This is a genomic window from Stenotrophomonas nematodicola (assembly GCF_009467805.1).
Classification (GTDB): domain Bacteria; phylum Pseudomonadota; class Gammaproteobacteria; order Xanthomonadales; family Xanthomonadaceae; genus Stenotrophomonas; species Stenotrophomonas nematodicola.
This window is the reverse complement of the sequence record NZ_WIAY01000007.1, coordinates 112,900-218,844: the sequence shown is the minus strand read 5'-3', so window position 1 is coordinate 218,844 and position 105,945 is coordinate 112,900. Positions and strand designations below refer to the sequence as shown.

The following is a 105,945-nucleotide window of genomic DNA, read 5'->3' as shown; positions in this document are numbered from 1 at the left end:
AGCACGCACAGCCGGGCCGGCACCATGTACGCCGGCAGTCGCGTGGCCAGCTGCTCGCGCAGCGCCTCGGCCTGCACGGCGTCACCGGCCACATACCCATCCAGGCGATAGCCACCGGCCGCATCGGGCCGTGCCACCACCACCGCATCGCGTACGCCGGCACAACCACGCAGGCCGATCTCGACCTCGCCCAGCTCGATGCGGAAGCCGCGCACCTTGACCTGGTGGTCGGCGCGGCCCACGTAGTCCAGCTGTCCGTCGGCGCCGTAACGCACCAGGTCGCCGGTGCGGTACATGCGCGCGCCCGGTTCGCCGGCATGCGGATCCGGCACGAAGGCCAGCGCCGTCAGGGCCGGCTGGCCCACGTAACCGAGCGCGAGGTTGACGCCGCTGACATGCAGCTCGCCCAGCGTGCCGGGAAGGACCGGCTGCAGCGCTGCATCGAGTACCCGAAGCGCGCTGTTGGGCAGCGCCACGCCGATCGGCAGGATCCGGCTGTGCAGCAGATCCAGATCGCTGGAACTGCCTTCCCACCAGCTCGCCGATACCGTGGTTTCGGTCGGCCCGTAGGTGTTCAGCCACCGCACCGACGGGCGACACCGACGCCAGCGCTGCAGGCACTCGAAGGCCGGCGCTTCGCCACCGACGATCACCAGCCGAAGTGCCGGCGGCGCGGCACCGGCACCGTGCAGTGCATGGGTCCACAGGTGCCAGTACGCGGTCGGCAGATTGGCAATGGTGATCCGCTCGCGCGACAGATAGCCTTCGAAGGCCTCCACGTCCAGGCCCATCCGGTCGTCGTACAGAACCAGGGTCGCGCCGGCCAGCAAGGTCGGGAAGATTTCTTCCACGGCCATATCGAAACTGAAGGTGCTGAACTGCAGCGCCCTGTCCTGTGGCGAGAGCTCGAACAGCGCCGCCATCGCCTCGGCATGGTTGAGCAGTGCGTGATGCCCGATCCGCACGCCCTTGGGCCGCCCCGTCGAACCGGACGTGTAGATGACATAGGCCGACTGCAACGGATGCAGCGGAAGGTCGATGGCTGCGCCCGCCGCCGCGCCTTCCCACCAGGGTCCGTCCAGCCGCCACGTCGGCAGCCGCGCATCCGGGTGCAGCCCGGCGTGGGTCAGAAGCAGGACAGACCCACTGTCCTCGACGACGAACGCCGCGCGCTCCGCCGGCAGGGCCGGGTCCAGCGGGACATAGCACAGGCCTGCGCGCAGCACGGCCAGTGCCGCCGCGACCTGTTCGAGGCTGCGCTGGAAGCTCAGGGCGATGCAGGCACCCGGCGCCAGGCCCGCGGCGGCGAGGCGGGTGGCAAGGTGCGCGCTGCGGCGCTCCAGCTCGGCGTAGGTCCACTGGCCCGCCGGACCGTCCAGCGCCACCGCATCGGGGCATGCCGCTGCGCGCGCGCGGAAGCGGGCGACCACGTCGCCCTGCAGCAGGCGCCGCGGCCCCTCGCTGGCCTGCACGCGCTGCGCCACCCCCGCGGGCGACTGCAGCGGCAGATCCACCAGCGCGGTGGTTGGCGCCGCGACGGCCGCCTCCAGCAGGGTGTCGAATGCCTGGACCCATCCGGCGATGGTGTTCGCCTGGAACAGGTCGGTGTTGTATTCCAGCTGCGCGGAGAACGCGCTGCCACGCTGGACCATGTTCAACGTCAGGTCGAACTTGGCCACCGTGTGCGGGCTGCGCACCGGCTCCACGCGCAGTGCCGTGTCCCCGGGCGGGGGCTCGGCCGGATCGGCGCCGGCTTCCAGGTCGAACATGACCTGGAACAGCGGCGTCTGGCCCGGCCTCCGGCTCACCTGGAGCGCGTCCACAACCTGTTCAAAGGGGACATCCTGGTTGGCCTGCGCATCGGCCACGGTGCGGACGGCGCGGCGCAGCACGGCCTCGAACGGTTCGCGCATGTCCAGCGCGAAGCGCAGCGCCTGGGTATTGACGAAGTAACCGACCAATCCCGACAGTTCACGCCGCTCGCGACCCGCCAGGGGCACTCCGATCACAACGTCGTCCTGCCGCGCCAGCCGCGCCAGCAGGACCGCGAAGGCAGCGATCAGCACCACATACGGCGTACACCCGTGGGACCGCGCCAGCTGGATCACCGCCGGCCCCAGCGCGGCGGGAAGCGGATGCGCGCACAGGTCGCCCGCATAGGTCTGCAGCGGGCCGCGTTGGCCGTCGGTCGGCAGATCCAGCCCGTCCGGCGCACCGGCAAGATGACCGCGCCAGTAGTCCAGCTGGGCGGCCAACCGCGCGGCATCGACCTGCCCGCGCTGCCACACCGCGAAGTCGCCGTACTGGACGGGAAGCACCGGCAGCACCGGCGGCGTCGCGGCCGCATGCGCGTGATACGCGTGGGTGAGTTCGCGCAGGAGAATGCCCGCCGACCAGCCATCGGCGACGATGTGATGCATGCGCAGCGACAGTACGTGTTCCTGCGCGCCCAAGGTGAACAGCACGGCCGAGAACAGCGGGCCGGCGGCAAGGTCGAACGGCAGCGCGGCATGCTGCGCGAGACGGGCATCCAGGTCCGCCGCGTCGATCGCGATGGCGTCGAACGGGCAGCCAGCGGACGCATCGACCACCTGCATCGGCTGGCCATCGATGGCAACGTAGCGACTGCGCAGGATGTCGTGGCGGTGGACCAGGGTATCCAGCGCCGATCCCATCGCCGCGATGTCGACGGCCCCGTACAACCGCAGGCCCATGTGGATCGCGTACGTCGCCCCGTCCGCACCCAGCTGGTCCAGCGTCCACAGCCGCTGCTGGGCGAACGACAGCGGCACCGGCCCGGAGCGATCCACCGGCACGATGGCCGCACCCGTGTCTGCGTCCCCGGCCGCGCTGCCGCCACCGCCAAGGGCAACGATCAGTTCCTGCTTGTGCGCGACCAGCTGCTCGCGCAGCACCGGCGGCAACGGGCCGCGCGGGGACTGGATGCGCAGGTTGCCGTCCTGCACGGTGAGCCGCGCATCCAGCTGGCGGAGCTGCTCCAGCAGGCTCGGGATGATCGTCATAGCAGGTCCTCGAACGTGGCTTCCGACGGGGCGGTCGCGTCCGCCGTGAGCCACTGCAGCGTATCGATGTGGCGCGCCAGGTCGGACAGGCGCGGATTGCGGTAGAGGTCCTCGATGCGGGCGCCCTGCCAGAGCGCATCTCGCACGTCCCGGATGACCTGCATGGCAGACAGCGAGTTGCCGCCGATGTCGAAGAAGTCGCTGTCGCGGCCAACGCTGCCGCCGATCACGGCCGACCAGATCCGGGCCAGGGTGCGTTCGGTGTCCGACGCCAGCGCGCCGGATGGCGCGTCGGCAACGGCGGGCTCCAGCGCAGCCAGCGCGACCCGATCCACCTTGCCATTGACGGTCAGGGGGAGCTGGGCGAGGAAGCTGAAACGGGCCGGCACCATGTAATCGGGCAGCGTGCTGCGAAGCGCCTGGCGCAGACGGTCGCGCAGCGACGCGGGCGTATCGGTGGACCCGGTCGCAATGCAGGCGTGCAGGCACGGCGTGCCCTGCCCGTCCACGGCGACCAGCACGGCCGCATCCAGCACGGCGTCAAGAGACAACAGGGCCGCCTCGACTTCGCCGGTTTCGACACGGAATCCACGGATCTTGACCTGGTGGTCGATGCGGCCGAGGAAGGTCAGGCAGCCGTCGGCGCGATGCCGGGCCAGGTCGCCGGTACGGTACAGGCGTGCCCCGGGGACGGTGGCCGCCGGATCAGGGCGGAAGGCGGCCGCGGTCAGGTCCGGCCGGCCCAGATAGCCCTGGCCAAGCCCGATGCCCCCCACCCACAGTTCACCGACAACACCCGGCACGACGTCATCGAGGTTGGCGTCGAGCACCCGGGCGTACGTCCCTTCGATGGGGTAGCCGATACCGGGCGATACCGCAGCGTCGCGAACGGCGGTACGCGTGGCGCATATGCTGGCCTCGCTGGGACCGTAGGCGTTGTGGAACTGCCGCCCCGCCGACCAGCGCCGCACGATGTCCGCATCGCACGCTTCACCGGCCGAGACCAGCGTTCTGAGGTGGGGGAACTGGTCCGGCTGCAGGTGCCGCAGGACGGACGGCGGCAGCGTTGCCCAGGTCGGGCGGGCCCGCTGCAGGAACCGGTCGAATCCGTCGCCGAGCTGCTTGCCGGTATCGTCCACGACGTGCAGTTCGCCGCCGCAGGACAGCGCGATGGCGATCTCCCACAACGACGCATCAAAACCGGATGCCGCGAACTGCAGCAGACGGTCCTCCACGCCCAGTTCGAACGCGCGCGCCTGGCTCGCCGCCACGTTGCCCAGGCCGCGATGGGTCGACAGCGAGCCCTTCGGGTGCCCGGTCGAACCGGAGGTGTAGATGATGTAGGCCGGCGCATCGAGCGACGGCGCCGCGCATCCGGCCGCCCCGCCGGCACGGCTGATGCCGGTCAGGCCGTCGGGGGTCAGTACCGCCTGCCCGGCCAGCACCGCGGCACCGGCCTCGGCCGACGGACACACCACCCAACCCGGCGCGGCGTCCTGCAGGATCCAGCGCAGGCGTTCGGCCGGCTGGGCGGGGTCCAGCGGCAGATACACCGCCCCTGCCTTGAACAGACCGAGCATGACCGCGACCAGCTCGCGCCCGCGTGGCAGGTGGACGCCCACGATATCGCCGGGTCGTACACCCGCACCGAGCAGGTAGCCGCACCAGTCCGACGCGCGCGCATCCAGCGCAGCGTGGTCGATGCTGCCCTCCGCGTCGACCACGGCGGTCCGCCCACCATGCCGGGCGACGATGTCGGCATGCTGCTGCAGCAGCGAACGCGTCGGCAGCGCTGCCGACGCAGCCGCGCTCCATTGGCGGAGCGCGGCTGCCTGGTCGGCCAGCAGGGTCGGCAGGCGACCCAGCGGCGCATCGACGTGATCGACGATGCCCTGCAGTGCCTGCTCGAAGTGCTGGAGCATGGCGCGTGCCTGGCTGACCGGGTAGCGGGCAAGGTCATGGTTGAGGTTGACGACCAGACTATCGGCCGTCGGCACGATACACAGGCTCAGCGGATAGTTGGAGCGCTCCTGCGAGCCGAGCAGCGATGCCTGCAGGCTGTCCGACGTCGGGTCGGCATCGCCATCGCCGTTGGCCACCGGATAGTTCTCGAAGACCAGCAGTGACTCGAACAGCGGCGTATCCGCGCGGATGTCCGACAGGGCCTGGATGCGCGACAGCGGCAGGAACGCATGTTCGTCGCGCTGCACCTGCTGCGCGTGGCACTCGCGCAGCAGGTCGCCGACGCGCGCGTTCGCCGCCAGCCGGAACCGCGCGGGAACGGTGTTGATGAACACGCCCACGGACGCTTCGATATCGGCCATCTCCGGCGGTCGCCCGGCACCGGTGACACCGAACACCACGTCGTGGCGGCCGCTGTAGCGGGACACCACCCGCGCCCAGGCCAGTTGCAGCACGCTGCTCTGGGTCGTGCCCTGGCGGCGCGCCAGCGCGTCGATCGCCGCATGCAGCGCCGGCGATACGACCAGACGCTGGCACGCGCTGCCCAGCCCTTCGCTGGCGGCGCCCTGCAGGATGGTCGTTGCCTGGCTGAAGCCGTCCAGGTGGTCGCGCCAGTAGCGCTCCGCCGTCTCCACCGGTCGCTCGGCAAGCCACTGGACGTAGTCGCGGAACGGCCTGCCGGGCATTTCCGGCACAGCGTTGGCCTGGCCATCCGCCGCACGCGCGTACGCGGCGTGCACCCGCTCCAGCAGCAGCGGAATGGACCACCCGTCCAACAGCGCGTGATGGTAGGTCAGCAGGAGGCGATGTGCGTGATCGGGCATCTGCGCGATATGCAGGCGCAGCAGCGGCGCCACCGCGAAGTCGAAACCGACGGCGCGGTCGCGTGCCTGCAGTTGTTGCCACGCGGCCTCCGCATCGTTCTGCCGGGCGCGCCAGTCCAACCGCTGCACGGGCAGCGCCGGGGCGGGCTGGACCACCTGCAGCAGGCGGCTGTCGGCAAGCTGCACGAACGCGGTGCGCAGGATCGCGTGCCCGGCCAGCACCCGCTGCCAGGCCGCCACCAGCCGGTCGACATCCAGCGCGTCCGGCAGGCTGAAATCCATCTGGATCAGGTAGGTCCCCCCGTCCGGATCAAGCAGGGAATGGTGGATCAGGCCCTGCTGCAGCGGCGTGGCCGGGTAGATGTCCTCCACCCCGTCGGGGTACGCCTCCAGCACGCCGTCCAGGGTGACCTGATCGAGCCCTGCCAGCGGGTAGTCCGAGGGCGTCCGGCCCCAGCGTCCGGGGCTGCTGCAATGCGCGATGATCGCGCGCAGGCTGACCATGAAGGCATCGGCCAGCGCCTCGATGGCCGCACGGTCGTGGATGTTCTCCGAGTACGTCCAGTTCACTCCGAAGCGTCGACCGGTGACGGCTGCGGTGATGTCCAGCAGGTGCGCGCGGTCCTGTCCCGGCGCATGCAGCGCGCCGGTCGGCGCGTCTGCCGGACGCAGCCAGCGGTCCGCGCTGCCGGGTGTACCGGCGTCGAACTGGCCCAGGTAGTTGAACCCGATGTCGGCATGTGCCCCGGAGCGCGGCAGACGTTCCGCGCCTGCGGCGGGGTGGCGCAGCATCCCGAACCCGATGCCCTTGCCGGGAATGCGCCGCAGCTGTTCCTTCACTGCCTTGAGGTCGGCCGCCAGGTCGGCGCCGTGCTCCAGCACCAGGCTGACCGGATACATCGAGGTGAACCATCCGACGGTGCGGGACAGGTCGACGTCGTCGAACAGGTCCTCACGGCCGTGCCCTTCCAGGGTCAGCGCGATGCTGTGCTGGCCGGTCCACGCACGAAGTGCGTGGGCAAGCGCGAGCAGCAGGACGTCGTTGATTTCGGTCTGATACGCGGCCGGCACCGTACGCAGCAGCCGCTCGGTTTCCCCGGCATCCAGCGCCACGCTGATGTTGCGCGCCGAGCGGACGTCATTGACGCCGTCCCGCTGCCGGGGCAGCGCAGGCGCGGCGGTGTCCAGCACCGACTGCCAGTAGCTGCGTTCGGCGTTCCAGCGTCCCGCACGCAGGTCGCCCAGCAACCGTTGGGTCCAGTAGGGGTACGCGGTGGTTTTTGCCGGGAACACGGCCGAACTGCCCTGTGCCACGGCGGCGCAGGCGGTTTCGAGGTCTTCGATCAGCACGCGCCAGGACACGGCGTCCACGACAAGATGGTGCGCCACCAGCAGCAGACGGGCAGGCCCGCCATCGCAGTGGACCCATGCGCCGGCCATGACCCGGCCCTGGGCCGGCTGCAGCGAGGCCTGGAGCGCGTCCGCCGTTGCCAGCCACTGCGCATCCCCCTGCGGACTGCCCGGGGGATCGATGACCACCTCCTCGAGGACAGGCTCGCTGTCGGCCGTCCCGATCCATTGCCGCGTTGCGTCACCGTCGGGTACCAGGCTGGCCCGCAGCATGTCGTGGTGTGCCATCACCAGGCCAAGCGCCCGGCGCAGCCGTGCGGCGTCGAGGTCGGGCCGCACGTCGAACACGACCGCCTGATTCCAGTGCTGCCAATGCGCCAGGGCCTGATCGACAAACCAGTGCTGCACCGGCGAGACCTCCACCGTGCCGGTGACCGGCCCCTGCTCGCAGTGCATCGCCTGCGTGTCGGTCCGACGGATGCACGCTGCCAAGGCCGCAGGCGTCTGGCGTTCGAACAGCAGGCGGGGCGTGAGGTCGTAACCCAGCCGCCGCATGCGGGCGACCACCTGGATACCCAGAATGGAGTCGCCTCCCAGCGCATAGAACCCGGCATGGCGGTCGTCCACCGCGCAGCCCAGCACCCCGCTCCACACCTCGGCGATCAGTGCTTCGGTGCCCGGCCGCGGCGGCGCCACCGCAGTCGCCGCAGCCGCCTCCCCGCTCGCCACGCCGAGGGCAGGCAACGCCTTGCGGTCGATCTTGCCGTTCGGCGTCATCGGCAGGGCCGGCAGCAGCACCACGCGCGACGGCACCATGAATTCCGGCAACCGGGCGCGCAATGCTGCCAGCAGGCTGGCTTCGGACACGCCGTCGCCGTCCACCTGCGCATACGCCACGAGCCGACGCTGTGCATCCGCCGGGTCGTCGGCCAGGACCGCGCTTGCCTGGACCCCGGGCAGCATCGCCAGTGCGTGCTCGATCTCGCCCAGCTCGATCCGGAACCCGCGCAGCTTGACCTGGTGATCGCTGCGCCCCAGGTACTCCAGTTCGCCCGAGGGCAGGAACCGGACGATGTCGCCGGTGCGGTACATGCGCCCACCCGCTCCTGCGCCCGCCGGACAGGGCAGGAAACGCTCGGCGGTCATCGCCGCGCGGTCGTGATACCCGCGCGCAAGCCCGGCCCCGCTCAGGTAGAGCTCGCCGATGGCGCCCGGCGGGACGCTGTTCAGCGCGCTGTCGAGCACATGCGCCTGCGTGCCCGGAAGCGGTACGCCGATGCTGGGCTTGCAGCCCGTGCCCGCCGGCACGCGGGCGGCGGTGGAATAGGTGGTGTCCTCGGAAGGACCATACAGATTGAACACGGCCTGCACGCCGGGATGGGCGTAGGCCTTGTCGACCAGCGGACGCGGCAGCGGCTCGCCGGCGACGTTGATGATATCCACGCGCGGCAGACGTCCCGCCTCCAGGATCGCACCGAGCGCCGACGGCACGGTGTTGACCAGGGTCAATGCACCGACATCGGTATGAACGAGGTCCAGGATGGTGTCCACCAGCACCACGCAGCCGCCGCAGGACAGCGGCGCGAACAGCTCGAACACCGACAGGTCGAAGCAGATCGACGTGCTGGCGAGGGTGCGCTGCAGCCCCGTCGCCGTGAAGGTCTGCACGGCCCAGTCCAGCATGGCCGCCGTCGCCCCGCGCGTAATGGCGACGCCCTTCGGCACGCCGGTGGAACCGGACGTATAGATCAGATGGTTGAGCCCGGCAGCGTGGCGCGTCATGGCCGGCATATCGGTGGCGGCGTGCGCCAGAAGCCCGGTTGCCGTCACGTCCATGACCGCCGGCACGCACGCCGCCAGCGCCGCATCCGTGCCGGGCGTTGCCAGCAGGAGGGCCGGCGCTGCGTCACGGGCGATGTACTGCAACCGCTCGATCGGGTAGCCCGGATCCATCGGGACGTAGGCTGCACCGGTCCGCAGGATGGCCAGCAACGCGATCACCAGGCCGACGTCGCGCTGCATGCACACCGCAACCCGGTCACCGTCGCCGATGCCGCGCTCACGGAGCTGGCGGGCCAGGTGCGACACGGCCGCGTCCAACTGCCCGTACGACACCTGCACGCCTGCCGCTTCGATGGCGACCACCGCCGGCGTGAGCCGGGCCTGGCGCTGCACGCGCACGTCCACCGATACCGGGGCCGCCGGCAGCGTGCCGACCTCGGCCACGCCCTGCAGCCAATCGCGGTCCATCGGGTCCAGCCACGCCGCCGCGTCGTGGGCCTGCCCCGGACACGCCAGCATGGCCTCGAGCACGGCCCGGTAACAGCGGCCCGCGCGCTCCACATCCAGACGTGACAGACGGTGCGGATCGAACTGCAGGTCCAGCCCCACCACGCCGCTTCCGGGGTCCTCGCGGAACCCGCACATCAGCGCGAAGCTGTTGCGCTGGAACTGTTCACGCTGCTCCACCTCGAACCCCTGCGGCAGGGCATCGTCCATCTGGCGCAGCACGTGGAAGCTGATGAAATTGAAGGCGACCTCGAACAACGGCTCCCCCCTGTTCATCCGCTGCAGTTCGGACAACGGGAAACGCCGGTTGGCCAGCAATCCCTGCTCGGCAGCGAAGGTTCCGGCCAGCAGCTGACGCCAGCTCGCGCCACCCGGCAGCGACATCCGCAGCGGAAGGGTGTTGAGGAACAGTCCCAGGCAGCGATCGCCATCCTCGTGCTCGAGGCGGCCATTGGACACCACGCCACTGACCACGTCCTGCTGCGTTCCCAGCATCGACAGCACTTTCATGTGCACGGCCAGCAGCACGGTCCGCAGGGGCACGCCGGCGTCGCGCGCCAGCGCACGCAGCCGATCGGCGTGACCGTCGGGCAAGGCGACCTCGCAACGGAACCCGCCGGTGGCGGCAGTGTCGCCCGCACCGGCGGTGCGTGGCAGCGCCAGGAACGGGGCGCTGTCCAGCACGCCGGCCCAGTATGCGCGCGTGTGCGGGTCTGCCAGGGCAGCACCCTCGGCCGCCACGAAATCGCGGTACTGGCTGTGCAGCGGCGTCGATGCGACGGGCGCGCCGCCGCGCAAGCGGAAGTAGGTGTCGAACAGCTCGGTAAAGAACGAGGCCACGCTCCACCCATCCAGAATGGCGTGATGGTCCACCCAGGTGATCTGGAACGCGTCCGGGGCCGTGAGCTGGATGAAGATCCGGTACAGCGGTGCCTGCTCCAGGTCGAACGGCGTCTGCTTCTGCGCCGCGATCAGCGCGTCGATGGCCTCCGCCTGCGCTGCCGCACTCGATCCACGCAGATCGATGCAGTCGAAGGCCACCCCGACATCGGCGTGCACCCGCTGCAGCGGACGGCCGGTGCCGTCCATGCTGAAGGAGGTGCGCAGGATGGGATGCCGCGAGGCGACGGCCGCCAGCGCCGCCTGGAAGGTCGCCGCGTCCATTGGACAACCGCGCACTGCCAGGCTGGAAACGTTGTGGTAGTGGCCCTGTCCCGGGTCGAGCAGCGAATGGTGGATCATGCCGGCCTGCAGTGCGGCAAGCGGGTACGCATCGACGACGTCGCCCGGCAGTGCCACGCGCTCATCGGCCTCCAGCAGCGCGAATGCAGCCAGCGTCGGCGTCAGCGTCAGCGGGCCGGCAGATGCATCGAACGTGGCCAGCCGGGCCAGGGCCGCCACGGTCTGCGCCGCGAACAACTGCGCCACACTGAAGGTGATGCCCCTGGCCCGGGCCTGCGCGATGAGGCGGATGCTGCGGATCGAATCGCCGCCGAGAGCAAAGTAGTTGTCGTCCACGCCGATGTCGTCACGACCCAGTGCCGTCTGCCAGACGGCCAGCAACGCGGCCTCGGCGGCGTCGCGCGGCGCGGCCGCGCCACGTCGATCCGCCACGGCGAGTGCCGGAGGTGGCAGCATCGCCACGTCGATCTTGCCATTGGCGGTGAGCGGGAACCGCGCGAGCGGCATGAATACCGTCGGCACCATGTGCTCGGGCAGGCGGGCCAGCAACGCCTCGCGCAACGCGGACGCGTCCTGCAGCGCGACCGCCGGATCCGGCACGATGTAGGCGACCAGACGCTTGCCGATGTCGGACACGTCGCGCAGCTGCACCAGTGCGTTGGCGACGCCGGGCAGCGCCGCCACGGCATGTTCCACCTCGCCCAGCTCGATCCGGAAGCCACGCAGCTTGACCTGCGCGTCGCGTCTCCCCACGTACTCCAGCTGCCCGTCGTTGCCGATGCGGGCCAGATCACCGGTGCGGTACAGGCGTGCGCCGCCTGCACCGAACGGATCGGGCACGAAGCGCTGCGCGGTCAGGGCCGGCTGGCCGAGGTAGCACTGCGCGAGGCCTGCGCCGCCGACATGCAGTTCGCCGAGCACGCCGGTCGGTACCGGCTGCAGGTCGGCATCCAGCAGGTGCAGGCTGAGGTCGGGGATCGGGTCACCGATCAGACTGCGCGGCTGACGGGTATCGTCCTGGACAATCTCCCGGTAGGTCACGTGCACCGTCGTCTCGGTGATGCCGTACATGTTGACCAGGCGCGGCCCCGCGCCATGACGCCGGGCAAACCACGGCGCCAGCGCAGGCAGCGTGAGCGCCTCGCCGCCGAACACCACCCAGCGCAGCGCCAGCGCCTGCCGCTGCGCCTCGCCAGCGGCATCATCGGCTTCGGCAAGCTGCAGGAAGGCCGACGGTGTCTGATTGAGGACCGTGATCTGCTGATCGACCAGCAAGGCATGGAATGCGTGTGGATCGCGGCTGACAAGGTACGGGACGATGACCAGGCGGCCGCCATGCAGCAGGGCTCCCCAGATCTCCCACACCGAGAAATCGAACGCACTGGAATGGAACAGCGTCCAGGCATCGTCCGGCCCGAAACCGAACCAGGGTGCGGTCGCGTCGAACAGGCGCAGCACGTTGCCGTGCGGAATCACGCTGCCTTTTGGCAGTCCCGTCGAGCCGGAGGTGTAGATCACATAGGCCGGGTCCTGAGCACGCAGCGCGACCCGCGGACGCTCGCGGCGGGAGGCGCCGTGGCTGGCCGCCATGTCCAGCACCCGGGGCGCGAGCGGGTTGCCGTCATTGACGCGCGCGTACTGCGCCTGCTCGGTGGCACCCACCAGGCTGGCGGCCACGGCGGCATCACGAAGAATATGCCGCAGGCGCTCGATCGGCCCGTTGGGATCGACCGGAACATAGCAGGCCCCGGCCTTGCACACGGCCAGCATTGCCACGATCAGATCGACCGAGCGGTCGATGAACAGCGCGACGCGATCGCCACGCCCGATTCCGTGCCCGGCAAGCAGCGCCGCCACCGCATTGGCACGCGCATCGAGGTCCGCGTAGGCGATGCTCTCATCGCCGCAGGTGATCGCGATCGCGCCGGGATGTGCATCGCACATGGCCTCGAACCGGCTCGCGATATCCCCCTCTTCCACTGCCGGCGCGGGCGATGCCACGGGCCGGAGGGCTGCCGGTGCCGGCGTCAACGGGATCTGTTCCAGCACCGTCGACGGCGCATCGATCGCCTGGCCGAGCACATGCTGCAGGCACGCCACCATGCGATCGGCGGTGCTGGCGTCGAACAGGTCGGTGTTGTACTGCAACCCGCCGCTGATCCCCTCACGCTCCTCCACGAGCGTGAAGGTCAGATCGAACTTCGCCTGTCCGCTGTCGCGATAGATGTCCTCGAAACGCAGCCCGGGCAGGTCGAGAGAAGCGGTAACCGCTCCCTGCCAGACGAACATCGTCTGGAACAGCGGGGTATACGCCGGCGTGCGCTCCACCTGCAGGCTGTCCAGGATGCGCTCGAACGGTGCATCCTGGTGCTCGAAGGCATCAAGCACGGTGCGGCGCGTCGCGGCCAGGTGATCGGCGAACGTGGTCGCGGCGGGAATCCGCGTGCGCAGCACCAGGGTGTTGGCGAAGAAGCCCAGCGTATGCTCGAACTCGCCGTGGTTGCGATTGGCGATCATCGTGCCCACCGCCACGTCGTCCTGGCTGGACAGGCGACCGAGTACGGCGGTCAGTGCGGCCAGCACGATCATGTACGGGCTGTAGCCGCTGCGACTGCTGAATGCGGCGAGCCGCTGGCTCAGGTCCGCCCCGAAGCGGATCGGACAGGTCGCACCGCGCGAGCTGCGCTGCAGCGGGCGGGGACGATCTAGCGGAAGATCGAGCAGCGGCGGCATGCCCTCAAGGGCCTGGGTCCAATACGCCAGTTGGGCATCCCACTGCCCGCTCTGCAGCTGGCGACGCTGCCAACGCGCAAAGTCGCGGTACTGCCGCGCCGGAGGCGGCAGTGCGAGGGGGCGCTGCTCCAGGCCGGCCGTGTACAGCGCGGCCAGTTCGCGGACCATCACCGCCGATGACCAGCCGTCGAACACCAGGTGGTGGACGTTGGTCAACAGGAGGTGGTCGTCCTCGGCGAACCGATGCAGTTCGAAACGGTGCAGCGGGCCCTGGCGCAGCGCGAAGCGCACCTGGTCCTGCTGCTGGTACAGCGCGGCGACGCGTGCGTCGCGCTCGTCCACCGGCGTCGGCGCGGCATGGACCGCCAGGCCGCAACCGGGACCCGGATCGATGATCTGCGCGGCCTCGCCGTCGACCACCTCGATACGCGTGCGCAAGGCTTCGTGGCGCGCCACCAGGGTGGCGAATGCGCTTTGGAAGGTGGGCACGTCCATGCGACCGTGGATGCGGAACGCGGTGGAGATGTTGTAGGTGCCGTCCTGCCCGCCCAGCTCATCGAGGAACCACAGACGCTGCTGCTGGAACGACAACGGAATCGGCGCGGCCTGTTCTTCCGCAAGCGCCTGCAGGATCTGCGCCTTGCGTTCCTTCAGCTCGCTGGCCAGCGCGGGCGTGATGACCCCCTTTGCCGCGCTGATCCGCAGTTGATCCCCATGCGCGGCCAGTTCCAGGCCCTTCGCGCGCAACTGCTCAATGTACGTCCTGTTCATCGTTGATCCTGCGTCCGTTTGCCGGCATGGCCCGCGCCTGCCCCATGCCGCGCGCGTCCTGCCTTGTCAGTCCTTCCGCGGCGCATGGCCGCGGATCGCATCACTCACAGCTCCAGCACATCCAGTGCCGGGCCTGCGTCGGCGGTCTCCTCGATCAGCGCCTGCAGCTGCACCGCCATCGCCGACAGCTCGGGGTGGTCGAAGATCAGCTTGATCCGTGCCTCCACGTCGAACGCGTCGCGGATGCGCGAGATCAACTGCATGGCCAGCAGCGAGTGGCCACCGCGTTTGAAGAAGTTGTCGTTGCGGCCGATGCCCTCCACGCCGAGCAGCGCCTCCCACAGCGCGGCCAACCGGGTCTCGATGCCGGGTTCGGGCGCGACATGCACCGACGTTGCCCGCAGCTGATCGGGATCGGGCAGCGCGCCGCGATCGATCTTGCCGTTGGCGGTCCGCGGCAGCGCGTCCATCTGCAGGTAGTCCTGCGGCAGCATGTGCGACGGCAGCCGGTGCCGCATGTGGTCGTGCAGCTGCAGAACGTCGGCCGCCGCATCTGCGTGCGCGCTCCAGTAGGCGATCAGCACCTGCTCGCCGGCCTGGCCTCGTGCGACAACCGCGCACTGGGCCACGGCGGGATGCTGCGCAAGCTGCGACTCCACTTCGCCCAGTTCGATGCGGTGTCCGCGGATCTTGACCTGCGCGTCGATCCGGCCCACGTAGTCCAGGCGCCCGTCCGCCAGGGCGCGCGCAAGGTCGCCGCTGCGGTAGAGGCGTGCACCGGGGCCGGTGCCGAACGGATCGGGTAGATAGCGCTCGGCGGTGGCATCGGCGCGGCCGGCGTAGCCGCGTGCCACGCCCGCGCCCCCGATGTGGACTTCGCCGACCACCCCCACCGGGACCGCGTCGCCGTGGCCGTCCAGCAGGTAGATCCGGGTGCCCGCCGTCGGAGCCCCGATGCCCACACGCGGTCCCCCAGCACCCAGATCCTCGACCGTGCACCACACGGCGGTCTCGGTGGGTCCGTACTCATTGAACAGTGCGGTGGCCGGAAGCAGCGCGCGGTGACGCTCCACCAGCGCCGGCGGACATGCCTCGCCGGCAACGATCACGGTGCGCAGGCTCGTCAGGGTGGCCGGATCGCCCGACGACAGCAGCGTGGCGTACAGGGACGGCACCATCAGGGTGTGGGTGATCTGGCGGGCGCGGACCAGCTCGGACAGGCAGGTGATGTCGTGAACGACCTCGGGGGTGGTCATGACCAGTGTGCCGCCGGACCCGAGGGTCCAGAAGATGCCGGCAATGGAGCTGTCGAACGAGAACGATGACAGCAGCAGGAAGCACTGCGGCGGATCGCGATAGCCCAGCCCGCGTGCCGCGGTGGACGCGAGGATGGCGGCGTGCGGCACGCAGACGCCCTTTGGCTGTCCGGTGGAACCGGACGTATAGATCATGTACGCGGCGGTCTCCGGATGCAGGTCCGCATCCACGCCGGGATGACCGGCGGGGGTCTGCATGGCGTCACCGAACACCAGCGATGTCACCGGCAGGCCGTCGCACAGGTCCGCCTGCGCCTGGCGCTCATCGACGATCAGCCACGCGGCGCCGGCATCGGCGAGCATGTAGCGCAGTCGCGCCTGCGGGTAGGCAACATCGAGTGGCAGGTAGGTTGCCCCGCAGCGCAGTACCGCCAGGATCGCGACAATCATGTCGAGCGGATTGGCCAAGCAGACGCCGACCCGGCGCTCCGGCCTGGCCCCCAGCGCGGCCAGGTGCGCGGCCAGCTGCGCACTGCGGCGCTCCAGGTCGCCATACGTGAGCTGCTGCGATTCCCGGACCAGTGCGACACGCGCCGGCGATTGCGCCGCTGCGTGCAGGAACAGGCCAGCCAGACCCCGCCGGTCGGCGGCGACGGGCGGCAGCAGCGGCCCGTGCAGGACGGCACTGGCGGCGGTGCCCGCCGCGCGTCCCGACAGCGCGGCCACCGGCGTCTCCAGGTCCGACGTGCACACCGCGTCCAGCGCGTCCAGGAACTGTTCGCCCAGCACGGCAGCATCCGCATCCCCGTACTGCCCGCGGTCGTACTGGATCATGAGCTGCAGACGGTCGCCGAACTGCTCGCAGACAAGGTCCAGCGCGCCCTCGCTGTCGGCCGGGTGCGACGCGACCAGGTGCACGGCGTCTACCGGTGCGGCCACATGTACGCGATGGAGGAAGCCGGCCAGGCCACCCGATGCCGCCGGCGCGAAGGCCACGCTGGCAGCGGCGGCGGCGACCGTCGCCTCCAGTTGCGCCAGGGCCTGGCCAAGCGCGTGGGAAGGATCGACCTCGACACCGACGGCGACACGCTGGCTGTAGGGCCCGATCGCCTCGTCCAGCTCGGCGACGCGCGACGGGGCTTCAAGGTCGACGTGGACCAGAGTGTCGCCCTGGTGCCGGCGCAGGACCTGCAGCCAGGCAAACAGCAGGCGCGCCCTCGCGGCACCCGGCTGCGCCGGAGACGGTACCTGCGTGGCCAGCGCGGCGGGGACGGTCAACGCGACGCGGCCACGTTCACGCCCTGCGCCGGCTGCCGGACGGGCGAACGGCAGGGTCCGCTGCAGGTGGACGTCGGCATGGCCCTCGGCCCGGGCGGGCCACTGTTGCTGTTGCCACTCGGCGTAGTCGGCGTGCTGGACGATGGCGTCCTCGCGTGCATCGGTATCGCCGGCGAGTTCACGCTGCAGATGACGCGCGAAGACCGCCAGCGACACGGCGTCGAACTGCAGGTCGGTGCCGCGCAGCAGCAGATGGCCGCCCTGCGCGTGGGTGGACGCGATGGCCTCCAGCGTCCCGACGGCCAGGGGGGCGCGCGCAACCAGCAGCGCCAGGTCGTCCGCGAGGTTTCCCGTGGAGGGCAGCCAGTCGATCCGTGCCTGCGGCAGGACCACCTGAAGCGACTCGCTGAAGCCCTGCACGACCGGATAGCCGGTCCGCAGGATTTCATGGCGGTCGACCACCGCGCTTACCGCCGCCTGCAGGCGCGCGGGATCCAGCCCGGCGCCCAGCGCCCAGGCATGCACGCCGATGCGCCCGGCATGATCGGCCGGGCGTGCTGCCAGGCGGGTCCGCTGTTGCTCCGAAAGGCTGTACCCGGTGTGTTCGTCCTGCATGTCACGTCCCCTCAGTAGTCGTTTCAATGGCCATGCCGCGCTGCGCCTGGGCCATGCCCGTCAGCACCCTCCTCTGCCCCTGGAAAGGCTCCCGACCGTGCACGACGAGCATGTTGTCCAACCAGACAACGTCGCCGGCCTGCCAGTCGAACCGGGTCATCTCGCGTCGATAGATGTCGCGCAGACACGTCAGGTGGTCCGGATCGATATCACCGCCGTCCCCGTGGAAGGTATTGGTCGGCATGTCATGTGCGGGGAAGGTGCGCATCAGCTCCTCGCCGATGCTCGGCGGCAGGGTGCTGACGTTGAAGAAGGTGGCGTGATTGAACCAGAGCCGCTCGCCGGTCTGCGGGTGCGGCACCATCGCGTTGCCGATCTGGCGCGTCATCAGTCGATCGCCGGACTTCCACACGGTCTCGATGCCGACGCCTGCGCAATAGCGCTCGACCTCGGCACGGTCATCGGTCTGGAACACGGTCGGCCAGGGCAATCCGAAGCCATCGCCATAATTGCGGACGTACAGGATCTGACGTCGCTCGAACGCCTCCACGATGTGCGGCGGAATCGCCGCGGTGATCCGGCGGGTCGATCCAAACGGCGTGGCGCCACCCGTGGACGACGGGAGGGCGCAATGAAAGTAGAGGTGAAGCGGATAGACCGGCGAGTAGGAATGCTCGTTGTGCGGGAAAATCCACTGGTCGCTGGGATAGTCGGTGGACGTATAGATGTTGCCGACCACGGTGGTGCGCGGCGAGGCGCGGAACCGGTACTCCAGCGACGCGCCCGACCCGGCGACGATGCATTGTTCGAAGGCGGCACTGGTGCCGACCGCGAAGCCACGGAACAGCAGTGCGCCGTGTTCAAGCAGCAGGGCGGCCAGTTCCTCGCGGTTGGCCTGTATCCACTCGCCGAGGACCTGCCCGGGCGACTGGGCGGTGAACACCAGCGGCAGGCCGGACTGCGCGTGCATCACCGACCGTGTCACGCGCCCGGCACCCGACACGCTCATCCCACGGCGGCGCGTGCCGCGCAACCCGCTGGCCGCGTCCTGTTCCATCGTCATGCCTCACTCCTGTCAGCCTGGGCGGCAACCTTGCCGCTGATTGGTCGTCGCTTGACCATGCCGATTCTGCCGGCGGCCAGTCGTTCATCGTGTTCCCGGCGTGCCTGGTCGGCCGCATGCAGCTCAGCCAGCAGCGCATCGACCGGCACCCCGGTCTGCTCCACCAGCCGCTGCAGCAGCAGGCACAGCTTGTCCAGCCAGCGCTCACCCGCGTCGGCGTCGAACAGCAGCCGGTTGTACTCGATGCGCAGCCCCGCCCCGGCGTCGTTGCTCCAACCGGTCACCACCATGTCCAGCTCGGCCGACTCGCGCGCATGCGGCCAGGCGAGCACCTGCACGCCGGGCAGCTGCAGCGGTGGCACGGGCGCGTTCTGCAGCACCAGTTTGTGCTGGAACAGCGGCGCGAAACGGCGGTCGCGGGGCAGGTCCAGCGCGGCCACGACCTGGTCGAAGGGCACGTCCTGGTTGGAGTGGCCGTCGATCGCCAGCGCCTGGACGCGCGCCAGGTACGCGTCCACCTGTTCGCCGGGCTGCAACCGCACGCGCAGCGCGAGCAGGTTGACGAAGAAGCCGATCATGCCTTCCATCTCGGGACGGGTGCGGTTGGCGACATCGGTGCCGATCATGATGTCCCCCGCGCCGCTTTCCTGCGCCAGCAGCAGCGCATAGGCCGCCAGGTACAGCGAGAAGCGGGTGGTCCGGCGCTGACGCACGAACCCGGCGATGGCCGATTCCAGCGATGCATCGAGCTGGCGCGTCACCACTCTGCCGTCGAAACTGCGTTCAACGCTGCGGCGTGCCGGATCGGCGATGCTGGCGTGCGTCTGCGCCCCCGCCAGTGTCTGCGTCCAGTACGCCAGCTGCCCGCTGGCCATCGCCTGCCACTGCGGCGACCGCTGCCAGGCGGCCACATCGATCGCGTCCGGCGAGCGTACGCCAGGGGCCGGGCCGTCGGCCGCGCCGATGCTGCGCAGGTAGTGCGCCTGCAGATCGGCGATCAGCACGCCCATCGACCAGCTGTCACCCACGATATGGTGCAGCGCGACCGCCAGCACCAGGTCGTCTTCGCCCAGAGAGACCAGCAGGACGCGGATCAACCCACCCTGCTCCAGATCGAACGGCCGGGCGGCGAAGTCGCCCAGGATCCGATCGACCTCCCCGGTCTGCAGCGGCCCCTGCGCGACCGTGACCCGTTCGATGTCGACCGTGGCTGCCGGCAGCACGCGCTGCCAGGGACGGCCGTCCTCTTCGAAGAATGCCGTGCGCAGCGGAGCATGATCGGCGACCAGCGCTTCGAAGGCGGCGCACAGGGCAGCGTGATCGACGCGTCCGCTCAGGCGCGCGGTGGTCAGGATGGTGTTGGCGCCTGCACCTCCCTCATGGCGTTCAAAGAACCACATCCGCTGCTGGGCGGCGGACAGCGCCACCTTGCGGGTGCGTTGTGCGGCGTCCAGTGGTGACACGTCCGGCAGCGGCGTCGCGGCCGGCGCCGGCGATGCCTGTCGCGCCCGCTCCACCACGTCGCCCAGCGTGGGGGCGGACAGGAACTGGTCCAGCGTGATGCGGCTGCCCGTGGCGGCACGCAGATGCGCGATCAGTTGGGTCGCCACCAGGGAATCGCCACCGAGATCGAAGAAGTTGTCCGCCGGGCCCGCCTGCGCGCGTCCGAGCCGCTCGGCGCAGAGGGTGAGCAGCAGCGAGGCCAGTGCATCACCGGACACCGGTGCCGTCTCGTGCCGTGGCTGCGCAGCGGCCTGCGTGGACGGTACCACCGCCGCCTTCGGTGGCGCAGCCATGCCTGGGCGTTCGACCCAGTGGCGACGCCGCTGGTACGGATAGGTCGGCAGCGGGACACGGCGGCGCTCACCTGCGGGAGGCACGTTCCAGACCACACCGGCACCGTGACACCAGAGCTGCGCGTGGGCGCGCGCCATCGCCGCGGCCTCGTCGCCAACGGCTGCTGGATGCCCGAGGGTGGACAGTGCGACCGCGGCGTGCGCGCCGTCGGCCAGCGAGTGCCGTACGAGCGAGGTCAGCCCCTGGCCAGGGCCGACTTCGAGCAGCAGGTCGCTGCCACCGGCCAGCAGCGTGCGTACGGCGCGGTCGAACCGGACCGGGCTGCGCAGGTGGTCCACCCAGTAGTCGGACCGGGCGCAGTGCCCGGCATCGACCCAGTCGCCGGTGACGTTGGAGACGAAGGGACGCACTGCCGGGCGCATCCGCACCGAGTCCAGCACCGCCCGGAATGCAGGGACGGCACTTTCCACGAGGGGCGAGTGGAAGGCGTGCGAGGTCACCAGGCGGCGTCGCGCGATGGTGGATGCCAGCTGCGTGTCGAGCGCGTCGATGTCTGCGGCGGTGCCTGCCACCACGCAGTGTCCTGGCGCGTTGTAGGCCGCAATGGTCACGCCCTGCGGCAACAGCGGCGCAAGCGCGTCGGCGGGAAGCGCGACGCTGAGCATGGCCCCCTGCGGCGTTTCCTGCATGACGCGCCCACGCGCCACGACCAGCGTCAGGGCGTCCGCCAGGTCGAAGACCCCGGCCAGGGTGGCGGCGACATACTCGCCCAGGCTGTGCCCGAGCATCGCATCGGCCTCCAGACCCCGGGCCTGCCATGCCTTGGCAAGCGCATGGCTGACCAGGAAGATGGCCGGTTGCGCCACCTCGGTCTGGCGCAGGCATTCGGCCGCCGCCCCATCGCCCGGCTGCAGCAACAGCGCGCGCAGGTCGTGCGGAAGCAGGCGCCGCAGGAGCTGTTCGCCGGCATCGAACGCGTCACGGAAGGCCGGATCGGCGGCATGCAGCGCCGCCGCCATGCCTGGATACTGGCTGCCCTGGCCAGGGAACAGCATGGCCACCCGCGCGCCAGGCTGCGCCACACGCGTCCCGGCATCCGGCCGCCGCAGGGCCTCAACGGCGTCCTCCAGCGTCCGCGCGACGACCGCGCGCCGCAGCGGCAACATCCGCCGCCCCTGCTGCAGGGTATGGGCCACGTCGCACAGCGCCAGGCCGGCGTTGGCCTGCAGATGGGCCGCCAACGCGGCGCTCGACTGCGCCAACGCCACCTCATCCAGCGCCGACACGGGCAGCACGTGGATGCCGCCCTCCCGCCCCGGCGCGCGCGGCGGCGCCTGCTCCAGCACGGCATGGACGTTGGTACCGCCGATGCCGAAGGAACTGATGCCGGCACGGCGCGGCCGCGCCCGCGTTGGCCAGGGCGCAGGGTTGGCTGCAATCCGGAACCGCGATCCGCTCAGCTGCAGCGCCGGGTTCGGGGTGACGAAGCCCACCTGCGGGGGAATCAGCCCATGCGCCAGCGACAGCGACGCCTTGATCAGTCCGGCAACGCCGGAGGCGGCATTGAGGTGCCCGATGTTGGCCTTCAGCGAGCCAAGGTGGCACGGCTGCGTTCCACCCGCGCCGTAGGTCGCATGCAGCGCGTCCAGTTCGATCGGGTCGCCCAGCCGGGTGCCGGTGCCATGCGCTTCGATGTAGTCCACCTCGGCCGGATCGACCGCCGACACCAGCAGCGCCTCGCGGATGACCCGTGCCTGCCCTTCCGGGCTCGGCGCGGTGAAGCCGATCTTGCCGCGGCCATCATTGTTCATCGCCGAGCCACGGATCACCGCGTGGATGTGGTCGCCATCGGCGATCGCGTCCTCCAGGCGCTTGAGCACCACCATGCCGACACCGCTGCCGGGCAGCGTGCCGGCCGCGGCGGCGTCGAACGGACGGCAATGCCCGTCCGGCGAAAGGATGCCGCCTTCGTTGTAGGCGTAGCCGCTGGTCTGCGTTGCCAGGATGGACGCCGCCCCGGCCAGGGCCATGTCGGTCTCGTACTGAAGCAGGCTGCGGCAGGCCAGGTGGACCGCCGCCAGCGAGGACGAGCAGCCGCAGTTGACGTTGAGGCTGGGGCCGCGCAGCCCGAGGGTGTAGGAGACAAAGGTGGGCGCGAAGTCCTTCTCGTTGTGCAGGTACAGCGGGTGCACGCCCACCCTGTGCACGATGTCCGGCGAGGCCAGCAGATGCTGGTACAGATACCCGCTGGTGCCCACGCTGGCGTAGATGGCAATCAACCCCGGATAGGTGGCGGCCACATAGCCGGCATCCTGCAGGGCGGTTTCCGAGCACTCCAGCAGCGCCTTGTGCTGCGGGTCCTTCAGCTGGGCGTCGCCCGGGGTGATACCGAAGTAGGCCTCGTCGAAGTCCTCGACGGCCGCCATCACCGCCGCACGACGGACATAGCCGGGGCGTGCTGCCGTGGCTGCATCCACGCCGGCCGCCTGCAGCGCAGCGGCGTCCAGATCGACGATGCACTCCCGACCGTCACGGATCGCCGCCCAGAACGTGTCGGTATCGGGCGCGCCCGGGAACCGTCCGGCCATCCCGATGATGGCCACGGCCTGCGCCGGCACAGAGGTATCAGCCATCGGTACGTACCTCGCGTTGGCGCTGCAGCGCCGCGCGCGCCTTCTCCGCACGGCGCGCCATGTCGTGCTCGGCCGTCGAAGCGCCCTGCCCCGTCGCCGGTGCCGACGATGCGTCGTAGAAGCGCGCCTGGGCGGCGATGGTGGTGGCCTGGAACAGGGTCACGATCGGCATCTCCCTGCCAAATGCGGCGTCCAGCCGTGCCTTCAGCTGCACCAGCAGCAGCGAGTGGCCGCCACAGTCGAAGAAATTGTCTTCCACGCTGACCTCGTCCACGCCGAGCAGCGCGGTCCAGATCGCGGCGATGTCGTGCTCTCGCGACGTGCGCGGCGCAACCACGGCGCGGCCGCTACCTCGCTGGCGGCTGGCAGGCGGCAGCGCGCGCCGGTCCACCTTGCCGTTGGCGGTCACCGGCAACTGCTGCATCCACACCAGCGCCGACGGCACCATGTGGGCGGGCAGGCACGTGTGCAGCTGCGCTAGCAGCGCCGCATCGCCGGGACGCACCGCACCGGTGGGCACCAGATACGCCGCCAGCCACGCGTCCGCGCCGGCCTCCTGGGCAACCACCACGGCGGCGCCGACCCCGGGCAGACGGCCGAGCACCGCCGCCACCTCGCCCGGTTCAACGCGATGGCCGCGGATCTTGACCTGGTCATCGGCGCGACCGAGCAGCTGCAGCGCGCCGTTCGGCCAATAGCGGGCACGGTCACCGGACCGGTACATGCGCGTACCGGGAGCATCCTCGCCGGACACCGGCTCGGGCAGGAACCGTTCGGCGGTCAGGTCGGGCCGGGACAGATAGCCCTGCGCCACGCCGGCACCGGCGATGTACAGCTCACCGATCACGCCGACCGGACAGGGCTGCAGCTGTGCGTCGAGCACATGCAGCCGCAGGCGTCCCAGCGCTCGGCCGATGGGCAGGCCGGCATGATGCGGTGCGCCTTGCGCCTCATGGGTCGCCACGCCGATCGTGGTCTCGGTCGGGCCGTAGTGGTTGACGACCCGCAGGTCGGGCCGACGCTCGCGCAGGCGCGCCAGCAGGGCCGGTGCCGCCGCCTCGCCCCCCAGCACCAGGCACTGCCGCGGCAGCACGGCCTCGCCCCCCGGCACCTCCAGCAGCGCGGCCAGGTGGGATGGGACGATCTTGAGACAGTCCACCGGATATTGGGCCAGATGCAGGCTCAGTCGAGCCGGGTCGAGCACGGTGTCGGACGGCACGATGTCGAAACAGCGCCCGGTGAGCAGCGCGCCATACAGCGCCGTGTAGCCGAGGTCGGCGGTCCACGTGGAAAGCGCGCTCAGCGACGTTGACGCCTCCAGCCCCAGACGCTGCTCGATGGCCTGTACGTAGTGGCATACCGCCTGGTGGCTGACTTCCACGCCCTTCGGTCGGCCGGTGGAACCGGACGTATAGATCACATAGGCGATCTGCAGGGGATCGACCACTACCCGCGGCGGGCGCACCGCCGCTTCGGCCCGCGCCGGCAACCGCGTGACATCCAGCGTCGCCATGCCGTCCAGCGACGCCCAGCGGTCCGTCGCGCCGGCATGCACCAGCACGCGCGGCGAGGCTTCGGCAAGGATGTCGGCAAGCCGCTGCGTCGGTGCGTCCGGGTCCAGCGGTACGTAGGCAACGCCACAGCGGAGCGCGGCCAGCATCGCCGCGATGCACGCCGCGTCGCGCGGCAGCACCAGCGCGATCCGATCACCGTGCCGTACACCGAGGCCGAGCAGCGCATCGGCGATGCGGCCCACCTGGTGATCCAGCGCCGCGTAATCCAGGACCGTCTGCCCGGACCGGACCGCCGGGGCATGTGGGAACCCTGCCACACATGCATCGAACAGGGCATCGGCACTGACCGGACGCGCCGGGGTGACCGCAGGCCCGCACAGCGGGGTGTACCCCGCCAGCGGCGCCTGCAGCAGCGCGCTGCGCATCTGCTCTGCCAGCACGTCGATATCGGCCGCACTGAAGCAGCCGGCATCGAACACGAATTCAAGCATCCACGCGCCCGCGTCGATGCCCGCCCGCAGCACCAGCTGACCCGGCATGATGGCCAGCCCGCTGTCGCCGCGCCACCGCGCACCGCCGTTGCCGCCGCTCGTGCGCCACTGATATCCGTGCACAGGCAAAGGCAGGGCCGGATCGAAATACTCCTGATGCCGCCGCGCCTGCGCGAGCGCGTCCGCCATCCGCGCCGCGCTGTCGGCCGCCGTCAGGCCGCAGGTATCGCAGCGCAGCGGAATCGCGCGGGCGACAGGCCCGATCACCGTGGCAAGTTCGTCAAACCTGCGGCCGTGATCGAACAGCGTCAGGTCCAATGCGCCCACGCCGCACCATCGGGAGAGCACGCCGTGCCAGGCGAGCAGAGCCTGCAGTTCCGGTTCGACCGGACCGGTCACGCCGCTCTCCACCCGGTAGTTCCGCCGCGCCGGGGTGACGCTGGACGAGGCGGCATGGCGCGCGAACGGCAGCCGTGCCGCGTGCGCTGCGTCTGCGTTGAGCGAGGACCAGAACGCGCGCCCGGCTTCGGCGACCGGGCTTTCCAGGACGTCGTGCATCCACTCGGCGATATCGATGTACTGCGTGTCGGCCACGAACGGCTCGGACGCGGCCAACGCCTGCGCGAGCAGTGCCAGCGCGGCGTCATCGGCGATCCAGGTGGGCGCGCGCAGCAGCAGGTGCCGAGGGCCGGTCGCTGCGTCCAGCAGCGCCACCGCCAGGTTCGCCTGCCGGCTCGCGCTGCAGTCCAGCCAGGCGTCGACCAGCGTGTCGACGTCCGCCTCCGCCTCCGCCTCCGTCGCCAGCCTGCCTGCGACCACATGGCAGCGCGCCGTTTCGCGGACGTACTGCACCGGTTCGCGCAGCCCATCCACCTGGACAAGTTCGACCCGCAGGATTTCCAGCTCGGCAGCCAGCCGCTGCAGCCGCGCTGCCAGTGCATCCGGCGTCAGCGGCGCATCCAGAGCGAACACTGCGGCGCTGTACCCCGTTCCCGTGCCGCGTCCCTGCCATGCATGGCGCTGCAGGGGTGACAGACGATATCCGACATCAGTTTCCAGCATGGTTTTCCTTCATCCCTTGAAGTCCAACTGCGTTCCTGGCTGACAGTGCTGCAACGGTTCAGTCCGTCATGGCCACCAGAATCCTCCTGGGGCCGCGAAACGGCATGCGACCGTGCGCGAACAGCATGTTGTCCAACACCAGCAGGTCACCACTCTGCCAGGGGAAGCGGATCGCATGGCGTTCATAGCAGCCACGGATCTCTTCCAGCACGCTGTCCTCTATTTCCCCCCCATCGCCGTAGCACGCATGCCGGGGAAGGTTGTCCCTTCCGCATGCAGCCAGCAGCATCGCCCCCTGGTCTTCCGGCAAGGAAGACACATGGAACAGGTGGGCCTGGTTGAACCAGACCTTCTCGCCGGTCAGTGGGTGTGTTGCAGACGCCTGGCATACCTGCCAGGTGCGAAGCCGTTCCCCTTCCCGCCACGAGAACCCGATGCCCGCCTGGGCACAGAATGTTTCGACCTCGCTGCGCGATTCAGTCTGAAACACTTCCTGCCAAGACAGGTCCAGTTCACCGTAGTTGCGAACATACATTATTTTTCGCCGTTCGAGGCGCTCGCGAAGCGCCGGATCGAGCGACGCATACACTTTCCTGCTGTCGGCGATCGGCGTCTCACCGCCTTCGGCGCTCGGCTGCTGCGCATGGAAATAGATGACGCCCGGCCACGCATGCGTGTACGAGTTCTCGTTGTGCAGCGGAATGGCGTACTCGGCGGGATACTCGGTGGAGGTGTAGATGCGGTCGTCCAGCTGCGTGCGCGGCGTCGAGCGGTTCTCGTAGGTCAGCCGTTCGCCGCCGCCCAGCGCATCCACCACGCCTTTGAACACGGCCACATCGTCGATGCCCATGTTGCGGTACAGCAAGGCGCCGTGCCGCAGCAGGCACTCGCGCAACTGCGCGCGATGGGTGCAGGTCCAGGCCACGGGATCGATCTGCGCCCCGGCGTTCGCCTGCAGGCGCCGAGGTATCGGATGCCCGTCGGCGAAGTCCAGCTCCTCCACCAGGTTGCCCGACACCGGCACCTGGCGCCGCCCGCTGCGCTGGCGCAACAGGGACAGCGAGGACGGCGATTCGCTCTCACTCATGGTCGACGACTCCTTCGTTGATGATGGCGTTGCGCCGACGACTGCGCGCCAGCATGCCGTGGGATGCTTCCTGCAACGATGCCGCCTGGCGCGCCTGCGCGGCGTCCTCGATCCGTGCCAGTTCCTCGATCAGCGCTTCCACGGTCTGCGTGGGTGCTGCACTGGAGACGTCGAGCAGGTGCGCGAACTGTGCCGCCAGGCGCTCAGCGGTGGCGCGGGTGAATACGTCGGTGTTGAAACTTAGGCTGCCACGCAGTTCGCCTTCCACCTCCTCGATGGTGAACTGCAGGTCGAACTTGGACGAGCCGGCGTCCACACCCACCGGCTCGACCATCAGGCCGGGCATCGCCTCCTGCTGGATCGGGACGTTCTGCAGCACCAGCTTCACCTGGAACAGCGGGGTGTGGGCCAGCGTGCGGGGATGGCCCACCGCGTCCACCACCTGGTCGAAGGGCGCGTCCTGATGCGCATACGCATCCAGGGCGGTCTGACGTGCGCGCCGGAGCAGTGCCTCGAAGGTGGGATCACCAGCAAGATCCACGCGCATGACCACCTGGTTGGCGAACAGGCCGAACACCGCTTCCAGGTCCCGCTCGGCGCGGTTGGCCACGGTCGCTCCCACCGCGATATCGCGGCTGCCACTGGCGTGCGCAAGCACCACATCCAGCGCCGCGAGCAGGTACATGTACAACGTGATGCCCTGCTTGTTGCACTGCGCGACAACGCGATCCCGCACCGCGCCGCCGATGCGCAGGTCCACTGTGGCGCCCCGGAAGCTCTGCACGGCCGGCCGCGGCAGGTCGGTGCGGATCGGCAGCAGCGCGGGCAGGCCGGCCAACCGGGTACGCCAGTAGTCCAGCTGCGTCCCGGTGACACCCTCCATCTGCAGCGCGCGTTCGCGCGCGACGTGATCGGCGTAGCCCAGCCGCAACGGCGGCAACCGGGCGCCGTCGGTACCGCCTGCATAGAGTGCCGCCAGCTCGCGCAGCAGCAGCGCCATCGACCAGCCATCGGCGGCAATGTGATGCACGCTGAGCAGCAGCACATGCTGCACCGGCCCGATCCGCACCAAGGTGAACCGGTGCACCGGCCCGGCCGCGAGGTCGAACGGCGCTGCGGCCTCTTCACGCGCGATGGCCTCCAGCGCCTCTGCGTCGCAGGCGATCAGCCGCATCGCGTCCGCCATGCCCTCATCCACCACCCGCCGCGGAACGCCGGCGTCGTCGACAAAGCGCGTGCGCAGGGCGGCGTGGCGCTCCACCAGGTGCGCGAGGCAGTCGCGCAGGCGCTCCTCGTCGAGCACCCCGTCAAGGCGCAGCGCGGTGGTGATGTTGTAGGTCGCGTCCTGGCCCTGGAGACGGTCCAGGAACCACAGACCACGCTGCGCATAGGACAGCGCGCCATCGTCGGCGACCGGCCCCGACGGCGCTCGACGGGAAATGCCTGCAGACCGCTGCGCATCGATGCGGGATGCCAATCCAGCCACCGTGGGCGACTCGAACAGCGCGCGCACCGGCAGGTCAATGGAGAACGCCTCCCGCGCGCGGACCACGACCTGGGCGGTCAACAGCGAGTGCCCGCCCATCTCGAAGAAGTTGCTGTCGCGGTCCACGACCGGCCGGTCCAGCACTTCACTCCAGATGCCGAGCAGCAGTTCCTCGCTGGCCGACAGGGTACCGGGCGCCACCGGCAGCGTCGCCGCCTGCCCGTCCGGCAGCGGCAACTGCTTGCGATCCACCTTGCCGTTGGCCGACAAGGGGAAGGCCGCGAGCGTCACGTAATGCCACGGCACCATGTAATGCGGCAGGCGCTCGGCGAGTGCCTCCCGCAGCGTGGCCGCCACCGGTCCGCCGGTCTCCGAGGGCCGCACGTAGGCCACCAGCCGGCGTTCGCCCGGCGTGTCCTCGCGGACGACCACCAGCGCATCGCCAACGCCCGGCTGCTGCTGCAGCGTTGCTTCGATCTCGCCCAGTTCAATGCGATAACCGTTGACCTTCACTTGGAAGTCGGCGCGCCCCAGGAACTCGATGTTGCCGTCGTCCAGGTAGCGCCCCATGTCGCCGGTGCGATAGAGGCGCTCCCCCGTGCCGGGATGGACAATGAAGCTGGCGGCGGTCTTCACCGGGTCGCGCCAGTAGCCGAGAGCCAGGCCGACGCCGCCGATGAACAGGTCGCCCTCGATGCCGATCGGGCAAGGCGCCAGCCTTGCATCGAGCACGTAGAAGCGCTGGTTGGCCAGTGCCTTGCCGTACGGAATGCTGGGCCAGGACGGGTCGACCTCGCCGATGGGATAGAGAATGGACCAGATCGACGCCTCGGTGGCCCCGCCCATCGACACGATCGCGCCGCCGGGGAAGCGCGCCCGGTAGCGCTGCGGCAACGACAGCGGTATCCAGTCGCCGCTCAGCATCGCCAGCCGCAGGCTGCCGGGCAGACAGCGGTCCTGCCGCTCCAGCTCGTCCACCAGCAGCTGCAGCAGCGCCGGCACGGAATTCCACAGCGTCACCCCGTGGGCCTGCAGCAGCTGCGTCCAGGCGGCCGGATCCTGCTGCGCGGACGCGGCAGGCATCACCACCGCAGCCCCTGCTGCCAGCGGGCCGAAGATGTCATACACGGAAAGATCGAAGCTCAGCGACGATACCGCCAGCACGCGATCCCGCGCCTCCACGTTGAAGCGCGCATTGATGTCGCGGACGGTGTTGACCGCGCCGCGATGATCGATCATCACGCCCTTGGGTTGCCCCGTCGAGCCGGAGGTGAAGATCGTGTACGCCAGATCGGTCGCCACCTGCAGTGCGGGCACCGGCCCCTCCAGCAGCGCATCATCGGCGTGGATGTCCAGCCGTGCCACGCCCGCGGGCAGCACATCGCCGCAGGCGACACCCGGCACCGACAGCACTGCGGCTGCCTCGCCGTGGCCGACCAGGAAGGCACGGCGCTCGGCCGGCCAGGACGACTCGATCGGCAGGTAGGCCGCGCCCGCGTACAGAACCGCGTACACCGCGACCACCTGCTGCCAGCCCTTCTCCATCACCACCGCCACGTGCTGCCCGGGGCGCACGCCGGCGTCGGAAAGCCGCCGGCTCACGGCAAGCGCGTGCTGGTGCACCTGTCGGTAGGTCATCTGCCTGTCGTCGGCGATGACCGCCACGGCATCCGGCGTCCGCGCAAGCTGGGCAGCGAACAGGCCATGCAGGGTCGCGTCGGGGTCCCCCAGATCGGTGGCAGTGGCGTTCCACTCCCCATCAATGGCCGCCTGCTCGGCTGCGGTGAGCATGGGCAGCGCGCCCAGCGCCGAGGCCGGTTGTTCGGCCATCGACTGCAGCAGCCGGGCCAGATGGCCGAGCAGCCGTGTCGCAGCAGCCGGGGCGAAACGCTGTGCATCGTGGTACAGGCAGAACGACAGGCATTCGCCGGGCTCGACCATCAATGTCAACGGCAGCTCGGTCTGGTCCAGCGCGTCGGCCCAGTCGATCCGCAGTCCATCGCCCAGAACGCCATCGACCGCAGGATAGTTCTCGAACACCACCAGGGTGTCGAACAGCGGCGTGCCGGCGGCAAGGCCCGTCCACTGCACGATATCGGCGAGCGAGCAGTGTCCGTGCGATTCACGCTCGGACTGCGCGGCATGCAGACCGGCCAGCCACGGCAGCAGTTCCCGCGTGTCGTCGACCTGCACCCGCACCGGCAGACTGTTGATGAAGGGTCCGACCGTGCGTTCAACGCCCGGCAGATCCACCGGCCGCCCCGAGGCGGTACACCCGTACACCACGTCCGCGTCGCCGCTGTAGCGGGCGAGCAGAATCGCCCAGGCGCCCTGCACCAGCACGCCGAGCGTCAACTGGCAGCGACGCGCAAGCGCCTGCAGGGCCGCCGTGTGCCGTCCGTCGAGGGTGCCGCGCGAGGCGCACGGACGCTTCTCTCCGCGTGCGGGAGCAGCGAGGCTGCCACCGGCCAGTGGCTGGCGCGGCGACAGTCCCTCGAAGGTCCGTTGCCAATACGCGGCCATCGAGGTGCGGTCCTGGCGGCGCAGCCACGCCACGTGATCGGCGAAACGGCGGGGTTCGGGCAGCGTCGGCCGGCGGCCTGCCACCAGCGCCTGGTAGCACGCCAGCACTTCGGCGAGCACGATCGATCGCGACCACCCATCGGACACCGCGTGGTGTTCGCTGAGCACGAAGCGGTGGACATCGTCGGCAAACTGCAGCAGGTAGACCCGCAGCAACGGCGCCTGTTCGAAACAGAAGCCGCGCTCGCGGTCCTCCTGCAGCAGCGCCTGGTAGCGCTGCTCCTGCTGGGCCGGCGGCAGCGACCGCCAGTCATGGAAGACCCACGGAAGGTCGACGCTGCGCTGTACCACCATCACCGGTACCGCACCCGCTGCGCGCTGCACGCTGGCGCGGTAGACATCGTGGCGCCCTGCCACGATCTGCCAGGCCTGCTGGAAGGCAACTGCGTCGAGACGCCCGCTGATCTGGTTGCGGAGGTGCGATACATACACGCCCTCACCGGGGGCCAGCAGCGAGTGGTAGATCAGTCCGTGCTGGATCGGGGTGACCGGGAAGATCGTCTCGATCATGCGGGCCGAGGCCAGCCCGGTGGACGCGACCAGCGCGTCCAGTTCCTCCTGTCCGTCCTCCAGCAGCGGCACATCGGAGGGCGACAGTCCGCCGCTGGATGCCAGCACGCAGTGTCCCACCAGGCCGCGCAGCGCCTGGACATACTGCGCGGCCCATGCGGCGACATCCTCCTTCCGGACGTACGTCGGACAATAGGTGAACACCACCTGCAGCCGCTGGTCCTTGACGAAGGCGACCACGTCGATCGCATGGGTGCGCGTCTCGTCGTGGGCCTGCATGGCGCCAGGGTGTTCCAGCGCGAGGTCGAACAGGCTGCCCTGCCCCATCGACTGATCGAACTGTCCGAGGTAGTTGAAGCTCACCGCCGGTGCAGGCGCCTCATCCACACCCGCCCCGAGGTAGCGCACCACGCCATAGGCCAGTCCCTTGCCGGGAAGCGCGCGCAGCTGCTCCTTCACCGCCAGCAGGCAACGCCCTTCGTCGCCCGCGGCAGGCAGGTCCAGCGTGAGCGGGAACATGGACGTGAACCAGCCCACCGTCCGCGATACGTCGATCTGGTCGAACAGGTCTTCGCGTCCGTGGCCTTCCAGCGTCAGGCTGAGCTGAAGCTGGCCGGTCAGCGCACGGGCAGACAGCGCCAGGGCGCACAGCAGCAGATCATTGATCTCGGTGCGGTAGGCCGCGCCGGCCTCCCGGAGCAGGCAGTGGGTGTCGCCTTCGTCCAACGCCAGTTCGTACTGCTCCTGTCCACCATGCCGGTTGTGGCCACCGTCGAGCAGCGGCACGGGCAGCGGCGCCAGCGGCATGCCGTGCCAGTAGCGCGCCTGCTCGTTGGCCTGCTCAGTGCGGGCGTAGTGCTGGAGTTGCCCGGTCCACGCCTTGTAGGCGCTGGTCTTGGCCGGCAGGAGGGCCGGTGTACCCGCCGCATGCGCGGTGTAGAGCGTGGCCAGGTCTTCCAGCAGGATGCGCCAGGACACCCCGTCAGTGACGAGATGGTGGACCACCAGCAGCAGTCGCAGCTCGCCGTGTCCCAGGTCGAAGCACGCGGCACGCAGGGCTGGCGAACGCTCGAGCACAAGACTGCCCTGCATCGCGGCGGCCTGGTCCTGCATGGCCTGGGCGGCCGCCTCCGGTGCATGCATGCCCAGGTCGTGCCACTCCGGCACCACCTCCTCCGGAGCACCGTAGGACTGATGCCAGCGGCCCCCGTCCTGCCGATAGCACAGCCGCAACGCGTCGTGGTGCTCTACCAGCGCGGTAAGCGCGGCCTGCATTGCCGCCAGGTCCAGCGAAGGCCGGTTGACCTTGAGCAGCAACGACTGGTTCCAATGATGCGGGTGCGCAAATGGCTGCGCGAAGAACCACGCCTGTATCGGTGCCAGCGGACAGTCGCCGCTGAGCACCCCCTGCTCGGCCTGAATCGCCGGTGCGTCCGGTTGCGCCGCGACCTCGGCCAGTTCGGCGATGGTCTGCCGCTCGAACAGCTGCCGGGAGGTCAGGCGCAATCCCGCCTGGTTGGCCCGTGCCACCACCTGCGTGCCCAGTACCGAATCGCCCCCCAGCTCGAAGAAGTTCTCATGCACCCCGATCCGCTGCAGCCCCAACACCTGCCGCCACACCTCCACCAGCGTGCGCTCGCAGGCGTTGCGCGGCAGCTGCGGATCATGGCCTTCAGCAGCGCCCGTAGCGCCCATGCCGGCCAGCGCGGCCTCGTCCAGGGAGCCGTCGGGCAGGCGCGGAATGCGCTCGCACGGCCGCACATCCAGCACATGCCGGTGCCCCAGCCCATCGCGGTAGGTATCCGTCGCCTGTGCGACGAGGGCCGCAGGCGCCGCGATGTAGGCAGCCAGCACGCGGCGTCGGGCCGGCGTGCCCTCGATGTCGGGCAGCAGGTGTCGATTGGCACCGTCCAACCCGACCGAATAGCGTCCTGGCGACCGGCACAGCAGGGCCTTCATCGACACCCAGCCCTCTTCCAGGCTGATGGCGTGGTAGCCCATCGCGCGCGAGGCCTCGCGTGCATAGCCGGGGTTGTCCTGGCTCATGCCCACGTCGTCCCACATGGCCCAGTCGATGACGTAGGTGTTGGGGAAGCGCGGGCGCAGCTGTTCCGCATACCCGGCCAACGCACCGTTGGCCATCGAATAGGCACCAAACGTCGCACCGCCGTACAGCGCGTTGACCGACGAGAACGCCACGCAGAGCAGCGACGGGCGTTCCTCCAGCAGCGGCACCACGGCATGCAGCCCGCCCACCTTGGGCGTCAGTGCGGCACGGTAGGCCTGCTCGGTCTCTTCCGCCAGGCCGTGGCGGCTGGCCTGCGACCAGTGCGCGGCTACATTGCCGCCCTCCGCCAGATCGCCCGCCAGGTGGAACACCCCGTCCAGCCCCCGTCCCCACCGCCGCTCGGCCTCGGCCACGGCGGCGCACACGGCAGCGCTGTCGGTGACATCGGCCTGGACATAGAGCACAGCGCCATCGCGCGCACGCGACCGCAGCTCGGCAAGGACGCGGGCCCGCTCACGCTCACGTGCATCGCCATCGGGCGTGGCAGCGCTGCGCCCGATCAGCAGCACCTGCGCATCGAACTCGTGGCACAGCCGGTTGGCCAGGTACCGGCCGATACCCCCCAGGCCACCGGTCAGCAGGTAGGTTCCGCCCCTGACCAGCGGCAACGGCTGCGCATCGGCGGCGCTGACGTCCAGCTCGGACAACCGAGGCAGCAGGCGCTGCGACCGCCGGTACATCACTTCGTGATCGAGCGCGGCGGCACTGCCTTCTTCCAGAAGCCGCGCGACGGTCCCCTCCGCGTCGGCATCGGCAAGGTGCACCAGGCTGGGTTCGAGACAGCTCGCTTCCAGCGCGGCGGTGCGCAGCAGGCCCGGCAACGCGGCATCTGCCGCCGTGGCGCCGGCCTCACCGCCGCGTGCGAGCAGGAACTGCACGTCCTGCGCGGGAGCGCACTGCGCCAGCACCCGCAGCAGCGTGCGCACCGGAGCGAGGGCCGCATCGGTCTCACTCACCGGGTCGTGCGCCGGCGCATCGACGGGGTCCTGCCAGAACCAGAGCAGCTGCAGCACGCCCGCCGTGCTGGCAAGCGCGGCATCCAGCAGTGCCCGGTAATCCTCGGCGCGGTCGCGGCGCACCACATGGGTTCGAGGCGTTGCCCCGTCCGGTGCGACGATGTCCACGGCAGGCGCGCCACCGGCCGGCCACACCAGCCATAGCGGCACGGTGTCGCCCGACGCTGCCAGCAGCGCGCGCGCCTGCAGAGCATCATCCACGAACGCGATCCGCGCAGCAGGCGTGCGTGCCCCCATCGCGCGACGCTGTGCAGGCCGCCACGTGCGTCGGTGGAACCACGCCGGCACCGTGTTGGCGTTGCCGGCCAGCAGGTCCTGCGTGCGCAGCAGGCTGTCGAACTGGCCGGCCATCAGCTGCGCGGCCAGCTGGCCACGCTGGATCTTGCCGATGGAGGTCTTGGGCACATCGTCGACCGACAACGGGACGATGTAGGACGGATTGACCTGGCAGCCGCGCAGGACCGCCTGCCGCACCGCGCGGATGGCGGCATCGGTGTCCCCCGCTTCTGCGGCGGGAACGAAGAAAATCGCCAGTCGATCGGTCGCCGCGCCCGGCTCGCGCACCGCGGTGGCAGCGGTGAAGGAGATCTGCACGGCGCCGGTCTCATCCACCACCTGTTCGATCTCGTGGCTGTGGAAGTTGGCGCCGTTGATGATGATCACGTCCTTCTCGCGACCGGTGATGGTCAACCCCACCGCACCGATCGTGGCCAGGTCGCCGGTGTTGAACCAGCCATCGGCGGTGAACGCCTCCGACGTCGCCTCGACGTTGTGCAGATAGCCGCTGGTGACATTCGGGCCCCGGATCTGCAGGCGTCCGACCCGTCCCATCGGCTGCACGCGGTCGTCGGCGTCCACGATGCGGATGGCCACGCCGGGAATCGGCTCGCCCACCGCGACGAACGGATCGTCATCACGGCTGCCCTCCAGGGTCAGTCGCGAGAACACGACGCCCGAGCACGTCTCGGACATGCCCCAGGAGGGGCGCATACTGGTGCCGGGCAGGCCGAAGGCGCGCAGGCGACGCAGGAACCCACGCGCGCTCTTGCTGACGATCGCTTCGCCGCCATTGAGGATGAACTGCATCGAGGACAGGTCCCAGCTGCGTTCGGGCGCGTGGTCCACGGCTTCATTGACCAGCGCGAAGGCGAAGTTGGGTGCCCAGGTGGCGGTTGCGCGGTACTTTTGGATCAGGTCCAGCCAGCGCAGCGGCGCCTCCAGCACATACTCGGTGGCGACCTGAAGCTGTTCGCAGGCAAGCCAGGTATCGAGCACGTGGAACATGACCAGCCCACCGACGTGGTCCAGCGGCATCCAGTTCATCGATACGGCACCGGCATCGAATCCGTTGTGCAGCGCTGTGGCGGCCGAGCGTGCGATCAGCGCCCGGTGGCTCTGTCGCACCGCTTTGGGCATGCCGGTACTTCCGGACGTCAGCAGCAGCAGGGCGACGTCATCCGCATCGGGCGTGTGCAGGTGACCCGGTGCCTGCGCGCGTGCGAGCACGGCGCCGTCGAGCACGGCGACGGGCACGTCTTCGCGACGCAGCAGCGCGGCGATTCCACTGTACTGGGCCGCGCTGGCCACCACCGCCCTGGGCTGCAGCAGCCGGCAGGTATTGAGCAGCTTGTCGCGTCCGGCACTGGGCACATCATAGCTGGGCAGCACCCCCAGCGGCACCGGCACCAGTCCGCCGAGCACGCAGGCCCAGAACACCGGCACGACGTCCAGGTTGTCGGCCAGCTGAAGCACCACGATGTCGCCGGGGACAACGCCTGCCTGACTCAACCCGCCCAGCACCTTCTCGGCCTCCACCAGCACCTGGGCATAGCTGCGGCGCACGGCCACGCCGTCGCGGTCGATGCAGATGACCCCCCGGTCGCCGGCCGCCGCGCGCCGTAGCACGGCCCCCAGGTCGGTCGGCAGGTCCGACGGCAGGGCATTGCCCTCGAGCAGCGCGTCAGCCTGCGGCGCGGTCGCCGCCTGCAGTGTCGCGTCCGCGGCATCCTCGACCCGGGCCTGCTCCACGGCCTGGCGACGCCAGCCCGGAATCGCATCGGCCAGGTGGTGGCGACGCGCCTGCACCTCGGTGTCCACCAGCACTGCGGCCGTATCGGCGCCTGCGGTCGCCTCGGACAGCGCCTGCGCTACCCGCGCCATGTCCGTGTCTGCCAGCGCAGGACACATCTTCAGCGCGGCGAGGTCGACCCGACCGTCGGCGCACAGCGGAATGGTCGATACGCTCACCCAGATGTCCGGACGGAGGCCCACCGGCAGCAACAGCGCGGTGGCCTCGGCGACCGACGCCACCGCTTCGCTGCGCGCGACCACGACGTACACCACGAGCCGGTCGCCGTCTGCGGTGGGCTGGAGCGCGACGTGCGCATCCTTGACCATCGCATGCGCCTGCACCGTCGCTTCGATGCCCGCCAGTGCGAGCGCATGGCCATCGCGGCGGACCACATCGGCCGGCCCCGGCAGCAACTGCAACTGTCCGTCCGGACGCCAGCGCGCCCGTCGCTGCAGCGTCAGCGGCGACGGACCGGTCACGCGCACGTTGCCGGCGATGGTCGGGGCGCAGCCACGGCCCTGCGCGTCGCAGATCTCCAACGCGGCATCCCACGCCTCCCAGCGGTCCTGACCCGGCGACGCGCTGCCGCCGGCCATCGACTGCGCGACTACATGCGCCGGCGACGGGGTCAGCGCGTGGAGATGGTGAAGCTGGACGAGCGCGCCGCCGACCTTGGCCTGCAGGCGGTTCAGATCGGTGGCCCCGCCCACGTAGATCAGGATGGGCGGCAGCAGGCCCGGATGCGCCGCCTGCACCTCGCCGATGCAGCGGTCGTCGCAGAGCAGCGCCTGGCCCGACATGCCACCGGCGTGCAGGATCACGCGCGCCGCCTGGCCTGCCCACAGCATGTCGCGCACGAATCCTGCCGTACCGGGATGCCGCAACAGGGTCACGTCGTCGCCACGCACCAAGGCGCAGCAGCGGCCCTGCCGCAGAACCGCTGCATGCAGCGCGTCATGCGAGCAGACCCGTGCGGTGCCTTCGCAGTCCACCTGCAGGGCCGGTACATCCAGACGGGGCGACCAGATGGCGTCCGGGACGACGGCGGCGTCCGGCGCGACCAGATCGCGCCAGGCGATCGCGCGCAGGTCAGCGTCGAGCGGCGACGCCGGTTCCTCTCCGTCATGGATGAGGACGGTGCAGCCGTGGCGCCCCAGCAGCGCGCGCAGCGCGCCTGCCGGCAACGTCCGGTCCACCAGCAACGGCACCACGCCTGCGTGCCAGCACGCCAGCACCGCCGTCCAGCCTGCCACCGCATCGTCCATCGCCACACCGACCACCGCCCCCTGGCCGGCGGTGCCCGCCAGCGCGCGGGCTGCGGGGACCGCCGCCTGCAGCAGATCCCGGCCCTCGTGGACGCCGTCTGCGTCCACCAGCCGCATGTCCGCGCAGCGGGCCTGCAGGGCGGCCACCGTGGTGGCATCGACCGCCGCCCCTTCCGGCAACGGCAACCGCGGGGGCAGTGCCGCCGCGATCGTCCCGGCCACCGGCGCCTCCGGCGCGCGCACCAGCGCGCTCAGCAGCGCGCCGTACTGGGCACCGAAGGTGCGCATCGTCGCGGCCTGGTAGAGGTCCGTGCTGTACGTGAGGATCGCACGGTACCCGGCGGTCTGCGGCTGCAGTTCCAGCACCAGATCGAAATCGCTGCCCTCACGGCCGATCTCGATCGGCTCGATCGCCAGCCCGCCCAGCGCGAGATCCCCGCCGGGCACGTTCTGCACCGCGAACAACACCTGCGCCAAGGGGGCGTGCGCGGTGCTCCGCACCGGATTCAGCGCGTCCACGACCTGGTCGAACGGCAGCTCCTGGTGGGCATAGGCCTGCAGCGTGCCATGCCGGACCTGCTCCAGCAGCTGGGTGAAGCTGAGTGCCGTGTCGATCGCATCGCGCAGCAGCACGGTGTTGGCGAAGAAGCCGATGACCCCCGCCAGCTCCGAGCGTCCCCGATTGGCCACGGGAGTTGCAACGAGAATATCGCTGCGCCCGCTGTGGACGCCCAGCAGTACCTCGAATGCCGCAAGCAGCACCATGAAAGGCGTAGCGGAGCAACGACGGGCCAGCGCGGCCACCGCGTCGGCCGTGGACGCATCCAGGTCGAAGAACAGCGTCGCGGCCTGGAAGCTCTTGGTTGCGGGGCGAGGATAGTCGCCCGGCAGGTCCAGCAGGGGCGGAGCATCGGCAAGACGCTCGCGCCAGTACGCAAGGTGACGCCGCGCCTGGTCAGGGCCCATCTGGTCCTGCTGCCAGTGCGCGTAGTCGACGTACTGCACCGGCAACGGGTCCAGTGCCGCCGTCGCCCCGCTCGCATGGGCCGCATACAGGCGGCTCAGCTCGCCGATCAGGACACCCATCGACCAGCCATCGGAGATGATGTGGTGCATGTTCACCAGCAGCACATGCGATTCTGCGTCCTCGCACAGCAGCTGCGTTTCGAACAGGGGCCCGGTCTGCAGATCGAACACGCGCTGGCTCAGCGCGGCGCAGCGGGCGTCCACCGCCGCGGCGCGATCGGCGGCTGTCAGCGGTGACAGATCCACCTGGGTCAGCCCCTGGCCCCCGGCAGGATGTACGCGCTGCACCACCGCAACGCCATCCAGCTCGAAGGTGGTCCGCAGGGATTCGTGACGCGCCTGCAGGTCGTCGAGCGCGGACTGCAGCGCCGGCAGATCAAGGGGACCACGCAGGCGGACCGCCGACGACATGTTGTACGCCGCATTGCCGCCGCGCTCCTGGAACATCCACATGCGCTGCTGGGCCGGACTGACGGCATGTACGGACTGGCTGCGATCCACCAGCGGGATCGGTGCCGGTGCCGCCGTAGTGCCTTGCTGGCGCAGCGCACGCATCAGTGCGTCGCGTTCGGCGGGAGAGAGACGGGCGATCCTGTCGTTCAGCGAATCCATGTCGTAGTGCCTCCAAGTCCATTGCTTCGGCACGGACGCCTCCCGCCCGTACCCCTGTGCCCGGCCGCGCAGCTCAGCCTGCGAGCGGCTCGGGCGCTCCTTCGATCTCCGCCAGCAGGCGCGCCAGCAATGCGTCATCGGCCCCGTCGACCTGCGCCAGCAGCAGCCGGTTGGCCAACCCGGCCACCGTGGGCGCGCCGAACAGGTCGGCGATGGTCAGGCGAACGCCGGTACGTTCCTCCAGGGCGACCAGAATCCGCGCCGCCAGCAGCGAATGGCCGCCGAGTTCGAAGAAGTCCTGGTCGACGTAGATGCGCGCAATGCCAAACTGGGCCTGCCAGACGTCGGCAACGGTCCGCTCCATCTCATCGCGCGGCAGCACACCGCTGGGTGCAGCTGCGGTGGCTGCCAGCACTGGCGGCAGAACCTCGGCCGGCATGATCTGCCCTGGCGCTGCGATCCAGTGCCGGCGGCGCTCGAACGCCACACCGGGAAGCCCCACGCGCCGCCCCCTGCGCGCCTCGTTGAAGGCACGCCAGTCAATCTCGACACCCGCCATCCAGGCCTGGGCCAGGCCCGCCATCAGCGCGGCGTGGTCGCTGCTGGCATCGCGCGGATGGCGCAGGGAGCTGCACACCACATGCGCATCGATGCCCGGCTGTTGCCGGGCCAGCGTCGTCAACGTGACGCCGGGCCCCACTTCGATCAGCACCGCAGCGCCGCCGTCCAGCACGGTGTCCATGCCATCGGCGAAGCGCACCGGCTCACGCAGATGCCGGACCCAGTACGCTGCGGAGGTCGCCTCTTCGGGTGCCAGCAGGCGCCCGGTGACATTGGACACCAGCGGAATCCGCGGGGCGAGCAGCCTTACGCCACGCATTACATCGCCGAACGCGGACAGTGCCGGATCCATCATCGGCGAGTGGAACGCGTGCGAGGCGGGCAGCAGGTGGCACTCGGTGCGCGGCGCCAGTCGATCACGCAGCCGCTCCAACGCCTCCACGGGACCGGCCGCCACGCACAGTGTGGGTGCGTTCACCACGGCTGCCACGCAGCCGGCCGTGGCGTCTCCGCCGTCGGCCAGGGCCTGCTGAAGGGCCGCCTCGGAGAGCGGCACGACCAGCATGCCGCCGGGCGCCAGCGCATCGAGCAGTGCGCCGCGCCGTGCCACGACCTTGATCGCGTCTTCCAGCCCGAGCACGCCGGACACGCAGGCGGCCACGTACTCGCCCAGACTGTGGCCGATCAGCAGATCCGGCTGGATGCCCCAGGCCTGCAACTGGCAGGCAAGCGCGTACTCCACGCAGAACAGGGCCGACTGGGTGTAGCGGGTCTGCTTCAGCCGGGGGTCGTCATCGGCGAAGAGAATGTCGCGCACGTCGCAGTCGAGCTCCGACCGCAGCAGATCCGCGCACTCGTCCAGTGTCTGCCGGAACACGCGCTCGTGCTCGTACAGCCCGCGGCACATGCCCGCATGCTGCGCGCCCTGCCCGGGGAACATGAACACCACGCGGCGCTTTTTCGAATGGACCTCGCGGCCGGCGCGGGCCATCTCCCGCCGCAACGCGTCGGCTGCGGAGGCGCCATCGGCGCAGGCCACGGCACAGCGGAACCGGTGATGGCTGCGGCCGGCCTGCAGGGTGAAGGCGGCATCGGCGATGTCCACCCCGCCGTCGGCCAGTGCCGTTGCCAGCGCCTCCACGGTGTCGGCCAGTGCCGCCGCGCTTTTCGCGCTCGCCACCAGAAGTTGCGACCGCGCCGTGGGGGTACCGTGGGCGGGGTGGACCTGGACAGGTGCGGGTGCGGGCGGCGGCGCCGGCAGCGGCGCCTGTTCGAGAATCACATGTGCATTGGTGCCGCCGATGCCAAACGAACTGACGGCGGCGCGGCGGGCATCGAAGGACGCCGGCCACGGCGTGGCCTGGGTGGGGACGTAGAACGGCGACGACGGAAAGTCGATCGCCGGGTTGGGTGCCTCGAAATGGGTGGCAGGCGGCAGCACGCCCTGCTCCACCGCCTTGGCAGCCTTGATCAACCCGGCGACGCCGGCGGCGATGTCGAGATGACCGATGTTGGCCTTCAGCGCGCCCAGCGCACAGTACTGCGTGCGCGCCGTGGTGGCACGATAGGCCTCCGACAGTGCGGCGATCTCCACCGGATCACCCAGCTGGGTGCCGGTGCCGTGCGCTTCCACGTAACCGATGCTGTCGGCCGGGACGCCGGAAACGCCCAGCGCCTGGGCGATGACCGCAGCCTGGCCGTCCACGCTGGCCGCAGTGAAGCCGACCTTCTGCGCACCATCGTTGTTGACCGCCGATCCCTTGATGACGGCGTACACGCGATCGCCATCGGCAATGGCATCGTCCAGCCGCTTCAGCAGCACGATTCCCGCACCGGCGCCCTTGACCGTTCCCTGCGAACGGTGGTCGAAAGGGCGGCACAGGCCATCGGAAGCGACGATGCCGCCTTCATGGAACTGATACCCCTCGTCCACCGGCACGTTCAGGCTGACGCCACCGGCCAGCGCCATGTCGCATTCGAACGACAGCAGGCTCTGGCACGCCTGGTGGACCGCCACCAGCGAGGTGGAGCAGGCGGTATCCACGTTGACGCTTGGCCCCTGCAGGCCGAGCTTGAACGACACCTTGGTGGCCGCGAAGCTCTTTTCGTTGCCGATGGAGAACTGCAGCGTACCGATCGCATCGATCAGGCCCGGTTCCGGCAGCAGGTTGCGGATCATGTAGGCCGGCGTCCCCACGCCGGCATACACGCCGATCAGCCCGTCGAACTGCGCCGGGGCATGCCCGCCGTCGTCCAGCGCCTGCTGGCAGCACTCCAGCAGCAACCGGTGCTGCGGGTCCATCGTCTCCGCCTCGCGCGGCGTGAAACCAAAGAAACCCGCATCGAAGCGGTCGATATCCTGGGGGCCGTACGCCACCCGCACGTAAGCCGGATCGGCGATGCGGGCCGGGTCCACCCCGGCGTCGCGCAACTGCTGCTCGCTCAGCGGACGTGCCGCGACCTGCCCTGCCAGCACGTTCCGCCAGAGAGCGGCGACATCGTCCGCGCCCGGGAACCGTCCTGCCATGCCAATGATCGCGATGCCTTCCATCGGGCTGTCCAACCTGTCATCCATTGCGGAGTCGCTCCTTCAACTGCTGTCGTTGCCGCTGTGCCGCCTGTCCGCGTTCCCGACTGCGCGTGGCGATCATCGCCGCACGCGCGCTGCCATCGTCGTCCTGCTCGGCATCGAGCAGATCGCCGAGGCCGGCAATGGTCGGGTTGCGGAAGAGATCCACCACGTTGAGTTCGCGACGCCCCATGCCGCGCAGGCGCGCGTGCATCTGCGCCAGCAGGAACGAGTGCCCGCCCAGCTCGAAGAAATTGGCATGACGGCCGATGCCCTCCACACCGAGCAGCGACGCCCATATCTTCGCCACCGCGCGCTCGGTGTCGGTCGCAGGCGGCTCATCCTCCCGGGTCGGAAGCTGTGCGGCATCCGGTGCCGGCAACGCTGCCCGGTTCACTTTTCCGTTCGGCGTCAGCGGCATGTGCGGCAGCACCAGGACGAGGTCCGGCTGCATGTAATCGGGCAGCATCCGCTGCAGGCGCGTACGCAGCGCGTCCTGCAGCACGCTGCCCTGCGCGATGCCGGTGGCCACCACGTAGGCGACCAGCCGCGGCGGTGCGCCGCTGTCGTGGCGCACCACGGCCACGGCCTGCGTCACCGCCGGGTCTGCTTCAAGGGCCGCCTCGATCTCACCGAGCTCGATCCGGAACCCGCGCCACTTGGTCTGCTGGTCCAGGCGGCCCAGGAAATCGATCGCGCCATCACGGCGGCCGCGCGCCCCATCGCCGGTCCGGTACATGCGGGCGCCGGGCACGCACGACAGCGGGTCGGGAAGGAAGCGCTCGGCGGTCAGCGCGGGCCGCTGCCAGTAGCCACGGGTGACGCCGATGCCGCCGATGTAGAGTTCACCGGCCACACCGGCCGGCACCCGTTCCAGGTCCAGGTCCAGCACGCGGATCTGCTCGCCGCCAAGGGCGCCGCCCAGCGTGGGGGCTGCTTCGGTGACCTGGGTGGCCCCGGACCACACGGTGGTCTCGGTGGGTCCATACATGTTCCATGCAGACCGCGCAGTGGCCGCCAGCTGCTGTGCCAACGGTGCGGGCAACGCCTCACCGCCGACCAGCACCGCATCCAGCCGGGCCACCGCCTGCCGGCCCGGCTCGGAGTCCAGCAGCAGGCGCATGAACGACGGCGTGCACTGCAGGTGCGTCACCGCATGGCGGGCCATCGTCTCCTCTGCGGGATGGTAGGTGCGCCGCGCCAGCATCTGCTGCCGCGCGTGTTCGGCGTCGGCCAGCTGGCGCAGCCGCTTCAGCTGCGCGAATCCCTCGACCACGTGATCCTCGTCGATACCGAAGTCGACCAGGCAGGCCGCCTCGTCGACGCCGATCGCCTGCAGCCGTCCGATCATCGGCAGGCATTCCTCGGGCGTGCCGAACAGCGCGCTGGAACGGGCGTAGCGCTGGAAGCCGGCTTCGACCAGCACGTCCTGGTCGACATCCGGGTCCAGGCCATTGACTTCGGCCACCGGCCGCAGCAGATTGACCGAACTGCGCAGATAGTCCTTGAACGGGGCTTCCACACGCGCGCTGACCTCCGCGCTGTCCTCGCCCACGTAGGTGTGCAGCATCAGCGTCACGCGGCCCGCCTCGGGGTCGTGCCCATGCTCGGCGCGGGTACGCCGGTACAGCGCGATCTTGCCCGCAAGCTCCTCCAAGCTCTGCCCCAGCAGGTGGGTGAGTACGTTCGCACCGATCCGCCCGGCATACTCGAACGTCTCGGGGCTGCCGGCCGCCGTGATCCACACCGGGAGTTCGGGCTGGATCGGCTCGGGACGGGTGCGGATCTCCACCTCGCTGCCGTTGCCGGCGCGGAACGGCCGCGATTCGCCACGCCACAGCGCACGCACCGTGTCCACCCCGTCGCGCAGCACCTGGTGGCGCTCGGCATAGTTGTCCGGGTTGAAAACGAAATCGTTGAAGTGCCAGCCCGAGGCAAAGGCGATGCCGGCACGGCCCTTGGACAGATGGTCGATCATCGACCACTCTTCGGCCACCCGCACCGGATGGTGCAGGGGCAGCACGACGCTGCCGGCGCGGATGCACACGTTGCGCGTCACCGCCGCGAGCGCAGCGGCGGCGACCGCCGGACTCGGGTACTGGCCGCCAAAGGCATGGAAGTGGCGCTCAGGCACCCACACCGCCTCGAAACCGCTTTCATCGGCAAAACGCGCGCCGTCCATCAGCAGCCGATAGCGGTCCGCGCCCGGCGCGCTGCGTTCGGCGGCGAAGTAGAACAGGCTGAACCCCACCGGCGCTGCCGGCCGGCGCTGTACGGTGCCGGCCAACGGGAGTGCCGCTGCAGCCGTGGCAGCAGGCTGCTCCTGCTGCAGTACCACCTGGTGCCCACGCGACAACGTCCACAGCAGCTCCAGGACGGAGATGTCGAAGGAGACGCTGGTGACGGCCAGCCACACCTGGCGCTCGTTGGGCGCCGGCTGCAGCCGCTGGTCCAGGCCATGCAGGAAACCGCAGAGGTTGGCGTGCGACACCATCACGCCTTTGGGGCGACCGGTGGAGCCGGACGTGTAGATCATGTACGCAAGGGCCTCCGGCGGTGGCGCCGCCGCAGGCTCGTCCATCGCAGGCGGCGGCAGCGGATCGCCGACACCGAGCATCTCGACCGGCACACCGGCACCGGCCACCTCGGCGATCGCGCCCAGCGACGGCGCGCTGATCAGCAGGCTCAGGCCCGCGTCCTCGATCATCAACGCCTGCCGGGCCACCGGGTAGTCCGGATCGATCGGAACATAGGCCGCGCCGGCGTCCAGCACCGCCAGCAGCGCCACGACCATCTCCGGACGGCGCTCCAGCAGTACGCCAACCCGGTGCTCAGGACCGATGCCCCGTGCCCGCAACCGCGCCGACAGCGCTGCCACCTGCGATGCCAGCGTGCCGAAATCCAGCGACACGTCACCGCAGCGCAGTGCGACGGCATCCGGATCGCGCTGCGCCACGTCACGGAAACGACAGGCCACCGAGCGCTCGTCGGCAGCGATACCGGGGCCTGCAGGGTCGACCGCGTCGGCCGGCAGGCGGAACTGCGGCAGCCGCCGCGCCGGCGCCGCGCCGGCCTGCTCGAGCAGCGCGGCGAACTGGCTGGCCAGGGCATCAACCGTGTCGGCATCGAACAGATCGGTGTTGTACTCCAGGCCCATCTCCGTGCCGTCGGGAGCGTGCTCGAGGGTCAGGGTGAGATCGTATTTGGCGACATGGGTATCGGCAGCAATCGCCTCGACGTCGCAGCCGGTCAGCCGCAGGCCGTCGGTGTCGCGCTCGATCATCGAGAACATCAGCTGGAACAGCGGCGTGTGGCTGAGGCTGCGCGGTGGCTGCAGGAGCTCGACCACCTGCTCGAACGGGATGTCCTGGTTTTCCTGCGCGGCCAGTACAGTCTCACGGACCTTGCCCAGCAGGTCCTGGAAGCGCTCACCGGGCTGCACGCGGGTGCGCATCACCAGCGTGTTGCTGAAGAAGCCGACCAGATCCGTCACTTCGGCGCGCACGCGGTTCGCCACCGGGGTACCGACCACCAGATCGGTGCTTCCGGTATGCCGCCACATCAACAGATTGAACACGGCCAGGCCGGCCACGAACGGCGTGACGCCGTGATCGTGCGCCAGCGACTGCAGTGCCTGCTGCGCCCCGCCCGGCAGCGCCCTGCGCAGCACCGCACCGTGGTAACGCTGCGTGACCGGCCGCGGGCGGTCGCCCGGGAAGGTGGACAGCACCGGGGCACCGGCAAGCTGCTGCCGCCAATACGCCTGCTGCGCCTGGATCCGCGGGCCACTGGACTGCAGCCAGCTGCGCTGCCATGCGGCATGGTCGGCATACTGCACCGGCAGCGTCGGCAGCGTCGCACCCGCGTACAGCGCGCCGAGATCGCGCTTGAGAACATCCAGCGACCAGCCATCGGCCGCAATGTGATGCAGCACGATCAGCAGCACGTGCTCGCCGTCATCCAGTCGTATCAGCGTCACCCGCAGCGGCGGCGCCCCGGCGAGATCGAAGCCACGGCCAGCCTCCAGCACCAGCAGCGCGTCCAGGTCCGGCCCCTGCGCGGAGACGGCGCGCTGTTCGATCGGGATGGGCATGTCGACCCAGGAAGCGCCGGCGATGTCGGCCCCGTCGGGGTAACGGGTCTGCAGCACCTCGTGCCGCCGCACCAGCGCGTCGACCGCCTGCTGCAGCCGATCGACATCCAGCGGCCCGCGCACGCGGAATGCGACCGGAATGTTGTATGCCGCTTCGTTGCCGCCCAGTGTGCGCATGAACAGCAGGCGTTCCTGCGCGTGCGACAGCGGCAACAGGTCGCCCCGCTGCACCCGCAGCAGCGCCCCACCGGCATCGGTGCTGGACTGGTAGGCCTCCAGGGCGCGGATGATCGCGGCCTTGGCAGCCACCACGCGCTCCTTCAGCTCCGCGTCGAAGCGGCCTTCCGGTGCCCGATAGCGAAGCGCCCCGTTCTCCGTCCAGACCTGTATCCCGCGTTCCCGCAGCTCCAGCAGCAGTGCATCAATGGACATTACAGGCTCCCCTCGTCGACAAGCTCATCGCTGCTCACTCCCTGTGATCGGTCTGCGTTGGCGAGCCACTGCTGCGCCGACAGGTGACGGGCCAGACCGCGCACGTCGGGGTGTTCAAACACCGCGCGCATCGATACCGGCACGCCGAACATGGCTTCCACACGGGGCAGCATTTTCAGCATCAGCAGCGAATGGCCGCCCGCCAGGAAGAAGTTGCTGTCCACGCCGGCGACCTCGCCGGGCAGCATCTCCCGCCACAGCGCCAGCAGGCCGCGTTCGGCCTCGTTGCCGGGCGGCAGGGCCGCGGTCGCCTGCGCCACGGGGGCGGAGGCCGCGTCATCGAGCGCGAGCGCCCTGCGGTCGAGCTTGCCGTTCGCAGTCCTGGCCAGGGCCGGCAGCAGGACATAGCGCGTTGGCAGCATGTGGGCGGGCAGCGCGCGGGCCAGCGCGTCACGCAGCCCGGCAGCCTGCAGCACCTGCCCTTCGGCCGGCGAGACAAACGCGACCAGGGCATCCTCCCCTGCGCTCGGCACCACCAGCACCGCGCACTCTCCAACCCCGTCCAGACGGCCAAGGTGGTGCTCGACGTCGCCCAGTTCGATGCGGAATCCACGCAGCTTGACCTGCTGGTCGGCGCGTCCGATGAACTCCAGCGCACCGCCTTCCGCGCAGCGCACCAGATCGCCGGTGCGGTACATCACGGCGCCCGCGTCGATCGCAAACGGGTCCGGCAGGAAGCGCTCGGCCGTCGCGCAGGGACGACCGAGATACCCCTGCGCCACACCGTCGCCCGCCAGATACAGTTCTCCGGGGACGCCCCACGGCACCGGATCACCGGCGCTGTCGAGCACATACGCGCGGGTGTTGGCGATCGGAACGCCAATCACCGGCTTGACGCCGGTCCGGCGCGGCATCAACGCCCACGTCGAGTACGTGGTGTCTTCGGACGGGCCATACAGGTTGTAGACACGCAGCGCGGGCGACTGGTCGTGCAGTCGCTCCACCAGCCTTGCCGGCAGCGCTTCGCCGGCAAGGTTGACCACGCGCACGCTGGCCGGCAGCGGACGCTCGCGCGTCAGCGCATCGATGGCCGACGGCACCGTGTTCACCAGGGTCAGCGGACGCCGCGCGGCGGCCTGGTGCAGAGCCAGCGCATTGTCGCCCAGCACCACCGTGCCACCGGCCACCAGCGGCAGGAACAGTTCGTACACGGAGAGGTCGAAGCACACCGAGGTACAGGCAAACACACCCTGCAGATCCGCGTCGTCCACCTCGGTCAGCGCCCAGTCGAGCATCACATTCGCATTGACATGGCGGATTGCCACACCCTTCGGCCGGCCGGTCGAACCGGACGTATAGATCACATAGGCCACCGCCCCGACCGGCACGGCCGGCAGCGCGGGCATGGCGGCCGGCACCGGTCCGGCCAACACCTCGTCCAGCGTGATGACCCGCACATCACCGATCTGCCCGAGCACGCTGTCACGGATGCGCGCGTCCACGATCAGCAGCGCGGGCGCCGCATCGTCCAGGATGTCCAGCAACCGCTGGCGCGGGTAGTCCGGATCCAATGGCACGTAGGCCGCGCCCACCGACTGGATCGCCAGCAGCGTCGTCACCAGGCGGGCGGTGCGCGGCAGGCAGACCGCAACGCGCTCGCCCTGCACGATGCCCAGGCGTTGCAGGGCGTGCGCGGCGGACGCCACCTCGGCGGCCAGCCCGGCATAAGTCAGGCACTGTGTCCCATCGTCGATGGCGACGGCGGCCGGCGTGCGCAGCGCCTGATCCAGCACGCGTGCGTGCAGCGCGTGGGCACACCGGTCAACCCGCGAGCCGTCCAGCAGCGACGGCTGTGGCCAGCGCGGCGCCAGTGCGTCCAGGCGCCGCGACGGATCGTCCAACAGCGCCTCCACGACCGCCACGTAGGCGTCCGCGAGCTGCGCCGCCGTGGTGGCGGTGAACAGGTCGCGCGCGAACTCCAGGCTGCCCTGCAATGTTCCGCCCGACGCGCGCATCGACAGCGTCAGATCGAACTTGGCCGCCCGGTCGCCGGGCGGTGCTGCGGTGACCCGGACGCCATCCAGGACCAAGGTCGCTTCGTCGCCCTGTTCCATGACGAACATGTGCTGGAACAGCGGGCTGTGGCTCAGCGCGCGATCGGGCTGCAGGTGTTCGATCACCCGTTCGAACGGCAGCTCCTGGTGGGACAGCCCGTGGATCAGACGCGACCGCGTCTGCTCCAGCAGATCGGCCACCGTGGCGGTGGGCTGCAGTTGGAAGCGCAGCGCCAGCGTGTTGGCGAAGAAGCCGATCAGCGACTGGGACGCCAGCGATTGGCGGTTGTCCACCGGCGTGCCGATCACCAGATCCTGCTTGGCCGAGAAGTACGACAGCAGCAGCGCATACGCGCTGGACAGCACCACAAACGGCGTCATGCCCAGTGCCTGGCAGCGCTGTCCGAGCCTTGCATGCAGGGCGGCCGGCATCTCGAAGCGGTGCAGTCCCCCCCGGTGCGACTGCACCGGGGGGCGAAGCGATGCCGTGGTCAGTTCCAGCAAGGGAGGCGCGCCGTCCAGCGCCTCGCGCCAGTACGCCAACTGCGGCTCCAGCAGGTGCGCGGTGTCGTGCTGCCACACCGCGTAGTCGGCGTACTGCAGCGTGGGCGCCGGCAGCGCGGCCACGCCATCGGCGTACAACGCCCGCAGTTCGTGGCAGAAGATCGCCAGCGAGCTGCCGTCGAAGGCAATGTGGTGGATGTTCAGCAGCATCGTCCAGGCGGCGTCGCCGTGCCTGACCAGCGTGCAGCGCAACAACGCACCTGCGGCGAGATCGAACGCGTGCGAGGCATTGGCATCGATCAGCGCCGCCAACCCTGTCGCCCGTTCGGCGTCGCCAAGGTGGCGAAGATCGATCACCTCCAGCAGTCCGGTCCGCGCGGGCTGGACCTGCTGGTGCAGCACCCCGTCGATGGCAACGAAGGACGCGTTCAACACCTGGTGGCGCGCCACCAGCGCATCCAGCGCCACCGACAGGCGCGCGGTGTCGAGCGCACCGTCGATGTGGAACACCCCCGGCATGGTGTACAGCGTCGGGTCGCCGCCCAGGCGCTCCAGGAACCACAACCGCTGTTGCCCGGTGGTGGCCACCACCGGGCCGGAACCGGCGCATGGCCCAAGCACCGGCAATGGCTGCCCGCGCCCGGCAGTGCGCGACCGGATGCAGGCGGCAAGGCCCGCTGCCGTCGGGTGATCGAACAGATCGCGAACGGTCAGGCCCACGGCGAACACGGCCTGCAACCGCGCGCTGGCGCGGGCGGCCAGCAGGGAATTTCCCCCCACGCTGAAGAAATCGTCATCCCGACCGATGGACGCCGAGCCCACCAGCTGCGACCAGCACTGCAGCACCAGCCGCTCGGTCTCGTCGGCGCCGCCGACCGGCGCCGCGGTGTGGGCAGCGCCGCCCGCCACGCGTGCCGCCGCCAGTGCCGCCTCATCGACCTTGCCGTTGCGGGTGAGCGGGATCGCCGGCATCGGCACCCACATCCCCGGCACCATGAATTCCGGCAGGCGGCCACGCAGGTGGCGCATCCAGCCGGCGGCGTCCAGGCTGCCGCCATCGGCCAGCACCACATGCGCGGCGAGCTGGCCATCGCCGGTTGCCCGCGCCACCACCTGGCCGATACCGGGCAGGCTCGCGCAGGCCGCCTCCACTTCCCCCAGTTCGATGCGGAAGCCGCGCACCTTGACCTGCTGGTCGCGCCGCCCGATGTAGTGCACCTGGCCATCGTGCGCCCGGCGGACCGCCAGGTCGCCACTGCGGTACATGCGTGCGCCGGGGATCGGCGAGAACGGATCAGGCAGGAAGCGTTCGGCCGTCAGCTCGGCGCGTCCCAGGTAGCCACGTGCCAGCCCAGGGCCGGACACATGCAGTTCGCCCGGCACGCCTGCAGGCTGCGGAACGCCGTTGTCGTCCAGGATGTACATGGACAGATCGGTCAAGGCTTCGCCGATCAGGCTGCCGGGCGCGTCCACGTCAACGTGTTGGATGATCCGCGCCGTGACATGCACCGTGGTCTCGGTGATGCCGTACATGTTCACCATCACCGGCCCCTGCGGATACCGCTCGAACCACGGCGCAAGTGCCGCCAGGTTGAGCGCTTCTCCACCAAACACGATGTAGCGCAGCGCGGGCCAGGGCCGTGGGGGGCCGGCGAGATCGGCCTGCAGCAGCTGCTGGAAGGCCGACGGCGTCTGGTTCAGTACGGTCACGCCCTGCGCGCGGACGAACGGGCCAACCTCGTCGGCCGAGCGCGCGACCGCATACGGCACCACGGCCAGCCTTCCTCCATGCAGCAGGGCGCCCCAGATTTCCCAGACCGAGAAATCGAAGGCGTAGGAGTGGAACAACGCCCAGACATCCTGCGGGCCGAACGTGAAGGTCGCCGCCGTGGCCTCGAACAGCCGCAGCACGTTGGCATGGGTCACCACCACGCCCTTCGGACGGCCGGTGGAACCGGACGTGTAGATCACATACGCCGCCTCCTGCGGATCGATGGCCACGGCCGCCAGCGGTGGCGCATCGGTGGTCTGCAACGCTTCCACCGGCAGGTAGCGCAGCGACGCATCGGCGAACAGCCCTGCATGCGCGTGATGCCCGAGGATGCCGGCCACGTCGGCGTCGCGTGCCATGTACAGCAGCCGCTCGGCCGGGTAGCGCGGATCCAGCGGGACATAGGCGGCACCGGCCTTGAGGATGGCGAGCATGGCCACGATGAGGTCGCAGCCCCGCTCCATGCACAGCCCGACGCGGCTCCCGCGCCCGATGCCGGCCTCGCGCAATGCGGCCGCCCATTGCCCGCTGAGCGCATCCAACTGCGCATGGGTCAGTGCCTGGTCCGCGCAGTTGACCGCAATGGCCGTCGGGAAGCGCTTCGCCGTTGCGCTGTAGCGCGCAGGCAGATCGCCTGGCACACCCGGCACCGTGGCCGGTGCGGCCGCAGCCGCCGTCGGCGCCACTGCCGCCCCGAGCGGCAGCGCAGCCACTGCCTGCAGGGGATGCTCCAGCGCCGACGCCAGCAGACCGGCGTAATGCGCGAGCATCGCCTCTGCCGACGCGGATGTGAACAGGTCGCGCCGGTACTCCAGCTCCAGGCGCATGCCGTGGCGCGTGAAGGTGATCAGCAGGTTGATGTCGAACTTGGCCGTTGCCGTGTGCAGTGGCAGCCACGCGGCCTGCACGCCGTCGGGCCACGCGCAGGGGTCGACCACGTCCGGCTGCAGCGTCACCATCGCCTGCACCAGCGGGCCGTGGCTCAGCGAGCGGGAGGGTGCCAGCGCATCCACGACATGGTCGAAGGGGACGGCGGCATCCTGCAACGCGGTCACGCCATCGCCGGCAAACCTGCGCAGATGCGCCTGGAAGCTGTCCGCTGGCTGGATGGGGCTGCGCAGCACGAGGGTGTTGACGAACAGACCGACCGTATCCCCGTGCCGCGCCTGGTCACGCGTGTCCACCGCGGTCCCCAGCGGTACGTCCTCGTTGCCGCTGTAGCGCCACATCAACAGCTGGAAGACCGCGGCCAGCAGCATGAACGGGCTGCATGCAGTGGCGGCGGCAAGCGACTCGACACGGTGGCGTTCGGGCAGCGACAGCGTGCGCGACACGACTCCGCCACGGATGCCCGCCACGGGCGGCCGCGGCAGGTCGGTGGGCAGCTCCAGCAGCGGCGGCATGCCCTGCAGGCGCTGCGCGATCCGCTGCAGGCCGGCCTGCCAGGCATCGGCCTCGCGCGCCGCCTGCTGCGCCTGGCAGTACCCCGTATGGTCGCCCGCCCGCAGCGCGTCCGCCCCACTCCACCGCGCGGCGATCTGCCGCAGCAGCACGGCCAGCGAACCACCGTCGGCGGCAATGTGATGCGCAAGCACCGTCAGCACGCACTCCCCATCCCCCAGCCAGGCCACATCGGCCCGGCAGATCGGCCCGGCCGCCAGATCGAAGACGGTCCCGGCCAATGCCTGCAGGTGCGAGGCGAGCACATCCTCGCGTGCCTGCCCGATGTGTCCGGACAGATCGGTCAACGCGACCGGCGGGTGCGGGTGCGCGCCGACAAGCCGCTGCGGACCGTCGGTACCGGCCACGTAGCAGGCGTGCAGTTCCGGATGCAGCGCGAGCACATGGGCGACGTGTCCGCGCACGGTGTCAGGGGCCCGCACGCCGGCCAGGCGGATGCTCAGCGGCATCGTGTACGCCGCGCTGGGGCCGTGCAGCTGGTCCACGAACCACAGCCGCTGTTGCGCCGGCGACAGGACCTCCGGTGCCGACGGCGCAGGCGGGGCGTCGACATCGCCACCGGCCTGACGCTGGTCGGCGCGCCGTGCGAGGTCGCCGATCACCGGGTGCAGCAGCACGTCGGCGACCTGCAGGTGCACCCCCGCCGTTTCGCGCAGGCGCGAGCACAGGCGGGTGGCCAGCAACGAGTGGCCGCCAAGCGAGAAGAAGTTGTCGGCGGCCGAGGCCTCCGGTACCGCCAGCAGCTCGCGCACGGCCGCCAGCACCTGCGCGCCCACCGGCGTCAGCGGTGCGGCCTCGACGGCCGCGACCGGTGCCACGTTCGCCGATGTCGGCAGCGCGGCGCGGTCGATCTTGCCACTGCTGTTCAACGGCCATGCGTCCAGCAGCGTGAACCGTTCCGGGACCGCATAGGACGGCAATCTGGCCCGCAGGTGGGCAGTCAGCAGCTCCAGCCGCTCGGCGTCATCGAAGGCGCCGGCACGCACAGCGTGGCAGAGCAGATAGGGCTCGCCATTGGCATGCCGCGCCAGGACGGTCAGCGCACCGGCAACGGCGTCGCAGGTGCCGGCCAGCGCATCGATCTCGCCCAGTTCCAGCCGCTGGCCGCGAAGCTTGACCTGGAAGTCGAGGCGGCCGAGGTACTCGATGGCGCCGTCCTGGCGCTGGCGGGCAAGATCTCCGGTGCGATACAGCCGCTCGCCAGGCGCGCGCGGCACCGGCGAGGGCACGAAGCGTTCGGCAGTGAGCGCCGGCGCTGCGGCATAGCCACGGGCCAGCCCCTCCCCGCCCAGGTACAGCTCGCCAGCCACGCCTTGGGGTACCGGCTGCAGGTCGTCGTCAAGCACCACCATCTGCACGTTGTCGATCGGATGCCCGATCGGCACGCGGGTGCCCGCGTCCTGTGCATCGCAGTCCCAGCAGCTCACATCGATGGCCGCTTCGGTCGGGCCATACAGGTTGGCCACCCGTGTGGTCGGGAAGCACTGCCGGCAGCGGGCCAGCACATCGATGCCCAGTTCTTCGCCGCTGCATACGATCTGCCGCAACGACGGCAGCGCACCGAGCCCGTGCGCATCGACGAAGGCGGCCAGCATCGACGGCACGAAATGCACCACACTGACGCGCTGGTAGCGCATCAGGGCATGCAGGTAGTCCGCATCGCGGTGTCCATCGTGACGGGCGATGACGAGCCCGGCACCGACCATCAACGGCCAGAACAGCTCCCACACCGACACGTCGAACGTGTACGGCGTCTTCAGCAGGGCGCGCTCGTCAGGCTGCAGGGCGAAGCGCCGCTGCATCCACTGCAGCCGGTTGGCCAGCGCCGCGTGCGTGTTGACCACGCCTTTGGGCTGTCCGGTGGAACCGGACGTATAGATGACGTAGGCGGCCTGGGCCGGCGCGTGGACGCGCGGTGCGGTGCGCCGGTGCGTGCCGTCGGCACGCAGATCGGCGACGCTGCGACTGCCCGGGAACAGTGCGTCGGCACCTTCGTCGTGGATGCCCGCCATCGGGCGGGCGGTGTCCAGGATGGCCTGGATGCGTGCCGCAGGCAGCGCCGGGTCCAGGGGCAGATAGGCGGCACCCGCCTTCATCGTCCCCAGCAGCGCCACCAGCAGATCGGCAGAACGCCGCATCGACACCGCGACCACATCGTCACTGCCCACCCCCTGGGCCAGCAGCGCGGCAGCGACCGCATCGGACTGCGCATCCAGCGTCGCATACGTCATGGTGCCGCCGTCGACGTGCAGCGCGATGCGGTCCGGCGTCTGCGCGGCCTGCCGGCGGAACTGCGCGTCCACGGACAGGAAGGCGCCCCAGTCGCGGTCCTCGCCCCAGCCCGGATGTGCGTCCCGGGGGGCCAGCGGGATCTGTCGCAACGGTGCGGTCGGCTGCGCCACCCCCTCGCGCAGCACCCGGGCGAAGCTGTCGGCCAGGCTGGCGGCCACGCTGGGTTCGAACAACGCGGTGGCGAAGTCGATGCGGCCTTCGTAGCGACCATCGCCCAGCTCGACCAGCGACAGCGACAGATCCAGCGGGCTGGTGCCCGGTGACAGGCGCACCGGCCGCACCTGCCAGCCGTGGAGCGCTATCGCATCGTCCTGCTGCCCCTGGATGAGCGCCGCGAGGCCCGGAGTGCCGCTGGCGGTATGCAGATTGAGCAGCACCTGCACCAGCGGCGGCACGCTTGCATCGCGTTCCAGCGACAGCGCCTCCACCACCTGCGCGAACGGCAGCCGCGCGTGCGCGATAGCCCCCCGCAACCGCGCCCAGAGCGCCCGGTGGAAGGTCACGAAATCGAGTTCCGCAGCGTCCCCCGAGAGCGCGGAGTGCAGGACCACCGTGTTCACGAAATAGCCCACCGACGTGCGGGCGGAGGGCGTCGAGCGGCCCAGAGTCGGCACCCCGATCAGCACCTCCGGCTGGCGTGCATAGCGGTGCAGTACCCAGGCGAAGGCCGCAGCGAAGAGGCTGAAGGGCGTACACGCCCACTGCGCGGCGAGCGCGTCGACCGCCGCGCCCTCGGCGGCGGAAAGGTGGAAGTGGACGCTGTCCCCCGCCACGTCCTGCACGCGCGGCCGTGGGCCACGGCGCGGGAGGTCCAGCACCGGCGGCCGCGCTGGCAGGGTGTCGCGCCAGTACGCCCGCTCGACATCGGTACCGTGCCGGAGATGGCGCGCCTCGTCCTCCACATACTGGAAGAAGCCCGTCGCTGCGGACGGCGGCAGTGCTTCACCGGCATACAGCGCGGCCAGCTCGTCGATCAGGCGCAGCATCGAGGCCAGATCGACACAGATGTGGTGCGCGACCAGCATCAGTACATCGCCGTCGGCCTCGCGCAGGTGTTCTACCCGGAACGGAGGCTCGACATCCAACCGGAAGGGGCGCGCGGCCAGGCGCTGCAGGAGGGCCGGACGCTCGGCGGCGGTGACCCCGTGCGCGGCGCGCATCGGCTGCAGCGCGGCGGCGTCGGGCGCCTGCACGATCTGCTCGGGCCCCGCCGGGCCGTCTTCGTAGCGGCAACCCAGCACCGGGTGACGCGCCAGCAGCGCGGCCACCGCCGATCCCAGGCGTTCACGATCCAGCGGATGCGTGCAGGCAATCGGCAGGGCCACGTTATAGGCCGCGCTCTCCGGCTGCAGGCGGTACAGGTACCACAGTGCGGCCTGGTTGGCCGACATCGGGTGGCGATCGCCCACCGCTGCGGACGACAGGGCCGGCGCAGGTGCGGGGGCGGATGCAGGCGACGCGTCGGGGCGCGCCTCCAGCGAGGCAGCCAGTTCGTCCAGCGACGCGCCATCGAACAGCCGTTGCAGCACCCCGTTGGTGCTGAACGCCGCTTCCACGCGGCCGGCAAGGTCCACCAGCGCCAGCGAATCCAGCCCCAGGGCAAGCAGCGGGCGGTCGCGCGCGACCTCGTCGGCGGATATCGCCAGCGCGGGCGCGACCATCGCCTGCAACCGCTGCAGGGGCGTCTCCACGTTGCCGGCGGCGGCGCTGGCACGCGGACGGCGGCGTGTGCCGTCGACGCGACCATTGATGCTGTCCAGCAGGTAGTGCTGCCGGATCCGTCCGCGCTGGATCTTGCCGCTCGATGTCTTGGGAAGATGTGCTGGCCCAATCAGGACCAGGTCGTGCAGGCGCGCGTCGCACGCCAGCGCCACCGCTTCGCGGGCCAGCGCCACGGCATCGGCCACCTGCAGGTTGCGCAGTGCGGAGCGGTCCACTTCCTGCACCACCACCAGCCGCTCTTCGCCGTCCTGTTCGATCGCGAACGCGGCACCGCCGCCACTGCGGAATCCCTTCCACGACCGCTGCACCGCCGCCTCGACATCCTGCGGATAGAGGTTGCGGCCGCGGACGATGATCAGTTCCTTCAGGCGTCCGTTGATGAACACCCCGCCGTCGCTCACGAAGCCGAGGTCGCCCGTGCGCAGGTGGTCGGCGTCCACGTCCGGCAGGCGGGCCGCGAACGTTTCCGCGGTGGCATCCGGCCGTCGCCAATAGCCGTGCGCCACGCTCGGGCCGCGCACCCAGATTTCCCCCACCTGCCCCTCGTCGCACCTGCGGCCGGTGACCGGATCGACCACCTCCACCGCCAGGTCGAACCAGGCGCGTCCGCATCCCACCAGCGCCCCGCCGCCCTCGTCCAGGCGCGCCTGCCCCTGCTCCAGCGCCTGCCGGTCGAAGCGACGCATGTCCGCGCCCCGCCCGCGCCCCCGGCCACAGACGAACAGCGTGGCTTCGGCCAGGCCGTACCCCGGGTAGTGCGCCTGCGGGTCGAAACCGCAGGAGGCGAACGCCGCGTTGAACCGCTCCAGCGTGGCCGCACGCACAGGCTCGGCGCCGTTCAGGGCGAAGGTCCAGCTGGACAGGTCCAGCGTCGCCTTCTGTGCGTCGGTAACGCGCTCGGCGCACAACGCAAACGCAAAGTCCGGTGCGAAGCTGGATGTACCGCGATAGTCCGAAATGGCCTGCAGCCACCGCGCCGGCTGCTGCAGGAAGGCGACCGGCGTCATCAGGTAACAGCGCGCTCCAAGGTAGAGCGTGTGCAGCACGTTGCCGATCAGGCCCATGTCATGGAACAGCGGCAACCACGACACGAATACGCTGTCGGCATCGTGGTCGAACGCGGCCTGCATCAGCATCTGGTTGTGCAGCAGATTGCCGTGGGACACCATCACGCCCTTCGGCGCGCCCGTGGACCCTGACGTGTACTGCAGGAAGGCCAGGTCGCTCGCGCGGGCGCCGGGATCCACCCAGGCGGCCGCATGGTCAAGATCCAGCGTGTCGGTCAGGCAGCAGGGCACCGTACCCAACCGCGGCGAGGCCGCCAGGCGGTCGTGCAACGCGCGGTGCATGTCTGCGGTGGTCAGCACGAATCCCGCATCGGCGTCGTCGCTCAACTGCTCCAGCCGCTGCCAGTGTTCATCCCGTGCCTGCGGGGTATACACCGGTACCGCAAGGGCGCCCGCATACAGGCACCCCATGAAGCCGGCAATGAAATCCAGACCCGAACTGTAGAGCAGGATCACCCGCTCGCCGCGTCCGCCGCGCGCCTGCAGCCACGCCGCGATCGCGCGGGCGCGCTCATCCAGCTGCGCGTACGTCCAGCTCGCCTGCGGCTGGTGGCCGTCCTTGAGAAACACGAATGCCGTCTGCCCGCCGTTCTCGGCGGCACGATGCCGTCCCAGATCGACAAGACTGGCGAAACGCTGCGTCGGCTCGGCCTTGGCCGGCTTGAAATCCCTTCCGTTGGCGCCCTGCATGACCGCGTACCGCCTCCTCATCGTCCTGATGCATTGAGAACCGCTTGCTGCCGATCGTGGTGTTGCCTGTTTCGACGACCCGGATCACCCATGCGGTGCGTCCGGTCGATTGCGTGGGGCGCCCTTCCCCGTCGGTGCCTGTCATGGCATCGAAGCGCTCCCCCACTGTTGCGATACGGATACGCACCCCACGGCGCGCCTGTTGCTCAGCCCGCTGCGCAGGCTGTTTCCACCACCGTTCCACGTCCCACCGACGACAACAGCCGTTGGCCGATGCGCGCCCCCAATACCGGCAGCATCTGGTCGACGTAGAAGTGCCCACCGGGGAACATGTCCAGCTCGGTGGGGCCGGCAAAATGCTGTGCCCATTGCGCAAGCTGCGCGCGGTCTGCGGCGTGGTCCGAGAGTCCGCCCATTACCGTCGCCGTGCACGGCAGCGGTGCCGCGTCGGCGTGGACGTAGCGCTCGTTGAGCTGGAAATCCGCGCGCAGAATGGGCAGCAGCAGTTCCAGCAGTTCCTCATGTTCGAGCACGGCCGACGGCGTTCCCTCCAGGCTGCGCAGTTCACGCAGCAGCTCGTCGCGCGGCAACCCGTGCAGGGCGCGGCGCGGGCCGGCGAGATGCGGCGCACGGCGGGCGGAGAGGAACATATGCAGCGGCATCGGTGCGCCACGCTCACGGAGTTCGCGGGCCACACAGAACGACATCAGCGACCCCAGGCTGTGGCCAAGGAAGGCGAAGGGACGGTCCAGCCACGGCAGCAGATCATCGACGATCGCCGCGACCGCAACGGGCATGTCCACGTGCAGGTCTTCAGACAGCCTGGACTCGCGCCCCGGCATCTGGATGGCCATCATCTGCACGTCCCGGGACACATGCGGCGTCCACTTGCGGAACACCGACGCACCGCCACCGGCGAATGGAAAACAGAACAATCTCACGCGGGCGTCGTCGTTGCGCGCAAGCGCAATGACAGAACGCGCACTTCCCTGCTCGACCTTGTGCATCCTTCCCCCTCAACGACCCGGACGGGACGCGTCCGGCAGCCATACAACTCCATTGAAGCTGCGCTGTTCGCGGCGCGTCGTGCGAGCCCGGACAGCGGTACTGCACACGGCAATTCCCCTGCCGCGCGAAAGATACCGAAAGGCAATGTAGATCGACAATTCGCGATCAACACCTTTCTTCAATCCAGTAGGGTTTTATCGATATGTGATGGCAATGTCAAGGCAAACACGGGCCACGACAGAGCGGCGCACGCGGATGCTCAGCGATGTGCGTCGTCGGTGGTGAAACTCTCTCCGCAACCGCATTCGGCCGCTGCATTCGGGTTCCTGAACGTGAAGGTTTCGCTCAATCCCTGCTTGCCGTAATCGATCACCGTGCCGTCCACCAGCGGCAGGCTCTGGGCGTCCACGTAGATCCGGACCCCCTCCTGCTGGAAGACGCTGTCGCCCTCCCGCTCATCACGGGCAAGGTCGGTGATGTGGCCCCAACCTGAACAGCCCGTCCGGGTCACGCCGAACCGCAGGCCGAGCGCGCCCGGCGTGCCGGCGACAAAGCGCTGGACGCGCTGGAGGGCGATCGGGGTCAGGCTGACGGCCATGTGGAGTGCTCCGGGAAGGGACTTGACGATTATAGAGGACACCGGTACCGCAGAAATGCCTCGCAAGCGGAACACTGCAGCCGGTAAACTCTCCCGTTCACAGATCGAGTCGATCAACAGAGGATTCAAGTCATGACGGTGGTCAGCGTTGAACATGCGCTTGCCGGGAAGATCCCGGAAGGCGGCGAGGCAACCGTACGCGGTTGGGTACGGACGGTGCGCGGGTCTGCGGCGCTTGCCTTCGTCAATGTCACCGATGGCTCCTGCTTCGCCCCCATCCAGGTGGTGGCCAATGACACGCTGGCCAATTTCGACGCCGTCAAGGGCCTGACCCCGGGCTGTTCGGTCATCGCCCGCGGCACCCTGGTCAAGTCCCAGGGCAAGGGCCAGTCCTTCGAGATCCAGGCCAGCGACATCGAGATCGTGGGCCTGGTCGAGGACCCGCTGACCTACCCGATCCAGCCCAAGCCGATGAGCGCGGAGTTCCTGCGCGAAGTGGCGCACCTGCGCCCGCGCACCAACCTGTTCGGCGCCGTCACGCGCATCCGCAACTGCCTGTCCCAGGCCGTGCACCGGTTCTTCCACCAGAACGGGTTCAACTGGATCAGCACCCCGATCATCACCACGTCCGACGCCGAGGGCGCCGGCCAGATGTTCCGGGTCTCGACCCTGGACATGGCCAACCTGCCCCGCAACGAAAAGGGCGAGGTCGATTTCAGCCGTGATTTCTTCGGCAAGGAAACCTTCCTGACCGTGTCCGGCCAGCTCAACGTCGAGGCCTACTGCCTGGCGCTGAGCAAGGTGTACACGTTCGGCCCGACCTTCCGCGCCGAGAACTCCAACACCACCCGCCACCTGGCCGAGTTCTGGATGATCGAGCCGGAGATCGCCTTCGCCGACCTGGCCGAAGACGCGCGCCTGGCCGAGCAGTTCCTGAAGTACCTGTTCCGTGCGGTGCTGGACGAGCGTGGCGATGATCTGGCGTTCCTGGCCGAGCGCGTGGACAAGAACGCGATCACCAAGCTGGAGGCGTTCATCAACGCCCCGTTCGAGCAGATCGACTACACCGAGGCGGTGAAGCTGCTGCAGAACTCGGGCAAAAAGTTCGACTTCCCGGTCGAATGGGGCCTGGACCTGCAGACCGAACACGAGCGCTGGCTGACCGAGGAGCACATCGGCCGCCCCGTGGTCGTGACCAACTACCCCGAGCACATCAAGGCGTTCTACATGCGCCTCAACGACGACGGCAAGACCGTCGCCGCGATGGACGTGCTGGCGCCGGGCATCGGCGAGATCATCGGCGGCAGCCAACGCGAAGAGCGCCTGGACGTGCTCGACGCCCGCATGGCCCAGTTCGGCCTGGACCCGGCGCACTACGGCTGGTACCGCGATTTCCGCCGCTACGGGTCGGTCCCGCACGCCGGTTTCGGTCTCGGCTTCGAGCGCCTGGTGGTATACGTGTGCGGGCTCGGCAACATCCGCGACGCCATCCCCTACCCGCGTGCACCGGGTACGGCCGAGTTCTGATCCCACCACGGAGGCACCGAGCCCATGACCCTGTTCTTCGCGCTGTGTTTCGTCGGCGTGGCGATCGCCGGGTTCAGTGCCTTCGTGATCTTCTGGCCGCTGACCCTGGTGCACATCCGCGACCGCCACCCGGCGCTCGCCGAACGCTTCGGCAGCGGTGCCTTCCTGCGCCCGGATGCGCTGCGCTGGCTGCTGGGCCGCGACTACCGGCTCAGCACGGACCGCTCGTTGTCGGGGCTGGCCGCCCCGGCATGGGTTTCCCTGCTGACCCTGTTGGCCGGGCTGGGCATGGCCGCCCTGCTCTGGCTGCTTTCGATGGTAACGACATGAACGACGACACCTCCCACCGCGACGAGTGGTTTCTTGCCAGCCTCGGCAACACGCTGATCTGGGCCCGCCTGCGCATCCGGCCAGCCGGCACCGCCGAGGTGCTGGACAGCGACGGCAACACCCTGAGCTACGACAGCGAGGACACTGCGCGCGCGCAGCTGTTCGACGCCGAGTTCGTCGCCTACGACGGCCTGGACGAGGAGGACGCACTGATCCGCGGCTTCTCGCTGCACGAGGTGGCGCCGCCGCAGGCCGCCAGCGACGCCGACCTGCACGGCCGGATGGTGCAGAGCCTCGGCGCCCGCGCCTGACCCACCATGTTCATCCCGTCCGCCTTCGCTGAGACCGACCTGATCTGGCTGGACCGGCTGCTGGCGCGCGACGCGTTCGTGACCCTGCTGACCACCGGCGCCGATGGCCTGCCCCAGGCCACGCGGCTGCCGGTACTGTACCGGCGCGACGGCGAGGACATCCTGATCGAGGGCCATTGGGCCCGGCCCAACCCGCAGGCCGGCCACGCCGGGCCCGCGCTGCTGCTGGTGCATGGCCCGCACGCCTATGTGTCGCCGGGCTGGTACCCCGACAAGGAGGCCCAGGCCCGCGTCCCCACCTGGAACTACGCGGCCGCCGAACTGCGCGGCGTGCTCGAGCCGGTGGACGACCCGGACGCACTGATCGCCATGCTCGACGGCCTCAGCGCGCGCCATGAAGCCGGCGTGGGCGGCGACTGGGACCTGCAGCCGATCGACCCGCGTCAGCGTCGGATGCTGGCGGGCATCGTCGGGTTCCGCTTCCGTTCCGACCAGGTGCAGATCAAACTCAAACTCAGCCAGAACCATCCCGAGGCCAACCAGTGCAGCGTGATCGACGCGCTGTCGGCGCTTCCGGCCCCCGCGTCGCAGGAGCTGGCGCAGTGGATGCGCTGGCGCCGCGACGAACGTACCACCGCCAACTGACCTTCCCGTTTCCCGCGACGACGCGACCACCCCGGCCGCGCCTTGCCCCCACCCGACGTCAGGGACTCCGCACCATGAAAGACATCCACAAACTGCTGCAGAACAACCGCGAATGGGCCGACCGCATCGAGAGGGAAGATCCCGAGTTCTTCCACCAGCTCGCCAAGCAGCAGCACCCCGAATACCTGTGGATCGGCTGCTCCGATTCGCGCGTGCCGGCCAACCAGATCATCGGGATGGCCCCGGGTGAAGTGTTCGTGCACCGCAACGTCGCCAACGTCGTGGTACACACCGACCTCAACTGCCTGAGCGTCATCCAGTACGCGGTGGACCAGCTCAAGGTCAAGCACATCCTGATCGTCGGCCACTACGGCTGCGGCGGCGTGCACGCCAGCCTCAACAACACCCGCGTCGGCCTGGCCGACAACTGGCTGCGGCACGTCGGCGATGTCGCGCAGAAGCATGCCGCGATCATGGATGCCATCGACGAGCCGGACCTGAAGCACGCACGGCTGTGCGAGCTGAACGTGATCGAACAGGTGGTCAACGCCTGCCGTTCCACGATCGTGCAGGATGCCTGGGCCCGCGGCCAGAAGCTGATGGTGCACGGCTGGGTTTACAGCCTGAAGGACGGCCGAGTGCGCGAGATGGGCATTGACGTCGGCGCCCCCGACGAGCTGCAGGCAGCCTACGAAAAGGCCTTGTCCTACGTCCCGCGCCACGGCCGCCGCGACTGACCGCCGCTCTTACGGAACCGCCACCATGCTCCCCTCCCCCATCAATCTGCTGGCCTGGATCGAGGAACACCGCCACCTGCTCAAGCCGCCGGTGGGGAACAAGATGATCGAGAACGGCGACTTCATCGTGATGGTCGTCGGCGGGCCGAACAGCCGCACCGACTACCACTACGACGAGGGTCCGGAGTGGTTCTACCAGCTCGAGGGCGAGATGGTGCTGAAGGTGCAGGAAGACGGCGCGGTACGCGACATCCCGATCCGCGCCGGTGAGATTTTCCTGCTGCCCGGCAAGGTGCCGCATTCGCCGCGTCGCCCGCCGGGCGGCGTTGGCCTGGTGGTCGAGCGCAAGCGCCTGGCGCATGAGCAGGATGGCCTTATGTGGTTCTGCGAACAGTGCAACCACAAGCTGTATGAAGAGTATTTCGCGCTCGAGAACATCGAAACGGATCTGCCGAAGGTGTTCGCCCGCTACCACGCCTCGCTGGAGCTTCGCACCTGCGAAGCCTGCGGGCACGTGGACCCGCTGCCGGCCAAAGTCGCCGTCGAAGGCTGACGCCGCGCCTGCGGCCTGCGAGGGGCGCGCTGTGGTGCATGCGCCTTCCGCTTTTTCCGTGCGCGCCGATACGCGGTGTCCGGGCGGGGTGCGGCTGGGGTGACGCGACCCTTCGCCGCATGGATGCGGCGATGGAGCTTACGGGGACGTACGTGCAGCCTGTCCCGGCACCCCAGACGCATTCCGCCACCCTGCGGCGTTGGCGGCGACGTTGCTGTCGCTGTTGCGCACCGATGCGCTGCGGGCGCGGAACGGAGAGCAACCGGGCAGAGCCCGGCGCCACGGGGTGAAGCTGTGGAGCGGTGGGTGGTCGAGCCCGGGCGGCCCGGCAGCCGGTAAACTGTCGGTCACTGTCACCGCCGGTCGCACCATGTCCGAGATCCTCAGCCGCACCCATGCCGTTGCCCTGGACGCCGCCGATCCGCTGCGCGCCATCCGCAGCGAGTTTGTGTTCCCCCAGCACAACCACCGCGACCAGACGTACTTCGTCGGCAATTCGCTGGGCCTGCAGCCGCGTGGCGCGCGTGCGGCCGTCCAGGAGGTCATGGACAAGTGGGCCAGCCTGGCCGTCGAAGGCCACTTCACCGGCGACACCCAGTGGCTGCGCTATCACCGCCTGGTGAGCGAACAGCTGGCCCGCGTCGTCGGCGCGCTGCCCAGCGAAGTAGTGGCCATGAACACCCTGAGCGTGAACCTTCACCTGATGATGGTCAGCTTCTACCGGCCCACCGCCGAACGCCCCGTCATCCTCATTGAAGCCGGCGCGTTCCCCACCGACCGTCACGCGGTCGAATCGCAGATCCGCTTCCACGGCTTCGATCCGGCAACGGACCTGGTCGAAGTGCAGCCCGACGAACCCAACGGCACCGTGTCGCTGCAGGCCATCGAGCGCGCCATCGTCGCGCACGGCCCCCGCCTCGCCCTCGTCCTCTGGCCTGGCGTGCAGTACCGCAGCGGCCAGGTCTTCGACCTGGATGCCATCACCCGCATGGCCCGCCTGCAGGGCGCCCGCGTCGGCTTCGATCTTGCCCACTCGGTCGGCAACGTCCCGCTGCAGCTCCATGACATCGCCCCCGACTTTGCCGTGTGGTGCCACTACAAGTACCTCAACGCCGGTCCGGGCGCCGTGGCCGGCTGCTTCGTCCACGAACGCCACCACCGCGACACCACCCTGCCGCGCTTCGCCGGCTGGTGGGGCCATGAAGAAGCCACCCGTTTCAAGATGGCCCCCCAGTTCGTGCCGGCCGTCGGCGCCGAGGGCTGGCAGCTCAGCAACCCCCCGGTGCTCGGCCTCGCGCCGTTGCGCGCCTCCCTCGACGTCCTGGACAAGGCCGGTGGCATCGATGCCATGCGCACCAAATCGCTGCGCCTGACCGGCATGCTCGACGCCCTCGTCCGCGCGCGCCTGCCCGGCGTGCTGCAGGTGCTGACCCCCGCCGAACCCGAACGCCGCGGCTGCCAGCTCTCCCTGCGCGTAACCGGCGGCCGCGAGCGTGGCCGCAGCCTGTTCGAGTACCTGCAGACCGTCGGCGTCCTTGGCGACTGGCGCGAGCCCGACGTCATCCGCATCTCGCCCACCCCGCTGTACAACCGCTACCTCGACCTGCACCACTTCGTCGAGGAAGTGGAAGCCTGGGCCGGCCTCTAAGGACACTGTCTTGATCGCAACCCCCTCCCGCTCGCTGAGCATCATCGGCGCTGGCCTGGCTGGTTCCCTGCTGGCCATCCTGCTGTCGCGCCAAGGCTGGCGGATCACCCTGTACGAGCGCCGCGGCGACCCCCGCATCAGCGACTACGAGTCCGGCCGCTCGATCAATCTTGCCCTCGCCGAACGCGGCCGCAACGCCCTGCGCCAGGCCGGCGTCGAAGACGCGGTGATGGCCAAGGCCGTGATGATGCGCGGGCGCATGGTCCATCCGCGCGACGGCGCAGCGCAGCTGCAGCGCTACGGCCGTGACGACAGCGAAGTCATCTGGTCCATCCACCGCAAGGACCTCAACACCACCCTGCTGCAGCTGGCCGAGGACGCCGGTGCCTGCGTGCACTTCCACCGCCGCCTGCATACGGTGGACTTCGACGCCGGCTACGCGCGCTTCATCGACGATCGCGACGACCAGCCCCACGACATCCGCTTCGACACCCTGATCGGTGCCGACGGCGCCGGCTCGGCCCTGCGCGCGGCGATGAACCGCAAGCAGCCGCTGGACGAGCGCATCGAGTTCCTCGACCACTCCTACAAGGAACTGGAGATTCCGCCGGGCCCGGACGGCAGCTTCCGCATCGAGGCCAACGCCCTGCACATCTGGCCGCGCGGCCACTACATGTGCATCGCCCTGCCCAATGACGAAGGCACCTTCACCGTCACCCTGTTCCTGCCCAACACCGGCGACCCCAGCTTCGCCACCACCACCACCGGCGCCCAGGCCGAAGCCCTGTTCGCGCGCGACTTCCCCGACGCACTGCCGCTGATCCCGAACCTGCGCCGCGACTGGGAAGAGCATCCCCCCGGCCTGCTCGGCACCCTGCACCTCACGCATTGGCACCTGCAGGGCCGCGCCGTACTGCTCGGCGATGCCGCGCATGCAATGGTTCCCTTCCACGGCCAGGGCATGAACTGCGCGTTCGAAGACTGCGTCGCCCTTGCCGGGCACCTGCTCCAGCAGGACACCCTCGCCGAGGCGTTCGCCGCCTTCGAACGTGACCGCAAGCCCAACGCCGAGGCGATCCAGCAGATGGCGCTCGAGAATTACCTGGAAATGCGTGACCGCGTCGCCGACCCGGCCTTCCTGCTGCAGCGCGAGCTCGAACAGGCCCTGCAGGCCCGCTGGCCGACGCGCTTCGTGCCGCATTACACGATGGTGACCTTCCTGCACACGCCCTATGCGGTCGCCCTGGCGCGCACCGACCTGCAACGGCGCATCCTTGAGGATGCCACTGCCGGCCACGACAGCCTGGACCACATCGACTGGGACGCACTCGAGCGCATCGTGCACGCGCAGCTGCCGGTGCTGGAGGGCGCGCACTGATGGCGGCCGACAGCTTCCTGTTCTACGACCTGGAGACCTTTGGCCAGGACCCGCGCCGCACCCGCATCGCGCAGTTCGCCGCGATCCGTACCGACGCCGACCTGCGCGTCGTCGACGAACCGGTGAGCTTCTACGTCAAGCCGGCCGACGACCTGCTGCCCTCACCCGTCGCCACCCTGATCACCGGCATCACGCCGCAGCATGCACTGGCCCAAGGCGTCAGCGAGGCCGAGGCCTTCTCGCGGATCAACGACCTGATGGCGCTCCCCGGCACCTGCACGCTGGGCTACAACACGCTGCGCTTCGACGACGAGTTCGTCCGCCACGGGCTGTTCCGAAATTTCTACGACCCGTACGAGCGCGAGTGGCGCAACGGCAACTCGCGCTGGGACCTGCTGGACATGCTGCGGCTGGTGCACGCGCTGCGCCCCGACGGCATTGTGTGGCCGCAGCGCGAAGACGGCGCCACCTCGTTCAAACTCGAACACCTCGCCCTGGCCAATGACGTCCGCCAGGGCGATGCGCACGAGGCATTGTCGGACGTGCACGCCACCATCGGCATGGCGCGGCTGTTCAAGCAGTCGCAGCCGCGGCTGTGGGAGTACGCGCTGAAGCTGCGCGACAAGCGCTTCGTCGCCAGCCTGCTCGACGTGGACGCCCTGCAGCCGGTGCTGCATGTGTCCATGCGCTACCCGGCCCAGCGCATGTGCGCCGCGCCGGTGCTGCCCATCGCGCGGCATCCGTACATCAACAACCGGATCATCGCGCTGGATCTGGAGGGCGACATCGACGGCCTGCTCGCGCTGCCGGCCGATACGCTGGCCGCGCGCCTGTACACGCGCGCGGCGGACCTGGCCGAGGGCGAGCAGCGTGTGCCGCTCAAGGAAGTGCACCTGAACAAGGTGCCGGCCCTGGTCGCATGGAACCACCTGCGCCCGGCCGACCATGCCCGTCTGGGCATCGATGCCGCCGCAGTGGACGCCAACGCCGCACGGGTACGTGAGGCCGGTCCGGCGCTGGTCGAGAAGGTCCGGCAGGTGTACGGCGGCGAGCGCACGGCCACCGTCAGCGACGTGGATGCCTCGCTGTATGACGGCTTCCTCGCCGACGGCGACAAGGCCCTGATGCCCCGCCTGCGCACCAGCCCGCCGTCGGAGCTGGCCGGTTTCGCCGAGCGCCTGAAAGATCCGCGCATGCCCGAGCTGCTGTTCCGCTACCGGGCGCGCAACTACCCGCAGACGCTGGATGCCGCCGAGCGCGGGCGCTGGAACGACTACCGGCGGCAGCGCCTGCTGGGCGACGCCGCGCTGGGCGAACAGACCCTGCCGGCGTTCCGTGCGCAGCTGGACAGCCTGGCCATCGAACATGCCGCCGATCCCGCCAGGCTGGCCCTGCTGTCTCAGCTCGGCGACTGGGGCACCCACCTGGAGCAAAGCCTGTGAGCCGTTATTTCACTCCCGCCAGCTTCACCTTCCTGCGCGGGCTGGCGCGCCACAACGACAAGACCTGGTTCAACGACCACAAGCCGGCCTACGAAGAACATGTCCGCCAGCCGTTCCTGCGCCTGATTGCCGACCTGCAGCCGGACCTGGCCACGATCAGCCCGCACTTCCGCGCCGACCCGCGCGGCGTGGGCGGGTCGCTGTTCCGCATCTACCGCGATGCGCGCTTCTCCAACGACAAGTCGCCCTACAAGACCTGGCAGGGTGCCCGCCTGTTCCATGAGCGGCGCAGGCAGGTGCCGGCACCGTCGTTCTACATCCATCTGCAACCGGGCGAGAGTTTCGTCGGTGCGGGCCTGTGGCACCCCGAGCCGGCCACGCAGCGCAAGGTGCGGCACTTCATCGTCGACAACCCCGGCAGCTGGAAGGCCGCCGCGCACGCGCCGGCGCTGCGGAAGAAGTTCGATTTCGAGGAAAGCGAGAAGCTGGTGCGCGCACCGCGTGGCTTCGACGCCGACTTTGAATTCATCGACGATCTCAAGCACCGCAATTGGGTGTTCTGGCGCGCGCTGGACGACGCCACCATGACCGGTCCGCGTCTGCGCCAGACCCTCGCGGCCGACCTGGCCACGCTGGCGCCGTTCGTGGACTACCTGTGCGCCGCGCTGGACCTGGAGTTCTGAGCACGATGACCAGCCCGGTCGCGCCGCCACCGATGACCTACCGCGCGCTGGGCAGCAGCGGGCTGCAGGTCTCGCAGATCGGCCTCGGCTGCTCGGGGTTCTGGGGCAACCGGCGTTTTCCGGAGGCCGAGGCCGAACGCATCGTGCGCCGCGCCCTGGAGCGCGGGGTCACGCTGTTCGATACCGGCCACAACTACGCGGCCTTCAACGCCGAACCGCGGCTGGGGCGTATCCTGCAGCGGGCATTCGCTACGCATCCGCGCGATGGCCTGATGATTTCCAGCAAGGCCGGCACCCTGACCGGCCAGGCCGGCATCAGCGGTGCCGAGCAGCGCGATTTCTCTCCCGCTGCCATCGAACGCAGCTGCGCCGCCTCGCTGCGCAACCTGCACTGCGACCACCTGGATATCTTCCAGCTCCACGGCATCGGCCTGGAGCAGATCAGCGATGAGCTGCTGACCGCGCTGGAGCGCATGCGGCGCAGCGGGATGTTCCGGCTGCTTGGCATCAATACCCATACCGGCGCGGTGATGCGACACCTGGCCGAACGCCGCGGTCCCTTCGACGTCGCCCTGATCGACTACAACGCCCTGCAGCAGGACCGGGAACCGGTCATCGCCGCCATGCACGCCGCCGGCATCGGCGTGCTCGCCGGCACCGTGCTGGCCCAGGGCCACCTGCTTCCGGCCCGGCCGCGCGTGCCCCGGCTGGCCGATGCGTGGTACCTGGCGCGGGCTTGGCTGAAGCCTTCCAGTCGGGCCTTGATGCGCAGCGCCAAGGCGATGCAGCGCACGATCGCCCGCGTTGGCTCGCAGGCACCGGCGCAGACAGCCTTCGCCTACGTCCTGCAGAACCCCGCCGTCGCCTCTGGCGTGCTCGGCACCACCCGGGTTGCGAGTCTGGATCAGGTGCTGGACACCCGCGTGGACATGCTGGCGCCGCAGGAGCGCGAGCGGCTGGTGGCCACCTTCCAGCAGACTGGCGCGTCGCCGAGCCAGTAGCCTTCACGTCGGCTGACGCGTGCTGCGGCAAGCTGCTGTCGTTCTCCTGGAGACCGCCACGGCATGAAGAAACTCCCCTGGCTCGTGCTTGCCGTCGTCGTCCTGCTCGCCGGCGCCTGGTTCAGTGGCCCGTACCTCGCGGTGCGCGGCCTGGCCCAGGCCATCGAAACCCGCGACACCACCCGGCTCGACCGTTACGTCGACTTCCCGCTGCTGCGCGCCAATCTGCGCGCACAGCTCAACGACTATGTCGTCCGCCGGGCCGGCCCGGAGGTGCAGTCGAACAGGATCGGCGCGCTGCTGTTGTCGGCCAGCCAGACGCTCACCGGCACCGCCGTGGATGCGATGGTGACCCCGACCGGCATCGATGCCGTGCTGCAGGGACACACGCTGTGGAAGCGCGCCAGCAATGATCTGGACAGCACCGACGCCTACGCCGCGCCACGCGCCGCGCGACCGCTGCAGGGCGCCGAGCACCATTTCGAATCGCTGTCGCGCTTCACCGCCACCACGCACACGCCGGACGGCACACCGGTGGTCTTCGTGCTGCAGCGCCACGGGCTGCGCTGGAAACTGGTGAACATCGTGCTGCCGCTGCAGTGAGTGTTCAGGGCGTCCCGACCGACGGTCGTGACCCGCCCTCTACCCGGCTCAGTCGTTGGCCACGCCATGCGGAACATGACCAGCCGCCACGCTCTGGTGCTGGCGGGCGCTGTCGATGTTGTGCTGCGAATCATCGAAGAAGATGTCCGCGCCGAACGCTTCCAGGAACGGCCCCTTGTGACGCCCGCCCAGGAACAGCGCCTCGTCCAGGCGCACGCCCCACTCGCGCAGGGTGCGGATCACCCGCTCATGCGCCGGCGCGGACCGCGCGGTGACCAGCGCCGTGCGGATCGGCGCGTCTTCGCCGGACGGGAACACCGCCTGCAGGGTGTGCAGCGCCGACAGGAAGTTGCGGAACGGGCCGCCGCTCAGGGGCTCGCGTGCATTCTCGCGCTCATGCCGGCCGAAGGCTTCCACCCCCTGTTCGCGCGAAATACGCTCGCTTTCATCGCCGAAGATCACCGCGTCGCCATCGAAGGCGATGCGCAGCTGCCCGGCGGGCCGGCCCAGATCAAGCTGCTCGGCGGCGGCGATGGTTTCGCCCGGGGGCTTGGGCAGGATCGTGGCGGCAGCGATGCCGTGCAGCAGCGCCCGCCGCACCGACTCGGGGTTGGCCGACAGAAAGAGATCGGTGCCGAACGGCTTCACGTACGGCCAGGTCGGTTCGCCGGCGGTGAACGTGGCCCGGATGATGCCCAGCCCGTAGTGCTGGATCGAGTTGAAAATGCGCAGCCCGGTATCGGCCGAGTTGCGCGACAGCAGGATCACTTCCACCCGCGGCGACTCCGGCGACTGCCCCTGGTTGAGCGCCAACAGCTTGCGCACCACCGGGAAGGCCACGCCGGGGCGCAGCACATCGTCCTCGTGCTTGCGCTGGTACTCGGCATAGGCATCCACGCCTTCCGCCTCGAACAGCGCGTGGCCTTCTTCCAGGTCGAACAGGGCGCGCGAGGTCACGGCCACGGTCAGCAAGCGGGGGGTGTTGTCGCCCATGTCGGTCAGCCATCCAATGCGGCCAGATCGGCCGGCCAGCTATTGTCCGTCAAAACATGAACTGTTCGCTGAGGATCCGGTCTTCCAGGTTGTGTTCGGGGTCGAACAGCATCGTCACCCGGCGCTCGCGCGACTCGCGGATGGTCACTTCGACCACGTCGCGGGTCTCGTGCGAATCGGCGGTGACGCTGACCGGACGCTTGTAGGGATCGAGCACGCGGAAGCGTACTTCGGTATCGGCCTTGAGGATCGCGCCACGCCAGCGCCGCGGGCGATAGGGTGCCAATGGCGTCAGGGCGATGGTGTGCGAGCCCAGCGGCAGGATCGGGCCATGCGCGGAATAGTTGTAGGCGGTGCTGCCGGCCGGGGTGGCCACCAGTACGCCGTCGCCGATCAGCTCGGCAACCCGCTCCTGGCCATTGAGATCGATGCCGATATGCGCGGCCTGGCGGGTCTGGCGCAGCAGGGAGACGTCGTTATAGGCCAGCGAGCCGGTGGTCGTACCCGATTCGGTCAACGCCAGCATCTCCAGCGGGCGCAGGTTGGCCGGCTCGGCGGCCGCCAGCCGCGCCGGCAGGTCGTCGTCACGAAACTGGTTCATCAGAAAGCCCACGGTGCCCAGCTTCATGCCGAACACTGGCTTGCCCAGTGCGCCGTGGCGGTGCAGGGTCTGCAGCAGGAAGCCGTCACCGCCCAGCGGGCACAGGACATCGGCCTCCTCGGGCGGGCATGCGCCGTAGCGGGCCAGCATCAGCGCCAGGGCCTGCTGCGCGGGCTCGGTGCTGCTGGCCAGAAAAGCGATGCGGGGGGTGTCGCTCATGGAAAGTCCGGGTAAGGCATACGACCGAAGCATACCCGGTCGACGCATAGACACGTATGGCGTGTTACAGGCTGTTCCCAAGGCCACCGATCCACTGTCCAGGGGCCGTCGGGTGCGGGGGTGCGGGACCGTAGAAAACATGGGTGTTTTCTACGAGCCCCCAGGGATGGGTTTACGGCGTGTCCCGTACCCCCGCACCCGGCGGCCCTCAGACAGTGGGTTGCCAGATCAACACGCCGTCGCCCCAAAGAAAAGGCCCCGCCGAAGCGGGGCCCTTTCGTTCTCACGCGTCAGCGCGGGTTACGCGCCGTGCGCGGCCAGCTGACCCAGGCGCTGCACCGCGACCGACACGGTCGGGTAGTCCAGGGTCTTCTGCTCGGCCAGTTCGGCCAGCATCGACAGGGTGAAGCGCAGGCTGCTGTCGTCACGGCCGATCCAGGCGGCGACCTTGGCCTCCGCGCTGCCGCCCTTCATCGACAGCACCTGGGCAGCCAGGTTGCGGTGATGGGCGGCCAGCTCGTCGCGCAGCACGCCACGGGCCACGGCGTGCCAGCGGCCGTTGACCTCCAGCGCGTCGATCTGCTCGAACAGCCACGGCAGCTGCAGGGCGTCGCCCAGGCGGAAGTGGATCTTGGACACGTCCACCGGCTTGAGCTTGCGGGTGCGGGCCAGTTCGATGATGTCGAACGCCGGTTCCAGGAACTGCAGCTCCGACAGCTGCTGTGCCAGTGCCGGCGGCAGACCCTTCTCCTTCCACTCCTGCACGCTCGCCTCGTAGGCCGGGCGCTGGGAGTCCGGCAGCACGCCGGAGGCCACGCGGATGTCGTTGAACGCCGCCTGGTAACGGTTCACCGCCTCGGTGATGCCCGGCATCGCGCCGGGGCGCGACAGCAGCCAGCGCACGAACGAGCGCTGCAGCTTCCAGATGACTTCCAGCGCATCGATCTGCACCGACTCCGGCAGAGTGCCGTCGAGGGCGTCGATCTGCGCCCACAGGGCGCGCGCGTCCAGCGTTTCACGGCTGATCGTGTACGCCTTGGCAACCTCGGCAATGCTGCGGCCGGTGTCTTCCTGCATGCGCATCAGGAAGGTGGCGCCCATGCGGTTGATGGTCTGGTTGGTCACGGCCGTGGCGATGATCTCGCGCTTCAGGCGGTGACGTTCCATCGCATCGGCATACTTCTTCTGCAGCGGCGTCGGGAAGTAGCGCTGCAGTTCCTTGGACAGGTACGGATCTTCCGGAATGTCCGAATCCAGCAGCTGGGCGAACGCCACCAGCTTGGAGTAGGACAACAGCACCGACAGCTCCGGACGGGTCAGACCCTGGCCACGCGCCTTGCGTGCCGACAGCTCCGCGTCGGACGGCAGGAACTCGATCTGGCGATCGAGCAGACCCTGCTGCTCCAGCGTGCGGATGAAGTGCTGCTTGGAGCCCAGGCGCTTGACCGCCATCCGCTCCATCAGGCTCAGGGCCTGGTTCTGGCGGTAGTTGTCGTTGAGCACCAGCGCGGCCACTTCGTCGGTCATTGACGCCAGCAGCTTGTTGCGCTGTTCAACGGTCAGCTTCTTGGCCCGCACCACATCGTTGAGCAGAATCTTGATGTTGACTTCGTGGTCGGAGGTATCCACACCGGCCGAGTTGTCGATGAAGTCGGTGTTGAGCAGCACGCCGGCCTGGGCGGCTTCAATGCGGCCCAGCTGGGTCATGCCCAGGTTGCCGCCCTCGCCCACCACCTTGCAGCGCAGCTCGCCACCGTTGACGCGCAGCGCGTTGTTGGCGCGGTCGCCGACATCGCTGTGCTGCTCGCTGGCCGCCTTGACGTAGGTACCGATGCCGCCGTTCCACAGCAGGTCCACCGGCGCCTTGAGGATGGCACTCATCAGGTCGTTGGGCGACAGTGCCTTGACGTTCTCGTCCAGGCCCAGCACCTCACGCACCTGCGGGGTGATCTCGATCGACTTCAGCGTGCGCGGGAAGACGCCGCCGCCCTTGCTGATCAGCTTGGCGTCGTAGTCGGCCCAGCTGGAACGCGGCACGGTGAACATGCGCTCGCGCTCGACGAACGACGTGGCCGCATCCGGATTCGGGTCCAGGAAGATGTGGCGGTGATCGAATGCCGCGACCAGGCGGATGTGACGCGACAGCAGCATGCCGTTGCCGAACACGTCGCCGGACATGTCGCCGACGCCGACGGCGGTGAAGTCCTGGCTCTGGCTGTCACGGCCCAGCGCGCGGAAGTGGCGCTTGACCGACTCCCATGCGCCACGCGCGGTGATGCCCATGCCCTTGTGGTCGTAGCCCACCGAACCACCGGAGGCGAACGCATCGCCCATCCAGAAGCCGTGCGCCACGGCCAGGCCGTTGGCGATGTCGGAGAACGTCGCGGTGCCCTTGTCGGCCGCCACCACCAGATACGGGTCGTCCATGTCGTGGCGGACCACGTCCACCGGCGGCACGATCTTGTTGTTGACGATGTTGTCGGTGATATCCAGCAGGCCCTGGATGAACAGCTTGTAGCAGGCCACGCCGTTGGCGAAGACCGCATCGCGGTCGCCGTTCACCGGCGGCATCTTGGCGAAGAAGCCGCCCTTCGCGCCGACCGGCACGATCACGGTGTTCTTGACCATCTGCGCCTTGACCAGGCCCAGCACTTCGGTACGGAAGTCTTCGCGACGGTCCGACCAGCGCAGGCCGCCACGGGCAACCGCGCCGAAGCGCAGGTGGGTACCTTCCACGCGCGGGCCGTACACGAAGATCTCGCGGTACGGGCGCGGCTTGGGCAGGTCCGGCACCAGTGCCGAATCGAACTTGAAGCTGATGACGTGACCCGGACGGCCTTCGGCATCGGTCTGGTAGTAGCTGGTGCGCAGGGTCGCGTCGATCACGCCCATGAAGCTGCGCAGGATGCGGTCTTCATCCAGGCTGGACACGCGGTCCATCAGCTTGAGCAGCGCATCGCGCGCGGCATCCATCTGCACCTTGCGGTCGCCCTTGCGGGCGTCGACCACGGTCTTGAGCACCTTCAGGGTAGCCTCGTCGCCGCCGGCCAGCACGGTCAGGTGCGCGCGCAGCTGGGCCTGGCCCTCGGCGATTTCGTCCTTGCTCTCGTTGCCGGTGGCCGGATCGAAGCGGGCTTCGAACAGCTCCACCAGCAGGCGTGCCAGCAGCGGGTAACGGGTGAAGGTGCCTTCCACGTAGGCCTGCGAGAACGGCACGCCGGTCTGCAGCAGGTACTTGCAGTAGCCACGCAGCATGGCGACCTGGCGCCAGTGCAGGCCGGCGGCGAGCACCAGGCGGTTGAAGCCGTCGTTCTCGGCATCGCCGTGCCAGACGCGGGCGAAGGTTTCACCGAAAGCGGCATCGACGCTAGATGCGTCGATCGCACCGGCCACCGATTCCACTTCGAAGTCCTGCACGTACACCGGGGCGTTGTCGACCGTCAGACGGTACGGACGCTCGGCGATCACGCGCAGGCCCATGTTCTCCATCATCGGCAGCGCATCGGACAGCGGAATGTCGTCCAGCTGGCGATACAGCTTCAGGCGCAGCCCGTCGCCGCCATCGCGCTGCACGGCCTGCAGGCTCAGGCGCAGGTCGTCCGGGCCGGTCAACGCGTCAAGCTGGCTGACGTCGTTGGCGGCGATCTCGGTGCTCGAGTCTTCGATGTAGCCGGCCGGCAGCGCCTTGCCGATGCGGGCGGCAATGCGCAGGCCTTCGCTTTCGCCGTGGCGCGCCACCAGCGCTTCGCGCAGGTCGTCCTGCCAGTTGCGCAGCACCTGGGCCAGCTTCTGCTCCAGCGCGCTGGTGTCCACTTCCAGGGTCTGGCCGGCCTTCGGACGCACGATCAGGTGCACCTGGGCCAGAGGCGACTCACCGAGGACCACCGAGCTGTCCACGTACTCGCCCTGCAGGGCGTCCTTGAGCATCGCCTCGATGCGCAGGCGCACGTCGGTGTTGAAGCGTTCGCGCGGCAGGTACACCAGCGCGGAGATGAAACGGCTGTACTTGTCGCGGCGCAGGAACAGGCGGCTGCGCACGCGCTCCTGCAGGCCCAGCACGCCCATCGCGGTGCGGAACAGTTCGTCCTCGCTGGACTGGAACAGTTCTTCGCGGGGCAGCGTCTCCAGGATGTGGCGCAGCGCCTTGCCGCTGTGGCTGGCCGGCGCCAGGCCGGACTGCGTCATCACATACTCATGGCGCTGGCGCACCAGCGGGATTTCCCACGGGCGGCGGTTGTAGGCGCTGGAGGTGAACAGGCCAAGGAAGCGCTGTTCGCCGATGATCTTGCCCTTGGCGTCGAATTCCAGCACGCCGATGTAATCCATGTAGCCGGAGCGATGCACGCGCGAACGGGCATTGGTCTTGGTCAGGATCAGCGCGTCCTTCAGCCCGGTGGTGGCGTTGAGGCCCTGCGCGGCCAGCGTCTTGACCGGACGGGCGGCGGACTTGTCCTTGCCGCGCATCAGGCCCAGGCCGGTATCGTTGAGCGGTGCGAGGACCTCTTCCTTGCCCTGCTTCTCGACGCGGTATTCGCGGTAGCCGAAGAAGGTGAAGTGGTTCTCGGCCGCCCAGCGCAGGAATTCCTGGGCTTCGGCGCGCGAGGCGGCGTCGACCGGCAGCTGGCGGGTACCCAGGTCGTCGGCCAGGGCCAGCGCCTTGGTGCGCATGGCATCCCAGTCGCGGACGATGGCACGCACCTCGTCCAGCGCCTTGATGATGGCCTGCTCGACATCGCTCATGGCGTCGGCCGGCTGGCGGTCGATCTCCAGCAGCATCACCGACTCGGCGGTGCCATCGCTGACCGCGGTGAGCTTGCCGGCCTTGTCGCGGGCGAAGCGGATCACCGGATGGCCCAGCACATGCACGCCGATGCCGTGCTCGGCCAGCGACATCGTCACCGTGTCGACCAGGAACGGCATGTCGTCATTGACGATCTGCAGCACGGTGTGCGCCGACTCCCAGCCATTGGCCTTCAGGGTCGGGTTGAACACGCGCACGTTGGCCTTGCCCGGCTTGCGGACGCGGGCGAATTCCAGCGTGTCCGCTGCCAGTGCGGCCCACTCCTCAGCGGTGTGGTGCGGGAACTCGTCCGCCTCCATGCGCTTGTAGAAGTCGGCGGCAAAAGCCACTGCCTCGGCCTGCCCGGCCGACGGGTAGCGCTTGCGCAAGGCCGTGTACACCGGCTCCAGCGAGAAGCCCACTGGCGAAACAGTCTGCGTATCGGCTGGTTTGGATTTGTTTTTCACGGTCTTGGCTGCTGGTTTTTGCGGTTTCATGGCAGAGCGGTGCGTGTTGCTCAGTTGGGAAAATGAAATTGTAGGCCTACCGCACAGAAATACCTTGCTGCAGGACGGAATAAGGCAATTCGGGTTGGGTGGCGTTTACATCGCGCCGGTCGATCCGCACGCGTACGGAGGCACGCGGCGGAGCGCCACGCAACGCAGCATCGGCCACATGTGTGGCAACTTGACGTGCGGCATCCAACCGCGCGCGAATACAAGGCTTCTCCAATTCTGAACTGGACGGTATAGTCCACCGCGTGAATCCCCCACACCCCGCCGCCAGCCCCCTGGATGCGCGCGACCAGCGCGTGTTCGATGCCGTGCGCGACCTGTTCGCCACCCAGGGCATGCAGATCAGCATGGACGCGGTGGCCCAGCATGCGGGCTGCTCCAAGCAGACCCTCTACAGCCGCTATGGCAGCAAGCAGGAATTGTTGCGCCGGGTGATGCAACGGCATGTCAGCCGCGCCACCGCCGGGCTGCACAGCCTGGACCAGGGCGACCTGCGCGGCAGCCTGCTGCAGTTCGCCAGCGACTACCTTGAGCACACCCACCAGCCGCACGTGGCCCAGGCCCGCCGGCTGATCGCCGCCGAGTCGGCCCGGTTTCCGGAGGAGGCCGGGGCCCTGTATCGCGATGGTGCGGGGGCGCTGCACCTTCACGTGGCTGAATGGATACAGGCGCGCAGCGCCCTCGGCCAGCTCAGGCATGACGACCCGCACTTCATGGCCGAACTGCTACTAAGCATGATCGCCGGCCTGGACGTCGAGAAGCAGCGTTTCCATACCCCCCACCGCGTCGACGCCGCCGAGCGCCGTCGCTGGGCAGAATTCTCCGTCGACAGCTTCCTGCGCGCGTTCGCCGTGCCGGAAACCGCCACGGCTCCGTATTCAAACCAACACCGGAGTTTCTCCTGATGATCGCCCCACTCCGCACCCTTGCCCTGACGTGCGCAGTCGCTGTCGCACTGACCGCCTGCAAGAAGCCAGAGCAGCAGATGCCCCCGCCGCCGGAAGTGGGCGTGATCGATGCCAAGCCGCAGACGCTGCCGCTGCAGCGTGAGCTGGTCGGCCGCCTGTCGCCGTACCGCAGCGCCGATGTCCGCGCCCGCGTGCCCGGCGTGCTGCTCAAGCGCGTCTACCAGGAAGGCGCCGACGTCAAGCAGGGCCAGGTGCTGTTCCTGATCGACCCGGCTCCGCTGCGCGCCTCGTTGAACGCCTCGCAGGCCGAGCTGGCCTCGGCGCAGGCTACGTACGCCAACGCCAAAGCCGCCGCCAACCGCGCCCGCTCGCTGGCCCCGCAGAAGTTCGTGTCGCGCTCGGACCTGGACTCGGCCGAAGCGGCCGAACGCACCGCCGCCGCCGCCGTACAGCAGGCCCAGGCCGCCCTGACCAGCGCGAAGATCAACCTCGGCTACGCCGAAGTGACCGCACCGATCAGCGGCCGCGCCGGCAAGCAGCAGGTCACCGAAGGCGCGCTGGTCGGCCAGGGCGACGTGACCCTGCTGACCACCGTGGACCAGCTCGACCCGCTCTATGTGAACTTCTCGATGAGCGTGGACGAGCTCACCCAGATGCGTGCGGCGCAGGCCAAGGGCCAGCTGGCCCTGAGCGGCGATGGCAAATCGACCGTGCAGGTCAAGCTCGCCGACGGCACCGTCTATGACCAGCCGGGCACGCTGGACTTCTCCTCGACCACCGTCGACCCGGCCACCGGCGCGGTGTCGCTGCGCGCGGTCCTGCCCAACCCGCAGCAGATTCTGCTGCCGGGCGCCTTCGTCAGCTTCCAGGCCACCCTGGGCGAGCGCAACAACGCGTTCCTGGTGCCGCTGCAGGCCCTGCAGCGCGATACCACCGGCGGCTACGTGCTGGTGGTGGGCAAGGACGGCAAGGTCGCCCGCAAGAACGTCAAGAGCGAAGGCCAGCAGGGCGGCAACTGGCTGGTCAGCGGCGGTCTGGAAGCCGGTGACAAGGTGATCGTTGCCGGCGTGCAGAAGGTCAAGGAAGGCGCGCCCGCCACGGCCAAGCCGTGGGATCCGGCCAGCGCCAACGCCAATGGCCAAGCCCCGGCTGCTGCCGGTGCCGCACCGGCGGCGGCCAAGCCCGATGCTGCCGCCCCGCCGGCCGATGCGCCCGCCGACAAGGCCGACGCGGCCCCTGCCGCCGAACCGAACAAGCAATAACGGGAACCGTCCGTCATGCCTAAATTTTTCATTGAACACCCGGTATTCGCCTGGGTGGTCGCGATCCTGATCTCGCTCTCGGGCGTGATCTCGATCCTCGGTCTGGGCGTGGAGTCCTACCCGAGCATCGCACCGCCCCAGGTGACGGTGAGCGCCACCTACCCCGGCGCCAGCGCCGACACCACCGAAAAATCGGTCACCCAGGTGATCGAGCAGCAGCTGACCGGTATCGACCACCTGCTGTATTTCAGCTCGTCCTCGGCCTCCAATGGCCGTGCCTCGATCACCCTGACCTTCGAGACCGGCACCGATCCGGACATCGCCCAGGTGCAGGTGCAGAACAAGGTGTCGCTGGCCACCCCGCGCCTGCCCACCGAAGTGACCCAGCAGGGCGTGGTGGTGGCCAAGGCCAACGCAGGCTTCCTGATGGTGGTCGCCCTGCAGTCGGACAGCGCCTCGATCGACCGTGACGCGCTCAACGACATCGTCGGTTCGCGTGTGCTCGACCAGATCTCGCGCATTCCCGGCGTCGGCAGCACCCAGCAGTTCGGTTCCGAGTACGCCATGAACATCTGGCTCAATCCGGAGAAGATGCAGGGCTATGGCCTGTCGGCCACCCAGGTGCTGGCCGCGATCAAGGACCAGAACGTGCAGTTCGCGGCTGGTTCGCTGGGCTCGGATCCGTCGCCGGAAGGCCACTACTTCACGGCCACCGTGTCGGCCGAAGGCCGCTTCAGCTCGCCCGACGAGTTCGAGAACATCATCCTGCGCGCCAATACCGACGGTTCGCGGGTGATGCTCAAGGACGTGGCCCGGATCGCCTTCGGCGCCAACAACTACGGCTTTGATACCCAGTACAACGGCAAGCCGACCGGTGCTTTCGCGATCCAGCTGCTGCCTGGCGCCAATGCCCTGAACGTGGCCAACGCGGTCACCGCCAAGATGGATGAGCTGTCCCCCAGCTTCCCGGCGGGCGTGAGCTGGTTCTCGCCGTACGACAGCACCACCTTCGTCAAGATCTCGATCGAGGAAGTGGTCAAGACCCTGATCGAAGCAGTGGCACTGGTGTTCCTGGTGATGCTGATCTTCCTGCAGAACTTCCGTGCCACGCTGATCCCGACCCTGGTCATTCCGGTGGCCCTGCTCGGCACCTTCCTGGGCATGAGCATCATCGGCTTCACCATCAACCAGCTGACCCTGTTTGCGATGGTGCTGGCGATCGGCATCGTGGTCGATGACGCCATCGTGGTCATCGAGAACGTCGAGCGCATCATGACCGAGGAGAAGCTGCCGCCCAAGGCCGCCACCCAGAAGGCCATGACCCAGATCACCGGCGCGGTGGTGGCCATCACCGTGGTGCTGGCGGCGGTGTTCATTCCGTCGGCCCTGCAGGGCGGTGCGGCCGGTGAGATCTACAAGCAGTTCGCGCTGACCATCGCCATCGCGATGGGCTTCTCCGCGTTCCTGGCGCTGGGCTTCACCCCGGCCCTGTGCGCGACCTTCCTCAAGCCGACCCACAGCGACAAGCCGAACATCGTCTACCGCACGTTCAACAAGTACTACGACCGGATCAGTGGCACCTACGTGGGCCACATCACCTCGGCGGTACGCCATGCGCCGCGCTGGATGATCCTGTTCGTGGTTCTGACCGTGCTGTGCGGCTTCCTGTTCACGCGCATGCCGGGCAGCTTCCTGCCCGAGGAAGACCAGGGCTACGCGCTGGCGATCGTGCAGCTGCCGCCGGGTTCGACCAAGGCCCAGACCAACCAGGCCTTCGCGCAGATGCGTGGCGTGCTCAAGGACCAGGAAGGGTTCGAGGGCATGCTGCAGGTGGCCGGTTTCAGCTTCGTCGGTTCCGGCGAAAACGTCGGCATGGGCTTCATCCGCCTCAAGCCGTGGGACGAGCGCAAGGTCACCGTGCCCGAGTTCATCCAGAACATGAACGGCGCCTTCTACGGCATCAAGGAGGCACAGATCTTCGTGGTCAACCTGCCCACCGTGCAGGGTCTGGGCCAGTTCGGCGGCTTTGACATGTGGCTGCAGGATCGCGGTGGTGCGGGCTATGAGCAGCTGACGCAGGCACGCAACATCCTGCTGGGCAAGGCGGCACAGGAGAGCGACCTGCTCACCGGCGTGCGTCCCAACGGCCTGGAAAACGCCCCGCAGCTGCAGTTGCACGTGGACCGCGTGCAGGCGCAGACGATGGGCCTGTCGGTGTCGGACGTGTACAGCACCATCCAGCTGATGCTGGCCCCGGTGTACGTCAACGACTTCTTCTACGAAGGCCGCATCAAGCGCGTGACCATGCAGGCCGACGGCCCGTATCGCACCGGTGCCGAGTCGCTCAACAGCTTCTACACGCCCAGCAGCCTGCAGACCAACGCAGACGGCACCCCGGCGATGATTCCGTTGAGCACCGTGGTGAAGTCCGAGTGGATGTCCGCTCCGCCGTCGCTGAGCCGCTACAACGGCTACTCGGCGGTGAACATCGTCGGTTCGCAGGCACCCGGACGCAGCTCGGGTGAGGCGATGCAGGCGATGGAACGGATCGTCAGCGACGACCTGCCGGCGGGCTTCGGCTACGACTGGTCGGGCATGAGCTACCAGGAAATCCTGGCCGGCAACGCGGCGACCCTGCTGCTGGTGCTGTCCATCGTGGTGGTGTTCCTGTGCCTGGCCGCGCTGTATGAGAGCTGGTCGATCCCGGTGGCGGTGCTGCTGGTGGTGCCGTTGGGCGTGCTCGGCGCGCTGGCGTTCTCGCTGGCCCGTGGCCTGCCCAACGATCTTTACTTCAAGATCGGCCTGATCACCGTGATCGGTCTGGCGGCCAAGAACGCCATCCTGATCGTGGAGTTCGCGGTGGAGCAGCGTGCAGCGGGCAAGACCCTGCGCGAGGCCACCATCGAGGCCTCGCGCCTGCGCTTCCGCCCGATCCTGATGACCTCCTTCGCCTTCATCCTGGGCGTGGTGCCGATGGCCATCTCCACCGGTGCAGGCGCCAACGCCCGCCACGCCATCGGTACCGGCGTGATCGGCGGCATGGTGTTTGCCACCTTCCTAGGCCTTCTGATGATCCCGGTGTTCTTCATCGTGGTCCGCCGGATGCTGGGCGACAAGCTGGATGAGCCCTCCAGGGAGTTCGTCGAGCGCCAGAGCGAAGCCAACGCGGCCCACCGTCCGGATCGTTGATCCGGTTGATGGAACGTTGAACTGAAAAGCCCCGGAGCGATCCGGGGCTTTTTCATGGGCGCTGGTCCGTTCAGTTGCGGCCAGCCTCTTAGAGCCGGGCTCTGCCCGGCCCTACGGGCTCCGTGATTCCCTGACGGTGCCGAAAACAACCGGGGCCCACGAAGGGCCCCGGGTGTGTGCCTCGAGTGAACCGCAGCTCAGCGCAGGCCGGTCTCGTTGCGGGCGATGACCAGGCGCTGGATCTCCGAGGTACCTTCGTAGATCTCGGTGATCTTGGCATCACGGAAGTAACGCTCCAGGGGCATTTCCTTGGAGTAGCCCATGCCGCCGTGGATCTGCACCGCCTGGTGGGTGATCCACATCGCCGCTTCCGAAGCGGTCAGCTTGGCGATGGCTGCTTCATTGCTGAAGCGCTTGCCCTGGCCCTTCACCCATGCCGCGCGCAGGGTCAGCAGCAGCGCTGCGTCCAGCTTGCACTTCATGTCGGCGATCTTGGCCTGGGTCATCTGGAACGTGCCGATGGCCGCGCCGAACGCCTTGCGGTCCCTTACGTACTCCAGCGTTGCCTCGTAGGCGGCGCGGGCAATGCCGATGGCCTGCGAGGCGATGCCGATGCGGCCGGCGTCGAGCACGCCCATCGCGATCTTGAAGCCTTCGCCTTCCTTGCCCACCACGTCATCGGCAGCGGCCACATAATCCTGGAACTCGATCTCGCAGGTAGCCGACGCACGGATGCCGAGCTTCGGCTCGGTCTTGCCGCGGTGGAAGCCCGGCTTGTCGGTGTCGATCATGAACGCAGTGATGCCACGCGCGCCCTGGTCCGGGTCGGTCATGGCGAACAGCACGATGTACTTGGCCACCGGGCCGGAGGTGATCCAGCTCTTCTTGCCGTTGATGACGAAGGTGCCGTCGGCCTGTTTGACCGCGCGGCACCGCATCGCGGTGGCATCCGACCCGGACTGCGGCTCGGTCAGCGCGAACGCGCCGATGGCCTCGCCCTCGGCGATGGCGCGCACATAGGTCTGCTTCTGCGCTTCGCTGCCGTGGGTGAGGATGCCGTTGCAGAACAGCGAGTTGTTGACCGACATGATGGTCGAATGCGCGGCGTCACCGGCGGCGACCTCCACCATCGCCAGCACGTACGCGATCGGGTCCATGCCGGCGCCGCCGTATTCGGCGGGCACTTCGATGCCCATCAGGCCGTTCTCGCCGAGCAGGCGGATGTTCTCCAGCGGGAACTCGCCGGTCCGGTCGTGATGCTCCGCGCTGGGAGCGATTTTTTCCTGCGCGATGCGACGCGCGACGTCCTGCAGCATCAACTGCTCTTCAGTAAAGCTGAAATCCACAACACCCTCCCGGGAACATGGCGAAATGGGCTGCGGAATGCGCAGCCCAAGGTCGGGCGATTGTACCGAGCGACAGTGATTCCGGGCTGACTTGACCCCGCACAGGGCAAGGGACGAAAATATCTCTATATCGCGATAGGTAGATATTCATGGATCTCGAGGATTGGTCTGTCCGGCTGAAGGTGTTCGCCGACGCCACCCGCGTGCGCCTGCTGGCGCTGCTGGAACAGGAAGAACTGACCGTGGCCGAGCTGTCGGCCATCACCACGCTGGCGCAGCCACGCGTGTCCACCCACCTGGCGCGGCTCAAAGAAGCCGGGCTGGTGCGCGACCGGCGTTCCGGCGTGTCGGCATATTACCGCTTCGACGACGCCGCCTTGGACCCGGCGCAGCGCGCATTGTGGCATGCCCTGAGCACCGGCAGCGACGATCCGCTGCTGCGTCAGGATGCTGAACGCGTGGCCAGCGTTCTGGCCAGCCGCGCCGCCGACCAGAACTGGGCCGACAGCGTGGCCGGTGACATGGAGCGCCACTATTCCCCCGGGCGTACCTGGGAGGCGCTGGCGCGCACCGCGCTGCCGCTGCTGGAAACCGGCGATGTGCTCGACATCGCCTCCGGCGACGGCGTGCTGGCCGAACTGGTGGCCCCGCACGCCAAGCGCTATGTCTGCATCGACACCAGTGCGCGCGTGGTGGCCGCGGCCAGCGAACGCCTGCGCCGGCTGGCCAACGTGGAGGTGCGCGAGGGCGACATGCACGCCCTGCCCTTCAAGGACCGCACGTTTGATCTGGTGGTGCTGATGCACGCGCTGACCTATGCCGCCAAACCGGCCCAGGCCGTGGCCGAGGGCGCGCGCGTCCTGCGCTCCGGCGGCCGCCTGCTGCTGTGCAGTCTGGCGCGGCATGAGCACCGGGCCGCAGTGGATGCCTACGGCCACGTCAACCTGGGTTTCAGCGACAAGGAACTGCGCAGATTCGTGGAGAAGGCCGGACTGGTCGTCTCCAGCCTGGAAACGGTGACCCGCGAGAAGCGCCCGCCGCATTTCGAAGTCATCTCGCTGATCGCCAGCAAACCCTGAGCCCCCTCGATGTCTTCCCTGCCCTGGCTGTATCCCGACCGTGTGCACGCGCTTGAACAGGCGCTGGCGCAGCGCATCCTGATCATCGATGGCGCAATGGGCACGATGATCCAGCGCCACGGGCTGGACGAAGACGACTACCGCGGCGAACGCTTCGCCGCAGGCTACGACCACCTGCACGGGGCCGGCTGCGCGCATGGCGAGGCGACGCCGCAGGGCCACGACCTGAAAGGCAACAACGACCTCCTGCTGCTGACCCGGCCCGAGGTCATCGCCGGTATCCACACCGCCTACCTGGAAGCCGGCGCCGACCTGGTCGAAACAAATACGTTCAACGCAACCGCGATCAGCCAGGCCGACTACCACCTGGAGCATCTGGTCTACGAACTCAACAAGGCCGGCGCGCAGGTCGCCCGCGCATGCTGCGACGCGGTGGCCGCCACCACGCCGGGCAAGCCGCGCTTCGTGATCGGCGTGCTCGGCCCGACCAGCCGCACCGCCTCGATCAGCCCGGACGTCAACGATCCCGGGTTCCGCAACACCAGCTTCGATGCCCTGCGCGAGACCTACCGCGACGCCATCGAGGGCCTCATCGACGGCGGCGCCGATACCCTCATGGTGGAGACGATCTTCGACACCCTCAACGCCAAGGCGGCGCTGTACGCGATCGAAGAAGTGTTCGATGCCCGCGGCGGGCGGCTGCCGATCATGATTTCGGGCACCATCACCGATGCCTCCGGGCGCACCCTGTCCGGGCAGACCGCCGAAGCCTTCTACGCCTCGGTGGCGCACAGCCGCCCGTTGTCGGTCGGGCTGAACTGCGCGCTCGGCGCCAGCGACATGCGCCCGCACGTGGAGACCCTTGCCACCGTGGCCGACTGCCTGATCAGCGCGCATCCCAACGCCGGGCTGCCCAATGCCTTCGGCGAGTACGACGAAACTCCCGAGGAAATGGCCACCACCCTGCGCGAGTTCGCCAGTGCCGGGCTGCTCAACCTCGTCGGCGGATGCTGCGGCACCTCGCCGGCGCACATCCGGGCGATCGCCGAGGCCGTGGCCGACCTGCCGCCGCGTGCACGCCCATGACCGCATCCCCCTGCACGCGCCTGTCCGGCCTGGAGCCGCTGGTCATCACCCCGGACCTGCTGTTCGTCAACATCGGCGAGCGCACCAACGTCACCGGCAGCGCGCAGTTCCGCAAGCTGGTCAAGGAAGAGCGCTACGAGGAAGCGGTGGACGTGGCGCGCCAGCAGGTCGCCAACGGCGCGCAGATCCTCGACGTCAACATGGACGAAGGCCTGATCGATTCCGAGAAGGCGATGACGCGCTATCTCAACCTGATCATGTCCGAGCCGGACATCGCCCGCATTCCGGTGATGGTCGACTCCTCCAAGTGGAGCGTGATCGAGGCCGGGCTGAAGTGCCTGCAGGGCAAGAGCGTGGTCAACTCGATCTCGCTCAAGGAAGGCCAGGCGCAGTTCGTGGAGCACGCGCGCAAGGTGCTGCGCTACGGCGCCGCCGCCGTGGTGATGGCCTTCGACGAGGACGGCCAGGCCGATACCTGCGCGCGCAAGGTCGAGATCTGCACGCGCGCCTACCGCATCCTGGTGGATGAGGTCGGCTTCCCGCCGCAGGACATCATCTTCGATCCGAACATCTTCGCCGTCGCCACCGGCATCGAAGAGCACGACAACTATGCGGTCGACTTCATCGAAGCCACCCGCATCATCAAGCGCACGCTGCCGCACTGCCATGTGTCCGGCGGCGTGTCCAACGTGTCGTTCTCCTTCCGCGGCAACGAAACGGTCCGGCAGGCGATCCACTCGGTGTTCCTGTACCACGCGATCGCGGCGGGCATGGACATGGGCATCGTCAACGCCGGTGCCATGCCGATCTACGACGAGCTGGACCCGGAACTGCGCGAACGCGTCGAGGACGTGATCCTCAACCGCCGCCGCGATGGCACCGAACGCCTGCTGGAGATCGCCGAGCGCTACAAGGGCAGGAAGGGCGAGGTCAAGGGTGAAGACCTGGCCTGGCGCACCAAGCCGATCGATGCCCGCCTGGCGCACGCGCTGGTGCATGGTCTGGATGCGTGGGTGGAAGCCGATACCGAAGAAGCGCGGCTCCGCTCCAGCCGCCCGCTGGACGTGATCGAAGGGCCGCTGATGGACGGCATGAATGTGGTCGGCGACCTGTTCGGTGCCGGCAAGATGTTCCTGCCGCAGGTGGTCAAGTCCGCACGCGTGATGAAGAAGGCGGTGGCCTACCTGCTGCCTTTCATCGAGGCCGAGAAGGCGCGCAGTGGCGACACCGCCAGGAGCAACGGCAAGATCATCATGGCCACGGTCAAGGGAGATGTGCACGACATCGGCAAGAACATCGTCGGCGTGGTCCTGGCCTGCAACAATTTCGAGGTGATCGACCTGGGCGTGATGGTGCCCGCGCAGAAGATTCTCGACGCCGCCCGCGCCGAGAACGCCGACATCATCGGGCTGTCCGGGCTGATCACCCCTTCGCTGGAAGAGATGAGCCACGTGGCGCGCGAAATGGAGCGACAGGGCTTCACCCTGCCGCTGATGATCGGTGGCGCCACCACCTCTCGCGCGCACACCGCACTGAAGATCGACCCGCACTACAACGCGCCCACGGTGTGGGTGAAGGATGCCTCGCGCGCGGTCGGCGTGGCCCAGTCGCTGATCTCCAGCGAACTGCGCGACGCCTTCGTGGCCGCCAACGAGGCCGACTACGCCGACATCCGCCAGCGCCATCGCAACCGCGGCGACGCCAAGCGGCTGGTGACCCTGGCCAAGGCGCGTGCGCAGCGCTTCGACGGCGGCTGGGCGACCTACGTGCCGCCTGCGCCGCGCCGGCCCGGCCTGCACGTGCTCGACGACTACCCGCTCGCCGACCTGGTCGAGGTGATCGACTGGACGCCGTTCTTCCAGGCCTGGGAACTGGCGGGCAAGTTCCCGGCGATCCTCACCGACGAGATCGTCGGCACCCAGGCCAGCGAGCTCTACCGCGATGCCCGCGCGATGCTGGACCGCATCGTCGGCGAGAAGTGGCTGACCGCCAAGGCCGTGTTCGGGCTTTGGCCGGCCAACAGCGTCGGCGACGACGTGCACCTGACCACCGACGACGGACCGGCGGTGCTGCACTTCCTGCGCCAGCAGGTGGACAAGCCGGTGGAACGGCCGGACTTCTGCCTGGCCGATTTCATCGCGCCGGCCGACAGCGGCAGACAGGACTGGATCGGCGCGTTCGCCGTCACCGCCGGGATCGGCATCGACCCGCACGTGGCCCGTTTCGAGGCCGACCACGACGATTACAACGCGATCCTGCTCAAGGCGCTGGCCGACCGTCTCGCCGAGGCGCTGGCCGAGCGCCTGCACCAGCACGTGCGCACCGACTACTGGGGCTACCAACCGGAAGAGCAGCTGGACAACGAGGCGTTGATCGCCGAGAAGTACAGCGGCATCCGCCCCGCCCCCGGCTACCCGGCCTGCCCCGAGCACAGCGAAAAGGCCACGCTGTTCCGGCTGCTGGACGCCGGGCGACATGCCGACATGCAGCTCACCGAGAGCTTCGCCATGCTGCCGACCGCGGCGGTGTCGGGCTACTACTTCAGCCATCCGCAGAGCCAGTACTTCGTGGTCGGGCGGGTGAGCCGCGAACAGGTGGTCGACTACGCCAGGCGCAAAGGCGTGGACCGCGCGCAGGCCGAGCGCTGGCTGGCTTCGAATCTGGACTACGATCCGGAGTGAGCACCGCCACGTCGACGATGCAGTTGTCCAACAGACGGCTCTACCCCGGTTCATCAGCATGACGCTCTCCCCCCGCCACCCCGTCCCGGTCACCCGACTGTCCAGCTTCTATCTCTTCTACTACGCCGCCCTGGGTGCGTTCACCCCGTACTGGTCGCTGTTCCTGACCGCGCGCGGGATGAGCGTGACGGCGATCAGCGTGATGATGGGCATCTGGTATGCCACGCGCATCGTGGCGCCCACGACCTGGACCTCGATCGCCGCGGCGTCATCCCGCCCGATCCGCTGGCTGCGGGTGGGAACCGTGCTGACCCTGATCACCTTCTGCGCGTTCCTGCTGCCCTTGCCTGAGCCGTGGATGTATCCGGCGATGGTGGTGTTCTGCTTCTTCTACAACGCCGTGATGCCACAGTTCGAGTCGATCACGCTCACCCACCTCGGCAATGACAGCCACCGCTACGGGCTGATCCGGGTCTGGGGTTCGCTCGGATTCATCGCCGTGGTGATGGGATTTGGCTGGCTGATCGACGGCAACGGTGGCCCCGGCCATGCGCACCTGCTGCCGTGGATGATGCTGCCGCTGTTCGCGCTGCTGGTGGTGTCGGCGTTCGCCAACGACTACGCGCGCGATCTCCATCGGGCCCACGGTGATGCCAGCGGCTTCTGGCAGATCGTGCGCAAGCCACAGGTACTGGCGTTCTTTGTGGCCGCCTTCATGGAACAGCTGTCGTTCGGCCCGTACTACACGTTCTTCTCGGTCTACATGGACCACCACGGCTACGCGACCTCGACGCTGGGGCTGCTGTGGACGGTCGGGGTGGTGTTCGAGGTGGGCGTATTCTTCACCATCGGCCGCTTTTTCCGCCGCTTCGACGCGAGCTGGATGCTGCTGATCGCGTTGGTGAGCTCCACGCTGCGCTGGGCGGCGACCGCACTGTACCCGGAAAATCTGCCGGTGATGCTGGTGGCGCAGAGCGCGCACGCGCTTGGATTCGCTGCGTTCTTCGCCGCGGCGATGCAGATGCTGGCAACGTACTTCCCCGGCCGGCTCAACGGCCACGGCCAGGGCCTGCTGTATGGCTTTTCGTCGGGTGTGGGCGGCGTGCTGGGCGCACTGATCGCCGGTCAGCTGTGGACCATCGACCAGGGGCGTACCGCGTTCCTGGCGGGCAGCGGCTTCGCCCTGGCGGGCGCACTGCTGTGCTTCTTCGCGATCAGCCTGCCGCTGCTGCGCGCCGCGCGCCGGCGCCACGCCTCATGAGGGCGGCAGCACGACCCACGGTCGTGCTGCCCCGCGCCTTCACCAGACCAGGTCGTCAGGCACCTGATAGGCCGGGTCGGCGTACGGATCTTCTTCCACGGTGGCGTTGGGATCCACCCGCAGCGCCACCGACGGGGCGAACACCGCTTCGGCCTCGTCAAGCACCGCCGAGGTGACCAGCAGGTAACGCCCGTTCTGCTGCAGCACGCCAAGCTCACCGGCGTTGAGCGCCTTGAGCTGGTCGGCGGTGACATAGATGCGCTTGATCTTGCCGCCGTACGGGAAGTGGCGGGCGATGTCCGCCGCCTCGGCGTTGAGCGCCTTGCCTTCCAGCAGCACGTCGAGCTTGGCCTTGGCCTCGCGGCGCAGGCGCGCCTCTTCCTGCTTGAGGCGCTCGGCCTCGATGCGGTCGTCCTTTTCTTTCTGCGCACGGATCGCATACGCCTTGGCGAGGTCGATGTCCTCGCGGGTGCGCGGCGCGCCGTGACCGCCCTGCGGCGGACGGCCACCGGGCGCACGGCCCTTGCCCTGCGGACGGCGGTCGCCGTCGCGCGCGGGGCGCTGGCCTTCGCCGGGCTTGCCGGCAGGACGCGCGCCCTGCGGACGGTTGCCCGGACGGCCATCGCGGCGCGCCTCCGGCTTCCGGTCCGGCTTGCGCTCGGCGGTACGTTCGGGTTTGGGCGCGGCTTTGAAGCCCAGGCCCAGCAGCTGGTCGCGGAGGGTATCGCTCATGACGTCAGATCAGTAGTGCGGGGGCGGCGGCTCTTCGGCCGAATCGGAATACAACGCATTGCGCACCTTGCCGAGGTCTTCCAGCAGGATCCGCGTCAGGTCGGCGTTGCGACTGCCTTCCATGCGCGCATCGGCGAGGGCTTCGCTGAGCTCGGCCAGTGCGTGCTCCTGGAAGGACACACGCATTTCCAGTTCAACAAGGCGGGCTTCGAGCGCCTGTTCGCGCTCGGAGGGTGTGGAATCATGCATGCAGCGAACGTCCCCGGCCAATGCCGTAATAAGCCAGGCCCGCCGCTTCGATTTCCTGCGGGTCGTACAGATTGCGGCCGTCGAAGACGACCGCGTCCTTGAGGGTGTCGCGCAGACGGGTGAAATCCGGGCTGCGGAACTGCTTCCACTCGGTCACCACCACCAGCGCATCGGCACCGTCCAGCGCGTCGTAGGCGTTCTCGCAGAACACCAGATCGTCGCGCTCGCCAAAAATGCGACGTGCTTCATCGGTGGCTTCCGGATCATAGGCGCGCACGGTGGCGCCGCCTTCCCACAACTGTGCCAGCAGGCGGCGGCTGGACGCTTCGCGCATGTCGTCGGTGTTGGGCTTGAACGCCAGGCCCCACACCGCGAACGTACGGCCGCGCACGCCTTCGTCCTCGCCACGGTCGTAGTGGCGCTGGATCAGGGTGTACAGGTGGCCCTTCTGGGCATCGTTGACCGCCTCGACCGCATTGAGCAGCTTGGGCTCGTGGCCGTGCTGCTGCGCGGTGCGCGCCAGCGCCTGCACGTCCTTGGGGAAGCAGGAGCCGCCATAGCCGGCACCGGGATAGATGAAATGCCAGCCGATACGCGGGTCCGAACCGATGCCCTGGCGGACCTGCTCGATGTCGGCACCGACCTTCTCGGCAATGTTGGCGATTTCGTTCATGAACGAAATCTTGGTGGCCAGCATCGCGTTGGCCGCGTACTTGGTCAGCTCGGCCGAGCGCACGTCCATTTCCACCACGCGGTCGTGGTTGCGGTTGAACGGGGCATACAGGCGGCGCATCAGCGCCACCGCGTCGGGGTTGGCCGCCCCCACCACGATGCGGTCCGGCCGCATGCAGTCGGCGACGGCATCGCCCTCCTTGAGGAACTCGGGGTTGGAGACCACGTCGAAGGCGATCTCCTGCCCACGCGCGGCCAGTGCGGCGGCTATCGTCGCGCGCACTTTGTCAGCCGTGCCTACCGGCACGGTCGACTTGTTGACCACCACGGTCGGCACGGCCATGTGCCGGCCGATGGTCTCGGCCACCGCCAGCACGTACTGCAGGTCGGCGCTGCCGTCCTCGTCGGGTGGCGTGCCCACGGCGATGAAAATCACCTGGCCGTGCGCGATGGCCGTGGCCGCGTCGGTGGTGAAGGTCAACCGCGACGCGGCGTGGTTGGCCTTCACCATCGGCTCGAGGCCGGGTTCGTAGATCGGGATGACGCCCCGGTTCAGGCCGTCGACCTTGGCCTGGTCGATATCCACGCAGACCACCTGGTGGCCGACGTCGGCCAGACAGGTACCGGTGACCAGACCGACATAGCCGGTGCCGAAAATCGCAACACGCATGACCGGGGAGACTCCAGAGTCGATTACGGAAGAACGTTCAGCAGCTCGACGTCGAACGTCAGCGTCGCGTTCGGGCCGATCGGACCGCCCGGGGTACCCTGCTCGCCGTAGGCCAGCTCACCGGGAATCCAGAAGCGGTACTTGGCGCCGGTCGGCATCAGCGAAACGCCTTCGGACCAGCCCTTGATGACCTGGTCCAGGCCGAACTCGACCGGCTGGCCACGGCTGTAGCTGCTGTCGAACACGGTGCCGTCCAGCAGCTTGCCTTCGTAGTTGACGCGGACCTTGCTGGTCGGCATCGGACGATCGCCGCTGCCCGGACGCAGCACCTGGTACTGCAGGCCCGACGCGGTGGTGACCACGCCCGGCACGGTCTTGTTCTTGGCCATGAAGGCATTGCCTTCGGTGCGGTTGGTGCCGGCCTGTGCGGCGGCCTTGGCCTGGCCTTCGGCCTGCTTGGCGGCCATGAAGCCTTCCAGCGTGGCCTTGGCCTGCTCGGCGGTCATCTTCGGGGTGCCGTTGGCGAAGGTGGTGCCGATCGCGTCAAACAGCGCGTCCAGGTCCAGTTCGTCCTTCAGCTGCGCCAGCGAGGGACCAACGGCATAGCTGCCCAGCATCAGGCCGACCTTCTCGCGATCCACCTTCGGCGCGGGCGTGCCCGGGGCCACGCCCGGCACCGGCTGGCCGCTCTTGGCCATCACCGCCTGGCGCAGGGCGGCGTCGGTCTTCTGGGCCTCTTCCTGGCTGATCAGCGGCGGCTTGCCTTCAAAAGCATTGGTGACGCCACGACGCAGCGCGGCCACGTCGATCTCGCTGGAAATCGGAGCGAACGAGTTGGCCACATCGATACCGATGGCGTAGCCGAGCTTTTCCCGTTGGGAGTTCAAAGCGGAAGTCTCCTTGGCAGCCGCAGGCGCGGCCGGTTGTTGCGACATCACGGTACCGGTGGCACCCATCGCCAGAATCAGAACCGACGCCGCGGCGCCGCGCATTCCCATCTTCATTCGCTGCATTCCTGGAAGTGACTGGACGCCGACGTCGGCGCGAAACGCCCATTGTCGCACGCATGTACGAGATGTCGAGGCACTCAGCGCGCCGCCTTGCCTGCCGACAGCTCGCGTTCGATCGCCGCCACCAGCGCCGCATCATCCGGCTTGACCTTGCTGGGGAACTGCGCAACCACCCGCCCGTCGCGCGCGATAAGGTACTTGTGGAAGTTCCAGCCCGGCGCCACACCGGTGGCCTGGGTCAGACGCTGATACAGCGGGGTCGCGCCGGTGCCGGTGACCTGCACCTTCTGGAACATCGGGAATTTGACCCCATAGGTCAGCGTGCAGAATTCCTGGATCTGCGCTTCATCCCCCGGTTCCTGGCCCTTGAAGTCGTTGGACGGGAAACCGAGCACCGAGAAGCCGCGCGCGGCGTATTTCTTCTGAAGCGCTTCCAGACCTTCGTACTGGGGCGTGAAGCCGCACTTGCTGGCGGTATTGACCACCAGCAGCACCTTGCCGCCGTACTGCTGCTGCAGATTGACCTCGCCCTTGCCGGCCAGCGGGCGGTAGCTGAGATCGAGCAGGCCGGCCGCAGACGCTGCCCCGGTGCTGATCACCACGCCCAGCAACAGGGTCGCAGCGGCCCAGCCGCGGGCGCGGGTGCCCGGGCGGTGGAAGGACGACAACAGGCGAGCGTGGAACATGGAGCACTCCAGGGGCATGGAAACCGGCGAAAGGTGCCGTCCGGCGCACGCAGCGCAGGCCCGGCAGGGCGTCGGCCGCACTATATCACCGGGGTTTTCAGCGCCGCGTGGCGGCATCGCGGGGCGCGCTCTCCGGGCCACCTTGCCGTTTCTGGCGGTCGAACCCGCCCCCGGTTCACCGCGTCGCAATTGACTGAATAGGCGTTAGCCTTGTCTTTTCATTGACATGACTGAACCCACGCCCCGTCCGAATGACCTTCCGCACGGCGAACAAGTGCATACAAAACAATACCTTATGGATGACGATCGTCTTTCAGCCTGACCCTGCCATCAGTTGGGTGTGTCCCCGTATTGATCTTCGGCGTGCCGGTGTTATAGTTGCATACAACACCAGTCACCTGAGACAGGGGAAGCCCATGAACCGCATGCGCCACCACACCGCCAAAACCCTCACGGCCGCGTCCGCGCTGCTGCTGCTGGGCTGGTTCGGCACCCCCGCCTCGGATGACGCCGGCAGTTCCGCCGGTTCCGGTGCGTTTGCAGGCCCGCAGGACGCAGGTGTCATCGAGGCAGGGACCGCCGACGGCGCCCCCCGCCCCCCCCGCCGGCTGCACAGCTCCCTGTCCATGCCTTACTTCTCATTCGCACAGTCGCTGAACCCACGGAGCTGACCATGAGCGATATTCAATGGAGCGATGGCGCTCCGATCTACCGTCAGCTGAAGGAACGCGTCATCGCCATGATGCTCGACGGCATCATCAAGCCCGGCGATGCTCTGCCCTCGGTCCGGCAGGTCGCCGCCGAGTACCAGCTCAACCCCATCACCGTCTCGCGCGCTTACCAGGAACTGGCTGATGAAGGCCTGGTGGAGAAGCGCCGCGGCCTGGGTATGTTCATGACCGAGGAAGCGGCCACGCAGCTGCGCAGCAGCGAGCGCGACCGCTTCCTCAACGAAGAATGGCCATTGGTGCTCGAGCGCATCCAGCGCCTGGGCCTGAACCTTGACGATCTGCTGCCCCAGGGGAAATCCTCATGAATGCCGTTGCAAGTGATGTCGTCATCTCCGCACGTGGCCTGCGCAAGGCGTACAAGCAGACGCTCGCGCTGGACAACACCAGCTTCTCCATCGCACCGGGCCGCATCACCGGCCTGATCGGTCCCAATGGCGCCGGCAAGACCACGGTGCTCAAGGCGCTGCTGGGCCTGACCGGTGTCGAGGGCGACCTGCAGGTCCTGGGCATGGACCCGCGCACGCAGCGCAACGCGCTGATGAACGACATCTGCTTCATCGCCGACGTCGCGGTGCTGCCGCGCTGGCTGAAGGTGCGCGAGGCGATCGACTTCGTTGCCGGGGTGCACCCGCGCTTCGACCGCGCCCGCTGCGAACGCTTCCTGGCCAGCACCAAGCTTCAGCCGAGGCAGCGCGTACGCGAGCTCTCCAAAGGCATGATCGTGCAGTTGCACCTGGCGCTGGTGATGGCCATCGACGCCAAGGTGCTTGTGCTGGACGAGCCGACCCTGGGCCTGGACATCCTCTACCGCAAGGAGTTCTACCAGCGCCTGCTGGAGGACTACTTCGACGAGCAGAAGACCATCATCGTCACCACCCACCAGGTCGAGGAGATCGAACACATCCTCACCGATGTCATGTTCATCCGCGACGGCCGCATCGTCCTGACCACCGATATGGAGAACATCGGCGAGCGCTACACCGAACTGCTGGCCTCGGCCGACACGGTGGAGCTGGCCCGCGCGCTGAAGCCGATCGACGAACGCGCCCTGCCGTTCGGCAAGACCGTCCTGCTGTTCGATGGCGTGCCGCGCGATCAGCTCACCACGCTCGGCGAGATCCGCAGCCCGGGGCTGGCGGACCTGTTCGTGGCCATCATGAAGGGAACCTACGCATGAACACCGTCCACTATCACCCGATCAGCAAGGCCAGCACGTTCAAGTGGATGCTCAAGCGCGAGTACTGGGAGAACCGTGGCGGGTTCCTGTACGCCCCCTTCATCGCCGGCGGCATCTCGCTGCTGATGAGCCTGCTCGGCATTCTGTTCGGCCTGTTCGCGCTGCACCGCGCCGCCAAGAGTGGCGGCCTGCTGGTCGACAACAAGAACGTCAGCATCAACGGCCTCGACCTGGGCATGCTGACCGGCCAGCTCGACGCCAAGGACATGGCCGACCTGGCCAACGCGCTCGACCTGACCCTGCTCCTCAGCTCCGGCTGGCCGTTCGTGGTGCTCACCTTCGTGGTGTTCTTCTACTGCCTGGGTGCGCTGTACGACGATCGCCGCGACCGCAGCATCCTGTTCTGGAAGTCACTGCCGCTGTCCGACACCCAGACCGTCCTGGCCAAGGCCATCAGCGCGCTGGTGATCGCTCCGCTGATCGCGGTGGCCGCCGCCGCCGTCACGATGCTCGGTTTCCTGGCAATCATCTCGGTGGTGGCGCTGGCCCACGGCGGTGACCCGATGACGCTGATCTGGGGACCGGCCAGCCCGCTGTCGATCATCCTCGGCTACATCGCCCGCCTGCCGGTCTACCTGCTGTGGGCGCTGCCGACCGTCGGCTGGCTGCTGATGTGCTCGGCCTGGGCCAAGTCCAAGCCGTTCCTGTGGGCGGTGATGCTGCCGCTGTTCGCCGGCATCGTGGTCAGCAGCACCAACCTGATGTCCGCCTTCGGCCTGACCAGTGGCTGGTTCTGGGGCCACATCGTCGGGCGCCTGCTGCTGGGCACCTTCCCCGGCGTGGATGCCGCCTACAACGCACCGGGCCGGATCACCGGTTCCGATCAGCTGGTCAGCATGCTGTCGCCTGCGCAGCACCTGTCCACGCTGCAGCAGCCCGAAGTGTGGATCGGCGCGGTCGTCGGTATCGCGTTCCTGATCATCGCCATCCGCCTGCGCCGTCGCGCCGGTGAAATCTGACTCTGCCCTGTCGAGGACCGTCCCATGCTGCGTACCCTTGCCGTTGCTTCCCTGCTGTTGCTGCCGCTGACCGCGCTGGCCGACACGCCACAGTGCAGGTTCACTGCACCGCGCGACCTGACACTCGACCTGGCCGGTGCCAAGGCGGTGGTGTTCGAGGTCAACCAGCATGATCTGGTACTGACCGCCGGCACCGGCCCCGCCAAGCTTGGCGGCCGCGCCTGCGCGTCCGCCGAGGACCTGCTGCGCGACCTGACCGTGACCCAGCAGAAATCCGGCGACACGCTGGTGGTGCGGCTGCAGCGCGAACAGCGCGGCGGCCTCTCGCTGGGCGGCAACCGCTACGCTTACCTGGACCTGCGCGGCAGCGTGCCGGACACCGTGCTGGTGCAGTTCAAGGTCGGCTCCGGTGACGCCAGCGGCACCGGCCTGCATTCGGCCAGCGCCGATGTCGGCTCGGGCGATGTGACGCTGAAGGACATCAAGGGACGGGTCACTGCGGCGGTCGGTTCGGGCGACATCACGCTGGACGGTGCCGGCTCGCTCAACCTGCTCAACCTCGGCTCGGGCGACTTCAAGGGACGCAACGTGCGCGGCACCGCCACGGTCGGCAATGTCGGCTCCGGCGATGTCGAGCTGGACGGGGTCGGCGGCGACGTCGAGATCGGTGTGCTTGGCTCGGGCAACATCGAGGCACGCCAGGTCAAGGGCAGCGCCCGCGTAGGCACCGTGGGCTCCGGCGAGGTGGAACTGCGTGATATCGGCGGCAGCGTCAGCGTGGATCGGCACGGCTCCGGCGACATCACCGTCCGTGACGTCCGCGGCGACCTCACGGTGAACCACAGTGGCAGCGGCGATGTCCGTCACAGCGGCATCGGCGGTCGCATCACCCTGCCCCGCGGCAAGTAAGGCTTTCCCTTTCCAACGACGGAACCGAGCATATGAATACCCGACTGCTGCTGCCCGCACTGCTGCTGTGCCTGCCCCTGGCGGCCTGCGGCAACCACGACAAGGACAAGGCCGCCGCCGAGCTGGACACCGCGTCCATCGGCCAGAAGGTGCAGGAAGCCACCGACAAGGCGCGCAGGGAGATCGCGCAGGGCAACATCTCCGTGTCCGACGGCAACAACATCAAGGCCGAGATCACGCCGCAGGGCGATTTCCTGGTCAACGGCGAGAACGTGCCGCTGGACGCAGCCCAGCGTGCGCTGATGCTGGACTACCGCAAGCAGGTGGAAGCCCTTGCAGGCGCCGGCATGGACATCGGCGTGGCCGGGGCCGGACTGGGCGTGAAGGCGGCCAGCGAGGCGCTCAAGGGCATTTTCTCCGGCGATACGCAGGGCATCGAGGAACGCGTCAACGCCGAGGCGGCCAAGATCGAGGCCGAGGCGAAGAAGCTGTGCGGCCTGCTGCCGGGCATGATGGCGCGCCAGCAGGCGCTGGCGGCAGCAGTGCCGGCCTTCAAACCCTACGCCACGATGGACCAGTCCGACATCGACGACTGCGGCAAGTAAGCGACCCCGGCCTGCGACGTTCGGTCGCAGGCCGGCCCCGTCGCGCGGGGGGAGGACTACAATCAGGCTCCCCCCACGTGCGTTGCCTGCTCATGAAGAAGCTGTGCCTGCTGCTGTTCGCCCTGTTCTGCCTGGCCGCCACCGGCTGCGACCAGGAGTACCGCAATCATCGCGCCGAGCGCAGCAAGCCGAAGATCACCGTCAGCGACGGCATGCTCACCGTGCGCCGCGCACCCGCGCCGAACATCATCGTGCTGCCGAACGGCCACATGAAGATCGACGAGATCGAGATTCCGCTGGATGCCAGCCAGCAGGCCCTGCTGCAGCAGATGTTCGGTCAGCTGCAGGTGCTGCGTCAGAACACGCTGACCGATGCCGCACCGGACCCGGCCAAGCGCTCGGTCAGGATCCAGGTGCCCGAGGGCATGCAGCCGATCCCGCCGGATCTGGTCGCGCGCATCCCGGAGTTCAAGGATTACACCGAGACCTTCGACAACCTGCAGGCAGACCGGCACTGAACAGGAGGAGCCGACCGTGGGTCGGCTCCTTCACAACAGGGATCAACCGCCGCCGCCGCCGCCGGCGTGGATGCCACCGGCCGTCAGTGCTGCCGGATCGAGCAGCGTGCGCAGTTCGGCCTCCGACAGCCCACTGTCCTCCTTGGCCACGTCCAGCACCGGCCGCTGTTCCTTGTACGCACGCTTGGCGATCGCAGCGGCCTTTTCATAGCCGATGATCGGGTTCAGCGCGGTCACCAGGATCGGGTTGCGGCCCAGCGCTTCGCGCACGCGGTCTTCGCGCACCGTCAGCCCGGCGATCGCCGTGTCGGCCAGCAGGCGTGAGATGTTGGCCAGCAGACCAATGCCATCCAGCAGGTTGGCGGCAATCAACGGCAGCGTCACGTTCAACTGGAAGTTGCCGGTCTGCCCGGCGACGGTGATCGCGGTGTGGTGACCGATCACCTGCGCGCACACCATCACCGTCGCTTCGGGAATCACCGGATTGACCTTGCCCGGCATGATCGAGCTGCCCGGCTGCAGCGCCGGCAGTTCGATCTCGCCCAACCCGGCCAGCGGACCGGCATTCATCCAGCGCAGATCGTTGGCGATCTTGATCATCGCCACCGCCAGCGCATTGAGCTGACCGGACAGTTCCACCGCATCGTCCTGCGCGGCAAGGCCTTCGAACTTGTTCTCGGCGCTGTCGAACTTGACCCCGGTCTGCTGCTTGAGCGCCTTGGCCACGCGTTCGCCGAAGCGCGGGTCGGCGTTGATGCCGGTGCCGATCGCCGTGCCGCCCAGCGGCAGCCGGCGCAGCCGCTTGAGGCTGTCCTCGATGCGCGCCTGCGCCGATGCAAGCTGTGCCGACCACGCGCCAAACTCCTGCTCGAAGGTCAGCGGCATGGCATCCATCAGGTGGGTGCGGCCGGTCTTGACCACCTTGCGCAGGCTGCGGCCTTTCCTGTCGATGGTCTTGCGCAGGTGCACCAGCGCCGGCAGCAGCTGCTCGTGCACGCCGAGCAGCGCCGACACGCGCAGCGCGGTGGGAATCACGTCATTGGAGCTCTGGCCCTGGTTGACGTGGTCGTTGGGGTGCACCGCGACTTTGCCGGCCTTGCCCGCGCGGTTGGCGAGCGTGGCGATGACCTCATTGGCATTCATGTTCGACGACGTGCCCGACCCGGTCTGGTAGACGTCGATCGGGAAGTGCGCATCATGGCGGCCGTCGGCGACATCGGCCGCCGCGAGCTCGATGGCCTTGGCGATGTTCTTCGGCAGATGGCCCAGCTCGGCATTCACCGACGCGGCCGCGCCCTTGATCAGCCCCAGCGCGCGGATGAACCCGCGCGGCATGCGCTGGCCGGACACCGGGAAATTGTTCACTGCACGCTGCGTCTGCGCGCCCCACAACGCATCGGCGGGCACCTGCAGCTCACCCATGCTGTCGTGTTCGATCCTGAAACCCTTGCTCATTGCATGACTCCGCGATTCTTTCAGTGTGGAAAGGGAATGGCGGCTGGCAACGGGCCCGATTCCCTGGCTGGCGGCTCTGCGCACGATACTCCGATGCCGCGATGAAACCCAAGCGTGCCACTCATCGGCTAGACTCGGAATCCACGTCCATTCAGAAAGCACTCCGCCCCGATGGGTGACGACCCCGACAGTAGTTCCGGGCGTGCCGACGCGCACGCACCGCTGCCCGCGCCGCGCGCCGGCCTGTACACCGCCATGCCGATGACGACGCCATCGCGGGGCCGACCATGATCGGCAATCTGCTCCTTCTGCTGCTGGCCTTCGGCCTGGTGCTGCTCAACGGCTTCTTCGTTGCCGCCGAGTTCGCCCTGGTCAAACTACGCCATACCCAGGCGGTGGGCCTGGCCGCACAGCACGGTTGGCGCGGCCGCCTGCTGCTCAACGTGCATTCGCACCTGGACGCCTATCTGTCGGCCTGCCAGCTCGGCATCACCCTGTCCTCGCTGGGCCTGGGCTGGGTGGGCGAGCCTGCCTTCGCGCACCTGCTCCAGCCGCTGTTCGACGCGGTGGGCATGAGCGCGGATGCCTCGCGCCTGACCGCCTTCATCATCGCCTTCAGCGTGATTTCGTTCCTGCACATTGTGCTCGGCGAACTGGCGCCCAAGTCGATGGCGATCCGCCGCCCCGACCGCATGTCGCTGTGGACCGCCGCCCCGCTCTACCTGTTCTACTGGGCGATGTACCCGGCGATCTGGCTGCTCAACAACAGCGCCAATGCCCTGCTGCGACTGGCCGGCTGGGGCGACGTTGAACACACCTCGCACCGCTATTCGCGCGAGGAGCTGAAGCTGATCGTCGGCCGCCAGCAGCCGACCGGCGATGCACCGGACCACGACCTGACGCTGATGAGCCACGCGCTGGAACTGCCCGAGCTGGTGGCGGGCGACCTGATGCGCTCGCGCGACCACCTGCGCGCGTTCCGCGATGGTATGGGCCTGGACGAGGTGATGGCCGAATTCGCCGAGAGCCGCTACAGCCGCTATCCGTGGTTCGACCGCGATGGCGAGGAGGTGCTGGGCATCCTGCACATGAAGGACCTGCTGGTGGAGATCGCGCGTGGCAAGCCGACCGGCGATCTGCGCCCCCTGCTGCGCCCTGCCAACCTGATCGCCCTGGAAACCCCGGTGCCGCTGGTGCTGGAGCGTTTCCGCACCGGCACCACCCATCTGGCGCTGTGCGTGGAGGAGCATGGCCGCATCCTGGGCTACTTCACCCTGGAAGACCTGCTCGAAGTGGTGGTCGGCGACATCGAGGACGAGCACCCGCACATCGTCAAGGACGCGCCCACCCGTGGCGCGGACGGCACCCTGCTGGTGGCCGGCTCGACCTCGATCTTCCGCCTGGAACGGCTGCTGGGCCATGACCTGGACGCCCCCGAGCACCTGAATTCGGTTGGCGGGCTGATCGTCCACCAGTTGCAGCGCCTGCCCGAGGAGGGCGATCAGCTGCAGATCGACGGCCACACCTTCACGGTCAAGCGCATGGCGGGCCACCGCATCCAGGCAGTGACCGTACGGATGGCAGCCGAACCCGCCGGAACCGCCGGGGCAGCGTAGAATGACGGCCCCCGTCGTCATCGCCCTGCCCCTGCCATGTCCGAATTCGCCCTGCTCGCCCTGTCCCCGCTCGATGGCCGCTACGCCGGCAAGGTCGATGCGCTGCGCCCGATCTTCTCCGAATACGGCCTGATCAAGGCCCGCGTGAAGGTTGAAGTGGAATGGCTGCTGGCCCTGGCCAACGAACCGGGCATCGCCGAGCTGGCGCCCTTCTCCGCCGCCGCTGCGGCGCGCCTGCGCGCCCTGGCCGATGATTTCGCCCCGGCCCACGCCGCGCGGGTGAAAGAGATCGAACGCACCACCAACCATGACGTCAAGGCGGTGGAGTACTTCATCAAGGAACAGCTCAAGGCCGACGCCGAGCTGGGCCCGGCGCTGGAATTCGTGCATTTCGCCTGCACCAGCGAAGACATCAACAACCTCAGCTATGGCCTGATGCTCGAACAGGCCCGCCGCGAGGTGCTGCTGCCGTCGCTGGACGGCATCGCCGCCACCCTGCGCGCCCTCGCCCACGCCCAGGCCGCCCAGCCGATGCTGTCGCGCACCCACGGCCAGACCGCCTCGCCGACCACCCTGGGCAAGGAAGTGGCCAATGTCGTCGCCCGCCTGGAGCGCCAGCGCCGCCAGATCGCCGCGGTCGAACTGACCGGCAAGATCAACGGCGCCGTGGGCAACTACAACGCCCACGTCATCGCCTACCCGGACGTGGACTGGCCGGCCTTCGCCCAGCGCTTCGTCGAGAGCCTCGGCCTGGTGTTCAACCCGTACACCACCCAGATCGAGCCGCACGACAACGTCGCCGAGATCGGCGATGCCGCGCGCCGCGCCAACATCATCCTGATCGACCTGGCGCGCGACGTCTGGGGCTACATCTCGCTGGGCTACTTCAAGCAGAAGCTCAAGGAAGGCGAAGTCGGCTCCTCGACCATGCCGCACAAGGTCAACCCGATCGACTTCGAAAACGCCGAAGGCAACTTCGGCATCGCCAATGCCCTGTTCGAGCATTTCAGCGCCAAGCTGCCGATCAGCCGCTGGCAGCGCGACCTGACCGACTCCACCGTGCTGCGTGCGGTCGGCACCGCCTTCGGCCACACCCAGGTTGCCCTGGACTCGCTGGCCAAGGGCCTGGGCAAGCTGACCGTGAACCCCGAACGCCTGGATGCCGACCTGGACGCCTCGTGGGAAGTCCTGGCCGAGGCCGTGCAGACCGTGATGCGCCGCTACGGCCTGCCCAACCCCTACGAGCAGCTCAAGGCCCTCACCCGCGGCCAGGGCATCACCCCGGACTCGATGAAGGCCTTCGTGGAATCGCTGGACCTGCCCGACGACGCCAAGCAGAGCCTGCGCGCACTGACCCCGGGCGGCTACGTCGGCCTGGCGGCGGAGCTTGCCAAGGCAGTCTGATTCCGCCGTTTCATCGCCTGTAACCCAGCAGGGCATCGGAGTTTCCGGTGCCCTTCTTTTTTGCGCGAACAGCCTTTCGCTGATGGGGTACAGGTTCAGGGCCGGCGGGTAGGGAAGATCAAAAAACAACTGCCGGGCCGTGCGGTGTGCGGCTCTCACCCGCCGCGCGTGCGGCAAATCCTCCGGGGACGTCGCAACGAGGCGCCAATGCTCTGCGCGTGCCGACGACTGCCACCCGGCCCCGCACCAGCTCGCAGCACGCAACGCGCCGGCGGTACGCGACATCCCACCGCAGGTGCACATCCCGCCCAACCAGCGGACAATAGCCGTGCCGGCGCGCGTGACCCGCTGCGCCCCCTCATTCCGTCTAGACGCTCCAAGGATTCCCGCATGGCCGCCCGCAAGACCAAGACCCCCGTCATCGAAATCCAGGCCCGCCCCGGCCTCCCGCTGGGCATGCCCGCCGCTACCTTCCTGCGCGACTACTGGCAGAAGCGCCCCCTGCTGATCCGCGGCGCTTTCCCCGACTTCCAGACCCCCGTGCAGCCGGAAGATCTGGCCGGCCTGGCCTGCGAAGAAGGCGCCCTGGCCCGCCTGATCAGCCATGACCGCGCCACCGACGGCTGGACCGTGCGCACTGGCCCGTTCCAGGAAGAAGAATTCCCCGGCATGCCCGACCATGACTGGACGCTGCTGGTGCAGGACGTCGACAAGTGGGACCCGGACGTGCGCGCCCTGGTCGGCCACTTCGACTTCCTGCCGCGCTGGCGCATGGACGATGTGATGATCAGCTTCGCCGCCACCGGTGGCTCGGTCGGCGCCCACGTCGACCAGTACGACGTGTTCCTGCTGCAGGGCTACGGCCACCGCCGCTGGCAGATCGACGCCAGCGAATCGATCAAGGGCAAGCGTCCGCCGCTGGATTTCCGCGACGACGTCGAACTGAAGCTGCTGCGCCGCTTCAAGCCGACCCACGACTGGGTGCTGGCCCCGGGCGACATGCTGTACCTGCCGCCGAACGTCCCGCACAACGGCGTTGCCGAAGACCCCTGCCTGACCTTCTCCTTCGGCATGCGCGCCCCGGCCTCGGCCGAACTGATCAGCGACTACCTCGACACCCTGATCATGGATGCCGATGAGTCCATCCGGTACCAGGACCCGGACCTGAAGGTGCCCGAAGACCCGAACGAAATCGACGTGGTCGCCATGAACCGCGTGGTTGCCGCGCTCAATGCCATCCGCATGAACGACCCGGACAAGCTCGGCGACTGGTTCGGCCGCTTCATCACCACCTACCGCGCCGCCGGCGAAGTGATGGCGCACGG

51 protein-coding genes and 1 pseudogene (1 of these 52 only partly in view) are annotated in these 105,945 nt (G+C 68.8%); 29 read left to right on the top strand and 23 right to left on the bottom strand.

The features are described 5' to 3' along the window. The 13 genes from GDJ08_RS17785 to GDJ08_RS17725 all read right to left on the bottom strand — a co-directional run. The coding region (locus GDJ08_RS17785; protein WP_153165399.1) for a non-ribosomal peptide synthetase at positions 1 to 3,023 on the bottom strand (3,023 nt) is incomplete at its 3' end. After that, a complete protein-coding gene (locus GDJ08_RS17780) occupies positions 3,020 to 14,134 on the bottom strand; it encodes a non-ribosomal peptide synthetase (protein WP_153165398.1) in 11,115 nt (3,704 codons plus the stop codon). The genes GDJ08_RS17785 and GDJ08_RS17780, both read right to left, overlap by 4 nt. A gap of 104 nt (positions 14,135 to 14,238) precedes the next feature. Next, entirely contained in the window at positions 14,239 to 17,283 is a 3,045-nt protein-coding gene (locus tag GDJ08_RS17775) for a non-ribosomal peptide synthetase family protein (RefSeq protein ID WP_153165397.1), read from the bottom strand. Between the two features lies 1 nt (position 17,284). Beyond that, positions 17,285 to 18,346: a TauD/TfdA family dioxygenase gene (locus tag GDJ08_RS17770; protein ID WP_153165396.1), complete on the bottom strand. Its 1,062-nt coding sequence runs from the start codon at positions 18,344 to 18,346 to the stop codon at positions 17,285 to 17,287. Next, positions 18,343 to 22,776, bottom strand: a complete 4,434-nt coding sequence (locus tag GDJ08_RS17765) for a type I polyketide synthase (RefSeq protein WP_153165395.1) — start codon at positions 22,774 to 22,776, stop codon at positions 18,343 to 18,345. Before GDJ08_RS17765 ends, GDJ08_RS17770 begins: the two co-directional genes overlap by 4 nt. Then, positions 22,769 to 25,843 carry a non-ribosomal peptide synthetase gene (locus GDJ08_RS17760; RefSeq protein WP_153165394.1) on the bottom strand — a complete coding sequence of 1,025 codons (3,075 nt, stop codon included), beginning with the start codon at positions 25,841 to 25,843 and terminating at the stop codon, positions 22,769 to 22,771. The genes GDJ08_RS17765 and GDJ08_RS17760 overlap by 8 nt, the downstream gene beginning before the upstream one ends. 58 nt (positions 25,844 to 25,901) lie before the next feature. Further along, complete coding sequence (locus tag GDJ08_RS17755) at positions 25,902 to 26,894, bottom strand: TauD/TfdA family dioxygenase (protein ID WP_229296567.1); 993 nt, start codon at positions 26,892 to 26,894, stop codon at positions 25,902 to 25,904. Between the two features lie 28 nt (positions 26,895 to 26,922). After that, positions 26,923 to 39,567, bottom strand: a complete 12,645-nt coding sequence (locus GDJ08_RS17750; RefSeq protein ID WP_165699838.1) for a non-ribosomal peptide synthetase — start codon at positions 39,565 to 39,567, stop codon at positions 26,923 to 26,925. 73 nt (positions 39,568 to 39,640) lie between these two features. Continuing rightward, the gene (locus tag GDJ08_RS17745) at positions 39,641 to 42,703 is read right to left on the bottom strand and encodes a type I polyketide synthase (protein ID WP_206147377.1); all 3,063 of its coding nucleotides are present in this window, start codon (positions 42,701 to 42,703) and stop codon (positions 39,641 to 39,643) included. Further along, the gene (locus GDJ08_RS17740; RefSeq protein WP_153165391.1) at positions 42,696 to 47,222 is read right to left on the bottom strand and encodes a MupA/Atu3671 family FMN-dependent luciferase-like monooxygenase; all 4,527 of its coding nucleotides are present in this window, start codon (positions 47,220 to 47,222) and stop codon (positions 42,696 to 42,698) included. The genes GDJ08_RS17745 and GDJ08_RS17740 overlap by 8 nt, the downstream gene beginning before the upstream one ends. Next, positions 47,222 to 58,783 (bottom strand): non-ribosomal peptide synthetase, encoded by an 11,562-nt coding sequence (locus GDJ08_RS17735; protein WP_165699837.1) that lies wholly within the window; start codon positions 58,781 to 58,783, stop codon positions 47,222 to 47,224. Before GDJ08_RS17735 ends, GDJ08_RS17740 begins: the two co-directional genes overlap by 1 nt. A gap of 206 nt (positions 58,784 to 58,989) precedes the next feature. Further along, positions 58,990 to 59,724, bottom strand: a complete 735-nt coding sequence (locus tag GDJ08_RS17730) for a thioesterase II family protein (RefSeq protein WP_165699836.1) — start codon at positions 59,722 to 59,724, stop codon at positions 58,990 to 58,992. 326 nt (positions 59,725 to 60,050) lie between these two features. Further along, a complete protein-coding gene (locus GDJ08_RS17725; protein WP_153165389.1) occupies positions 60,051 to 60,389 on the bottom strand; it encodes a HesB/IscA family protein in 339 nt (112 codons plus the stop codon). Between the two features lie 132 nt (positions 60,390 to 60,521). Between GDJ08_RS17725 and asnS the strand changes: the two genes are divergently transcribed. The 12 genes from asnS to GDJ08_RS17665 all read left to right on the top strand — a co-directional run bounded on the left by asnS (position 60,522) and on the right by GDJ08_RS17665 (position 71,247). Then, a complete protein-coding gene (gene asnS, locus GDJ08_RS17720) occupies positions 60,522 to 61,916 on the top strand; it encodes an asparagine--tRNA ligase (protein WP_017355231.1) in 1,395 nt (464 codons plus the stop codon). Between the two features lie 24 nt (positions 61,917 to 61,940). Continuing rightward, complete coding sequence (locus tag GDJ08_RS17715; protein WP_136003401.1) at positions 61,941 to 62,246, top strand: hypothetical protein; 306 nt, start codon at positions 61,941 to 61,943, stop codon at positions 62,244 to 62,246. Beyond that, entirely contained in the window at positions 62,243 to 62,557 is a 315-nt protein-coding gene (locus GDJ08_RS17710) for a hypothetical protein (protein ID WP_017355229.1), read from the top strand. Before GDJ08_RS17715 ends, GDJ08_RS17710 begins: the two co-directional genes overlap by 4 nt. Positions 62,558 to 62,563: 6 nt before the next feature. After that, positions 62,564 to 63,202, top strand: a complete 639-nt coding sequence (locus GDJ08_RS17705) for an FMN-binding negative transcriptional regulator (RefSeq protein ID WP_153165388.1) — start codon at positions 62,564 to 62,566, stop codon at positions 63,200 to 63,202. A gap of 74 nt (positions 63,203 to 63,276) precedes the next feature. Continuing rightward, the gene (gene can / locus GDJ08_RS17700) at positions 63,277 to 63,939 is read left to right on the top strand and encodes a carbonate dehydratase (protein WP_017355227.1); all 663 of its coding nucleotides are present in this window, start codon (positions 63,277 to 63,279) and stop codon (positions 63,937 to 63,939) included. Between the two features lie 25 nt (positions 63,940 to 63,964). Then, the gene (locus GDJ08_RS17695) at positions 63,965 to 64,492 is read left to right on the top strand and encodes a 3-hydroxyanthranilate 3,4-dioxygenase (protein WP_153165387.1); all 528 of its coding nucleotides are present in this window, start codon (positions 63,965 to 63,967) and stop codon (positions 64,490 to 64,492) included. A gap of 370 nt (positions 64,493 to 64,862) precedes the next feature. Next, positions 64,863 to 66,140 carry a kynureninase gene (kynU, locus tag GDJ08_RS17690; protein ID WP_017355225.1) on the top strand — a complete coding sequence of 426 codons (1,278 nt, stop codon included), beginning with the start codon at positions 64,863 to 64,865 and terminating at the stop codon, positions 66,138 to 66,140. A 10-nt stretch (positions 66,141 to 66,150) separates the two neighbouring features. Then, positions 66,151 to 67,518, top strand: coding sequence for an FAD-dependent oxidoreductase (locus GDJ08_RS17685; protein ID WP_136003396.1), 1,368 nt, complete (start codon positions 66,151 to 66,153; stop codon positions 67,516 to 67,518). Beyond that, entirely contained in the window at positions 67,518 to 68,960 is a 1,443-nt protein-coding gene (gene sbcB, locus GDJ08_RS17680; RefSeq protein ID WP_153165386.1) for an exodeoxyribonuclease I, read from the top strand. Before GDJ08_RS17685 ends, sbcB begins: the two co-directional genes overlap by 1 nt. Next, positions 68,957 to 69,643: a DUF2461 domain-containing protein gene (locus GDJ08_RS17675; protein WP_153165385.1), complete on the top strand. Its 687-nt coding sequence runs from the start codon at positions 68,957 to 68,959 to the stop codon at positions 69,641 to 69,643. Before sbcB ends, GDJ08_RS17675 begins: the two co-directional genes overlap by 4 nt. A 5-nt stretch (positions 69,644 to 69,648) precedes the next feature. Next, the gene (locus GDJ08_RS17670; protein ID WP_229296566.1) at positions 69,649 to 70,644 is read left to right on the top strand and encodes an aldo/keto reductase; all 996 of its coding nucleotides are present in this window, start codon (positions 69,649 to 69,651) and stop codon (positions 70,642 to 70,644) included. A gap of 63 nt (positions 70,645 to 70,707) precedes the next feature. Next, positions 70,708 to 71,247 (top strand): DUF2939 domain-containing protein, encoded by a 540-nt coding sequence (locus GDJ08_RS17665; protein WP_153165384.1) that lies wholly within the window; start codon positions 70,708 to 70,710, stop codon positions 71,245 to 71,247. 48 nt (positions 71,248 to 71,295) lie between these two features. Here GDJ08_RS17665 and GDJ08_RS17660 read toward each other — a convergent pair whose 3' ends face one another. From GDJ08_RS17660 to GDJ08_RS17650, 3 genes and pseudogenes are all read right to left on the bottom strand, one after another. Continuing rightward, the gene (locus GDJ08_RS17660; protein ID WP_017355219.1) at positions 71,296 to 72,240 is read right to left on the bottom strand and encodes a 5'-nucleotidase; all 945 of its coding nucleotides are present in this window, start codon (positions 72,238 to 72,240) and stop codon (positions 71,296 to 71,298) included. Positions 72,241 to 72,289: 49 nt separating this feature from the next. Then, entirely contained in the window at positions 72,290 to 73,060 is a 771-nt protein-coding gene (locus tag GDJ08_RS17655) for an NAD kinase (RefSeq protein WP_136003389.1), read from the bottom strand. Between the two features lie 300 nt (positions 73,061 to 73,360). Next, positions 73,361 to 78,256: pseudogene (locus GDJ08_RS17650) on the bottom strand (NAD-glutamate dehydrogenase); the annotation flags it as partial. Positions 78,257 to 78,600: 344 nt separating this feature from the next. Here GDJ08_RS17650 and GDJ08_RS17645 point away from each other — a divergent pair. Genes GDJ08_RS17645 through GDJ08_RS17635 form a run of 3 tightly spaced genes read left to right on the top strand, consistent with a single transcriptional unit; the run spans position 78,601 to position 83,714 of the window. Then, positions 78,601 to 79,260, top strand: coding sequence for a TetR/AcrR family transcriptional regulator (locus GDJ08_RS17645; RefSeq protein WP_136003385.1), 660 nt, complete (start codon positions 78,601 to 78,603; stop codon positions 79,258 to 79,260). Then, positions 79,260 to 80,525, top strand: a complete 1,266-nt coding sequence (locus tag GDJ08_RS17640) for an efflux RND transporter periplasmic adaptor subunit (RefSeq protein WP_136003383.1) — start codon at positions 79,260 to 79,262, stop codon at positions 80,523 to 80,525. Before GDJ08_RS17645 ends, GDJ08_RS17640 begins: the two co-directional genes overlap by 1 nt. Before the next feature lie 15 nt (positions 80,526 to 80,540). Then, positions 80,541 to 83,714, top strand: a complete 3,174-nt coding sequence (locus GDJ08_RS17635) for a multidrug efflux RND transporter permease subunit (protein ID WP_017356735.1) — start codon at positions 80,541 to 80,543, stop codon at positions 83,712 to 83,714. 197 nt (positions 83,715 to 83,911) lie between these two features. On the opposite strand, the gene GDJ08_RS17630 is transcribed toward GDJ08_RS17635, so the two are convergent. After that, the gene (locus GDJ08_RS17630) at positions 83,912 to 85,060 is read right to left on the bottom strand and encodes an acyl-CoA dehydrogenase family protein (RefSeq protein ID WP_017356734.1); all 1,149 of its coding nucleotides are present in this window, start codon (positions 85,058 to 85,060) and stop codon (positions 83,912 to 83,914) included. A 149-nt stretch (positions 85,061 to 85,209) separates the two neighbouring features. Here GDJ08_RS17630 and GDJ08_RS17625 point away from each other — a divergent pair, with 149 nt between their 5' ends. From GDJ08_RS17625 to GDJ08_RS17610, 4 genes are read left to right on the top strand one after another with little or no spacing between them, the layout of a single operon-like run. Further along, positions 85,210 to 86,139: an ArsR/SmtB family transcription factor gene (locus GDJ08_RS17625; RefSeq protein WP_017356733.1), complete on the top strand. Its 930-nt coding sequence runs from the start codon at positions 85,210 to 85,212 to the stop codon at positions 86,137 to 86,139. A gap of 9 nt (positions 86,140 to 86,148) precedes the next feature. Next, a complete protein-coding gene (locus GDJ08_RS17620; protein ID WP_153165383.1) occupies positions 86,149 to 87,225 on the top strand; it encodes a homocysteine S-methyltransferase family protein in 1,077 nt (358 codons plus the stop codon). Beyond that, positions 87,222 to 89,906: a methionine synthase gene (gene metH, locus GDJ08_RS17615; protein ID WP_017356731.1), complete on the top strand. Its 2,685-nt coding sequence runs from the start codon at positions 87,222 to 87,224 to the stop codon at positions 89,904 to 89,906. The genes GDJ08_RS17620 and metH overlap by 4 nt, the downstream gene beginning before the upstream one ends. A gap of 58 nt (positions 89,907 to 89,964) precedes the next feature. After that, on the top strand, positions 89,965 to 91,167 hold the full coding sequence (locus GDJ08_RS17610) for an MFS transporter (protein ID WP_153165382.1): 1,203 nt from the start codon (positions 89,965 to 89,967) through the stop codon (positions 91,165 to 91,167). A 39-nt stretch (positions 91,168 to 91,206) separates the two neighbouring features. Here GDJ08_RS17610 and GDJ08_RS17605 read toward each other — a convergent pair whose 3' ends face one another. The 5 genes from GDJ08_RS17605 to GDJ08_RS17585 all read right to left on the bottom strand — a co-directional run bounded on the left by GDJ08_RS17605 (position 91,207) and on the right by GDJ08_RS17585 (position 95,186). Continuing rightward, entirely contained in the window at positions 91,207 to 91,899 is a 693-nt protein-coding gene (locus tag GDJ08_RS17605) for a DUF2058 domain-containing protein (protein WP_136003376.1), read from the bottom strand. Between the two features lie 9 nt (positions 91,900 to 91,908). Beyond that, complete coding sequence (locus GDJ08_RS17600) at positions 91,909 to 92,148, bottom strand: SlyX family protein (RefSeq protein WP_136003374.1); 240 nt, start codon at positions 92,146 to 92,148, stop codon at positions 91,909 to 91,911. After that, the gene (locus GDJ08_RS17595) at positions 92,141 to 93,490 is read right to left on the bottom strand and encodes a UDP-glucose dehydrogenase family protein (RefSeq protein ID WP_136003372.1); all 1,350 of its coding nucleotides are present in this window, start codon (positions 93,488 to 93,490) and stop codon (positions 92,141 to 92,143) included. Before GDJ08_RS17595 ends, GDJ08_RS17600 begins: the two co-directional genes overlap by 8 nt. A 23-nt stretch (positions 93,491 to 93,513) precedes the next feature. Beyond that, positions 93,514 to 94,494, bottom strand: a complete 981-nt coding sequence (locus GDJ08_RS17590) for an FKBP-type peptidyl-prolyl cis-trans isomerase (protein WP_017356488.1) — start codon at positions 94,492 to 94,494, stop codon at positions 93,514 to 93,516. 83 nt (positions 94,495 to 94,577) lie between these two features. Then, positions 94,578 to 95,186 (bottom strand): glutathione peroxidase, encoded by a 609-nt coding sequence (locus GDJ08_RS17585; RefSeq protein WP_229296565.1) that lies wholly within the window; start codon positions 95,184 to 95,186, stop codon positions 94,578 to 94,580. Positions 95,187 to 95,602: 416 nt separating this feature from the next. Here GDJ08_RS17585 and GDJ08_RS17580 point away from each other — a divergent pair, with 416 nt between their 5' ends. The 7 genes from GDJ08_RS17580 (at position 95,603) to GDJ08_RS17550 (ending at position 100,145) form a co-directional block, all read left to right on the top strand. After that, complete coding sequence (locus tag GDJ08_RS17580; RefSeq protein ID WP_017356486.1) at positions 95,603 to 95,857, top strand: hypothetical protein; 255 nt, start codon at positions 95,603 to 95,605, stop codon at positions 95,855 to 95,857. A 2-nt stretch (positions 95,858 to 95,859) separates the two neighbouring features. Then, entirely contained in the window at positions 95,860 to 96,222 is a 363-nt protein-coding gene (locus GDJ08_RS17575; protein ID WP_017356485.1) for a GntR family transcriptional regulator, read from the top strand. Continuing rightward, positions 96,219 to 97,094, top strand: coding sequence for an ABC transporter ATP-binding protein (locus tag GDJ08_RS17570; RefSeq protein WP_017356484.1), 876 nt, complete (start codon positions 96,219 to 96,221; stop codon positions 97,092 to 97,094). Before GDJ08_RS17575 ends, GDJ08_RS17570 begins: the two co-directional genes overlap by 4 nt. Further along, positions 97,091 to 98,113, top strand: coding sequence for a hypothetical protein (locus GDJ08_RS17565; RefSeq protein ID WP_136003371.1), 1,023 nt, complete (start codon positions 97,091 to 97,093; stop codon positions 98,111 to 98,113). Before GDJ08_RS17570 ends, GDJ08_RS17565 begins: the two co-directional genes overlap by 4 nt. Positions 98,114 to 98,137: 24 nt before the next feature. Continuing rightward, a complete protein-coding gene (locus tag GDJ08_RS17560; RefSeq protein ID WP_136003369.1) occupies positions 98,138 to 99,022 on the top strand; it encodes a DUF4097 family beta strand repeat-containing protein in 885 nt (294 codons plus the stop codon). A 32-nt stretch (positions 99,023 to 99,054) separates the two neighbouring features. Beyond that, complete coding sequence (locus GDJ08_RS17555) at positions 99,055 to 99,627, top strand: YggN family protein (RefSeq protein WP_136003368.1); 573 nt, start codon at positions 99,055 to 99,057, stop codon at positions 99,625 to 99,627. A gap of 92 nt (positions 99,628 to 99,719) precedes the next feature. Beyond that, entirely contained in the window at positions 99,720 to 100,145 is a 426-nt protein-coding gene (locus tag GDJ08_RS17550; RefSeq protein WP_017356480.1) for a hypothetical protein, read from the top strand. Positions 100,146 to 100,187: 42 nt separating this feature from the next. On the opposite strand, the gene GDJ08_RS17545 is transcribed toward GDJ08_RS17550, so the two are convergent. Beyond that, the gene (locus tag GDJ08_RS17545) at positions 100,188 to 101,600 is read right to left on the bottom strand and encodes a class II fumarate hydratase (protein WP_017356479.1); all 1,413 of its coding nucleotides are present in this window, start codon (positions 101,598 to 101,600) and stop codon (positions 100,188 to 100,190) included. A gap of 287 nt (positions 101,601 to 101,887) precedes the next feature. Here GDJ08_RS17545 and GDJ08_RS17540 point away from each other — a divergent pair, with 287 nt between their 5' ends. The 3 genes from GDJ08_RS17540 to GDJ08_RS17530 all read left to right on the top strand — a co-directional run. Next, the gene (locus GDJ08_RS17540) at positions 101,888 to 103,216 is read left to right on the top strand and encodes a hemolysin family protein (protein WP_017356478.1); all 1,329 of its coding nucleotides are present in this window, start codon (positions 101,888 to 101,890) and stop codon (positions 103,214 to 103,216) included. A gap of 36 nt (positions 103,217 to 103,252) precedes the next feature. Next, positions 103,253 to 104,620, top strand: coding sequence for an adenylosuccinate lyase (gene purB / locus GDJ08_RS17535; RefSeq protein ID WP_017356477.1), 1,368 nt, complete (start codon positions 103,253 to 103,255; stop codon positions 104,618 to 104,620). A gap of 390 nt (positions 104,621 to 105,010) precedes the next feature. Beyond that, positions 105,011 to 105,945 carry the 5' portion of a ribosomal protein uL16 3-hydroxylase gene (locus GDJ08_RS17530; RefSeq protein ID WP_153165381.1) on the top strand. Its footprint extends 508 nt past the window's final position, so 935 of the gene's 1,443 nt are visible here — the first part of the coding sequence; it begins with the start codon at positions 105,011 to 105,013; its stop codon lies beyond the right edge, outside the window.

Excerpts from the sequence above, each read along its gene's own strand:
- GDJ08_RS17570 (WP_017356484.1), top strand. The coding sequence starts at position 96,219 with ATGAATGCCGTTGCAAGTGATGTCGTCATCTCCGCACGTGGCCTGCGC.
- GDJ08_RS17590 (WP_017356488.1), bottom strand. The coding sequence starts at position 94,494 with ATGAAGATGGGAATGCGCGGCGCCGCGGCGTCGGTTCTGATTCTGGCG.
- GDJ08_RS17770 (WP_153165396.1), bottom strand. The coding sequence starts at position 18,346 with ATGACGATGGAACAGGACGCGGCCAGCGGGTTGCGCGGCACGCGCCGC.
- GDJ08_RS17565 (WP_136003371.1), top strand. The coding sequence starts at position 97,091 with ATGAACACCGTCCACTATCACCCGATCAGCAAGGCCAGCACGTTCAAG.
- GDJ08_RS17625 (WP_017356733.1), top strand. The coding sequence starts at position 85,210 with ATGGATCTCGAGGATTGGTCTGTCCGGCTGAAGGTGTTCGCCGACGCC.
- purB (WP_017356477.1), top strand. The coding sequence starts at position 103,253 with ATGTCCGAATTCGCCCTGCTCGCCCTGTCCCCGCTCGATGGCCGCTAC.
- GDJ08_RS17710 (WP_017355229.1), top strand. The coding sequence starts at position 62,243 with ATGAACGACGACACCTCCCACCGCGACGAGTGGTTTCTTGCCAGCCTC.
- GDJ08_RS17740 (WP_153165391.1), bottom strand. The coding sequence starts at position 47,222 with ATGTCCATTGATGCACTGCTGCTGGAGCTGCGGGAACGCGGGATACAG.
- GDJ08_RS17610 (WP_153165382.1), top strand. The coding sequence starts at position 89,965 with ATGACGCTCTCCCCCCGCCACCCCGTCCCGGTCACCCGACTGTCCAGC.
- GDJ08_RS17620 (WP_153165383.1), top strand. The coding sequence starts at position 86,149 with ATGTCTTCCCTGCCCTGGCTGTATCCCGACCGTGTGCACGCGCTTGAA.
- GDJ08_RS17760 (WP_153165394.1), bottom strand. The coding sequence starts at position 25,843 with ATGCTGGAAACTGATGTCGGATATCGTCTGTCACCCCTGCAGCGCCAT.
- GDJ08_RS17655 (WP_136003389.1), bottom strand. The coding sequence starts at position 73,060 with ATGAGCGACACCCCCCGCATCGCTTTTCTGGCCAGCAGCACCGAGCCC.
- GDJ08_RS17540 (WP_017356478.1), top strand. The coding sequence starts at position 101,888 with ATGATCGGCAATCTGCTCCTTCTGCTGCTGGCCTTCGGCCTGGTGCTG.
- GDJ08_RS17580 (WP_017356486.1), top strand. The coding sequence starts at position 95,603 with ATGAACCGCATGCGCCACCACACCGCCAAAACCCTCACGGCCGCGTCC.
- GDJ08_RS17705 (WP_153165388.1), top strand. The coding sequence starts at position 62,564 with ATGTTCATCCCGTCCGCCTTCGCTGAGACCGACCTGATCTGGCTGGAC.
- GDJ08_RS17745 (WP_206147377.1), bottom strand. The coding sequence starts at position 42,703 with ATGGATGACAGGTTGGACAGCCCGATGGAAGGCATCGCGATCATTGGC.
- GDJ08_RS17640 (WP_136003383.1), top strand. The coding sequence starts at position 79,260 with ATGATCGCCCCACTCCGCACCCTTGCCCTGACGTGCGCAGTCGCTGTC.
- GDJ08_RS17550 (WP_017356480.1), top strand. The coding sequence starts at position 99,720 with ATGAAGAAGCTGTGCCTGCTGCTGTTCGCCCTGTTCTGCCTGGCCGCC.
- GDJ08_RS17670 (WP_229296566.1), top strand. The coding sequence starts at position 69,649 with ATGACCAGCCCGGTCGCGCCGCCACCGATGACCTACCGCGCGCTGGGC.
- asnS (WP_017355231.1), top strand. The coding sequence starts at position 60,522 with ATGACGGTGGTCAGCGTTGAACATGCGCTTGCCGGGAAGATCCCGGAA.
- GDJ08_RS17605 (WP_136003376.1), bottom strand. The coding sequence starts at position 91,899 with ATGAGCGATACCCTCCGCGACCAGCTGCTGGGCCTGGGCTTCAAAGCC.
- GDJ08_RS17775 (WP_153165397.1), bottom strand. The coding sequence starts at position 17,283 with ATGCAGGACGAACACACCGGGTACAGCCTTTCGGAGCAACAGCGGACC.
- can (WP_017355227.1), top strand. The coding sequence starts at position 63,277 with ATGAAAGACATCCACAAACTGCTGCAGAACAACCGCGAATGGGCCGAC.
- GDJ08_RS17725 (WP_153165389.1), bottom strand. The coding sequence starts at position 60,389 with ATGGCCGTCAGCCTGACCCCGATCGCCCTCCAGCGCGTCCAGCGCTTT.
- GDJ08_RS17635 (WP_017356735.1), top strand. The coding sequence starts at position 80,541 with ATGCCTAAATTTTTCATTGAACACCCGGTATTCGCCTGGGTGGTCGCG.
- GDJ08_RS17715 (WP_136003401.1), top strand. The coding sequence starts at position 61,941 with ATGACCCTGTTCTTCGCGCTGTGTTTCGTCGGCGTGGCGATCGCCGGG.
- GDJ08_RS17665 (WP_153165384.1), top strand. The coding sequence starts at position 70,708 with ATGAAGAAACTCCCCTGGCTCGTGCTTGCCGTCGTCGTCCTGCTCGCC.
- metH (WP_017356731.1), top strand. The coding sequence starts at position 87,222 with ATGACCGCATCCCCCTGCACGCGCCTGTCCGGCCTGGAGCCGCTGGTC.
- GDJ08_RS17695 (WP_153165387.1), top strand. The coding sequence starts at position 63,965 with ATGCTCCCCTCCCCCATCAATCTGCTGGCCTGGATCGAGGAACACCGC.
- GDJ08_RS17595 (WP_136003372.1), bottom strand. The coding sequence starts at position 93,490 with ATGCGTGTTGCGATTTTCGGCACCGGCTATGTCGGTCTGGTCACCGGT.
- GDJ08_RS17765 (WP_153165395.1), bottom strand. The coding sequence starts at position 22,776 with ATGGCTGATACCTCTGTGCCGGCGCAGGCCGTGGCCATCATCGGGATG.
- GDJ08_RS17555 (WP_136003368.1), top strand. The coding sequence starts at position 99,055 with ATGAATACCCGACTGCTGCTGCCCGCACTGCTGCTGTGCCTGCCCCTG.
- GDJ08_RS17660 (WP_017355219.1), bottom strand. The coding sequence starts at position 72,240 with ATGGGCGACAACACCCCCCGCTTGCTGACCGTGGCCGTGACCTCGCGC.
- GDJ08_RS17780 (WP_153165398.1), bottom strand. The coding sequence starts at position 14,134 with ATGAACAGGACGTACATTGAGCAGTTGCGCGCGAAGGGCCTGGAACTG.
- GDJ08_RS17735 (WP_165699837.1), bottom strand. The coding sequence starts at position 58,783 with ATGCAGGGCGCCAACGGAAGGGATTTCAAGCCGGCCAAGGCCGAGCCG.
- GDJ08_RS17750 (WP_165699838.1), bottom strand. The coding sequence starts at position 39,567 with ATGGATTCGCTGAACGACAGGATCGCCCGTCTCTCTCCCGCCGAACGC.
- GDJ08_RS17600 (WP_136003374.1), bottom strand. The coding sequence starts at position 92,148 with ATGCATGATTCCACACCCTCCGAGCGCGAACAGGCGCTCGAAGCCCGC.
- GDJ08_RS17545 (WP_017356479.1), bottom strand. The coding sequence starts at position 101,600 with ATGAGCAAGGGTTTCAGGATCGAACACGACAGCATGGGTGAGCTGCAG.
- GDJ08_RS17585 (WP_229296565.1), bottom strand. The coding sequence starts at position 95,186 with ATGTTCCACGCTCGCCTGTTGTCGTCCTTCCACCGCCCGGGCACCCGC.
- GDJ08_RS17560 (WP_136003369.1), top strand. The coding sequence starts at position 98,138 with ATGCTGCGTACCCTTGCCGTTGCTTCCCTGCTGTTGCTGCCGCTGACC.
- kynU (WP_017355225.1), top strand. The coding sequence starts at position 64,863 with ATGTCCGAGATCCTCAGCCGCACCCATGCCGTTGCCCTGGACGCCGCC.
- sbcB (WP_153165386.1), top strand. The coding sequence starts at position 67,518 with ATGGCGGCCGACAGCTTCCTGTTCTACGACCTGGAGACCTTTGGCCAG.
- GDJ08_RS17575 (WP_017356485.1), top strand. The coding sequence starts at position 95,860 with ATGAGCGATATTCAATGGAGCGATGGCGCTCCGATCTACCGTCAGCTG.